The sequence below is a fragment of the Echinimonas agarilytica genome, from assembly GCF_023703465.1.
Taxonomy (GTDB): Bacteria; Pseudomonadota; Gammaproteobacteria; order Enterobacterales; family Neiellaceae; genus Echinimonas; species Echinimonas agarilytica.
Map to the genome: position 1 here is coordinate 519,043 of NZ_JAMQGP010000003.1, position 115,343 is coordinate 634,385.

Below are 115,343 nucleotides of genomic sequence, written 5' to 3' on the forward strand. Positions count from 1 at the left end.
TCATTTGAATGGCAGTTTAGACACAATGAATGATAGGTCGCCACAAAGGGCTCTATAGAGAGCGCCTCGGCACATACACATTAATCTAGGATGATATGAGGAATAAAACGCGATGTGTCTTGTGTGATTGCACTTTTGTCTTCGCGAATGGTCAAGCCTGCCGGTTCATTGGCAATGATCCAGCTGCCAATCAATGTATGATTGCCATCAAATTGGGGCAGCGGCTGAGCTTGTTGAATAACATAGCCTTCGTGTCCATAACCTTGGTCATTGGATACTTGAGTGATTTGACCTTGTTTAAGCCAGCTGATGTTGGCTCCCTCGCGGCCAAATAACGGCTTCTTAACGCAATCAACTGACACTTCAGGTGAATCATCTGCAAACCATGCGGGTAACAAGTTGGGATGCCCTTGGTGGCGCTGCCACAATAGAGGAAGAATCCCTTTATTAGACAATATTGCTTTCCACATGGGTTCCAAGAAGTAGTTGTCACAATTTTTCAAATAGGCACCAAATTCGTCTTCAAACATCATCTCCCAAGGATAAAGTTTAAATAGAGCCTGAATCGGGCGGTCGTCGAGCCGAACTAATTGGCTTTGATCATTAATTCCCAAGTCTTCAATAAAAATGAAATCTGTTGACGCGCCCCCTTGGCGAGCGCAATCTTCCAAATATTCCACCGTTCCGCGATCTTCCGCGGTATCTTTACAGCAGCTAAACGTCAGTGGAATGGAGTTCAGATCGGTGAAGCGAGCAATCAGTTTTTCTTGAATTGAATTAAATTGGTCGGATGCGCGTGACAACTTGCCCGCATCGACCTGGTTTTCTAACCACATCCATTGAAAGAAACCAGCTTCATACAACGAGGTGGGAGTATCTGCATTGTACTCCAGCAGTTTGGCAGGAGATCGACCATCGTAGCTAAAGTCCATTCGGCCATACAGTGTCGGGTGACCATCACGCCAAGATTTAGCCACAGCGTCTCTGTATTGTGTGGGAATGCTTAAACGTTGCATGAGTTCATCAGACTTTACTACGTCATCGACTAAATCCAAACACATCTGGTGAAGCTCTGCGGTAGGATCCTCTAAATCATTCTCAATTTGGTTGAGACTAAACTGGTAGTAGGCCGACTCGTCCCAGTAAAGTTCATCATCAATTGTATGAAACTCAAATCCGCATTGGCGTGCAATGTCATGTAAGTTGTGGCGAGGCGCAATGGGAACACGTAACACGTCAACCGCCCCAGCCACTGCTGCGCTGGGTACTTTTGCCAAAACCACCACGACTCATGGTATTTGCACGTGCACCCATGCTGCCAGAGCGACTATAGACTTTGGCTTGTGATGCCGACATGAGGCTATTGGGCGCTGAACGTGGTCGAGTATCGCCGACTTGTCCAGTTCGCACATTGTTTGCCGTTCTGTATGCTGAGCGGTCATCGTTCGAGCGATACAGTGGACGTGAGCTGTTGCCGCTGAGTCCAGCCCCCACGGCTCCTGCCATACGAGACATCATAAAACCGGCCATGAGTGGTTGCCAAAGCCCCCCGTTGTTGTAGCATCCTTGTTGGCCAAAATCAGTCTGGCAATCTTGGCTGTTCTCATACTTTGGAGCGTCTTCGGCAGATGCCGCTTTAGCTTGTTGGTATTGTGCGACACATTCTTGCTCGGTAAATTGACGATCATTGACGCATTCACTGATATCAGAATAATTCACAACAGGTACAGTAGGCTCTTGTGAGCAGCCGATAAGTGAGCCGGTAGCAGCTCCCATGATTGATAATTTAATCCACTTAGAACGTTTCATCATGTGTCCTTAATATGTCATACAAGCTGCATTTAAAATGCCAGTTGCGATCGCAGCGCAGCCCAAAAATATGCCAGCAGAGAGTTGGTCTTCGTTAATCTTTTCAATGAGTCCTTTCATATAAAGACGAACAGTGGTGAATGTAATGAGCTGGGTTACCAGCGCAACTAGGCCCCACATGGCATAGTCAACCAAGCTAACTGAGTTGATCGCAGCGCTCGCAACAGGAATGGTATAGCCCACTAAGCTCAACCCAAAAGCAGTGGCAGCAGCTTTGTTGTTTTGGCTCATTAAAGTCCATTCACAATAGGGCGTTACTTTGCTGTAAACCGCTCCAAATAACAGAATAAGTCCGTAACCAACGGCAAAATAAAGAGCAAATGCAGGAATGCCTTGCAGTGATTCAATAAGCATGGGGTGTTTCCTTGTTTGAACGCTTTGTGTCCATATATGTATAGTCGAGGGTTGGACAATGTTGATGTGGCGCAATTATAACGCAGCAATCTCCATGTTACTTCGCTTTCTACTTGTTGATTTAGCTTGGGTTAATACTGAGCTTGAAATCGGTCTACATCGCCATTGTAGCTGATGCATATTAACCAAGATACGTAGGAGAAATAAATGGCAATTGCAATATTAAATGCAGATGAACTCGACCCCACTTTAGTTTCTGAATTTCATAGCTATGGATACATGTTTGAGCAGCTATTTGCTCCACTGGATATTGATTGTGATGTCTTTGATGTTCGCCAGGGAGAGTATCCGATTGATCCAGAGCATTACCATTCATTCCTCATTACAGGTTCTAAATCCGATGCTTTTGGTAAAGAACTGTGGATTCAAGACTTAAAATCATTCACCTGTAGTGCCTTGAATCGGGGCGCAAAATTTGTTGGGATTTGTTTTGGACATCAACTTCTCGCGCTGTTACTTGATGGTAAGGTCAGCCGTGCAGAGCAAGGTTGGGGCCTGGGTGTCATGACCTACCAATGTGATAGTCAATATCAAGGGCTTCCAACGCACTTATCGCTGATTGCAAGTCATCAAGATCAGGTTATTCAATTGCCTGAGGATGCCAAGCGTTTGTACGGGAGCGACTTTTGCCCAAATGCTTCATTTTTGTGGCGTGAACAAGTTTTGACTTTCCAAGGGCATCCGGAATTTACCCCGAATTACTTAATGCAGTTGATGGGATTACGCCAGGGACGTATTCCCCATAAGCGGTATCAAAAGGCAGTCAGTCGCTTAAATCAAGCACATGATGGAGTGCTCATCGGTCGCTTAATGGCCGCGTTTCTAAAGTAAATGTGGTTTTCATCACATCCCCCTCAAACGTCATGAAACTGTCACCCTCGGCAGCTATTAATAAAGGGAGTAGTCGTAAAAAGAGAGTGAAGAATATGAATTGGCAAGGTCTATTCGGGGTGCCTTCTGGGCCTTTAGAAAATTTGACCGCGGTGCAATGCATTCGAGCTTTGCGAGGTTGCGAGTCAATACAAGATGTTGATGCTCTCGAGTTAATCGAGCACTTAGAGTGGCTCACAGGTCATCCTGATATTCATACCTATTTGCAAGAGAGTAAATGGCACAAGGGACTGCCTAAATCAGTGATTCAAGATATTATGGCTGAAGTTCGATTGCTAGATTCCCTGACTGATGATCCGCTTGACGAAGATATGCAATAACTCAATTTTAGATTGGCAAATCTCCTCACAACGCATAGGCTAACTGATTGAGGTAAAAGGAAAGAGGTCTGTGCGTTGCTTCAATCATTAACTCCCCAACTTTGGCTAGCTTTAGCTGTCAGCAGCAGTGTTGTTGTCGGTTTATTTACTTGGTTGTTCACACGTTCTTTGTGGAAGACGCGTGTAGATGCGATTCAACAACTTAATGAACAGCAGTTGTTGGCGCTGCAACAGGCTCATCAAGGCTTGAATTCCGACTATGCCGTAGCCAAAGATTCAATGACGCAATTGCAGAATAGTCGTTCGCAGTTACAGGTTGAAATTGCTCGGCTGGAAGCCAGTGAAAAAGCATCCTTTCGTCAAATAGATCAGCTTCAAGTCGTTGAACAAGAATTCAAACACAATGAAATCAAGCTTCAACAACACCTATCAGACGTACTGCGTGAACGCGATACCTTGCAAGAGCGCTATCAAAATCAAACCGAAGCATTGACCGAAAAGCAGCGATTGTTAGAAGCTTCGGAGCAACGTCTCGCCCAAGAGTTTGAGAATTTGGCGAATCGTATTTTTGAAAAGAAAACACAAGCATTTCAAGCCTCGAGTGAGAACGGATTGGAAGCACTATTAAAACCGTTTCGAGAGCAAATTAGCGGTTTTCAGCAGCAAGTTTCTCAAAAGAACGAAGCTGATCTTGCACAGCAGGCACTGTTGAAAAAAGAGCTCGACGATTTAAAAACTCTTAATTTGAAAATGTCAGACGATGCGATCAATTTAACCAAGGCATTGAAAGGTGATAGTAAAACCCAAGGAAATTGGGGAGAGGTGGTGCTTCAGCGGCTGCTCGACCAATCAGGGCTAAAGCAGGGGCGTGAGTACGAATTGCAGGTGGCATTGAAAAACGAACACGGTAAACGCTATCAGCCTGATGTGATCATTCATTTGCCGCAAGAAAAAGACATTATTATTGACTCAAAAGTGTCGTTAACCGCCTATGAGAAACTAAGCAGTTCAGATGATGAAGAAATTAAAAAGCAAGCACTGCAACAGCATGTTGCCTCAGTGCGAGGGCATATTCGAGAGCTAAGTGCTAAAAATTATCAAGATTTAGAAGGTGTTCGCACATTGGATTATGTGCTGATGTTTGTGCCCATTGAAGCAGCTTTTGTGGCGGCGTTGGAAACGCAATCCGACCTAATTAAACATGCACTCGACAATAACATTATGCTGGTTAGCCCCACTAATTTAATGGTGGCTTTGCGAACCATCAACAACATATGGCGGGTCGAGCAGCAAAACCAAAACGCACTGGAGATTGCCCAAAGAGCTGGCAAACTTTACGACAAATTTGTGGGCTTTATTGAAGATCTAGATAAAGTTGGAGTCGCGTTAGGCCGTGCTACAAAAGATTATGAGTCCGCCAAAAACAAACTTGAGTCGGGTACTGGTAATTTGGTGCGCCAAGCGACCTTGCTTAAGGAGTTAGGAGTGCGTTCAAACAAGCAAATTGATTCGTCCACAGTAGAAAAATCAAGTTCGGAAAACAGTCAAAAAGAGACTTAAATCGGACGAAAAAATACCGGCTTGAGGCCGGTATTTTAAGTTTATTTATTCATTTCCGCTGCTATTCATATAGCTGAAATGCCGCGACGGTTTGTTAGAGCTTTGAGAAATGGTCTGATCACGACCTACTCCGTATTGAGACCAACCGGTTGCTTTAACAATGCCGAGTAATTCGATGAAACCTGACATAGTTGACTCCTTGAGCTTGAATCGCATCACTCTTATAGTGATCGTTGATAGCTGAGATATAATTTAACAAGTAGGTAACTTAGACTTAAAAGTGTGACCTACATCACAAAGGTAATTTTGAATGATGCAAAGGTCAACCCCATATTTCAAAAAAATGTTGTTTTGGGTGGCGCTAATATTGGCTGGATGCACGCACACTGACCTTTACCAAGGCTCTGAAGGCACACGCATCAGTTTTTTGGAAGACGACGTGGCAGAGTGTAAATCGTTGGGTGAAGTGATAGGTACCGAAGGCCACTGGTATAATTACTGGTTTATTTCTAATCGAGAATTGCTTCAATCATCGCTCAATGATATTCGAAATCAAGCGGCACAACGTGGCGCTGATGTGGTGTATCTACCAAGAGATATTAGCTTTGAAACATCTGTAACCTTTGTTGGAACAGCCTACGATTGTAGGCCTTAATTTGTTTATAAAACAGTTTCTTGTAATTTGGTGCTTTTGTTCGCATCGCGCTTGTTCATCAAACGTATTACAGTCTCAGAGCGTCCCAGCGCTTTGGCTTCATAAAGGGATTCGTCGGCAAGCCTAAATACCAATGAAGAACCAGGCTTTGAGGAATTTGACGGCACAATAGCTGCACCGCCTGAAAAACCAACCCGACCGGTTTGTTCTTCGGGCAGTTGGATTTCCACTTCACTCATCGCAAAGCGAAGTGACCCAATCTTACTCTGAATGCTGTTTACATCCTTATCACTGAACAATACTGCAAATTCTTCGCCCCCAACGCGGAAGACTTGATCCGTTGTGCCTTCAAAATGTTTTTTGAATACACGTGAAAAATGGATGAGAGCTCTATCACCCGCCGCATGTCCGTATCGATCGTTGAAGGCTTTAAAGTAATCTAGGTCGAGCAGCAAAATACAAAAGAAATCCCCTTGATGAATGGTGTCAGTCAATATGATCTCGATTTGTTTCGCGAAATAACGCCGATTGTATAAGCCTGTGAGTGGATCGGTTGCTGCCATATTGGCGATTTGCGCATTGGCCATGTCCAATTGCTCGGTGCGCTCATTTACAATTTCCATCAACTTTTTAGAGCGGCGAGAATGAGATTGAGCTAATTCAGTTTGCTCTTCTAAGTAGTGTTGTTGCCCTCGATTGAATCGGTCAGCTAAGGCGATTGCTAGAATCAGGAATTCTATAATCGATCCAACATTGAGTGCTTGAGCTGCTATTGATGTTGCAGGAATAATGTCCATTATCTGCGCTAAGTAAACGAAGATACTGATGACGAGTACAGCCCATGCCGCTAAGAATATCTGCGCTGACCGAAGCCCTTTGAGAGCTTGCTTGGTCGCTACGGTCATGATGATGACTGAGGTCACGGTGCTAACAGGCACTATAAATGCGAATGCAGTGGCGTAACTATCGAGGATGGCCAAAAGCAGCGGAAAAATTTGCAAGCTGTTCATCACAACTAGTGCTTTAAACAGCATCGGTGATGAATTTTTGATGTCCAGAAAATAGCTGCTCAAAAGGCTCAGCGATGCAAAGCTGAGAATAATAGAAATAGGTAAAAAGATATTATTCCAATGCGGCGCATTGGGCCAAAGGTACTGGAATGCGAATCCAGTAAAGGTGATGTTCCAAGCAATGAAAGCGGTTAAATAAACACTGTATAAAAAAAACAGTTTCTCACGAGTGACAGTGAACAATATAAGGTTGTAAAGGAGCAGAATGAAGGCTGCACCAAAGTACAACCCAAATACAAATGAATCCATTCGAGTACTTCTGTGCCATTGTTCTTCTGGCAGAATCTCTATAGGAAGAGCCTCAAACAAACCATCATGAGTTTTAGCTTGTAAATAGAACGTGGTGGTTTCGTTATCATTCAATGCTAATTCAAAATGAAAGTGTCGATGATCTTGAATGCGACTTTTAAACGGAGTTCGATCACCTGTTTTTATTTGAGTCCGAGTGCCATCTTCACGGACAAGTAAGGCAGAAAGGTAATCTTGGTGAGGAGTCTTAACTGAAATAAACCCCTGGTAAGGTGCGCCCGTTGTGTTTCTTAGTTCGATTTTGATCCAATGTGCCGCATCGGAAAATGAGTAATTGGGGATACGGGTGTCTAACGGCGACCAAATGTAATTCGCTGCTGATGAAATAGTATGTAAATCATAGGCATGGTCACTATCTCGATAGTGACTGTAAGATTGTTCAAGTTCATCTGAGCTATTTGCCCAACAGTTAGCGGTTAAAAATATACTCGCTAAAATTAATAGTAAGGTGCGATACGCGTCCATGCACATTGCTCTTTTTAAAAAGTGAATTAATGCTTTTACAGCATCATCTTATAGAACCATCAAGAGTGTTGCGAAACAAGAGAAAGTTAATTGTTAGTGAGCCGACCAGTGAGCTGCAGCAACACCCATGGCTGAGTGTTGCTGAGGAAAAGCTATGGTAGAACTTTCTTAAAAGGTTTCACAGTCACTTTTGAATAAACACCAGCTGCGACATATGGATCGTCGTCTGCCCATTGTTGAGCGGCACTGAAACTTGCAAACTCGGCGATGATCACCGAGCCAGTGAAGCCAGCGTCACCGGGATCGTTGCTATCAATAGCAGGGCAAGGGCCTGCGATTAACAGGCGCTCTTCCTCGTTCAAAAGCTCGAGCCGAGCCAGGTGCATTGGACGTGCCTTGTTACGCAGGGGCAGGCTATTTTCAACGTCTTCAGAGCAAATCATGTAATACATGTTTAGTCCTTTGAATGTTCAATGGGTTCGGCTTCAGTCTCTTTTGGAAGATAGCGCCAAATATAAAACCCCTGCGAGATCGCAAAGAGGATTGTTAATACAGTTAAGCCAAATACCTTAAAGTTAACCCAAGTCTCTTGTGACAATGAAAAAGCCACATAGACGTTGAGTAACCCGCACGATAAAAAGAATAGAGCCCAAGCATAGCCAAGACGCACAAAAACATCGTGAGGTAAATCTAGTTCACCGCCCAGCATTGCTTTAATGAGCGGCTTTTTAAACACCCACTGGCCAACCAATAAGGCGACAGCCATTGCACCGTAAATCGCGGTGACTTTCCATTTGATGAACGCATCATTCTGAAAGAACAGGGTCAGCGAGCCAAACGCTAAAACCATCACCAAAGTGATTACGTGGATCTTTTCTACTTTGTTCCATATGAGTTTTGCGGCAACGATTTGAATGACTGTAGCAGCCATTAATACGCCAGTTGCGACATAAACATCGTGCAACTTATAGCCAACAAAAAAGGCGAGGAGCGGCAGAAAATCGAATAATTGCTTCATCGCGGTTCCTAGTGATTGATAAAGGCTAGCAGTTTAACCAGTTGTTAAGCGCACGTCACCTTTGCTTCCTGAATTGTGCCTTAACAGGTGATAAATAAAGTCAAATAGGTACTATGGCGTGGGTAATTATCTTATTTGGGAGAGTCAGGTGTCTCAATTTAGTAGTTGGCTATATGCTCAGCTTCCTGAGGTATCCACTGCGTTAACGGCGTGTCTGTTGATTGTATTTGGTGCTGATATTAATCGACTTTTAAGAAAGTCACTGCGACGTCAAAACTTTATTGTTCGCACAGCGGTCTTCATTTTTGTAAATGCCGTGGGGTTTGGAATGGTGATTATCAAACTATCTCCCTGGATTTCCATGCAGTTAAAGCAGTTACCGATTCAGTGGTTGTGTATTGTTTTAGTGAGCTTATTCGTACTTATTGGCACTTGGGCACAACGAAACAGGCACGTATAATCGCGTGTATCATCATCTGTTAATTCATGTACTTGTGCAGAACGCACATTGAAGCAGATCAATGTCAGCCAAGATTCCTTGATTCATCGTCAAAACTTTTCACTATCGAACTTTATTTTCAATCGTATCTGTTATATCAATGTACAAAACGTTAATTGTTAACAATTAGAGTTCGGTACAGATGCATTCCCGCGGCTCTCTTCCTTCAAGGAACAAATGCATGACAAACCCAAAAACATATCAATTGTTTATAAATGGCCAATGGTCTGATTCAGATACTGCACAAACCGTTGATGTAATTAGTCCTTCAAATGAAACCGTTGTAGCCAAGATTCAGAACGGTTCAGCAGCGGATGCTCAACGAGCGCTTGAGGCTGCCGACAAAGCACAAAAAGAGTGGAAAAAAGTTCCACCCAAAAAACGTGCTGATGTGGTTAAAAAGCTGATTGAGGAAATTAAAAAATCACGCGAATTTTTAGCGGAATTGTTGGTGAAAGAACAAGGGAAATTGCTTCGTGTAGCTCAAATGGAAGTGGATGTTACTTGCACCTTCTTAGAGTATGCATGTGAATGGGCGCGCCAAATTGAAGGTGATATTGTTCCATCTGATAACGAAAACGAACACATATTTATCCATAAGATCCCAAGAGGCGTGGTTGCTGCCATCACGGCGTGGAACTTCCCACTTGCGCTTGCTGGACGAAAAATTGGACCTGCACTCATCGCAGGCAACTCAATTGTTGTCAAACCAACGTCAGAAACGCCATTGGCGACGCTGGAATTAGGCAACTTGGCCATTAAAGCAGGTATGCCTCCGGGGCTGCTCAATATCATTACAGGCCCAGGTCGAGTCATGGGTACAGCTATGGTTGAAAGCCCTATTACTAAAATGGTGACGATGACAGGTAGCACGCCAGCAGGTCAGTCTATTGCTCGGGCTGCAGCACAGAACTTAACACATGTGCAATTGGAACTCGGCGGGAAAGCGCCATTTATCGTATTGGCAGATGCTGATATTGATGAAGCAGTGAGTGGCGCTCTGCATTCACGCTTTGACAACTGCGGTCAGGTGTGTACCTGCAACGAACGCTTGTACGTGCATGAGTCTGTTTATGACGAGTTCATGGCCAAATTTATGGCGAAAGTCAAAGCCATTAAAGTGGGTGATCCTATGGATCCAAGCTCAGACATGGGGCCCAAAGTGAACGCAGCAGAGCTTAAACATATGCAAGAGCTTGTGGATATTTCAGTGAAAGAGGGGGCTACTCTGGCTCACGGAGGAAGTCGTCCTCAAGGTGCTGAATTTGAAAAAGGCTTTTGGTTTGAACCGACAATTCTGACTGACGTTCGTCAGGATATGACGATTATTCACGAAGAATCATTTGGTCCGATATTGCCGGTTGTTAAATTCTCTACATTTGAACAAGCCATTGAATATGCCAACGATTGTGAATATGGACTTGCATGTATGGTGTATACCAATGACATGAGTTTAATCATGCGATTAAACCAAGAGTTGGAATTTGGAGAGGTCTATGTGAACCGAGGTCATGGCGAGCAGCATCAAGGGTTCCACAACGGCTATAAGTTGAGTGGAAGTGGTGGTGAAGACGGCAAATACGGCTTTGAACAGTATCTAGAAAAGAAGACTTTTTATGTAAAGTTTAACGCTTAGTCAGTCGTGACTGACTCTGAAGAAAGGCGGCGATTAGCCGCCTTTCGTTTGTAAACTCGGTCATCAGTATTTTTATTCAGCTAAAAATTGTTATGTCTTTGCAGAACGCTAAAGTGTAACTAATCTGCTAATAGACCTTTTGATCGTTGTGCCTTTAAAATTGAAACGCTCACTATGTGTGTAGTTAATAACGGAAGTTTAAATGTTGATTAAGTCAATTAGTTCAACACTATTATGTGTATTCCTGATCGCATGTTCAGCGACGCAAATGCCAACGAGTGACAAAATTCAAGACGTTAATGCGGCAAGCCCGCTCAGAATTGAAATTTATGATGCCAGTTTAAATGCAATTTTGGACGACTCGATTGAGCCCGAAGTTGTAGCAAGCGGTTTTACTTGGTCTGAAGGCCCTGTTTGGGTGGAGTCTGAACAAAAAGTTTTATTCAGTGACGTGCCGCGAAATTTAGTGTTGAGTTGGAGCGAACATGAAGGCTTGCAAGAATACTTAAACCCCGCTGGAGCAACTGGCTTGCTGCCAAATGCCAGTCATGAGGGCTCAAACGGATTGGCTTTAAACGCAGAGGGACAACTGGTTTTGGCGCAACATGGTGATCGTCGAGTGAGCAAGCTCAGATCATCAATGGCAAATCCCAAACCGTCATATGAAACGCTTGCGGATAACTTCCAGGGTAAAAAATTCAATAGCCCTAACGATTTACACATACAAAAAGACGGCACCATTTGGTTTACCGATCCACCATACGGTTTACCTCAAGGACCGTTGGATAAAGTCAATAGAGAGCTTGATTTTAATGGTGTTTTTCGTATTTCAAAAGAAAGAGTCGTTACGTTAGTTTCAACTGAACTCAGCTACCCAAACGGCATTGCTATGTCGAACGATGAGTCAGTCTTATACGTGGCAAATTCAGATCCAAAACACGCGGTATGGATGGCGTGGCCGATTGATGAAAACCGTATGTTAGGCGAAGGTAAAATATTGTTTGATGCAACTCATATGGTAGCGGATGGCAATGGTTTACCCGATGGATTAAAAATCCATCCGACGGGAGTTTTGTTTGCCACAGGGCCAGATGGAGTGCTTTTACTCTCTCCTGAAGGCAAATTGCTGGGTCAAATATTGACCGGTCAACCGACCGGTAATCTTGCGTTTAACAACGACTTTTCAACGCTCTACATCACTGCGAATAACCGATTAGTACGGATTAAAATGAAATAATCAAGGTTTTATGCGGTTGTAAAGAAAGGCTTGAGTTACATCACTCAAGCCTTTTTTATTGGAGCGCTTCGCTAACGGATAAAGGGGGATTGATAGGAGATCGAGGAGTTCTTTGTTCTACCCCTTATTTTCAGCGTGAATACTTACCGCATAAGGCTAAAACAAGGCTACAGTTACAGAGGTTGCTTAGCTGGAGTTAACAAACTGATTTTTTAATCAATTCAGCGCTAATCAACGTAAATAAAAGTGAGTCATTGCTTAGCCGTGCTGTGCTTGTATCAGCATTTGAATCACGAAATAGGGTGAAATATGGAAAAAATTAAATGCCAATGGCTGGTGTGCAGCAACTATAACGTCTTGTTTACGTTGGTATTGGCACTGTTGAGTTTTTCTGCAAAGGCGGATTGGCCCCAACAGGTAAAACAAGTCGAAGGGGAAAAACGTGTGTTAGTTGTCATAACGCCTTATGCAACGCACCCTTTGTATAGCCGCCAAATGAAAGACATTTATCAAAACGCGAGCGGCATCTCCGAGCGAGATTTAACGGTTTGGCAGGTCATTGGCAAAGACCAAGTATTAAATGAAGGGGAAGCTGTTCAATCTGAAAATAATCCAGAGCAATTAGTTGAACAGTTTAGAAAAAGTTTTAATGTGAAGGGAAGCGCCTATACAGTGGTCCTCATTGGAAAAGACGGTACCGAAAAACTTCGCCAACGGTATCCGTTATCCACCCAAAAGCTATTTGAAAAAATAGATGCAATGCCGATGAGGCAAGCTGAAATGGCGCAAGATTAGATTCGAACAATCCCACAGCAATGATTGTGAGAGTCTACCCAAGCCCGAATGATCATTTTGGTTTGGGTATTTGTCACTTCTGTTTTAGGCTTGCGCCGCCTGAAACTGCTGGCGGTATTTCAGCGGTGTTTGTCCCATAATAGTTTTGAACTGACGATGGAAAAAAGCCATATTTTGGTATCCGCATCGATCAGCAATCTCTTCTACAGATTCATCCGTGCGAACCAATAGGCCACATGCTTGGGAAATGCGGTACTCGTTCAAATATGACGTAAATGTTTTTTTAAATACGCGCTTAAAGTATTTTGAAAATGACACCGGTGTCATGCTGGTCAATTGCGCCATTTGTTCTGCATCGATCTTGGTTTGGTAGTGAGATGCAACGTAATTTAAAATGTTCTCAATGCGTTTGGATGCAGTGGAGTCTTGGTACTGAATGCCGCCGTGGCTTAGCGGTGTGCTTTGAAGCCTTGTCAGCTTTTCGAGTAGCGCAACAAATACCATTAGACGTTCAAAGGGGGGTGCATCAACTAGTTTTGTCATTTGCTGGCCCATACTTTCGACCTGTTCTCCGGTAAATAGCAAGCCAGATTCTGAATTCATCAGCAGAGCTCGAATGGCACCAAATTCCGACTTTTCCATCCAATGATCGCCTAGCAGATCAGCACTCCACTGAAAAAAGACTGAACTGACAGAGTCTTCTGAGCCCACATTACTTTTCCAACAGTGCGGTAGATTAGGACCCATTAAGGCCAGCTCACCGCCACCGAAGTGGCGAATCGCATTGCCGGTATAGGCTGTACCTGTGCCAGAAATAATATAAGTGAGTTCCCATTCGGGGTGATAGTGCCACGGAAAGGTGAAACCTTGGCCGCAATAACTGCCGGCGTAAAACGATTGTTCCTGACTGTGAGGAATATGCTCCAGTATGGGTCTCACGAATGCGCCTTCTTCGTTAATTAAGTCTCATTATTCCGTGAACTTTATCACTAAATCATTTTGATGGGAAAAATAGTACATATTTAATGTAATAGCGTATTTAGAAGTCCGCCTCAAGCACGCGTAAATTTAAGCCATCAAATTCTGAGTTGAAGAGGATAAATGATGGTGTTTGATGTGATTGTCTCAGGGCTCAACGTGGTAGACCTTTTAGTGACATTGCCGAGTGGCTATGAAGCGGGCAAAAAACACGAAGTAGAAACCATTCTAATTCAAGGCGGTGCTCCGGCAGGAAATGCAGCGTGTGGGTTGGCGAGCTTAGGTTTGCATACCGCATTTCTAGGATTCAACGGTGAAAATACGCAAAGTCAGATTGCGTTAGCAGAGCTACAACGTTGTGGTGTTGACACCCAGTTGATGCTCGATGATGCCCAAGCTCAACCCGCAATTGCACTCGTAGAAGTTGACCCTAAAACGGGTGACCGCACAGTTTTTTATTCGCTGCAAGGTTACCGCGCTCTGAGCGTAAACGACATTGTTCCGAGTTGGGTCACCAACAGCCGTTTGGTGTTTGTTGATGGGTATGACGTAGAAGGCAATTTAGAATTACTCCGTCAGGCAAAAGCCGCGAATGTGCCTTCTTTGATAGACATTGAGGCGGGCGACAAAGCAACGCTCAATACCATGCTAGAACTTGCCTCTCATGCGATTTTACCGCTCGAAGCTGCGCAAGAGCTCACCGGAATGCAACACGCAGAACAGTGTTTACGGCACTTAGCACAGATCACTGAAGGTCAGCTTGTGATCACCGATGGCGCGAATGGCAGTTGGGCTTTGCATCACAATTCCATTATTCACCAAAGCATTTTTGCGGTTGAAGTCGTTGACACCACAGGTTGCGGCGATGCGTATCATGCCGCCTATGCCTACGCGCTATTGCGCGGTGATAGCCTGGCTCAACGAATGCAGTTTGCAGCCGGGTTTGCTGCGCTCATTGCGCGCCATTTAGGAGGCCGCACATCGTTTCCTTCGGCCTCAGAAGTCCAATCTTTTATTGAATCTCATTGCAAGGCGTAAATCCATGACAATTAACTTTTTAGAACGCAAAGGTCTGGTAGAAGACCTTATGAAAAAAGCCATAAGCGCTCCCGCTCCTCGCGATAATGTTGCTATTGGCCTTATTGGTATTGGCTTTGAACTTCACTTTGACTGGGAAAAAGCTAAAGCATCCTACACGCAAGCGCAACAGCAGATGCAAGCGGTGATGACGACCAGCAACACCTTGCTCGCCGAGCCTAGCCCAATTCAAACGCGTGAAGAGCTGTTGGCTCTGCTCAACAGCTATGCGGCGAAGGGTATGAAAGCATTGGTGATTTATCAGGCATCTTATATTGCCGGTGATTTAGCCATGGCCTTGGCAACTTGGTTGCGCAATAACGATATTCCAATGTTGAGTTGGTCTCACACCGAGGTCACCGGTGGAAATTTAACAGCCAATCGGCTGTGTGGTCAGAACTTTTTACTGAATAACTTGGCATCCATGGATGTGAAATACAGCTGGGTATTCGCAGAGCCTGGTGCAGAAACGTTGAATGCATCGCTCGATCGATTTATTCGTGTCGCATCGGCAAAAGCACGGATGAAGTTTGCCAAGATCCTAATGGTTGGCGGTATGCGTGTGCCTGGCTTTTACGATTGTGAATTGAACGAAATGTCGATTTCTAAGCATTTCGGCTTGGATGTTGATCGAGTTGATTTAGCCACAGTGTGGTTACATGGCGAGAAATCATTTAACGCTGAGGTTGTGAATCCGATTGTTGAGGCGCTATTGGCTTCGCCTAAATTAGGCGAAAACAGCGTGAATGAAAAAGAACTATTTCTCTCTGTTCGTCTGGCCCTCGCTGTGGGTGACTATGCCAATCAACAGGGTTATATCGGCGTTGCGCTTAAAAATTGGCCGGAGCTTTTTGAACAATATGGTATTGCAGGGGATGGTGCAGGAGCTCTCGTTCAAGACTTAGGGTTGCCGATTGCAGATGAATCCGACATGGGAGCACTGCTGACCATGGTCACGTTCAACGAGATGACGTTGGGCGCAAGCTTACCCACGCTCATGGATTTTTCCTATGTTGATCATGCCAGCAATAAAGTGGGCATGTGGCATTGCGGCGGTAGCTCTACCAAGTTGCTGCGCGAAGGGACCACCCTAGACATGCGCAATCACAGTATTCTCGACAATTTCGACCCCAAAGAATCATGCGGCATGTTAGTGGAGTTTTTGCAAGAAACAGGCCCGGTCACTATCGCCAAATATCAGTATCCGCATGCGTCGACAGTATTTGCATTTGAAGGCGATATTGTCGATTCACCGATGCGCTACCGCGGTTGTTATGGCGAAGTGGCCCCAAAGGATACTTGCTCTAAATCGATTGCTGCATCGGTCATGAATCACGGCATGGATCACCACTGGATCATGGCACGCGGACACGTACTCGACGATTTACGTGAATTCAATTACTGGACTGATGTAAGCGAGCTGAAAACTTCAGCACCGGCCACAACCGGTCGCGGTCTCCCCAAGAAACTCGACTATTAATTGCAACTGAATATCAGGATTAAATGATGACTAATAAATTAACCCCATTGGTACAGAGTTATCGTCAGCAACAGCGTTGCTTAGCCGGTTTCAATATCAATGATATATACGACCTGCATGCCGTGGCACTGGCAGCAAATGAGTTAGATTTACCATTTATGGCAATGACTTACCCGCCTGTAGCCGAGCTTAATGGCACATACTTGTGTCGTAAAATGGTGGACGGTTTTGCGCAAATTGCCAATAACGATATCTTTCTCCATTTAGATCACAGCACGTCGGTGGACCTTTGCAAACGTGCAATCGATGATGGCTATGACTCAGTGATGATTGACGGCTCACACGGCAGTCTCAAAGATAACATCGCAATGACCAAAGAAGTGGTGGCTTATGCTCGCAGTGCAGGTGTGAGTGTTGAAGCCGAGATTGGCAAAATTATGGGCCGGGATGTAGTGGTTAAAAGTGAAGATGACTATTTAGCGTCGGTTGCAGACGTTAAAGCTTTGTATGAGGAAGCGGGCCCCGATCTGGTAGCGGTTGGCATTGGAACTGCGCATGGCTTTACGCCGAGTACGCCTAAGATTCATTTCAATCGATTACAAGAGATTGCAAACGCAATCCCAGCTCCATTGGTGCTGCACGGTGGAACAGGCATTGCTGATGAAGATATTCAGCGCGCAATCAAAATGGGCATTGCCAAAATTAATATTGGAACGATTGTTCACAGCACATACATGCGCGAGGCTCACAAAGAAATTGATGCTGACATTGCATCTGCCTACCCACCCGTGGTCATGAAGTCCGTGATCCCAAGAGTTCAAGCGGTAGTACTCGACCGCTTGAAAGCGGTGAATCCTCACCTGTAACCATTTGTCCGAGGCTACTTGTTGAATCAACGACTTTCCCCCGTTTTGTCGGAGCGGAAAGCCGTTACCCAAACATGTTGAGTCGCCTCGGGAGCGACTCAGCAAAATTCATTGATACGGGCTAGTAATCGACCTTGAGTCAAGCTTGATTGTTCCATAAGCCTAATACCAAATACTCAATCACAGAGGGCAAAAGCATATGTCTATTGCAATTCCAGAGCAGGCGAAAGTCGCCGTACTGACTGAACTCAAGAAGTTCGAGTTTCAGCAACACCCGATCCCCAAAATTACCGAAGATGAAATTTTAGTCAAGGTCGAAGGCTGCGGTGTTTGTGGCACCGATGTCCATGAATATCGTAACGATCCTTTCGGCATGATTCCCGTTGTATTGGGGCATGAGGGCTCGGGGCGTATTGTTAAATTGGGCAAAAATATAGTTAAAGATTCCGCAGGAAAAGGCATAGAAATTGGTTCAAAACTCATCACAAGTATCATTCCATGCGGTGAATGTGGGCCTTGTACTAGCACTCCGGGGCGCACCAACCTGTGTGAAAATATGGGGTGTTACGGTTTAATGGGCGATCAGCCTGACAATAAATTCAATGGTTGGTTTGGTGATTATTTAGTGCTCAAAGCCGGTTCAACTTTCTTTAACGTGTCTGAATTTAGTCTCGAAGAACGCATTCTAATTGAACCAATAGCCGTTGCCGTTCACGCAGTCGAACGTGCGAAAACCACACACTTAATGAATTTCGTATCCCCCGTTCTGATTCAAGGCGCTGGTCCAATAGGTCTTTCTATCATCGCCGTACTCAAGGCGATGGGCGTACAGACGATTATCGCGGTGGATGGCCAGAACGACCGCTTAAAATTAGCCAAAGAATTGGGCGCATCTCATGGTCTTAATTTCACTGACTTTGAATCAACCGAAGCATTGGTGAACGAAGTTCAATCGTTGACTTTGGGGCGAGGTGCTCAATTTGCATTCCAATGTACCGGGAGCCCTGCGGCCGCCTCAACAGTATGGAAGCTAATTGCGAGGGGAGGAGGCTTATGTGAACTGGGCTTTTTTGTTGATAACGGCGAAGCCCAATTGAATCCTCATTTTGATATGTGCAACAAAGAAATCACGATGGTTGGCTCATGGGCATACAGCCCTGAAGACTACCCCAATGCCATTGCCTGTATGAAAAGCATCAAGCAGGCGGGCTTGCCGATCACCAAATTAGTGACTCATGCATTTCCCCTCGATCAAATTGGCGAAGCTGTTGAAACTAATATCCGAATGGAAGGCATCAAAGTGATTACAGTGAACGAGCCCTAATGCTCTCGCGTTCCAAATACTCATAGGCTGTATCTAAAGCACTCAAAACCAGCGTTTAACCGCGCTGGCTTTGTTGTTTTTAGAAGAACTTAAATGTCTTTCTACTCTATCGCTAACAGTCTTTATCAGTAGTCGTGCAAGATTTGCTACGCCATAACGGTTTCAACTGAGCATGTTGGGTGACCGCCCATTCGGTTTCGCATTAAGTTAAATTAGAATCCGCAAGCTAAGCATTCGGTTTGTAGCGAAATGATGCGCAAATAATTCCGTGGTCGCCGGTATGCGCTTGGTTATCTTCTAAATGATCATTCCACACTTGTGTATGTTTGTGTTGCCAATGGCTATCTTTTGAATTCACAAAAAACTCTTCCGAAACCAAAATATGGTCGAGAGTGTCTTTCATGCGATTGAACTCGTGTGTGTAAAATACGTCGCGATAGGATTGCAATTGCTGCATTTGCAGTGCGCTGTATAAGCTAGAATCGCTTCCTTTAGCCGTCATTGAAAGGTTCGGTTGCTCAGTAATTAGTGCCAATGTATTTGAACGTGGATCGTCATTCAGATCGCCAATTAATACGGTTGGTTTGTGCGTGCCTTTCAAGTGATTTGTGAGTAACCAACGCAATGCCGCGGCTTCTGCTGTGCGGCGAATGGTTGAAATAGCCGAGCCCATAGACTTGCGGTGTTTGGCGTTCACTTGTCCAACTTGGGCTGGTAATTTGGACTTTAAATGAGCTGCAAAAACTGTTGTTGTGGGAACGTCAGGGCGCTCAGAATGATGTATTTTAAGCTTGAGTAAGCTTCTTGAAAACGATTTGATCGACAATTCCAGCTGGTCGTCTTCTCCGTCACCATCATCCACTTTGACCATTTTTTTAAACGGGAACGCCTTAATCACCTTTTTATCACTGACCACCCAAGGCGCTTTCACTGCAACGGCTACTGCGATGTTATACCAAGATGGCTTGATAAAATGCAGTTGGTAGTGGCTCAATTCAGGGATATCGAAGGTATCGACGAGGCAGTCGGGCGACCATAGCTCCTGAAAGGCGATGACATCAGCATTCATGTTGAGCAGCATTTCGCGTGTCCATCTTCGCTTCTTTTTATAATCGGACGGTTGAACAACTTTTTTATAAACTTTCTCACCAGGTTTCTGAAAATTATAGAGGTTAAATGAGGCGAACTTGATTTCAATGGCCATACGCGTGTCCTCGCATTAGCTGCAAAAGTATTGAAACTCTTTTGGGGAATCTAAAGTGACTCTTAGGTATAGGCGGTAAATCGCACTTCACAACCGCTACTGCACTAAAAGTAGTGCAGACGGTGCTATGTTGCTACGTTTAACCATGCTCAAATCGATATGAAGAAGGGTGATTGCAAAGCACTGTGATTGAAGTTAAGTGCCTGGGGTAGACGCACTAAAACTTGATTTTTCCGCGCATGGACTTTACGTCGCCGCGTTGTGATTTTTTATCCATACGTCGACGTTGACTGGCTTTAGTCGGTTTTGTCGGACGGCGTGTTTTTATCACTTTAGTCGCTTCTAGAATGAGCTCTTTAAGGCGTTCTAGCGCTGCCTCTCGGTTGGCTTCTTGTGTTCTAAATTGCTGAGCTTTAATCACTACAACGCCGTCTTTTGTGATGCGCTGGTCGCGTAAATTAAGTAATCTCTCTTTGTAAAAAGAGGGAAGTGAAGAGCGGCTAATATCAAAGCGCAAGTGAATGGCGCTGGATACTTTATTCACGTTTTGTCCGCCCGCCCCTTGCGCTCGTATTGCTGTGAGCTCAATTTCCCACTCGGCCAAAGAGACTGAATTCGAAATAATTAACACTGCTCAATCCTTTGGTGTTTACTGAGACTGCTACATGCTATCTAAAAACTAGGTGCCTCGTCATTATTTGTTGGCTTTTAGCTTCTCTGGGCGAATCCAATGAGCGTGCCCCTCCCAAGCTTCAGGACGGCCTGTGACCGATAAATCTGCGACTACATTTTGTTCATCCTGACTGGGTTGGAAGCGTGTGTCAGGCGATGAAATCACGACATCATCGGCAGTCACTTCAATTTCGACAGGCACCAGCCACAGGCTCCATTGGTTCACATAGGGATGATCGAAAGCTGTAGACCACCACTGGCCATTGGGTCCTTGGATTAGGTTACCGTGCCCAGCATGTGTGAGTGCTTTTCTTCGCTTGCCGTATGGCCCCTCTAAATTTTTGGAAATGGCATAGTACAAATCGTAGCTGTCGGTGGGCTCATAGCCGTACCGGCCCGATGCGATATGCACGTAAAATTCGCCCATTTTTAACATCAAAATGCCTTCGTATCCCAGCGGGTGCTTGCCATCATGTTGCAAGCGAAAGGGCTTTCCGGTCACGCCTGTCATGTCGTCATTCATTGGCACAAGCCAGTCGGCACCCCACATGTAATAGGTTTGGCCGTTTTCCTGATAGAGGTGCGAGTCGATGCCTGTGCGCTCAATCGGAGCAAGCACTTCGTAAGGGCCTTCGGGTTTTCCTGAGGTGCTTCTCAATAGTCCGTGGCCTCTAACATTGGTGGAATGTGGTATCCACCACGTACCGTTTAGATAGTGAATTTCAGGTGCCCAAATGGCGATAGGATTTGTTTGAACTTGTCCGTTACGTGCCGCCCGAGGTGGTTGAGAAAAATGCCAGCTGTTGGATTGCTTGCCATCTTTCATCAGCTCCCAAACAAACCCCATGTCTTGCCACTCGGCCAGATCTCGACTGCGCCACAATTTTATACCGACGGTCTCGCCCCAAAATTGACCCGCGGTCGTGCCCGTTAAGTAGTAGTAACCATCGGGCCCTTGATGCACGAATGGGTCGCGTATTCTTTCATTAAGCGCTTGAAAGGCCGTTGAATGATCGTGAATCAAGGCTCGCTTTTGGTCGGTGGATAGCGGCTGATAATCGTTGTTTTTTGCAGAGATTGCGTTTGGCAGTAACGCGCCAACGCAATAGGCGAGGGTGATGCATAAGGTCTTCAGTCGAGTTGATTTGATGGAGCGTAAGCGAGCGTACAGGGTGAGCTGGTTTGATTGAGAGATTGGGGCCATGACGTGAGCTGATTTGTCGAACAAAGGATGCAATACACACTAGGGTGCAAGAGCTTGAAGGCGTATGGTTGAAGTTGCTTTAGAGCGATTTGAATACGGCTAAAGGTTGGTATCTGTGACGTAAAATGGGAATACCTCGGCAAGCCAAGGTACGCCGCAGTCAATCAGTATTTGACAGAACAACCATAAGGTTTAGTGATCGTTTGGCTCACAGGCTTATTGGAATTGAGCTCTATCATCGCTTGTGTGACATAGTTTGTGGCGTTTGCAATATCAGCAGGGTTGCTCGATTTAATGCTATCAATTGCGCCCATGTAAGCGAGCATGCCATCGGGCGAAATGATGTACATGTGAGGTGTTGTTTTTGCCCCATAGAGTCGACCCACATCGCCAGACTCGTCGAGTAATACATGGCTTGGAGCTGCGCCACGCTTATTGGTCAGCGCGTTTGCTTTTGCTGCATCAACATGGCCTTGTTTGCCATTCGCGGATGAAATAATCGAAAGCCACACAACACCATTTGCCGTTTGATCTTTTTGCAGTTGCTGCATATTGCCAGCGCCATAGTGCTTTTTAACGAAAGGGCAGTCGTGGTTGGTCCATTCTAAAATTACGTACTTGTCAGAGTAATCAGATAACTTCACCGTACTGCCATCTGCTGATGTGAGTTCAAAGTCAGGTGCGGGCTGTCCCACCATAGCTTTTGCGTGAACGCCAAATGCCATCACAGTTGCGATTACAAATGTTGAAATACATTTCACTAAGTTCATATTCGATCTCCAAATCCAATGTTTTTAAATGTTCTATTGCGTGCGTGAAGTTTTAGTTAAAGTGCCTCTAAGCGGTTAATTAAACCTTGAGGCGTTAAAACTTGAGGCAACACTTGGTCCTCACCGTGCCTGTCGTAAAGTACATAGAGCGGAACGCCTGCTCGTTTGTATTGGTCTAAGTATTTGCTAATTTCTGCGTCTCGGCGAGTCCAATCGCCCACCATATAAACGACGTTTAATGAACCAAAGGTATTGCTGACGTCTTCATCCGAAAACGTCACTTTTTCATTGACTTTGCAGGTTAAACACCAGTCTGCGGTCATGTTGATTAGCACGGGCTGTCCTTGTGCAATGTATTGCGCTAACGCCTGCTTGGAGTAAGGTTCAGCTTGGCCTGCTAGCGTTTGTTGATGCACCGCAGGAGCGCCGAACACCACCACAAGAAAAATACTCACAACGCCAGTGAACCCTAAACTCAGGAGTTTTGCGCCACGTTGGTAAAGCCAAATGAGAAAGCATAAACAGACCACCGCAACTAAGGTACCGATAATCATCATTGCATCGTGAGCGAGCAACAGCCAAAGCAACCAAATACTGGTAAAGAAAAGCGGGAATGCCATGGCCTGTTTAAAGGTTTCGAGCCAACGGCCGGGTTTTGGTAGCCAGCGTGACCAAGCAGGAAAGTAGCTCAGCAATACCAACGGCAGCGCCAGTCCAAATCCAAGCGACATGATAATAGCGATCATTGATAGTGGCGGTAACACAAGCGCAGCGCCTAAAGCTGGAGCCATGAATGGAGTCATGCATGGGCTGGCCACAACGACCGCCAAAACACCCGAGAGCAACGAAGACGAAGCGCCGCCTTTGTCCAATTGTTTTTGCCCTATAGACATCCACCCACCTGCAAGTTCAAATGCGCCCATTAAGCTCAGGCCCATCAGCATCATTAGCGCACTCAGTACGGCCAAGAAAAGTGGTTCTTGCAGCTGAAATCCCCAGCCTACAGCTGTGCCAGACTGCTTTAAAAGCATCAAGAGAAGTGTCAGTGCTAACAACGAAAGCTCAATACCAACAAGGTAAAGTAAACCGTGCTTGCGAGCATCTGAGGCGTCGGCATTTTTAAGTTTTACAAGGCTCACTGCTTTGAGCGACAACACTGGAAATACACAGGGCATAAGGTTGAGCAACAGGCCACCAACCAGTGCCATGATCATAAACACAACGAGCGAATAATCGGCCACTTGAGATGGGCTCTGCGCGACTTGTGGTAGCGTCAATAATGGACCTTGCGTGGCTTGTATTTGCCAACCCTTCTGATGAGCCACGGCCAATACAACTTCGGTCGCCTCTGGTAGTTGATGAAAGTACAGGCTTTTTTCGAATGCCACCTGAATCACACCGTTTGCGCGATTCCAAAGTGGCGCACTGGAAGGTGCAATTAAAGATTCATCAGCAACAAATAATTGAAGTTCAGCCGTTGAATAGTCACTCATTTGTGCGCTATCAAGAAGTTGAAATACAAGTTGTTCACCTTGGTCTTGATAGTGTGCTTGAGCATTTTCATCAAGGGCCGGAAGCGCCTTTCTGGCATGCTCGAATAATTCAGCATGCTGACTTAATTCAGGTGACTCCGACATCGGCAATGTCAGTGTAAGCTGCGCATCGCCGGGTATACAGGCTTCTTTACAGACCAGCCATTCGGCATCAAGCGTGATGGTGTAAGGGCCTTCAGATAACCCCTCTGGAACATCAAGCGGGACCATCAGCAACGAATCCCCATCGTAGCCAAAGTTTGTGATCCCAGATACATCGATGCGTTCAGGAGTGCCCCAAAGTATATCGCCATGGCTAAAGTTGGTCGGCAGGGCCCAATGGAGAGCAGGAGCTAAACCTGAGTCTCCAGGGTTTTTCCAGTAGGTATGCCAATGGTGTTCGGGTCTCAGTGCCAACCCCACCATTTGAGAGGAGCCTGGCTTGAACGCGCTAAACTCTGACACCAATTCAACCTCGATGTGAGCATGCTGTTGCGGGCCTGTCGAAGCTTCAGACGGAGATGTTGGAGAAGCTCCAAAGGCGTTTACACTCATCAAAAACGCAGTGAATAGTGCAGCAATATGCGGCATTGCAGACGAGGAAAGACCGAGCGTCATGTATTTATCTCAATAGAACATCAACCAGTAATACCACTATAAACGAAAATCATTCGCATAGGTTCAGTTTCAAATAGAGATAAACCAATGAGACTGCGGGTCAATCAAAAATAGCCACCACTTGACGGCTAATCGCAACAAGTTCGCCATGTGAGTCCCACACGTTGGCTTCAGTGTGGCCGTAGCCATCAGCCGCTTGCCGCGTGCTGGCCTGATAGGCGAACCAATCGGTGGGTTGAATGTCTGCGTGAGGGTGAATAAATTCAATACTCCAACTCATCGTACTGATGGGAGCGGGCCAACGAATGAGTTGCAGGAGCGTCGGCGGCCAGCTATCGAGCATGGCGATAAGGTGACCGTCAGTTATGCATTCGGGGGGCTCTTTAAAGCGCATCCAACCGTGCAGATGACTGGTCTTTTTGCCAGTAAACGGCCAACCTCCGTCATGTTTGGCCAATTCAAAATGTTGAATAAAGTTGGGTACAACCTTTGGAATTTGTGGAATATAACTGCGTTTCTTTGGCGCGAGCATCCCATGATGTTGTGTATTTCTTACATTTACTTTTGAATCTCGTGCTACACCAAAGCACGCCTGTGACATCACGCAAACCTTGTCGTTTTGTATCGCTTTGCCAATCACTTGCGTGGCGCTTCGCCCTTCGCGAAGGACTTCGACTTCAATGGTGAAAGGCGTATCGAATGCCAATGGGCCAATAAAGTTTGTATTCAATGAGCGCAGCACTCGGCCGCTGGCGATACACTCTTTAATCGCGGTGTATATTAGCGCTGTGGAGATCCCTCCAAATACAGTTCGCCCTTGCCCCCATGATTTTGGAATAGACAAAAAGGGCACCTGTTGAGGCGTATTGATGTGTTGCTTAGCATGGGCTATCAGTTCGTCGATATGCATGGTGACCATGAGAGTAAAAGAACTTAAAACTAAGGTATCTTTCAACTGGTCGGATGTCTAGTGCTTCAGGCACATATTTCTGGGCTAATGGTTAGAGCTCTTTGGACGCATTCAATGCCGTATTCAATAACGAAATCAGCATAACGGCCATCGAGATAGATGGCCGAGATATGCTTATTTTGCGATAAATTCGTTCGCTCGAACGATGCCACCGCCATTGAGTTCTGTGCCTTCGATCGCATCGCCGCGGTAGAGCACAGAATCATTCTGACTGACGTCACCAGCTTGCAAGCCAAGTAAGTTGTAGTTGATATCTGGATCTGCCACAACATTAGCAAGAAGCTGCACGTTATAACGCCCACCAAACTTACGATACCGTTTACTTTTGGCATTGTTTGACCCTTCATCCAAATCAATGCCTGCGTCGGAAGTTGGCGCTTCAATTCCACCGCTTACCATTTTGCTTGGGTTGTCGCTGCGCTGAACTTTGTTGTTTCCAACGTTGTTTTCGGAAAACGATGAAGCAATAGCAATTGGAGCGATAGGTTGCCCTAGCCAACGGCTTCCTGAGCCATCGCGAGGCAATTGATAAAATTGAAAATTACCGTTTTGCGGGTTCGATACGGTGGAACGAATGCCTTCGCGTGGTAAGAAGTAGGTGCCTGCTTTGGTGATATCGGACTTAAAACGGGTGTTATTGACAATGTGGCGAACGGTTCCTTTAATTTTTGTATTGGTAAAGTATCCACGTGTGTAGCCAATATCCATGGTATCAGCCCAAACCGGAGCGGTTCCAGAGTCAACCCAGATTACAAATGTAGTATTGGTTCCTTTAGTGGTTCCGCGCACTTCTATATTTTCATTAATTTTGGTGTGTGGTTTCAGAAAAATAGCGGCAAATCCACCTTCATTGCTGATGTTATGCATGACGATATTTCGATAAGCACCCTTGCGAGGGCCCGCGCGGTTCAATCGATCGGTTGGCAATCCGCTACCCGGTTCAATGCGAATCGTGATCCCGCGCTTGGCGGAAATATTTTTAAAATATAAGTCTTCGCCACTAAATGGCTGAATTACCGCATATCCGGTTGCAATATCTTCGCCACTCACGTCGACGATGTATCCCTTCTTTGGAATTCGGCTAAAGCTATCGTTGAACTCTACATTACGGAGAATATTGCTGCCGCCTGGATCATTAGATACGCCAGCTTTACCGTCATCATCAGCGACTAAGAAAATATTAGGAGTTTGGGAAAAGTTGTCTTTTTGGTGAAGCCGAGAAATAGAGAAGTTCTCGGCATATCCCACCCGAATCATGCGTTTATCTTGAAATACCTGCGATGAGTTGGCGTCAATGATAAATCGTTGATTCGATGTGGCGTTGGTTTTTGACCCAGTAGTAGTGATTTCAACGTTTTCAATCTTAGGGGAGTTACCGCCCGCTTTACCAAAATCAAATAGAATATTCTGGTTCATTTTCAACACGGTGTCGGGCTCTATTTCAATCCGTATATTGGACGGAACTTTGAGCCGGTTGAGAGTGTATGTTCCTTTTTTGATGACGACGACCCCGTTCGCGGCAGACGCGTCGAGCAGAGCATTTTGTATTTTGGCAGTGCAGCTTGCTGGGGTCGAAGCAGATGAACTTGTGCTGCAATTACCGCTATTTTGAATGGTGGAAATGACGCTATTTGTGACTTTGTTTGTGAAGTACTTTCCTTTATTTCCAATGGAGTCTGAGAATGCTGGTGCAGTAATACTTAGGCTCACGCCTGCTGTGAGAAGCGCAGCAAGCCTTATCGATTTAGACGTATTTAATGTGTTTTTCTTGTGAAGTGTGTTTTGCACTGTGATTGTTACCTATTCTGTTTATAGTTGTTTTTTAAGAAATTACAGATGGATAAAATACTCATCAAAACATCCGATGTTTATTTATGTAATATTTATTGGTGTTTTGAAAAATCAACAGTTATCGTTTCTATTTGATAGGTCGATAAACTATGCTTTGAAGTATTTTTCAAACGCTTTTGGGTGAGCTGCATAAATGGAATCGTGTTGTTTTTGAAGACTGAGTTTAGAGTGTTTGTTGGTGTGCTTTTGCCGAGTATGAATAACGGTTGTAGGCAACTTTGTGAAAGCTTTGAGTCGTTTTTGGATAGCGCTAATTTTGAATGATTAAGACGATAAAATTAAACGATGTGCGTCATATGGTTCACGGCTATTGCGTCACTCGCTCTTTTGTCTAAATCAAGATCTATTTCACAGAACTCGTTGGAAATAACCAGTGGATGTCACCGTAGTTAAATGAATCTCTGAGTCGTAAATAAGTGAAGGAGGCGTTGTTAAAAGGGGCGCTAGCTCGATGTGGATACTGCGCTAAATTTAGTATCACCCATCGAAGTATGGTGAACAATATACATGGCACTATGTTCGAGGGACTCATTGAATTTAAAAAGCCCGCATTGAGCGGGCTTTGATATGAAGCGTAGGTGTAAAAGGGGTGTTTAAGCATTTGCTTAAAGTGATTTCACACCCATGTTATAAAGGGTAAAGCCAAATATATCGGCATATTGCTCGATGATTTTGCTGGTTGGCGTGCCCGCTCCGTGACCGGCATTGGTCTCAATCCGAATCATGACTGGGTTTGGCCCGGCTTGTTTGTCTTGCAATTCCGCGGCAAATTTAAATGAATGAGCCGGTACCACACGATCATCGTGATCGCCGGTGGTAATTAAGGTTGCAGGGTAGTGCTCACCCGATTTTACGTTTTGTACTGGCGAATAACCCAGTAAATAATTAAACATGTCTTTGCTGTCTTCTGCTGTGCCGTAATCATATGCCCAGCCTGCACCTGCGGTGAATGTGTGGTAACGCAGCATATCCAAAACGCCAACAGCGGGTAGGGCAACTTGCATTAAGTCTGGGCGTTGTGTCATGGTTGCTCCCACCAAAAGGCCCCCATTCGAACCACCCCGAATAGCCAATTTACCCGGCGATGTGTAACGCTCCGCAATCAAGTATTCGGCCGCGGCAATAAAGTCATCGAACACGTTTTGCTTTTTAAGCTGAGTTCCGGCGTCATGCCATTCTTTACCGTACTCACCACCACCTCGAAGGTTGGCAACAGCATAGATGCCCCCTAACTCTAACCAGGCAGCATTGGTTGCGCTAAAACGAGGTGTAAGGCTGATATTGAATCCACCATAGCCATATAAAATGGTCGGTGTCGTGCCATTGCGTTCTAAACCCTTTTTGTAGGTGATGATCATGGGGATTTGAGTGCCGTCTTTTGACGCGTAAAAGACTTGCTCCGAGACATAATCGTTAGGGCTAAATGCAACTTCAGGTTTGGCATGCAGGGCCGATTGGCCCGTTTGGGTGTTGTAGCTGAAAATACTGGTTGGTGTTTTATAGTTGGTGAATGAGTAATACAAGGTTTGTTGATCGGCTTTGCCGTCAAATCCAGACGCGGTGCCGATGCCCGGTAGGTCAATGGTGCGGATAAGCTGACCTTGTTCGTCAAACTGTTTGACTTTTGAGATCGCATCCACCATGTAGCTGGCAAACAAATAGCCGTTGCCTTTGGTTGCATTGAGTACGTTGTTTGTTTCTGGGATGAGGTCGAACCAATTTTCTTGGCCAGGAGCGCTTGCAGAGACTTCTACAATACGCTTGTTAGGCGCATTGTAGTTAGTGATCAAAATAAGGCGTTCGCCTTCACTTGTAAGTAGCTCTGTATCAGATTCTGTATTACCTACCAAGGTGGCCCAATTGGCATTAGGTTGTTGTAAATCTTTAATAAATAGTTTGTTGCCTGAGGTTGAAACCGATGCATAAATTAGCAAGTATCGATCGTCTTCTGTTACTTGCGCACCCACGTAGCGGTGTTTTTCTGCGTCGGTACCGCCAAACACTAGTTGGTCTTCGGATTGAGGGGTGCCTAAAGCGTGGTAGTACACTTTGTGCTGGTCGGTTTTGGCAGATAGCTCACTACCTTTGGGTTTGTCATAACTGGAGTAATAAAACCCTTCATTGCCTTTCCACGCAATACCTGTGAATTTTAAGTCGACCAGAGGCTCTTCCAGTTGGCGCTTGGTTTTAGCGTCAAGCACAAAGGCTTTGCGCCAATCGCTGCCGCCTTCAGAAATTAAGTAGGTCACTAAGGAACCGTCATTTGAAAAGCTCAAGCCGCCTAACGAAGTTGTACCATCTTCGCTAAAAGTATTGGGATCGAGAAAGATTTCGGCAGGCCCTTCGTTTTGTTGACGGTACAACACAGCTTGGTTTTGTAGCCCATCATTCTTGTAGAAGTAGGTGTAGTCGCCTTCTTTAAACGGCGCACTGACTTTTTCATAATCGATGAGCGTTTTCAGCTTGTCGCGAAGCGCTTGGCGATAGGGGATCTGCTCTAAGTAATCAAACGTCACTTTGTTTTCGGCTTTGACCCAAGCGGCGGTTTCGGCGCTGCGATCATCTTCAAGCCAACGGTAGGGATCGGCAACTTCCACCCCAAAATACGAATCCACCACATCGTCTTTACGCGTGTCTGGGTATGATATAGGTGTGTGTTGAGTGAATTGATGGACTTGAGATTGAGGCTGCGACTCTGTCTGGCTACAGGCTGTGAGAGCCGACAGTAGCATCAATGAAAAAATGTGCTTTCTCATGAGCGTTCCATGTTAATTGACGTGTTTGCATAAGAGATTAAGTGGCTGATTGGATAGAGTCCAGCCAGTTCGTAAAATCAGTGCATCGACTGTGTAAACAATTGTTTCGGTTGCCGTTGCAAAAGACGTCAATGATGCATCGTGGCGTTGTGTTAGAGGCAATAAAAAAGCCAGCATGATGCTGGCTTTTGGACGCTAGTTGGGTTGACGATTACTCGGCAACAGGCATCTTATTTGGTGTGTTTGGCTCAATATCTGGGCGCTTCTCATATGGACGAATTTGAATGATCATGCCCATTAGAGGGTGGTCGAAATAGTGAATTTCTTTGCTGCGCACGCGGCGGAATTGATCCAAATGATATTGATATAAATAGGGCACCGTGGCCGCATCACTCACTAACGTGCCAGTGCTGACGGTTTGCTCATCGGTGGACGAGATTTCCTGCGGTGACTTGCGACCTGAACGACGCAATGTAATTTGTGTGTCGATGTGTAGCCAGGTTGCTAACCACACTCGTACGTCTGCATCGAGCTCCCAAACTGCAGGATTAAATACTTCAGGCACGGGGGCGTTGATGGATGATTCATCCCAGTTTGGAAGTAGAGCGTCGCCCAGCATGTCCAAGCCATCAGTGGTAGCGCTGGGACCAACTAATTCTGTATCTGTCTCTTGCGCACCTGGCACGGCTGCGCCTAGAGCTTCGCTATCATCTAAAGTTTCGATATTATTTTCAATATCTTGGGGCTCTTCAATAGCGTGTTCCCAACCATCTGAGGTGTAGCGAGATCCGAAGTTCTGGCCTCCGACTAATTTAATCGCAGGCATGCTTCGTTTACTGGTAATATCCATCCGCCAGCCGGTATGCAACATGGGTTTGTAACTGCCGCTACGATTTAGTTTTGCCACCGCATCATTGAGTTGTAATAACTCAGGCGTGAGCAAATAGGGCGAAGAGTCATCGGGTGGCAATACATGTTGAGTCATGGTCACTGGTAATTGCGACAGTTCGTCATAGCTGCGCGGCTTGGTGCATTCGCTAAGCCATTGCTCGTGCGCCACTCGCTCTTCGGGTGTCATGACGACTTCAGGCTCTGCCGGTTCAATCGGCGCTTCAATAGGAAAGCCAAATTCGTCGTATTCAACGCCCGCTTCAAGTGTGTCGATAGGCGCTTCTGCGCCTTCTTCGACAGGAACGGCAATGGGCTCTGGTTCAGGGCAGTCGGACGGCGCCAATAACATGGGGGCGATGAGATCGAGTTTGCGAATAGAGCTTTGGGTAAACTCGATGTTTTCAAAATCTTCGTCAATTTGGGTAGGATCTTGCGTTCGCGAGAACAACAAAATCTCAACTTCAAACCATCGAGCATGTGCAGCGGGCGCAATAAGGCTGCTTATAATTATTGGGGCAAGAAGATGCTTCAGCTTACTCACTAATCCTGTTCTCCTTCAGCTGCGTTTACTGCAGGGCCTTGAGCAACGATTCGATAATATCCATGCGTGATGATGGATCCGGTTCGCCCTCTAAAATGCGTAATTTGTTGGGGCCTTCCATGCGATAGTATGCAGGTTGGCTTTGAATAAGGCCAATGATCTTCTCCGGTTGTACGGAAGTGTCTTGTTGGAAAATCAATTGTCCGCTCTTAAAGCCCATCTCTACTTTGCTGATGCCAAGCTTAGCCGCTTTTAACTTGAATGCGGAAATCCTGAATAGGTTTTTACTGGCATCAGGCAACAAACCAAAACGATCGATTAATTCAACCTGCAATTCGTTCAATTCATCGTCGGTAGTGGCGGAAGCAATGCGCTTGTATAGCGACAACCGTTGGTTCACATCGGGGATGAATGTGTCGGGCAGTAATGCGGGTACCCGCAATTCAACCTCGGTTTGTTCACCAAGCAGGCTGTCTAAACTCGGTTGTTTGCCTTGTTTTAGCGCTTCTACTGCATGTTCTAACATTTCCATGTAGAGCGAGAACCCGATGGATGTAATTTGACCGCTTTGATCATCACCCAATAGTTCACCCGCACCTCGAATTTCGAGGTCGTGGGTTGCTAATGCAAACCCAGCCCCTAGATCTTCGAGCTGTTCAATGGCTTCCAAACGTTTTACCGCATCCTTGGTCATTGCTTTAGGCGGTGGTGTGAGTAAGTAAGCGTATGCCTGGTGGTGGCTACGGCCGACGCGCCCGCGTAACTGATGGAGTTGAGCTAAGCCGTATTTGTCGGCTCGATTCATGATAATGGTGTTGGCCGAAGGCACATCAATACCGGTTTCAATAATGGTGGTACACACTAATATATTGAATCGTTGATGGTAAAAATCAGACATCACCTCTTCGAGTTCGCGCTCGCGCATTTGACCGTGCGCAATCGCTATTCGAGCTTCTGGCACCAGAGTGGACAAGGTTTCAGCTGTGTGTTCGATGGTGCTGACATCATTGTGGAGGTAATACACCTGACCACCACGCAGCACTTCACGGACCACGGCCTCACGCACCAGAGTTGCATCGTATGGACGAACAAAGGTTTTGACCGCCAGTCGACGTGCAGGCGGGGTTGCGATAATCGATAAATCACGCATACCACTCATTGCCATATTGAGCGTACGCGGAATCGGCGTTGCGGTGAGCGTAAGAATGTCGACGTTGGCTCTGAGCGTTTTGATTTTGTCTTTTTGACGCACACCAAAGCGATGCTCTTCATCCACAATCAACAACCCTAAGTCTTTAAACTTCACATCAGCGGAAAGTAGCTTATGGGTGCCGACTACAATGTCTACTTTTCCGGCTTCTAAATCGGCCAAAATGGCGTTGGTTTGCTTGGTGCTGTTAAAACGTGAGAGCACTTCCACACGGACTGGCCAGTTGGCGAAACGATCGCGGATGTTTTCGTAGTGTTGCTGTGCCAGCAAAGTTGTAGGCACTAAAATAGACACTTGTTTTCCATCATTCACTGCTACAAATGCTGCGCGCATGGCAACTTCTGTTTTACCGAAGCCAACATCACCACACACCAAGCGGTCCATGGCGTTGTCACCGCGCATGTCGCGAATGACATTCTCAATGGCGACTTCCTGATCGAGTGTTTCTTCAAATGGAAAGCTCGCCGCGAATTGTTGGTAGGCCGAGTCATCCATTGTGAACTTGTAACCCGGTTTAGCGGCGCGCTGAGCGTAAATGTCGAGCAGCTCAGCGGCCACATCATGAACTTTTTCGGCAGCCTTACGTTTGGCTTTTTCCCACGTATCATTACCAAGTTTGTTCAGTGGCGCGCTATCTGCGTCTCCACCAGTGTAACGTCCGATTAAGTGAAGCGCTGAAACTGGTACGTATAATTTGTCGCCACCGGCATATTCCAAGGTGACAAATTCGTTGGTCATGCCACCGGCATCAAGCGTTTGAAGTCCAGTGTAACGACCCACTCCGTGGTCGAGATGCACCACCGGTTGCCCTATTTGTAGTTCCGCGAGGTTACGAACAACGGCGTCAGACCCCAATGACCGCTGTTTGTCGCGGCGGCGTTTTTGCATCACGCGTTTGCCGAGCAACTCAGACTCGGTGATGAACAACAGGTTGTGTTCAGGTAAGGCAAATGAGTGCTCACAGGGTGAAACAATCAAGCCTTCGGTGTCATTCGATGCGATGAATTCATCAAAGCTATCAAACGACTTTAAATGGAGTTTCATTGGTTTGAGAAGCTCAAGCAATGATTCGCGGCGACCGTCTGATTCAACACTAAACGCAATGCGTTGCTTATTGCTGTTTAGAACGTTTTGTAGTGCTTTAAAGGGCTGTGGATCTTGACCATTAACCCGAACATCAGGAATCGCTTTAGTGTTTATTTTAATGTTACCCGCGCGACGAGTCGGAGCGTCGCACAATTGCACTCGCAATGTCTTTTTCAGACGAGTCATTAAATCCTGTGGGGTTAGGAACACTTCAGAGGGCGGAAGAATAGGCCTCTCTGGGTCATAACGCCGATCTTCGTAGCGAGCTTCTACATCGCCAAAGAACTGCTCAGCAGCCTCTTGGATGGCAGGGTAGAGGGTGTAAACGCTACTCTCTGGCAAATAGTCAAACAGCGAACCGCATTGTTCAAAAAATAGCGGCAAGTAGTATTCAATACCAGCCGATGCTATGCCTCGGCTCACTTGTTGGTAGATCGAGTCTTTTTCATTGCTGATCGTGAAGCGTTCACGAAAAGCACGGCGAAATCGTTCAATACCCGCATCATCCAGTGGAAATTCGTGCGCTGGCAACAGGTTTAAATCATCTAACCGATCGGCACTGCGTTGAGTTTCAGGATCGAACAAGCGAAGGCTATCGACTTCATCATCAAAAAAGTCGATGCGCACGGGGCTATTTGTCCCCATTGGGTATAAGTCGAGTAAGCTGCCTCGGGCTGCGAATTCCCCGTGTTCCAACACTTGTTGAACCGGGTTGTAGCCGCTTGCTTCTAAACGCGTGCGTAAGGCATGCATGTCGAGCTTGTCGCCTGACTTTAATACGATGGCGTGTTGGTCGATATAACTGGCTGGCGCGATTCGCAGCATCAACGTATTGATCGGCACGATGACCACACCACGTTTCATTTGACGCAGGCGGTATAGGGTTGCGAGTCGTTGACTGACAATATCTTGGTGCGGCGAGAATTGATCATACGGCAAGGTTTCCCAGTCGGGGAATACTTGCACATCAACGCCCAAAGGCTGTGCAAAATAACTAAGCTCGAACTCCATTCTCAGAGCCGTGGCGGTATCAGGAGTGACCAATACGATAGGTGCGTCGGATTTGGCGGCAGATTCTGCCAAAGCAATGGCCAACGATGACCCGTGATAGCTATGCCAAAAACGCTGTTGGTCAGGCTGAAAAGGTAGGTCAGTTGCTACATGTGAAAACAAGCTTGGGGAAGTCATGAGTATTAGTTTCGATACAGTTGAGTAAGGTCCGAGTAATGATCGATTCGACGATCACGCAAGTAAGGCCATATACGGCGAACTTGTTCGCTTCGGTTCATATCTAATTCTGCGTACAGAATGATATTTTGTTGAGGGCTCTCTGGGAGGTGAGGGCTCGGCTCAGCTTTCGCCAGAAGCTCACCTTGCGGCCCTGCGATAAAACTATTGCCCCAGAATTGAATGCCTTGTGTGGTTCCGCTTGGATCAGGCTCGTAGCCCGTGCGATTGCAAGCTAAAACAGGAATGCCATTGGCTATTGCATGGCTGCGTTGAATGGTTTCCCATGCATCACATTGACGTTGCTGCTCGGCAGCATCGTCGCCAAGATCCCAACCGATGGCGGTGGGATAAATTAATAATTCGGCGCCAGCCATTGTCATTAATCGCGCCGCTTCAGGAAACCACTGATCCCAACACACTAAAATACCAAGTTTACCAAGGCTTGTATGAATGGGTTCAAAACCCAAATCACCGGGCGTGAAATAGAACTTTTCGTAGAATCCTGGATCGTCAGGAATATGCATTTTACGATACGTGCCCGCAATAGTGCCATCTGAGTCAAGCACCACAGCCGTGTTGTGGTACAAGCCAACGGCTCGCTTTTCGAATAACGAGGTCACAATCACCACGCCACAACGCTTTGCTACTTGTGCATAGTGGTCGGTTGACGGGCCTGGAATGGGTTCCGCCAGATCAAAGGTATCGGTGTTTTCTGATTGGCAAAAGTAGCGACTTCGATGCAGCTCTTGCAGCACAACAAGTTGCGCACCATTAGACGCAGCTTTTTCAATTAGGCTGGTGGTCATTGCTGTGTTGTGTGCTAAATCATCACCGCACGTGTGTTGCAGCAAAGCACATTTGATCACCGCTGAGTGGGGCGACTGAGTTTGAGCCATTAGCGCTTTAAGCTTCCTTGAGTAAGTTGCATGGTTACACAGTGCAAACTGCCAAATTGTTGGATCAGCGAAGTGCACCGAATGGGGATTATGTCATGTTTGGGCATTACTTGGGCAAGCAGATTAATTGCTCGTTGATCCTGTGCATCATTATAAACGGGCAACAGCACAGCACCATTGATGATCAAAAAGTTGGCATAGGTAGCCGGAAGCCTTTGGCCTTCAGCATTTGTTTTAACGCTGGGCCAAGGTAATTCGATTGTAGTGTATGGCTTACCATCGGCATTTAAAGCTTGGCTTAACTCATTCTTCATGGCGTTGAGGGCTTCAAAATGCTCGTCATTTGGGTCGTCGCAGCCTTGGAATACAATGGTATTGTTCGGCATGAATCGGGCGAGCGTATCAATGTGGCTATCGGTGTCGTCGCCTGCCAGGTGGCCGTGTGTGAGCCAAATGATGCGTTGATGTTGGGTCAGCTCTAGCACCGTGCTCTCAATCTCGTCTCGGCTCAAGTGAGCATTACGGTTAGGATTGAGCAAACATTGTGTCGTGGTCATGACGGTGCCGTTGCCGTCGGATTCAATACTGCCGCCTTCAAGCACAAAATCGGTGTTGGTTAATGGATGCAAAAAATGATTGGCGTCGGACACATGTTGATTAATATCGTTATCTAGGCTCGCACTGTATTTACTGCCCCAACCGTTGAATTGCGCGTTGAGCAAGTATCCACCGGTTAAGCTCAGTGGGCCGTGATCTCTTGCCCAGCTGTCGTTGTTGGGGATCACCAGTAAATCCACGCGGGACATGTCCAGCTCGGCATGACACAGTTGTTTGCGTACGTTATCCAATAGGTGTTGAGTATGGCAATTAATGAGCAGAGCCTGATATTGATTGATCGCTTTGGCGATCTCAACAAAAGTAGCCTGCACGTCGGTGAGCATGGCAGCCCAGTCGGTTTTGGCATGTGGCCAGGTGAGCATGACTGCATCTTGCGGTGCCCATTCGGGCAACCATGTGGGGGGGGGCGAACTCAACACGGTTTACTTACGCTCCTTTAATTGGCGTGTTTGAATGTGCAAAGTGGCACGAATTAAGTGTTCTTGGTCGGTTTCGCGCATACGGATCAGGTCCAAAGAAATAGTGTAGAGATCATTCTGCATTTCTACTGCTTTCACTTGGGCATAGGCATAAATAGCCACAGATTCTTCGGGTAAGAATATTTTAAGGCGAGCATGGTCGCCAACATTAAGAGCCTTGGTACTGGTGTATGTAATGGCGCTGCCGCTAATAGAAGTGGTTTGAAAGCGCTCGCTGGCATCATCTTGCAACGATAAAACGTAGCCCATAATGACATCGATTTTACGAGACTGCATTTTCAAGTATTCGGCCAGATCTTGGCTGTATTCACCAATGTTTCTTAGACTTCTGAGTGCGGCTGAGTCAATATGTGCAGCCTCAGAGCTGACTAAAAATGGTGCTGGAATTTCAGATGCGAAGGTGACTTCGTCAGGAACTGATTCTGATTCAGTCAATCGTTGTACATTGACACTGCATTGGTAATTGACGCTAAAGTACTCGTTGTTGTCCATGAAACCTCACCTTTAACTTGTTCTCTGATCCGTTCTGCCCTTATTATCCAGTAACTTGCTGTTGCGGTAAAACTTTTGAATAACTTCAGGTAAAACATGTTTCGGCCCCCAACTCTATTTATCGGTCTGCGTTATGCTCGGGCCCGCAAAGGAAGCGGTTTTGTTTCCTTCATCAATTTCTTCTCCACTGCGGGTATCACCATAGGCGTTATGGCGCTCATTGTCGTGGTTTCTGTCATGAATGGTTTTGAAGGAGAACTGAAAAAGAGAATTTTAGGCCTCGTGCCTCAAGTGGTGTTGTTACAACAAACACCCATCGATGCACTCACGCAGAGTCGGGCAATTGAAACGTTGCAACAACATCCAAATGTGCTGGGCGCGGTGCCTTTTATTGAGTCGCAAGCATTGGTCCAATCGAGCAGCCAAATGACTGGCGTGCAGATGATTGGTATTGATGTTGCAACGGAACAAGGCGTGTCTCCGCTCTCTCGGTCGATGGTGCGGGGTGAGTTGAGTGATTTAACGCTGCATAAATATCAAATTTTAATGAGTCGAGTGCTGGCTTCTAAGCTGGGCGTGTCGGTTGGTGATTCAGTGCGATTATCTGTACTGGAAGGCGCGCGCTACACGCCGGTTGGCCAAGTGCCAAATCAACGCCGGTTTGTGGTGGGGGGCTTGTTTGATATGGGCTCTGAGGCCGATTACAGTTATGTCTATGTGTCGATGAAAGATGCTGCACGTATGACGCGTAAACCTGCCGGCAGTGCAGAAGGCATAAGACTGTATTTAACAGATGCATTTCTTGCTGACACCTTGGTTGGCGAATTTAGCCGCAGCACACAATGGCAAGATTGGATCATTCATAGTTGGCAGATCAGCCACGGTGATTTATTTTCAGCGGTGAAAATGGAAAAAGCCATGATGTGGTTGTTGCTGCTGCTGATTATTGGGGTGGCGGCATTCAACATTGTCTCGGCCCTATTTTTAATTGTTGCAAACAAACAGTCTGACGTGGCCATTCTTCAAACATTAGGCTTAACCCCCCAACAAATTACACAAGTATTTATGGTGCAGGGCTGTGCTCAAGGTGTACTTGGCGCAATCATGGGTACCTTTGTTGGGCTGTTAGCTGCCGCTAATTTAGATGTGGTATTGGCAGCGGCTCGCATTCAAGTGGTTGCTACACCTGGGTATGGCGCTTATAGCCTGCCCGTTGATATTCAATATACGCAGGTTGCTGCAGTGGCCGCACTTGCTGTTTGTATGAGTTTTTTAGCTACGCTGTATCCAGCGCGACAAGCTGCATCAGTAATGCCAGCGGAGGCTTTAAGGTATGACTAAGTCGCTACTCAAAGCGCATCACATTAGTAAAACGTACAAGGAAGGTTCGTTAGAAACGAATGTGTTGGATGATGTGAGCTTCGAGTTAATGACGGGCGAAATGCTCGCCGTTGTGGGAAGTTCAGGTTCGGGTAAAAGTACCCTCATGCATATCTTGGGCTTATTGGATCATCCCACGTATGGCGAATTGATGTGTGGTGAAGACGATTTGTTAAAAATGAGCCGTCGCGCATCCGCTAAGTATCGTAATGAGCACATGGGTTTTGTGTATCAGTTTCATCATTTATTAACTGAGTTTAATGCGGTTGAGAATGTAGCCATGCCGCTGTTAATTGCGGGGCAGCCTGTTTACAAGGCTCGTAAGGCGGCCGAACAGTGTTTGAAACGAGTTGGCTTGCAACATCGGTTTAAGCATCGTCCTGCTGAGCTTTCGGGCGGAGAACGTCAACGCGTTGCCATTGCCCGAGCGATTGTTAATCAGCCCCGTTTGGTGTTGGCAGATGAACCAACGGGTAATCTCGATCATGAAACTGGATTGAGCGTTTACCACTTGCTACGCGAGTTAAACCAGCAGCTCGATACGAGCTTTGTAGTCGTCACTCACGATTTAACCTTGGCGGATAAACTCGACCGTCAGCTGGTGTTACGCAACGGAAAGCTGGTGGACTGATGGCTGCAAAACTATTCCGACCCATTGCTTTACTGACCGCGTTGCGATTTATGTCGGGACGCCGCAGTAGTCGTATGGTGTCGTTTATCAGCTCTTCGAGCACCGTGGGGATTGCTGTAGGAATTACCGCAATTATTTTGGTGTTGAGTGTGATGAATGGCTTTGAGCGAGCGCTGAGCGAACGTTTGTTGGCGGTGATACCGCATGCTGAGGTTGTGTCGCTCACTGAGCCGATGACCAATTGGCAGGGCTTTAGCGCCCAGTTGGAAGCTCGCGATGACATTGAAGCTGTGGCTCCTTTTATCAATATTAACGGTATGGTGTCGCACGGCGAGCAGATGCGAGCGGTACAGGTCAAAGGCATTGATCCGAGTTTACAAAGCAAGGTTTCAGCGTATGCCGATTATTTGTATCCCAATGTGAGTCAAAGTTTAACGGGGCGTGAAATTATATTAGGCGGCGGCATTGCCGATGCTTTAAACGTGGAGGCTGGTGACACTATCAATGTGCTCGTGCCCAACGAATCTCAGCCAAATCGTTTAAGTGCGCCGAAAAGTTACCCGTTTGAAGTCGTATCGATCTTTCGTTTTGGCGGTCAAATAGACGGTCTGACTGCCTATATCCACATTGATGAGGCTCGGGTCTTGGCTAATTTAGACTTTGGGGTAAAAGGTTTAGAGCTTAAGGTTCAAGATATATTTACCGCCAATAAAGCTGCCTACTCAGCAGGTGCGAGCTTGCCCATGTATGTTTACGTGTCTGACTGGATGCGCGCCAACGGCCATGTCTATCACGATATTCAAATGGTTCGTGGCATTGTTTACCTCGTGATGGTGCTAGTTATAGGCGTAGCTTGTTTTAATATTGTGTCGTCACTTGTGATGGCCGTACAAGACAAACGTTCTGAAATCGCTATTCTGCTGACCATGGGAGCGTCGGGGCGCATGATTATGTCGACGTTTGTATGGCAGGGAGTACTGACTGGCGTGATTGGTGTTGCCTTTGGTGCCGCTGGTGGAGCTTTGTTGTCGGTGTACTTGGGTGACATTTTACACGGCGTTGAATCTGTCATTGGCCAAACCATGCTGTCGGGCGATATTTACTTTATTGACCAAATACCCAGCGAGTTGCATTTGCAAGATGTGCTGACCGTAAGTGTGGTGGCGTGGGTAACGGCGTTCACATCTACGTTATACCCAGCCTGGCGCGCAAGCCGTATCTTACCGGCTAATGAATTGGGCGGGCACTAAAGCGAATTTGTCAGCTCTAAAAGGTTGTTGAATACTAACAGCCTTTTTGTTTCAGTCGGATTTACGTTGGCGTTTTTGCCAAGCACGAACCACGCTCAGCCGCCATAGCAAACGAATCGCAATGTAGCCCAAGGCTCCAAAGACAACGCCACAAATTAAGCATCCTGCAAAAAATGCTGGGCCAAGCTGCACCACGCTGGCTTTTAACCATTCCCAACTGAGCTCAAACGTAAACTGATATTCAGGCGCGCCTGTGGTGAATACGCCTACTTTATAAGCAAAATAAAACATGGGTGGCATGGTGATTGGATTGCTGATCCAAACCAATGCAACAGATAGTGGCAAATTGACATGAAACAGAGCCGCAAGCAGAGCTGCAACGATCATTTGTGATGGGATCGGAAGAAACGCAACAAATAAACCGATGGCGAAAGCACCCGCGGCACTTTTTCTATTAATATGGAAGATGTTTGGGTCATGCAGGATGCTGCCCAAAAAGCCAAGATTCTTGTTGGACCTCAACGCCTCTGGCGTTGGCATGATTCGTTTTATCGTTTTTCTTGGCATTTCTTAACTACTACTTAAAACGTCACGGATGATGTTGAAACTATTCATACTGGTCATTTTGTCCGCTAATCTATGGACAAAAATGCCAACCGAAAGCGAGATAATACTCTGTGCTGCGGTTGCCTGCATCTGTTTATTTCGAAAACGGATACGGTTCCTAAGCGCGGTATTTTTGGGCATCGTTATTATTGGTTTTCATGGGCACACATATCAAAACGCAGTGACCGAGATAGACTCCCGTTTGTCTCCCCTAAGTATAACGCTAGTTTCTGTAAAGCGCGGTGGTGAGCATCAAAGTACGCGAGTTATTGCAACAGTGGAAGGCCTACCTTCGCGATACCGAATCCGGCTGAACTGGAAAGACACACTCGCGCCTCCTCATATGGGGCAGTCTTGGCAAGTGGTTGCTAAAACGAAACCGCCACACGATCTAAGTAATCCCGGAGGTTTTAACTATCGCCGCTATTTACTGAGCAACAATATTGTCGCTAGCGGGTACGTTACATCAGCAACCTTACGCCATGACCGTGAGCATCGTGAATCTTTTGTGACCTCAAACCTAAGAACCGTGAAATATGCACTTGAGCAACATTCATCGTCGGCATTAATGCTTGCAATGGCGTTGGGAGACCGTAGCGAGATGACCCCTCAATTATGGCAAACCCTAGCTAATACGGGAACGGCGCATTTAATGGCGATTTCAGGCTTACACCTTGGCATCTTGTTCACACTTGTAGTATTCGTATTGCGCGGATTGGTGTCGGTTGGTCGCTACTTGGGGTGGATCCGTTATGCGCGACCCACTGTGTTTGTGTGGTGGCTGGCACTCGCTGTGTGTGCGGTTTATACGGTAGTGACGGGAATGGCCGTGCCGACTGTTAGAGCCTTGCTGTTTGCGGGTGTGGTTACCACTATGTTGCAATTGCATATTCGCATTCGCCCGTTTCGGTTGGTGTTGTTAGTGGCTGCCGCGTTGCTCATCATTGCTCCCAATATGGCCTATAGCACCAGTTTTTGGCTGAGTTTTTCTGCGGTTAATGCGGTGTTCGTGGGCATTTGGGTCTCTCAGTCCTGCGGATGGCGACGATGGCGTGCCTTGGTCTGTGTTCAATGCGCAGTGGTGGTGTGTTTACTACCGATTCAGCTGGGAGTTTTTGGCCAGCAAAGTTTACTTGCTCCATTGATTAATTTAGTGGCTATTCCATGGATTAGTTTGAGCATCTTGCCGATGATTTTTGCCGGTGCGGTGTTGTCGTTGTTTCTACCTATTATTGGCTACTGGTGTTTTTTTGCTGCCGATTGGCAACTAGATATGTTAATGGTCGGATTAACGTATATGGGCGCACTTGAATGGCAAATTTTATATTCAGATGTCATCGGTGCTTGGATGCTATTTTGCGTGGGCTTGCTTGTGGTGATGAGCATGATGGTATCAAAAGCCCATACGATTGGAGCAATGGTATTGCTGGTGGCGGTATTAGGAGGGCAGTACTTTCGGAATTTTCAGACTGCATTCACTGTTGAGTTTATTGATGTCGGCCAGGGGCAGTCGGTATTGGTGCGTGAAGGCTTTGATGTGGTTTTGTACGATGTGGGAGCGGCTTTCAAAAGCGGATTTAACATGGCCGACCAGGCGGTGATTCCATACTTACGAAATATTGGTGTGTCGACGATCGACAGTCTCATTTTGAGTCATAGCGACAATGACCATGCTGGTTCCGAAGCACATCTGCGAAAGGTTTACCCTGTTGCCGAACGCTGGCAATCATGGCCGTCATCGGATAGTGGAAAGCTCTGCAAGCCACCTTTAACCATTGCTACTGAGCGCTTGCATGGTTACTTTTTAAGTCCTTCAGTGATCGGCGATAGTGATAACGACAATTCATGCGTGTTAAAAATTGAGTCCAGCGATACGCAAGTTCTGCTCACCGGAGACATCAGTCGAAAACAAGAGAAAAATCTAATGCAACAATGGCCTCGCGAGGTTTTGGAGGCTGACGTGATGTCAGTTCCACATCATGGCTCTGGTACTTCTTCGTCCGTTTCGTTTATTCAGCGCGTGAATCCTCAAATAGCAGTGGTGTCTAGTGGCCATCGAAATCGTTGGCGATTTCCTCGCGCAGAAGTGAGCCGTCGGTACCAGAATCATGCTGTGGAGCTATTGAATACTGCGCAGCTTGGATTGGTAAAGCTACAATGGAATGAAGACCGCTGGAATTCCGAAGGTTATTGTGATTTAACATGGCCTGTTTGGTATCGCTGTGCTGACCCCATGCAGGATCACGATTAGATCGGGATAGCCGATTTTAAAGGGTGGTTGGAGTTCAGCGCTGACCCAGTTAGAATGTGCCCTCAAATTTTATGCGAACAGGTTCTTATGTCCACCGAAAAGCCTAGTGATTACCGCCGCTTACTTAAATATGTTGTGCCTTATCGGCTCGCTTTTTTATTCTCTATTGTTGGCATGCTCGGTTATGCTGGTGTTGATACGCTGTTCGTTTATACCATTCAACCGCTCATCGATAATGGTTTGTCGAACCCCGATAGCAAAGTGCTTTTGTATGCACCTATTTTTGTCATAGTGGTGCTGTTTTTACGTGGAGTGTGTAGCTTTATTGCCAATTACGGGCTCGCTTGGGTGGGCTCCAAAGTGGTCATGGTCATGCGCCAAGAAATGTTTGCCAGATTGGTTCATTTACCGGTGCCATTCTTTGATAAGAACACCACAGGTGATTTAATTTCTAAGGTCACCTTCAATACCGAACAAGTATCGAACGCTGCGAGTAAAGCCATTACGACGCTCATTCAAGAAGGCGCGTTTGTCATTGGCCTGCTGTGCATGATGTTCTATTACAGCTGGCAGCTATCTCTCATTTTCTTATTGATTGGTCCGCTCGTTGGCTTTGTTGTGAACAAGGTAAGCCGACGCTTTCGGAAGATATCGAAAGGCATTCAAAATGCGATGGGTGAAGTGACCACAGCAACAGAGCAAATGCTGAATGGGCACAAAGTGGTGTTGTCCTATGGTGGCCAAGATATTGAAAAAGATCGCTTTAACAAGGTCAGTAATCACACGCGCCAGCAAATCATGAAAATGCGTTCGGTGGAAGCCTTGTCGTCGCCAATTATTCAGGTAATAGCCTCATTCGCATTGGCCGGAGTGTTGTTTGTTGCGAGTTTGCCGGGCATGGTTGAAACCCTTACGGCAGGTACATTTGCGTCGATGGTCACTGCTATGATCATCATGCTCAGACCACTTAAAAAATTAACCAGTGTGCAGTCAGATTTTCAGCGTGGCATTACAGCGGCTCGTTCTATCTTTGAAATTATTGATGAGATTGAAGAAAAAGATAGTGGCACCAAGGCTCCGACCAGAGCGCAAGGAACCATTGAATTTAACAAGGTAACCTTTACCTATCCGGGCAAAGAAGTACCCGCTCTGCAAGATGTGAGCTTCAATTTAAAGGCCGGGCAGTCGTTGGCGTTAGTCGGTCGTTCCGGCAGTGGTAAGTCGACCATTACTCAATTACTGACCCGTTTTTACGAGGCTGAGTCAGGGCAGATTAAGCTCGATGATGAGTTGGTCGGAGACTACACTTTAGCGTCATTGCGCCGACAAATTGCAGTTGTTTCGCAGCAGGTCATTTTATTCAATGATTCGGTGGCAAACAATATCGCTTATGGTCTTGAAGGGCAGGTTACGCGTGAGCGTATTATTGACGCGGCTACCAGTGCTCACGCAATGGAATTCATCGAACAACTGCCAGATGGTTTAGATACCGAAATTGGACAAAACGGCGTGATGCTGTCTGGTGGGCAACGTCAACGCTTGGCTATTGCGCGCGCGATATTGCGTGATGCGCCAATTTTGATCTTAGACGAGGCGACATCAGCACTCGACACAGAATCAGAGCGATATATCCAAGAAGCATTGGAATCTTTACAGCAAAACCGAACGTCCATTGTGGTGGCTCACCGTCTTTCGACCATCGAAAATGCTGATGTGATAGCCGTGGTGGATGAAGGGCATATTATTGAGATGGGCACGCATACCGAGCTGCTTCAACGCCAAGGTGCGTACGCCCAGTTACACCAAATGCAGTTCAGCCAATAGAACCGTCATAAATGCAGCCGATTCAACTTGCTTGGCAACAGAAATTTTCTTGGACACTGGCTCTTTGGCCGGTGTCGTTGCTCTTTAGCGCAATTGCATGGCTGCGACGCACGCTTTATCAAAAAGGTTTGTTGCAATCTTACCGACCATCGGTGCCTGTGATTGTCGTGGGCAACATTACCGTTGGTGGAAGTGGTAAAACGCCCACTGTGCTTTGGCTTATTGAGTTGCTGAAGAGCAATGGTTACAAGCCGGCGGTGGTGAGCCGAGGTTATGGCGGCAAAGCACCTCATTACCCGTTTTTAGTGACTGCAACTTCGCAGCCAGCTGAATGTGGTGATGAGCCTTTGTTAATCGCTAAAAGAACAAACTGTATCGTCGTTGTTGATCCGCTACGAACTCAAGCAGCCCAAAAAGCAGAGCAGTTGGGCTGTGATGTGATTGTGGCTGATGATGGGCTTCAACACTATGCGCTACAGCGCGATATTGAACTTGTGGTGATTGATGGACAGCGTCGTTTTGGCAATGGCTACCGGCTACCCGCAGGGCCACTGCGAGAAGGACGCTCGCGTTTAACCAGCGTGTTTGCTTGTATTAGCAATGGCGGTGAAGCTGAGGCTTGCGAGTGGGCTATGTCATTAATCCCAGCAAGCCAATGGATGAACGTAAACTCCAGTGTGACCGCAACCAGTGCAAGCTTTGCGGGCAAGCGGATTTTACTTGTTGCTGGTATTGGCGACCCAACACGATTTTTCGACACCGCCGCAGGGTTAGGGGTGAGCGGTGATACAATGCCATTGGACGACCATGCTGAGATTTCTGAGTCGCAGTATCGACGTTGGCAAAAAGATTATGATGTGATTCTGATGACGGAGAAAGACGCGGTAAAATGCAGTCAATTCGAGGCCTCAGAAAGTTATTATTTACCCGTTAATGCATTGATCGACGCATCGCATTCAGCCAAGTTATTAAGCCGATTGCAAGATGTAGTAAAGACTCTCAATTCGCATCCACGGGATCATTAAAGGAATTTGCCGTTATGGCTTTTGATATTCAGCTATTAGAAATTCTTGCGTGCCCAGTATGCAAAGGAAAACTCACATTCGATGCAACCGAAGAAGAGCGCTTGGTGTGCCGATTTGATCGCCTTGCATACCCGATTAACAAAGGGATACCGGTTTTAATTGAAGAAGAAGCTGAAACACTCTCCAGTGAAGAGCTACCCAAATGAGTTTTACGGTCATTATTCCTGCGCGTTACCAATCGTCGCGTTTACCCGGTAAGCCATTAGCGGACATCGGCGGAAAACCGATGGTCATTCATGTAGTTGAGCAGGCTCAACTCTCAGGCGCATCTCGTATTGTGGTGGCTACAGATGATGAACGTATTGCTGAAGTCGTCACTGAGTTTGGAGCTGAAGTGTGCATGACGTCCGCTCATCATCAATCGGGTACCGAGAGACTGGCAGAAGTGTGCGAAATGCTTGAGTTGGCAGACGACGAAATTATTGTCAATGTGCAAGGTGATGAACCGCTGATTCCGCCAAGTAATATTCGGCAAGTGGCTGAAAATTTAGCCAATAGTCATGATGCAGGAATGTCGACACTGGCAACTCCAATTCATCGTACCGATGAGTGGCTCGACCCGAATGTGGTGAAGGTTGTGTATAACGCGCAGGGGCATGCATTGTACTTTTCTCGTAGTGCAATGCCGTATGACCGAGATGGCTTGTTTGAGGATGAACCTGCACTCAAAACACGTTTTTGGCTGCGCCATATTGGTATTTATGCGTATCGAAGTGGATTTATTCGCCGCTATATCAATTGGAAACCATCGCCGCTTGAACTCATCGAATCGTTAGAGCAATTGCGCGTACTTTGGTATGGCGAGAAGATTCATGTGGGCGTTGCTCCTGAAGCACCACCGCATGGAGTTGATACTCCGGAGCATTTGAACCTGATTCGAGACATTGTGAACGGTCTCGATTCTGAATAAATTGGCGCAGTGTCACAAATTTGAATTGTTTTTGGCGTCTTTAAAACACTGCAACACCTTGTCGTTAAGCTTATTTTGCTCTGTTAGTAAGCAATTGCCATAACGTAAACTAATTGCGCTGGCACTGGTCTTGTCTTGTTTATAATGTGCATTATCCCATGCTTGCTCCATGCACATGTCGGCGTGCGGAGCGAGCTGAACGGAGCACTCTTCTTGAGTCACACCTAAGCAGCTAATGTAGCGCTGTTGAGTACATATAATATTAATGCCGTCTTGCTTAAAAAATAGATCGGGCGAAGCGTCTGTTTGGTCTGCACATGAGGCCAATAGAACGATGCTTGCAAGGCATAACAATATTTTCATGGTCAATCCTTTCATTCAATCTATTTAGCATACAAAAAAAGCGGCATATTGCCGCTTTTTTTTAAAATGCCCTTAAGTTCTCTAGAACTTACGGCTATCAGCACCGGTATATAATTGACGAGGACGGCCGATTTTATTATCTGCGTCTGCGTGCATTTCATTCCAGTGAGCAATCCAACCAACTGTGCGCGACAGTGCAAAAATCACTGTGAACATGTTTGTAGGAATGCCAATTGCTTTGAGAATGATACCCGAGTAAAAATCAACGTTTGGATAGAGCTTCTTCTCAACGAAGTAAGGGTCTTCCAAGGCAATTTGCTCAAGCTTCATAGCAACATCAAGCAATGGATCTTGAATGTTCAAGTGATCCAACACTTCATGACACGTTTCGCGCATTACAGTGGCTCGTGGATCGTAATTTTTGTAAACACGATGTCCGAAGCCCATAAGGCGGAATGGGTCATTCTTGTCTTTTGCTTTTGCAACATACTCGTCGATACGGTCCAATGAACCGATTTCTTCAAGCATGTTCAAGCAGGCTTCATTTGCGCCACCGTGCGCTGGGCCCCAAAGCGATGCAATACCAGCGGCGATACATGCGAATGGATTAGCACCCGATGAGCCCGCTAAGCGAACCGTTGATGTTGATGCATTTTGTTCGTGATCAGCATGCAAGATAAAAATCTTATCCATCGCGTCAGCGATAATTGGATCAGGCTTATATTCTTCGCATGGTGTCGCGTACATCATATGCAAAAAGTTTTCTGCATAGTTTAAGTCATTGCGAGGGTACATGAAGGGCTGGCCAACATTGTACTTGTAACACATTGCTGCAATCGTAGGCATCTTAGATACCAAACGAAACGCTGCTACTTCGCGATGACGAGGGTTTTCAACATCGAGTGAGTCGTGGAAGAACGCAGACATTGCGCCAACTACGCCACACATGATCGCCATAGGGTGAGCGTCACGACGGAAGCCTTTGAAGAAACTTACCAATTGATCGTTAAGCATTGTGTGCTTGCCAACCATAGCGACGAATTCTTCAAGTTGTTCCGCAGATGGTTTCTCACCATACAAAAGCAAATAAGAAACTTCTAAGTAGCTAGAATTATTTGCTAAATCTGCGATTGGGTAACCGCGATGCAACAACACACCTTGGTCACCATCGATATATGTGATGGATGATTTACATGAAGCTGTAGAAAGAAAGCCTGGGTCGAACGTGAAGTAACCGTTTTTTCCCAAAGCTCGGATGTCGATGACATCATGGCCAGCAGTTCCACTCAGTACAGGGAGTTCGATTTCCTTCCCACCAATGTGGAGTACTGCATTTTTTTCAGCCATAGGGTATCTCCTTGCGATTTTATTATGTGTGCTCTTTGCAAGGCACGTGCTCGAATAAGCGGCCTATTACTATCCAGATCCGGCCACAAAAGTCAATTTAATTGAGCGTTTGAATGCTAATGGTGCAAGCGCACTATCTTAGAACGTACTAATGCGATTTTGGTTCACATTTTAGCCCCAATTTAGCCCATTTAAATAAGACTTTAGTAGCAATTGTATTTATTTGAACCCCTCAGTATACTGCTTCGGTGCAGCCTGCGCGGGTGTTGCTTCTTCTTCGTGCATGCATCGGAAGTGGATTTAACAGAATCCGGTTTCACCTGAGCTTAAATGTGACGTTTTTGTTAATTTTAAGCGCTCGGGCTGCTCTGATAATTAAAACTATAGAGAGCTTAGTGAGCCTAACGTGAATAAAAATAGACCGGTCAATCTGGACCTCACTACTGTAACATTTCCTGCGACAGCGATCGCTTCTATCTTGCACCGTGTTACCGGTGTGATCATGTTTTTCGGTATAGCAATTTTGATTTGGTTGTTAGGGTTGTCCCTTTCATCAGAACAAGGTTTTGCAGATGCCGTTGCCGTGATTAATCATCCTTTTGGTAAGTTCATAATGTGGGGAATCCTCACAGCACTGGCATACCACCTTGTTGTAGGCGTTCGTCACCTCATCATGGATTTGGGTGTTTGGGAAGAGCTAGAGTCGGGCATAAAAAGTGCTCAAGCGTCGTTTGTAATTTCTGCTGTGCTGGCAGTTTTGGCAGGAGTATGGCTATGGTAATGCAGGCATCTAGCCTCGGACGCAATGGCGTTCAAGATTTCATCTTATTGCGTTGTTCGGCAATTTTGTTGCTGGCCTACACAATTTATATTGTTGGTTATTTAGTCTGTACTCCTGAAATGACGTATGAAGTATGGTCAGGCTTTTTTGCATGCATGACGACCAAGGTGTTTACCCTAATTACGCTCATCGCGTTTTTAGTACACGCTTGGATTGGCTTGTGGCAGGTGCTGACGGATTACGTAAAACCTGCGGGTCTGCGTGGTTCACTTCAATTCGTTTTGAATGTCGTTATTCTCGCTATTGTTGCGAGCGGCATTTTTGTTCTTTGGGGAGTGTAAATGGCTATTCCAACGTACGAGTTTGACGCCGTCGTAATCGGCGCAGGCGGAGCGGGCATGCGCGCCGCTTTACAAATTACTGAATCGGGCCAAAGTTGCGCTTTGTTGTCCAAAGTATTTCCAACCCGTTCTCACACTGTATCTGCACAAGGTGGTATTACCGTTGCTCTAGGTAATGCACATGAAGATAACTGGGAATGGCACATGTACGACACCGTGAAAGGTTCTGACTACATTGGCGACCAAGATGCCATTGAGTACATGTGCAAGACTGGGCCAGAAGCAATCACAGAACTTGAGAACATGGGGCTTCCATTTTCTCGCTTTGAAAATGGCCGTGTTTATCAGCGTCCATTTGGTGGCCAATCTAAAGCTTTTGGTGGCGAGCAAGCTGCACGTACTGCTGCAGCAGCTGACCGTACAGGGCATGCACTATTGCACTGCCTGTACCAACAAAATATCAAAAATAAAACCAACGTTTTTTCTGAGTGGTATGCGCTCGACTTGGTGAAAAATCAAGATGGCGTTGTGGTCGGTACCACTGCTATCTGCATTGAAACCGGTGAAGTCGTTTACTTTAAATCTAAAGCCGTTGTACTAGCCACAGGTGGTGCAGGGCGTATTTACGCATCGACGACCAACGCGCATATTAACACTGGCGACGGTGTTGGCATGGCCATGCGTGCAGGGGTTCCTGTACAAGACATGGAAATGTGGCAATTCCATCCAACAGGAATTGCAGGCGCAGGCGTACTTGTCACTGAAGGTTGCCGTGGTGAAGGCGGTTACTTGTTGAACAAAGACGGTGAGCGCTTCATGGAGCGTTATGCTCCGAATGCGAAAGATCTGGCGGGCCGAGATGTTGTCGCACGTTCAATTATGACTGAAATTCGTGAAGGTCGTGGTTGTGATGGTCCTTGGGGCCCACATGCTAAATTGAAACTCGATCACTTGGGCAAAGACGTACTCGAATCACGCCTGCCTGGTATTTGTGAGTTGTCACGCACATTTGCTCATGTTGATCCAGTGCACGAACCTATTCCTGTGATTCCGACCTGCCACTACATGATGGGCGGTGTACCGACCAATGTGAATGGACAAGTCGTTGGACGTGATTCAAGCGGCAACGAAAAAATCGTTGAAGGCTTGTTTGCGGTAGGTGAGATTGCTTGTGTCTCTGTACACGGTGCAAACCGTTTAGGTGGTAACTCGCTGCTTGACTTAGTCGTATTTGGCCGTGCTGCGGGCAAATACTTAGGCGAAGCGCTAGCGAATTCATCAGAAGCACGTGATGCCTCTCAATCTGATTTAGATGCTGGTCTTGCGCGTTTGAACCGTTGGAACACTACCCCGAAAGGCGAAGATCCAGTTCAAATCCGTAAAGACTTGCAGCAATGCATGCAGTTGAACTTCTCGGTATTCCGTGAAGGTAATGCAATGGCCGAAGGCTTGAATGAATTGAAAGAAATTCGTGAACGTCTGAAGGTTGCTCGTTTGGATGATACTTCAAACGCATTCAACACTCAGCGTATTGAATGTTTAGAGCTTGAGAACCTCATGGAAACTGCCGTTGCAACAGCGCAGGCGGCAAACTTCCGTACCGAAAGTCGTGGTGCTCACTCGCGTGAAGATTTCACCGAGCGTGATGATGACAATTGGTTGTGCCACAGCTTGTACTTGCCAGAAAGCCAAACGATGGAACGCCGTGATGTCAATATGGCACCTCAATTCCGTGATGCTTTCCCGCCTAAAGTGCGTTCTTACTAAGGGGAACAACGATGAAATTAACATTCTCAATTTACCGTTATAACCCAGATGTTGACGCTAAGCCAAAGATGCAAGATTACGTCTTAGACGTAGCTGATGGCAGTGACATTATGGTGCTTGATGCGTTGATTCTGTTGAAAGAACAGGACTCAACACTGGGCTTCCGTCGTTCTTGCCGTGAAGGTGTTTGTGGTTCTGATGGCCTCAACATGAACGGCAAGAATGGACTTGCTTGTATTACCCCGTTGTCTGACTTGAAAGGCAAGGGTGGCAAAATTGTGATCCGTCCCTTACCTGGACTACCTGTAGTGCGTGATTTGGTGGTGGACATGAGCCAATTCTACAAGCAGTATGAGCGAATCAAACCGTATTTGATCACCGATGGCGCACCGCCGCCAGCGGGTGAATATAACCAGTCTCCTGAAGAACGTGAAAAACTCGACGGTCTTTATGAGTGTATTCTTTGTGCATGTTGTTCAACGGCATGCCCAAGTTTCTGGTGGAATCCGGATAAATTTGTTGGACCGTCTGGTTTGTTGCAAGCTTATCGTTTCTTGGCAGATAGCCGAGATACAGCAACCGACCAACGTTTAGCAGAACTGGACGATGCATTCTCAGTGTTCCGTTGCCACGGCATTATGAACTGTGTGAGTGTGTGTCCTAAGGGACTTAATCCGACCAAAGCAATTGGCCATATTAAGTCTATGCTGTTGCAACGATCTGTTTGATGCATCAGATAAATCCGAGCCTGGATGGGCTCGGATTCAAAATAAAAAACGAACTAAAATTATAAAGGTTTTTGCGGACGTCACAGCCGCATAGGAAGCAGCAACAAATGCACGAAGGGTCCCTACAATCCTGGCTGGAATCCTCCCACTTATCGGGAGGCAATGCAGCTTACATCGAAGACCTGTATGAAGCCTATTTGGATGATGCAGAGTCTGTCGATCCGCACTGGAAAGAGCTGTTTGACCAGCTTCCAGTTGTTTCTGAAACGGAGGATGAACAACCTCATTCCCGCATTCGAAACTATTTCCAACGTCTCGCCACTGAATCTCACCGTTATGCAGGCACATCTGCCACCGACCCTCAGGTCGATGCAAAACAAGTTAAAGTACTCCAATTAATCAATGCGTACCGTTTTCGCGGTCATCAGCATGCTGACTTGGATCCACTTGGCTTGTGGCAACAACCTCGCGTATCGGAACTTGATCCAAGCCACCACGGCTTAGAAGGCGAAGACTTCGAACACGAATTTAACACCGGGTCGTATGCCGCTGGCGGCGACACCATGAAATTGAGTCAGTTAGTTAACTCACTCAAAACCACTTACTGCAGTAAGATCGGTGCAGAATACATGCACTTGACCGAAACTGAAGAGAAGCGTTGGATTCAAAGCCGCTTAGAGCCAGTGATGGCAAAAGGTAGTTTTGATCACGAAGACCGTGTGCGCTTCCTTGAAGGCTTGACCGCTGCAGAAGGTTTAGAAAAGTATTTAGGTGCGAAATTCCCAGGGGCCAAGCGCTTCTCCCTTGAGGGGGGCGATTCGCTCATCCCAATGCTCAAAGAAATCATTTCTCATGGCGGCAGCAATGGCGCAAAAGAAATGGTCATCGGCATGGCGCACCGTGGCCGACTCAATGTTTTGGTCAACGTGCTTGGGAAACGCCCAAGCGAGTTGTTCGATGAGTTCGCTGGTAAGCATGGTGAAGGTTGGGGGTCGGGTGATGTGAAGTATCACCAAGGCTTTAGTTCAGACTTCTCCACACCAGGTGGCAACGTGCATTTGGCGTTGGCGTTCAACCCGTCTCACTTAGAAATCGTGAACCCCGTTGTAATGGGATCTGTGCGAGCTCGTCAAGAACGATTAGGCAGTGAGAACGGACGCGAAGTTGTACCGATTACGATCCATGGCGATTCTGCTATCGCGGGCCAAGGTGTGGTGCAAGAGACGTTCAATATGTCTCAAGCGCGTGCATTCAAGGTTGGCGGTACGATTCGCATTGTGGTCAACAACCAAGTCGGTTTTACCACGTCGAACCCCGAAGACACTCGTTCTACACAGTACTGTACTGACATCGCAAAAATGGTTCAGGCTCCGATTTTTCATGTCAATGCCGATGATGTTGAGTCGGTTATTCTTGTGAGTCAATTGGCGGTTGATTTTCGTAATGAATTCAAACGCGATGTGGTTATCGACCTTATTTGTTATCGCCGTCATGGTCATAACGAAGCCGATGAGCCGAATGCAACGCAGCCAGTGATGTATCAGAAAATCAAACAACACCCAACGCCGCGCAAGCACTATGCGGATCGTTTAATGGCGAACGGTGATTTAGAACAAGCTGAAGTGTCGCGAATTAACAACGAATATCGAGACGCTCTCGATGGTGGCGATTGCGTGGTGCGTGAATGGCGTCCAATGCAGGCTCACTCGGTTGATTGGACTCCTTATATTGGTCATGATTGGACGGCTACATACGACAATAATACGTCGTTGAAGCGCCTTGATAAACTCGGGCAAGCATTGACCGCACGTCCAGACGATTGGAAATTGCAAAGCCGTGTTAAAAAGATTTGTGATGACCGCGATTTAATGACCAGCGGTGAAAAACTCATCGATTGGGGTTACGCCGAGAACTTAGCGTATGCCACTATTTTGGACGATGGTTACCGTGTTCGCTTAACTGGGCAAGACTCAGGACGCGGTACTTTCTTCCATCGCCATGCAGTGTTGTTCAACCAATTGGACAATCGCGACCATATACCATTGAAAAACATTAGCGAACAGCAAGGCCCATTCGATGTATGGGATTCAGTGTTGTCTGAAGAAGCTGTGTTGGCCTTTGAATATGGCTACACCACGGCGGAACCTCGCGGCCTGACCATTTGGGAAGCACAATTTGGTGACTTTGCTAACGGTGCACAGGTTGTATTTGACCAATTCTTGAGTTCTGGTGAGCAAAAATGGGGCCGTTTATGCGGATTAACATTACTCTTGCCACACGGTTATGAAGGTCAAGGACCAGAGCATTCATCGGCACGATTAGAGCGTTATTTACAGTTATGTGCAGACCATAATATGCAGGTCGTAGTGCCTTCTACGCCGGCTCAGGTTTATCACATGCTCCGCCGCCAGGTGCTTCGCCCTATGCGAAGACCTTTGGTGGTGATGTCGCCTAAGTCGCTATTACGCCACCCATTGTGTACATCGACTCTTGATGAACTTGCCAACGGCACATTCCAAAACGTGATTCCAGAAATTGATGCAATTGAGCCATCTTCTGTTGAGCGTGTTGTGATGTGTTCGGGTAAGGTTTATTACGACTTGTTAGAAGCACGTCGTAAACAAGAAATTACCAATGTAGCGATTATTCGTATTGAGCAACTGTACCCATTCCCTACAGAAGAAGTACAGGAAGTGCTTAAGGCATATAGTCATGTGAAAGATTGGGTTTGGTGTCAAGAAGAACCACAAAACCAAGGCGCATGGTACTGCTCTCAGCACCACTTCCGTTCTGTTATTTCAAATGACTCAACGTTAACGTATGCCGGCCGAGAAGCCTCAGCTGCTCCAGCCGTTGGATATATGTCGATTCACTTGAAACAACAAAAAGCATTGATTGAAGCTGCGCTCACAGCAGCTAGCAACTAATTGGTCGAAGGAAATTTAGAATGACAATCGAGATCAAAGTACCTGTACTACCTGAATCCGTTGCAGATGCAAGCATTGCGACTTGGCACAAGCAACCTGGTGATCACGTAGAGCGTGATGAAGTACTGGTTGATATTGAAACCGATAAGGTGGTACTGGAAGTACCAGCACCGGACAGCGGTGTATTACAAGAAATTTTGGAACAAGAAGGCGCCACTGTTCTGGGTGAACAAGTGATTGGTCAGTTTGTGGTTGGTGCAGCAGCTGCACCGAAAGCAGACGCACCAGCGGCTTCTACTCCAGCTCCTGAAACAGCGCCAGCAGCGAGTGGTACAGATAAATCTGACGTGGTAACACCTTCAGGGCGTCGTGCAGCGGGAGAGACCGGTGTTGATGCTAACGGTGTTTCAGGTTCAGGCCGCGATGGTCGTGTACATGGTTCAGATGTGAAAGCAGCAGCCACAAGTGGTGGAAGCACAGCCGCTAGCGAACCATTAGTAAACCTAGGACGTAGCGAAAAACGTGTTCCTATGACACGCCTCCGCAAGCGTATTGCTGAGCGTTTGCTTGATGCAACCAATAGCACAGCCATGTTGACCACATTCAATGAAGTCAACATGAAGCCAATCATGGACTTGCGTAAAACTTACCGTGACGTATTTGAAGAAAAGCACGGTATCCGTTTAGGCTTCATGGGCTTCTATGTGAAAGCTGTATGCGAAGCGCTTAAGCGTTTCCCTGCGGTGAACGCATCTCTTGACGGTGACGATATTTGTTATCACAACTACTTCGACGTGAGCATTGCTGTTTCTACGCCACGCGGCCTAGTCACGCCGGTTCTACGTGACTGTAACTTAATGACCGTTGCCGAAATCGAAAAGGGTATTCGCGAGTTGGCCATTAAAGGCCGTGACGGAAAACTCACTGTGGATGAAATGACGGGTGGAAACTTTACAATCACCAACGGTGGTGTATTCGGATCCTTGATGTCCACTCCAATTATTAACCCGCCGCAAAGCGCTATCTTGGGTATGCACAAAATCCAAGATCGCCCAATGGCGGTCGACGGTAAGGTCGAGATCTTACCAATGATGTATTTAGCTTTGTCATATGACCATCGCATTATCGACGGTAAGGAATCAGTCAGCTTCTTGGTAACTATCAAGGAAATGCTGGAAGATCCAACTCGTTTATTGCTGGAAGTATGATTGCTCGTGGCGGCTGCACTATTTTGTAGCCGTTACTCTTACCTCAATCGCCCACATGAATGTTGGGCGTAAATTAAACAAAGACGGAAAGTCATAATGAACCTACATGAGTATCAGGCTAAACAATTGTTTGCCGAATACGGCCTTCCCGTGTCTGAAGGGTACGCGGTTGACACACCGCAAGCGGCTGTAGAAGCAGCTGACCGCATTGGCGGTAGCGAATGGGTTGTTAAATGCCAAGTCCACGCAGGTGGCCGTGGTAAAGCAGGTGGCGTTAAACTCGCAACCGATAAAACAGCAATTCGTGAATTTGCACAAAACTGGTTGGGCAAAAACCTGGTGACATACCAGACAGACGCAGAGGGCCAGCCGGTCAGCAAAATTCTTGTTGAGTCTTGCACAGATATTGCTGAAGAGCTCTATTTGGGTGCAGTCGTAGATCGCGCTACGCGTCGCATCGTCTTCATGGCATCCACCGAAGGCGGTGTTGAAATTGAACAAGTTGCAGAAGAAACTCCAGAAAAAATTCTGAAAGCTGAAATCGATCCTTTGGTAGGCGCTAACGCCTATCAAGCACGCGATCTTGCATTCCAGCTAGGCCTAAAAGGCGTTCAAATCAAACAGTTCACTCAAATCTTCTTAGGTTTGGCGAAAATGTTTGAAGACTACGACTTTGCCTTACTCGAAATTAACCCGCTTGTGATCACCGACAGCGGTGATTTGCACTGTCTCGACGGTAAAATCAACATTGATAGCAATGCAATGTACCGTCAGAAGCGCTTGCAAGAATTCCACGATCCTTCGCAAGAAGACGAACGTGAAGCACAAGCTGCGCAGTGGGAGCTGAACTACGTTGCACTCGAAGGTAATATCGGCTGTATGGTGAACGGAGCAGGTCTTGCAATGGGCACGATGGATATCGTGAAATTGCACGGCGGCAAGCCAGCTAACTTCTTAGACGTAGGTGGCGGGGCGACTAAAGAGCGTGTTGCTGAAGCGTTCAAAATCATCTTGTCTGATGATGCTGTTTCTGCAGTATTCGTGAACATCTTTGGTGGTATTGTTCGTTGTGACATGATCGCCGAAGGTATTATCGGTGCCGTCAATGAAGTCGGTGTTAAGGTTCCTGTAGTTGTTCGCTTAGAAGGTAACAACGCGGAATTGGGCGCGAAGACATTGGCCGACAGCGGTCTAAATATTATCGCAGCGACAAGCTTGACTGATGCCGCGAAGAAAGTGGTTGAAGCAGCTGGAGGTGCAGAATGAGCGTATTAATTAATAAAGACACTAAGGTTATTTGCCAAGGTTTTACTGGCGGCCAAGGTACTTTCCACTCAGAACAAGCGATTGAGTATGGTACGCAAATGGTTGGTGGTGTCTCACCGGGTAAAGGTGGTACGACTCACTTAGGTCTTCCTGTGTTCAATACCGTGAAAGAAGCTGTTGCTGAAACAGGTGCTACAGCGTCTGTTATTTATGTGCCAGCCCCTTTCTGTAAAGACGCGATTTTAGAAGCCGCAGATGCAGGCATTGAACTCATCGTAACGATCACCGAAGGTATTCCAACACTGGACATGTTGGTTGTTAAGGAGTATCTCACGCAAAAAGGCGTGGTGATGATCGGTCCAAACTGCCCAGGTGTGATCACTCCTGGTGAATGTAAAATTGGCATCATGCCAGGCCACATTCACAAGCCGGGTAAAGTAGGGATTGTTTCTCGTTCGGGTACGTTGACGTACGAAGCCGTGAAGCAAACCACTGATGAAGGCTTCGGCCAGTCAACTTGTGTTGGCATTGGTGGTGACCCAATTCCAGGCTCTAACTTCATCGACGTATTGAAATTGTTCCAAGAAGATCCAGCGACTGAAGCAATCGTGATGATTGGTGAGATTGGTGGTTCAGCAGAGGAAGAAGCAGCAGAATACATTAAAGAAAATGTAACTAAGCCTGTTGTTTCTTACATTGCGGGTGTAACAGCTCCTCCGGGCAAACGTATGGGCCATGCTGGAGCCATTATTGCAGGCGGTAAGGGGACAGCGGCAGAGAAATTTGCTGCGCTGCAAGCCGCGGGCGTGACAACCGTAGATAGCTTGGCTGATATCGGTGAAGCATTGCGTAAGAAAACGGGGTGGTAAGCCTCCCGCTTTAACGCTTTTAAAAGGCCGCAGGAGCGGCCTTTTTTATGTCTGTAATATGCCGTTATGACATATTCGTTGGTTCTTGCCTAAAATGTATGGTTAAGAACTTATCAAGGAAAGATAGGAGCATTGCCATGAGCACTGTTGCACAAGCTAAATTTCGCCAGTTCATTTATCGCCTGTTTGCTATTGCGGTAGGTGTTGCTGTCATCGTACTGGTATCATTTTTAACGTCGGATAAGTTTAAAAGTATTGTCGACACACTTACGCCGCCAGAGCTACCTCTGTTGCAAGTCCGAAACCCAGATGGTAGCTGGGTCAAACAATATTGGCCTGATCAGAATTGGGGGAGTCATGGTGACTATGTTAGCGACGATGCGCGAAAGTATCATCATATCTCGCAAGGGACTCGTACCATCCCAATTCCCTATGAATGGTTCATTAATCTAGAGCAGCCAAGTCAATCTGTTAGTTCCTTTTTGTTGCTCAATTGGTTTTCAGACAATGGTCTATTGACCGACGATGAATTTATTTTGCGGTTTGGCTTTATTCGAAGCGAGGCCCACCCTGAATACAATCCCGACGGCCTGCCTATTGGTTTGGCCCGCTCACCATCCATTACATTGCCAGGCTACTCAACACAAACCAATGGCATAGGATTTACATGCGCTGCCTGTCATACAGGTCATTTTATTCACGACAACAAGGGCGAAAAGGTGGAATACGTTGTAGACGGAGCTCCAGCCACAACTGATTTAACTCAGCTGACTCGAACTTTGTCTGCATCACTGGGACAAACTGCACTTTCAAGCAAGCTTTCGTTATTTGATGGTCGGTTTGATCGGTTTGCAAAGCGTGTATTAGGTCCAAATTATAATGCGGCGAATAAGCTCAGGCTTTCTAATGAGCTAGCTTCGGTTGTTGTTGCAGGGCAAGGCAACTCCGACATTATTGAGGTTGAGGAAGGTTTTATGCGCTTAGACGCTTTAAACCGTATAGGTAACCAAGTATTTGCCGACAACATGAATCGTCGCTCCAACTATCACGCCATTAATGCGCCTGTGAATTATCCACACCTGTGGACAGCATCTTGGTTTGATTGGGTGCAATATGATGGCTCCATTATGGGACCACTGATCCGCAATGCGGGCGAGGCCATGGGGGTAAGTGCGTATGTTGACATGACTAGCTCACTTGAAGACAACCGCTTTGACTCATCGATTCCACTAGAAAACCTGGTTTGGCTTGAAGAGTTTTTAGGAGGACAAGAGCCCAATCCTCAAGATGGATTTTCAGGTCTTCACCCCCCGCAGTGGAGCTTGTCTGAAATTGATGATGAAAAGGCTTCGCTTGGGCAGTCTCTTTACCAAGCTAAATGTGAAGGTTGTCATTTACCTGCCCTGAATTCAGACGAAATTTGGCAAGCGCAGTATTTCGCACCAATCGTCTATGAGCACAACGGAGTAATGCGCGAAACGCCGCACAAGGTGCTGAAACTCAAATTGATCGATTTGTCCCAAGTCGGTACCGATCCCGCTCAAGCTAACGTACTCGGGCAGCGGACATTAAGTACCGCTGGCATCACCAACGTTATTGAAAGTGAAGTGACGCCAAGTGTTGGCATTGATGAAGTTATTTGTGGAGAGGCTGCGAACCAGGAATACAGTTCGCAACTGAACGAACAATTCGCATATTCATCAAAGGGCGTGTATGAGGATGATAATGCAGCGCCAGAAGCCGTGGCATCGCTTGTTGATGTGCCCGTCAAAGATGGTGGCGATATCTTATTTGGTTTCGCATTGGGTGCCATCGTGCAAGAAACGATTAATGCTTGGTACAAAGAGAAAGGGGTGACCGATCCTGCTCTTAAAGCCAAAATAGAAGGTAATCGTCCAAACTGCATCCGTGCGACTTCAGGCTACAAGGCGCGCCCATTGAATGGTGTATGGGCTACCGCACCATTTTTACATAACGGTTCGGTGGCTACATTGCGGGATTTGTTGTGTCCGGCCAATGACCAAAGACCGACCTATTTGGAATTGGGTAATATCCGTTTTGATGCCAAGAATGTAGGGCTTTATCAGCCTAATGGATTTGAAAAAGTGGCGAAAAAGCTATTAGCTGACGGCAGGAAATATACTGATGAGGGCTATTTCATTTTAGATACTCAAGTGCCAGGCAATTCCAACTCTGGTCACCATTTTTCAGACCAATATGACACGTCAAAGCACTACTTGGATCAACCCAAGGGTGTGATTGGAACCGCGTTCAATGAAGAACAATGTGACGCAATCATCGAATACTTAAAAACGATCTAAGGAGCAGACGTTATGAGTCAATCATCCGCTAAGAAAGGTCTCGCAGCGCGTTTTATTGAGTATATGCTCACGCAAAAACCGGATCTGTTTTTCAAGATTTTGCGCAATACAATTCCTGTGTTTGGTAATACAAAAACGGGGCCTGTGTTTATAACCCGATTTAATGATGTACAAGAGGCGTTGACTCGACCCGAAGTATTTCGAGTGATGTATGCGCCTATGATGGACCCGTCAGTTGGGCCGTTTATGTTAGGGCGAGATGGCACCACAATTAACCAGCGTGACAAGGGGATTATGCGCTCGTTAATTCAGCGAGAAGACATACCCAAAATTAAGGCGATATCGGCTAAGCTCGCTGACCAAGCAGTATCTTCTCAGCTTGACAAAAAGCAAATCGAAGTCGTGAATACTGTGTCGCGTTGGGTGCCTGTTCGTTTGACCTGTGAATATTTTGGTTTTACTGGCCCAAATGATGAAAGCATGTTTCGATGGTCGAGAGCCACGCAATATGACATGTTTCATAATCAAGACAACGACCCTCAGGTGCATCAAGAAAATATTGAAGCGGGCGCTCAGATGAAAGATTTTCTGACAGAACTTCTACCGAAACGGCGTCAAGAGATAGGAGATAATCCTGATTTAGATGACATCTTATCGCGCCTTTTAAAATCCAGATTTGATGACAGTATAAAATTCGATGAATCGCGCATCATGACGAACATCATGGGCACATTAGTCGGTGGTATTGAAACAACGTCGCAAGCTGTGGTGCAAATTCTCGAGCAACTATTTAAGCGTCCTGAAATATTAGAACAAGCTAAAAAACTCGCTGCCAATGACGATGACAAACAGCTTTACCAGTATTGTTGGGAGGCATTGCGGTTTAACCCAATCAATCCGTTTGTGATGCGACAATGCGCAAAAGACTACAAAATAGCCAGTGGTTCTTGGCGTTCCAAAACCATTAAGGCAGGAGCCGTTGTGCTGGTGTCTGGACGGTCAGCGATGCGTGATGGGCGTCAAGTGCCATGTGCCAATGACTTCTGTATTGATCGTCCTGACTATCATTACATGCACATGGGGTATGGCGAACATACGTGTCTTGGCGATATGGTTGGCCGCATTGAAATTACCCAAATGGTCAAACGTTTACTGTTATTGCCGAATGTGCGCCCCGTGAGCGAGATTGACTTTGAAGGTGGGCCGTTCCCAGAGCGCTACGTAATTGCCTTTGACTAAATCATTCATTTTTAAAACTAGCCATAAAAAAAGCCGCATTCATTGAATGCGGCTTTTTATTTAAAATGACTGAGTTAAGGAGTCACGACATTAAACCAAAAATTGAAGTCATCGAGCATTGCTAAAAAATCATCGATGATTTTTTCATCACCTTTTATTGTGATCTTGCCATCTTTAACGGCCTGATCGAACGTCATTTGCTTTAGCTGAATTTCATTCATGGTTGCCATGGATAACGTCATTTCAGCGTCAGCTTTTTCAACTTGTTTTTGAGTATGGTTCAAAACTGCATTTTCAACCGATAGAGTATAGTTTGATTGCAAGTCGGAGAAATTGATATTGATGGAAAACTGTTGACCGGCAGCTTTGTCTGGATCCAATCGTACAGCAAAGAAATCAAACAACATATCTGGAGTCATCGCTCGAATGGTGTCTGGTGTAGCCGTTTGAGTCCCTCCCGCTGCAGGCACACCGTTGCGCAGTTCGAATGCACCTTGTAAATACACAGAGCGCCATGGGCCGGACTCAGATTGGTATCCTAATTGCTCATATGCATCGGCTAATAGTTCTTTTGAAGGTTTACTTATAGGGTTTGCAAATACCGCGTGTTTCATTACTTCTGCCACCCAGCGATACTCACCTTTGTCGAATGATGATTGAGATTTTTTAAGGACCTCTTTTTCTCCCCCCATAAACTCAATGTATTTCTTTGCTACCATTTCAGGTGGAAGGTTGTTGAGGTTTGAAGGGTTGCCATTGTACCAGCCCATATAACGTTGATAGACAGCGCGGCTGTTATGGCGCAAGGTTCCGTAGTAGCCGCGAGTGCTCCAATTTTGTTCGAGCTCTGGCGGCAAAACGAGCATTTCTGATATTTCTTCCCCCGTGTACCCTTGATTCATTAGGCGAACCGATTGGTCGTGAGTGAACTTATAGATATCACGTTGTTTTTTGAAATAAGGAACAATGTTCTCTGAGCCCCAAAGCGGCCAGTGATGGCTTTGGAATTTTACTTCAACTTCATCTCCCCAAGTTTCGATTGTCTCGTTTAGAAAACTAGACCAAATCAACGCATCACGCACTTGTGCGCCACGAAGCGTCAATATGTTGTGCATAGTATTGGTACTGTTTTCGGCCATCCAAAGTGCCTTAAGCTGTGGAAACCAGGTGTTCATTTCAGCAGGAGCTTCTGACCCCGGAGTCATCTGGAATACCATTTTGACACCATCAACCGTCAGTTCTTGGCCTGTTTCTTTAACGTTTACATTTGGAATAATGAGCCCAGCTAAACCGGTGGAAACCGTCATTCCTAAGCCTCCATTGACGCCACCACGAGCATTTCTAGGGAGCATTGCGCCATACATATACACCGCTCTGCGGCCCATCGCATTACCCGCGATGACATTCTCTGAAACGGCATGCTCAGTAAAGTGTTCAGGAGCAATCACTTTAACCTTTCCTGAGGAGGCGTCTTTGGCAGTAATAATTCCGGTAGCGCCTCCGTAATGATCGATATGACTATGGCTATAAACCACTGCCACAACAGGGCGCTCTCCTAGCTGTTGATTAACAAAGTCCAATGCTGCTTTGGCGGTTTCTGGTGAGATCAGGGGATCAAACACAATCCAGCCAGAATCGCCCTGAACGAAAGTAATGTTGCTTAAATCGAAACTACGGACTTGATAGATATTGTCGGTGACTTTAAATAATCCGTGTTCCATTACCAGTTGAGCATTGCGCCAAAGGCTTGGGTTTACTGTGTCAGGAGAGGCTTTATCACTTGAAATGTAAGATTTGTATTGTTCCAAATCCCATACAACGTTGCCGCTGGGGTCTTTAATAGTTATTACATCTGGCTTGGCAATGAAACCTTTACGTGCATTCTCAAAATCGGTCTTGTCACTGAACGGAAGCGCTTTTAATACGGCTGCATTTGCGTCTTTTGTATGCTGTGTTGCTGGCTTTGGAGACGTTGAGGCTATTGCTGAAGATATTGAAGCTAGAGCTATAGCACTCGTTAGAGCCAATGTAACAAACTTCATGATGTATGAATCCTTTTGATGAGAACGCTGGCATTCGGAATGATGTAAACCAATGCTCGAAATTAAGTCATGTCTAATTCTAGTCAAAAATTTAAACTGCCTAGGAAGGATTGATATAAGTTGTTAAACCTGTTTTGTATGAGAATTGTAATTGACATTGATAGCAGTTGCGATTGCTGTTAAATGGTTGTTATATATTAACTTTTAGCTTGATGGCTTGAAGTGGTGTATATAATCTATTTGCGCTTTCACTTGGCACATTCTGAAGTGTGAAGTATCAACATTCTGTGTTGGTTTTTATCTATTCTTATTCAAAAGTTAGGGGAATTCATGCGAAGCGCATTATTTTTCGATCATATGTTAACGCCAAAAATCATCACCATTGTCTATTGGTTGTTGTTACTTGCCGCAGTTATTTCAGGAATAGTAAGTATGTTTGGTGGTTACTATGGCATGACCACTGAAACTTTTTTCCTCGGTTTAGCTACTATGGTGGGTGGAGCGATTGGTGCTCGTATTTGGTGTGAGTTGATGATCGTGCTGTTTAAAATTCATGAGAATTTACACAAAATAGCCAATAAGTCAGGGGGCGAAGAGTCCGAAGAAGTGACGCATTAGGGCGCAAAAGAAGCCACTTGAAGTGGCTTCTTTTTCTATTTAGTTTGGACTTCTCGTATTCACTGCTCAGTTAGCTTTGAGGTCACTCGAATTTAAATGGCAGCGTTAATCTGACTATTTTGTAGGTAGATCAACATTTGATACACTAAAACTGTCACTATGACTACCATCTTTAAGGTGCGTTGACATTATTTCATGGCGAAACACAAGCGCATTAATTTATTTCTTATACATAAAATTAGTACCACAAATTTGGATCATGTTGATGGCGTTCATTCATTCATCTCCATTGGTATTTTGACTCGAGATATCAATGAACTACGCTATTAAGTAATTACTGTTGCGTCTGAAGGATATCGATGTTGAATCAAAACGAAGTGATCGTTTTCCTAATAGCACTTGGGGTCATTTGGTTCCTTTGTATCTTCAAAGAGCATTTGAACGAGTTACGCCAGCCCAAGCTTCTGCTATCAGCATTTGCAATGCTAGTGCTTGCGTGGCTTGCTACGAATCTCGAACACTTGTTCGCATACACGTTTTTTAATACCGTTGAGCATTTGAGTTATGCGCTCAATGGTGTTCTCCTAGCCCTATGGTGTTACGGGGAAAGGGCTCGTGACTGACGCTGTCGTGATATTCGACGTGATAGCCGCTGTAGCTTGCCTTATCGGGCTATATTTCTACGTCTCTCGCCAACGTTCTTCGCTACGTGTGTCTCAGCGCTATGTCATGGCAGGTATTATCTGTCTAACCTTTGCCATTAATGCTATGTCGGCTTATGAGTGGTTTAACCTTGAGTCGGCAGCGCATCAAATCGAATCAATAAACGATTATTTGCAGGTTCTACAGCCCATTTTGTGGGGGCTTTTTGTTTATATATTTATTCAAGTGAACTTCACCAAGAGGTTGACTCAAAGTATCGAAATGACTCGCAATGTGTTGCACGACATGCCGGTCATGCTGCGTGCTTTGAATGCAGACGGTACCATTGTGTCGTGGAATGCAAAAGCACAAAGAATTAGTGGTTTCAGTCACGAAGAAATGAAAGCTTTGGGTGACGATATAAGTACCGTGTTTGTGCCCTATCCGCCAGAGCAATTGGAGCCACATCTGAAATACATATCTCATACCGACGGTATGCACCTGTCTAAAATGATTCGCAAGGATGGAGAAGCCCGAAGAATTGCTTGGTATACCACCGAACAGTCAGAGCGTGTGCCGGGCTGGAGCAAGTGGGAAGTGGGTATTGATCTGACTAAGCGCTTTGAGTATCAAGACAAGCTCGAACAAATGGCGATGACCGATAGTTTAACCGAGCTGCCAAATCGTCGTTATTTGCAATCTCAAATTTCTCAATTAATGTCGAGCGCTACAGTCCAAACAATTTGGCTCGTAAATATTGATTTAGATAATTTCAAGATCATTAATGAAACCATGGGGCACAGCGTAGGCGATGGCTTGTTGATTGAGTCTGCACACCGGATCACATCACTATTGAGTGAAGGCATGTGGCTGTGTCGAACGGGGGGAGACGAATTCGGTCTTCTTATTGAAGGCGGCAGCAAAGACAGTGTTGAAGCCCTTGTTCTTCAGATTATGTCAGCAATGACCTGCAGCCCATTCGACATTGCAGATAATAAAATCACAACGTCTGTAAGCATGGGTGGGGCCAGCTCTTCTCGGTCATTATTCAATGAGGCAGACCTCATTAATAACTCAGAAACAGCCATGTATGCGGCCAAAGCGAATGGTCGCAATGGTTACCAATTTTATTCGGATGAACTGTCCCAAGAAATCAGACGCGAACGACAATTGATTGAGAGGCTGACAGTCGCTGTGGCTGATTCAAGCTTTGAGTTGTTTTATCAGCCACAAATTGAGCTTTCGTCAAAGCGATTAATTGGGGTTGAAGCACTGATTCGTTGGTCAGAAGCACCACCTTCGGAGTTCATTCCGTTGGCAGAAAAAAATGGTTTGATCAATCAAATTAGTGAGTGGGTGCTTAAAACAGCTTGCCAACAAATTTCGGATTGGAGAGATCAGGGGTTTGAATGCAAAGTATCGATAAACCTGTCCGCAGTGCAGTTCTACCAAGCTGAATTTGACCTGATGTATGCCGATATTATTGACAGTTACAACTTGCCCCCAGACCTTATAGGTTTTGAGATTACCGAAGGGACTTTGATCAGAAATATTGATGATGCGATTGCCACGGTCTCTAGGCTGAGTGATCGGGGCTTTGAAATATCGCTCGATGATTTTGGTACGGGGTATTCTTCGTTTTCCTATTTGAAGAACTTACCGGCAAAAACGATTAAAATTGATAAGAGTTTTATCGATGATCTAGCCACATCTGACCTCGACGCAAATTTAGTTTCAGGCATGATCAGCATGGTGCATAGTCTGGATATGAAAGTATTGGCAGAGGGAGTTGAGACAACTGAACAATTGCAACTATTGAAACAATATCAATGCGATAGTGTACAAGGGTTTGTGTTCTCAGAAGCAAAAAATGCCAAGGATTTTTTTGAATGGTTACAAGTGTTTGAAGCCGAGGCTAAACCCTAAATTCAGGTATCAATCGTGCTGTTCTTGCGCTTTTTTCAATGCACGCTTTTTGCGTTGTTCACAGAGCTTCATAACGTAGAGCTTTTGAGCATCTTCCAAATTCTGCCAACCGAATCGCTCTTCGCGTTTGCGGAAACATCCGATGCAATACCCCTTATCTCCGGTCTGGCATATGCCAAGGCAGGGGTTTGGAATGTCAAAAAGATGCAGCTGACTCATAATAATTACGATTGTGTTATTTACGAGCAGTTTAGCGATTGGACAATTTACACGCAAGCAACACAAAATCCCTGCCAATAATCTGTGGCAAAAACGATATCATTAACTAAAGTTTCGTTTTAATTACTTTTTAAAGGATTGCCATGTTCCGTTTCGTTTTGTTGGCGTTAATGTTTGTCACTAACAGTGTTATTGCTCAAATCAATGATTCGATCTTTGCAATCATTGATGAGCCACCGGCACAAGAGGCCTACACACTGCAGCATTTTGCCGAACATTATGCGGTCGTGGTCGACTTTTATGCGTCGAACAACTACGACCCCATTTGGTACCGAAATGGAGAGCTATCTGCGCCGGCTTATGAATTAATGCAGCTATTTCGTGATGCCGATCTTCAAGGGTTGAGACCTGCGGACTACTACGCTAATACTTTCGATAGTATGCTAGCGAAAGCCGGAAATAACGACATTTGGCAAGCACGTATTGAGTTATTGTTAACGCTGTCTCTGCTGCAATATACGGCGGACTTGAAAAATGGGCGTGTGTCGCCAACAGCACATCATCAGGGGCTTCCTGTACTTGCTAATCCCATTGACTATTTTGCGCTTCTCAATACCGCTAAAAGCGCAAGTTCAATGGCCTTAGTTGTTGAACGTTACGAGCCAACGGTCGTGTTATATGAAGATTTAAAACAAGCCATGTTGGTGCTCCGCGAAAAGCATGATGATCCGGATTACGAGCCTCTGAGTGTAGGTAAGTCGATTCACCCAAATGATGAAATGTCTCGATCAACTTACACCGCCTATGCGAATCGAATTCGAGCGTTGATCTCCGATCCAGCTGATATGGTGTTCAACGGTATTTATGATGACGGAATGGCTTCCAATATTGCGTACATTCAATATCGTCATGGCTTAAAGCCCGATAAAATCATCGGCAAACGCACTGTGGCTGCGCTGAATGCAAGCTGGCATCAACGCCGAGATCAAACCATTGCAACGATGGAACGTCTTCGTTGGTTGCCGCGTAAAGTGACCGATCAACGCTATATCATTGTTAATGTACCAGCATTTGAAATGTATGGTTTTGAAGCTGATTCCGCAGGCACTCAGAACATTGCATTTAAATCAGATGTCATTGTGGGCAAATCCTACCGCCGTTATCGAACACCGTTGTTTATGGCCGACATGAGCTACATGGTATTCAATCCATATTGGAACATTCCACGCTCGATTTTGCGTCGGGAATACTTACCGCATATTACTGAGCCAGGGTACTTTGATAAACACAGCTTTGAAATGGTGGAATTTTTTAGCGCAAATGCACAAATTCAACCCGTGACAGATGCGAATATTCAAAAGCTACGCGAAGGGAAATTGCAACTTCGTCAGCGCAAGGGGCCTGAAAATGCACTGGGCGAAGCAAAATTCATTTTTCCTAATGTGAACAATGTTTACTTGCATGGAACACCTGCTCAGCAGCTCTTTGCAAAGGAGCGCCGAGATTTCAGTCATGGCTGTATCCGAGTGGAGGATGTGCCTGGATTAGCCCATTGGATATTGAAAGAGCAGGGCTGGAACCCCGAGACGATTCAAGCTGAATTTGACGGCGGCCAAAACAAGATTGAAACATTAGACAGCAAGATTCCGGTGGCCATTATTTACTTAACTGTGGTGGTTGATGACCGCAACCAAATCATGTTCCATGAAGATATTTATGGGCATGATACGGTGTTGATTAAAGATCTAGGGCCAACTGCTGAGATGGTCATGCAGTCTGAGATTGAAATGAGGTTGTCAGAATAGTCTTTTAGTCATCAGACCGTAGATTCAAAAAAGGCATAACTTAGTTATGCCTTTTTTGTTTAGACGCAGGTTTGGTGCGACTTATGATTCGCCTCAGCGGTTTTGGCATGACGGCGCTCGCGCGCCGAAACTTCTGATTGAGATCGGGATGATGTTCACGAAACGTACGGACCTTTTGGCGTATCCAGTCATTCGAATGAATGAGTAAACATAGCCCAAATGTCACGACAAAAATTCCGATGGGCAGTGGCATTGGAATAAGAACAATGCCCAGAATGACAAGTGCAAAACCTGACGAAGAGATGAACCAACGATGCATATCGAATCTATTTAGAAAACTAATTACAAGCAGTAAACCATGCAAGTATTACAATTCAATTTAGCCACAACACTTCTTATATTTTTTGCCGCTACCACATGAGCAAGGATCGTTTCGTTGAGGTGTCTTTTCAAATACCGTGGTTTTTGGTTTGTTTAATACTGCGTTGAGTTCGATTAAATCCTCATCTTTTTCTGAGTCAATTGAAATGCTCGCAACGAGTTTATGCTCCGCAACAATCACTTGTATTTCTTGTTGGCGAGCTTCAGTTTTAACCGTGACCTTAATTGGGTTTTCTTCAGTTCCAAGCTTTACATTTCGTTTGGGCTCGTACCCGTAGCGTTCGTAATTTTGACGCGCATCGATGCGACCCTTAAAGAAAAATTTTGACATGAATGTTCCTAAATATGCGCGCTCTTGTAGCGCACTTAAAGAATGATAGAGGTGTCAGTCGCCAAACCTTGCCTGACTGCCCATTCGGTAATGCTGACCGGGGTGAGTTAATTGCGTAAAGCTAACCACACCCAACGAACTCCAACTGCGCCGCGTGAGCTGCAAGCACGCTTGTGGCGGATTCAGCTTTAAATAATGAAGCACTTGTCGATCCGCCAGCACGGCTTCTACCACATGTTCAGCTTCGGTAAGTGGTAGTGTTTTCGCAAGGTATTCATGCGGCGTTATTTTTGTAAAGTCTTGCTCGATAAAATTTGGGACAAGGCGTGCGTTCACATAGCGCGCTTCGAGTTGAATAGGTTGCCGGTCTTGGTAGTGAATCAGTGCGGCAAAGAACACTGGGCTTTCAAGCGGTAAACTTAAAGCGACAGATACCTCAGGGTTTGATGAGCGCTTTTCTAGCGTGACAAGTTCGCAGGAGTGTTTCATGCCGCGTAGTTCGATCTCATCCACAATGTTCTTAACTTTTAGCAGGGAGCTTTGGTTCTTAAAGCTTGCCACAAAGCTTCCTAATCCTTTGGTGCGGACCAATGCCCCTTCCTCAGTGAGCTCTTGTAGCGCACGTCGAGCCGTCATACGGCTGACCGAAAATTGGGTTGCTAGCTGATTTTCAGAGGGCACTTTGTGGTGTTCAGTCCAGCGTCCAGATGCAATTTCATTGAACAGGTATTGTTTGATTGTTAGGTATTTAGGTGCTGGCATGACGTGTGAGTATTGTACGCTTAATTTAGGCTTTAGAGCCGGAGTATCAGAACGTGTAAGAGTGACATGCCTTATCTGTATAGACAAGTTATTCGGCACAGAATTGCTTGGCTTGCTTAAGCATGGCAGGTGAGCAATTGGCCGCAGGTTTTGTGAATAGTACGACCCAAAACTCGATAGCTGAAATAATTCATTATGGTGTTGGTTGAGACCGAGTTCTATAGGCTGAGGCCACCCACACTTATTCGTCAATAACTAGATGATGTTTATATATATTTAAACTGGTTGAACGCGTGATTTAGATCTCAAATACACAGATAATACCGCCTCACTGAAGATTGTTTATTGTTGACTATAAGGGGTTGTTATATTTGATGATACCGTTAACCTGTCAAGATTCTAATTTAAAAAGTATGGGCTCATTCATTATGAAATCGCACTGTCTTTCAATATACGCCGGTATTCTCGCTTCATCGCTGTCTTTCGTGGGCTGTCAACAGATTGCTCTGCAGGATGAACAAGCATTAGTTGCCCAATCATCCGAGAACAAATCGCCAAACATTTTATGGATTATTACGGATGACCAGCGCCCAGATTCTGTCAGTGCTTATAATCAAATTATGTACGGCACGGAACATAGTCCGCTTGGATACGTTGAGTCTCCCAATATTGACAAGCTTGCTCAGGAAGGTACCTTTTTCGTCAATGCGTTTAGTAACTCTCCGGTATGTGGCCCTTCACGGGGTTCCATGCTGTCGGGGCGTTATCCATTCCGCAATGGGCATTATGCTTTTGAGTTAACCCACCAAAATCCTGACGTTGTTAAGCCAACGGTGTCTCAAACTATTCGAGATGCAGGGTATCAAACGTCGGTATTTGGCAAGGAAGACTCCTACATTTTCAAATGGGGCCCAGGACAGGGCTTCCACGATGCCAATCTTTTTGATTACAAAGTCCACTTCAAACATGATTTACAGAAAAATGATAAGGGAGACTTATTTGGAAAAGCACTTTACGGTGATGTAAATGGCACGCCTGTGATGCAGGGCTATACCGAAAATGTCGTTTACCCAAATGGCGATAAAAAGAGTTACTTCATTCAGCGCCACAATGCGCAACTCACTGCCGATGACAAGTCAGCGATGGCTGAAGTGAACGAAGAGTTTGACCTTCTAAGGGCGTATACACGAACCAATACAGGGCTGATATTGGCCGGTGAAAATCCACAACCCGCTGAGAAAACCGTTGATGCGTACATAGTGCGTGAGTTTCAAAACTTTCTTCAAAATGCAGATAAGCCATTTAAAACCAGTTGGGGTAAAGAGGCTCAAGGGGCTGATACCAACAAGCCTCAATATATGCAGTTAGGCTTTCACTTACCTCATACACCGGTGCTGCCCCCTAAAACAATTCGAGACCGTTTTAAGAAAAAAACTTACAAACTGCCGGCTTATGATCGCGGCGATACGGCAAAGCTCCCAGCACAACTCAAGGAAATTCAAAAAGCGGGTGATGTCTACCCGATGACATATGAAGAAAAGCAGAAAGCCATTCAAGACTATTATGCTTTTTGCGCGCATGGCGATAATTTAATTGGCCAAGCTGTTGAATCCTTCAAAGAGTACAGCAAGGCGAACGGTCAGGAATATTTGATTATTTTTACCATTGGCGATCACGGCTGGCATTTGGGAGAGCAGGGTATTAATGCCAAATTTGGCCCTTGGGCACAATCGGTATCGAACGCGGCCATCGTGGTTTCATCGAATAAATCTTTGGTGCCAGCAGATGCTGTATATCGTGATTTAGTTGAATTTGTTGATTTCGCGCCCACGGTCCTTTCTGCGGCAGGGCTTGATCTCGAGCAAGATAAATTTGACTATTTAGATGGTTATGATCTGGTTGATGTGTATCACCAGAAAAGAGCAAAGCGAGAATATGTTCTGGGTGAAATTAACGTGATTTCAGGCCCTAGAGCCTACCTTCATACGGATCGTTTTCGTTTTTCGATGAGAACCCGCCCCTTTAATAATTGGGTGAATGAATCTCAGTTAGGCAAAGACTTACATTGGCCGTTAAGTGCGCCAGTTGAAGACGTTGAGATGACGTTGTATGACTTGGAAAAGGATCCGGGTGAACGTGACAATGTTGCCTACAGAGAAGACTATGCAGCGCTTGCAAACTGGTTTAGACACAAGTTAGGAAACATTGTGATGGGCGATGGGCGTGTTGAAGTGGATTGGTCAAAAGCCAATAGTTATCACGTGAGTAATTTTAGTGCGGGAGCGGATGACAAAAAAGCCGACATCCCACAAGAACTGATTCCAAAAGGTTAATTTAAAAGACAGTGAAAGCAAGTCCGGCTCGACTTGCTTTCACTGAATCTTTATCTTAAATCAACTATCTGGATCGTAAGCTAAGTTTGGCGCGAGCCAGCGCTCTGCGGTTTCCATATCCCACTCTTTGCGTTGAGCATAGTCTTCTACTTGGTCGCGCTGAATCCCTGCGACTGCAAAATAGCGACATTCTGGGTGGCTAAAGTAAAAGCCAGAAACGGCTGCGCCGGGCCACATAGCATAGCTGGAAGTTAACTTCATGCCGGTGTTTTGTTCGGCATTGAGCAGTGACCAAATTTGACTTTTCTCGGTGTGCTCAGGGCACGCAGCATAACCCGGAGCAGGGCGAATACCTTGGTATTTTTCTCGGATCAAGTCGTCATTAGTCAGCGCTTCGTCAGGAGAAAATCCCCAGTGAACCTTTCTCACTTGCTCGTGCAAATATTCGGCAAAGGCTTCGGCTAACCGGTCGCACACGGCTTTGACCATGATTGAGTTGTAATCATCACCATCATCTTTATAGGCATCGGCTAAATCGTCTTCGCCAATACCGCCTGTCACCGCAAATGCGCCGATGTAATCTGGCGTACCTTCAGGAGCAATGTAGTCGGCTAGCGAGTGGTTAAACTTACCCTTGGGCTTACGCGTTTGCTGGCGTAAGTGATGCAGCGTTGTGAGCACCTCTGTTCGACTTTCATCGGTATACACGATTGTGTCGTCATCACGCCTATTGGCAGGAAATATGCCAAACACTCCACGCGCCTTGATCGAGCCTTCTTGTTTGAACTTTTCAAGCATTTGCTTGGCTTCGGCAAACAATTTACGAGCTTCATTACCGACGGTTTCATTGTCAAAAATACGAGGGTAAGAACCTTTGAGCTGCCACGTCATAAAGAATGGCGTCCAATCGATGTAGTTTTCCAATACGTCCAGTGACATATCTTCGATGACTTGTACCCCCAACTGTTTGGGCACAGGGGGAGTGTATGCTTGCCAATCAATTTTGTAACCGTTAGCGCGCATTTCAACCAGATCAATGGCTTGGCCTCTTGGCACTTTGCGGGCATGCTGATCGCGGGCACGCTCGTAATCCAAGTTGAGGCGTTCAACAAACGCAGGGCGGAGTTCATCAGACAGCAGTGCACTGGCTACGCCCACGGCTCTTGATGCGTTTGGAACGTATACCACGGGTTGGTCATATTTCTGTTCTATTTTAACTGCGGTATGGGCTTTAGATGTGGTAGCTCCACCAATCAGCAATGGAATCGTAAAGCCTTGACGCTTCATCTCTTTGGCAACATGCACCATTTCATCAAGCGATGGGGTAATTAGCCCCGACAAACCGATAATGTCAACATTCTCATCGCGCGCGACTTGCAGTATTTTTTCCGATGAAACCATCACACCAAGGTCGATGATCTCGTAGTTGTTACACTGCAAAACCACGCCCACAATATTCTTTCCAATATCGTGAACATCGCCTTTTACCGTCGCCATGAGCACTTTACCGTTGGTGCTCCCCACTTCTTTCTCAAGCTCAATGTAGGGCTGTAGATAAGCAACTGCTCGCTTCATCACACGAGCTGATTTGACCACTTGTGGCAAGAACATCTTACCATCGCCAAACAGATCACCCACCACATTCATGCCATCCATGAGTGGGCCTTCAATGACATGTAGTGGCTTTTCTGCAGCTTGGCGCGCGGCTTCGGTATCATCTTCAATAAAGTCGGTAATACCTTTGACCAAGGCATGCTCTAGACGTTTGTTGACGTCCCAGCTGCGCCACTCGGCTTCTTGTGGGTCTTCTTCTTCAGCACCGCTGTCTCGATACTTATCGGCAATGGCTAACAATGCTTCTGTCGCATCATCATTTTTATTGAGGATGACATCTTCAACGGCATCTTTTAATTCGTCTGGAATATCAGCGTAAATTGCCAATTGAGCGGCGTTTACAATCCCCATATCCATGCCGTTTTGGATGGCATAGTACAAAAATACAGCGTGAATGGCTTCGCGAACAGGGTTATTACCACGGAATGAGAACGAAACGTTCGACACGCCACCAGATATCATGGCGTGTGGTAAATTTTCTTTGATGTCTTTGACCGCTTCAATAAAGTCAACGGCATAATTGTTATGCTCGTCAATACCCGTTGCTACAGCAAAAATATTCGGATCGAAAATGATATCTTCAGGCGGAAAACCTGCTTTTTGAGTCAGCACTTCATAGGAGCGCTTACAAATCTCATATTTGCGTTCGCGCGTGTCTGCTTGTCCTTTCTCATCAAACGCCATCACAATCACAGCGGCACCATAGCGCTTGATGGTCTTGGCTTGTTCAATGAAGTTTTCTTCGCCTTCTTTCATCGAAATGGAGTTGACGATACCTTTGCCTTGAATGCATTTTAAACCGGCTTCAAGGACTTCCCATTTTGATGAGTCGATCATAATAGGAACGCGCGAAATATCGGGTTCCGATGCAATCAAATTAAGAAACCTAACCATGGCTTTTTCGGCATCGAGCATGCCTTCGTCCATATTGATATCGATAATTTGAGCGCCGTTTTCAACTTGGTGACGAGCAACGTCCAGCGCTTCGTCGTAGTTTTCGTCAACAATAAGGCGTTTAAAACGAGCAGAACCGGTCACGTTAGTTCGCTCACCAACGTTTACGAACAAGTCTTCTGCGTGAATGTTGAAGGGTTCGAGACCTGACAAGCGACATGCAATTTTAGGCTCAGGAAGTTGACGTGGCTCAATACCATCTAAGCGTTGGGCAAATTGGCGAATGTGCTCAGGAGTTGTACCGCAACAGCCGCCTACCAAATTCAAAAAGCCCGCTCGTGCCCATTCTTCAATGTGCTCGGCCATTTCTTCTGGGCCAAGATCGTATTCACCAAATGCATTCGGCAAGCCTGCATTTGGGTGAGCGGATACATACCCTTCGGATACGCGTGATAGTTCTTCTACATATTGACGTAATTCTGCCGGACCCAATGCACAGTTTAAGCCCATGGTGATTGGCTTGGCATGGCGCATTGAGTTGTAGAATGCTTCAGTTGTTTGGCCTGATAACGTGCGGCCTGATGCGTCGGTAATTGTGCCAGAAATCATAATTGGCAGGCGTTTACCCACTTGATCGAAAGACTTTTCTACAGCAACGATAGACGCTTTCGCGTTTAGGGTATCGAACACGGTTTCGATCAGAATTAAATCAGAACCACCGTTGATGAGAGCCACGGTGGCTTCAATATAGGCTTCAACAAGTTCATCAAAGCTCACGTTTCTAAACCCCGGATCATTCACGTCTGGGCTAATGGAGCAGGTTCTGTTGGTTGGGCCTAAAACACCTGCAACATAACGCGGTTTATGCGGTTCTTTGGCGGTAAATTCGTCTGCAACGGAGCGCGCTAATTTAGCCGCTTCATAATTCAACTCAACGCACAGATCTTCCATGTCGTAATCGGCCATGGCAATACTGGTGCTGTTGAACGTGTTGGTTTCGACAATATCTGCCCCAGCTTCAAAATAAGCGGCATGTATATCGCTAATGATTTGTGGTTGAGTTAACACTAAAAGGTCATTGTTACCTTTTAAGTCACAGCTCCATTGAGCGTAGCGTTCGCCACGATACTGTTCTTCTTCGAGCTTATAATCTTGGATCATGGTGCCCATACCACCATCCATGATGAGAATTCGTTCTTTAAATGCTTTTTCTATCGTTTGCTGACTCACAAAAACCTCTCGCTCAACCTACAACATGGCCTTGTCGGCCACAGGCTTTAACTGACTTAAATCGTACGGTGTTGTTTGATACACGAAATAGTTAAGCCAATTTGAAAAAAGCAGATTGCCATGGCTGCGCCAGCGAACAAGCGGGCCATTTTCGGGCAAATCTCCGTGGTAATAATTTTTAGGAACGTCGGGGGATAAACCTTGCGACACGTCCCGTTTGAATTCGTTGTCCAGTGTTTCTGGATCATACTCTGGATGACCCGATACAAAGAGTTGCCGCCCATCATTTGATGCGACTAAATAAACGCCTGCTTGTTGTGAGTCCGCGAGCACATGTAGATCGTTATGTGCGGCAATCTCTGCTGCGTTTATTTCTGCATATCGAGAGTGCGGAACCCAAAACACATCGTCAAAGCCGCGCATCAAAGGGTGGTTATGATAGCGCACCTGATGTTGAAACACGCCAGAAATCTTACTTTTGCGAATATGCCGGTCAATTCCATACAGAGTGTAGAGCGCTGCGTGCGCTGCCCAACACAAATACAGTGTTGCATTGACGTGAGTGTTGGCCCAATCAATGATGGTTTTCATTCGATCCCAAAACACCACATCTTCCCATTCTACGAGGCCAAGAGGCGCACCGGTAATGATCATGCCGTCGTAGTTTTTATGTTCTACCTCTTCAAATGTTCGGTAAAAAGCATTGAGGTGTTCTTCGGGAGTATTCTTTGAAACTCGATTATCAATGCGTAAAAGGTCCACATCAATTTGCAATGGCGTATTCGACAACATCCGCAAGATTTGAATTTCAGTTTCAATTTTCTTGGGCATTAGATTCAGAATGAGCACATTCAGAGGGCGAATATTTTGCGAGCTAGCGCGCTGTTCACCCATTACAAAGATGTTTTCTCCAGTCAACACCTGAGTGGCGGGCAGTCGGTCTGGAATGTTAATCGGCATAAAGCATCTCTGAGTACGTAAAAACTACCGCCATACTAATTCATAAACGTTTAGACGTCTAGAAGTCTGATGTTTTGAAATTTATTTCCCACTTCCCGGTTCTATATTGAATAGCAATGTGTTTAAGCAAACTCAAAGGGACAACATGCTGAATCTGACAGAGATGTATCACGGCACGATTCGCCACCTCACTATTCTTGATTTCCTGCCGCTATTTTTCATGCGTATGATCTTAGCGCCGGTGATGATTGTTGCAGGCTACAATAAGTTGCGCATCAGCGATGCACAAGCGGGGATTTTTGAACAATTATTGCCTGATCCGAACGTGGTTAGCTGGTTTGGTAATGCCGATTGGGGATTGGGATTACCGTTTCCCGAAGTGCTTGCATTGATGGCCGGATGGACTGAATTCTTAGGGGGCTGGTTAATATTGTTCGGTTTGTTAACACGACTCGCAAGTATTCCGCTGATGGTGACAATGCTTGTGGCAGCATTCGCAGTGCATTGGGACAATGGCTGGTTTGCCATTGCCCCGTCCAATGGTTCAACCAGCGCAGCTTTAGTTTGGTCTTGGCTTCATTTGCCGGGAGGATCGGAGAGCATTGCCAACAGCGCAGAGGTCGGAGAGCGGTTGGCGAAAATCAAAGATATTGTTGCTGAAAATGGCTTTCCTGATTATCTGTACGGACGAGGTTCCATTGCGATCTTGAATAATGGTATTGAGTTCGCTGCAATTTACTTTGTCATGCTGTTAAGCCTTTTCTTCAAAGGGGCCGGGCGATTCTTAAGTGTTGATTATTGGCTCACTTTAAAGCACAACCGTTAAACTGATTCAGGCGCTATATTTTGTTGAGGATTGCTACAAATGTGGTTAGCAATCCTTTAACATGATGCTCACAAACCTCTCCAACAAAGGCGCCTTGAATGGATGCGCTCGAACTTCTGCTAAATCGTTATTCCCAGGGCAAATTGACTGAGCCCGCACCGTCTGACGCAGCGCTAAACACAATTCTTTGCGCGGGTTTACGAGCCCCGGATCATGCCCACCTTCGACCTTGGCGATTTTTAGTGTATCGCGGTGAGGGTCGTGAAGAGTTAGGTTGTATTTTTGAGCGGGCCGCTAAGAACAACCCCGATTTAAATGATGCAGCTGTGCTCAAAGCGCCCACATTGCCTTTGCGCGCTCCTATCGTCATAACAGTGATCGCCCAAGTCGTTGATCACCCTAAAGTGCCACGCGTTGAACAATTATTGAGTGCCGGATGTGCAACTATGGCGATGCAGCAAGCGGCACAAGCCCTTGGTTTTGGCGGAATTTGGAGGTCTGGCGTTTACACTCAAGACCCTTATGTGAACGATGCTTTAGAACTTGGCCCAGAGGATGAAATCGTTGGATTTTTGTACCTTGGCACTGAACAGTTTCAGGGTAAACCGAGCGAAGTCCCCAATCTCTCTGACTTCGTTACCTTTATTGGCGAATAATCAATTAGTTGATAGCGCCAAACAATGAACTATTCTTTAGTTAATATTCAGTCAAGGTGGCTCCTTGGCTGAATTTCTGTGATTAAAATTCACTGAAAATTTATTGGATATTTAAAAAGGACACACAATGATGTGGATTAAACGCACTTTAGCGCTTGCTGTAATTGCTGGCTCAACGTCAACTCAGGCGTTTGAACTCTACAAAGGCGATGAGCTTACCGCTCAAATGAAGGGCTATTTGGAGCTTAACGGTATTTATACCGACAGCGATACGTCGTTTAAGGATGGCACCTCAAGGATTGGTTTTCAGTTTGATCACCCCGTGAATGAAGAGTGGAATATTGGTGCGTATTTAGAGTGGGGCGTCCGTACGACTAATTCAGGCAAAGATCTGAAAATTAGTGGTGATGAGCAGGCCTCTTTGTCGTCGGGCGATCCCGACGATGCGATATCACTGCGTCAAGGCAATGTGTATCTGAGCCATGATCAATGGGGCGACATTAAAATCGGGAAGCAGTGGTCGGTGTATTACGATGCATCGTTCACAACGGATGTGTACAACGTGTTTGGTGGTGAAGCATCGGGTACCTATAACTTCGCATCAGACGGCGGTTTGTCGGGAACCGGTCGAGCCGACAACGCAATCACATGGCGCAAGAGCTATCAGGGATTAGACATAGGTCTGCAAGGTCAGTTTTCGCCCGGCGAGCTGGATGCTTCAGACTTCGACTCAACCAGTGAAGATGATATTCGACTCTCCACCATTGATGGTGAATTCGATTATGGTTACTCCATGAGCTTGGGATACACCTTTGATGTTGGCATGCCTTTGTCCATTCGCGGTGCCTATAATTATGCCTTGATTGAAGTGAAGGGTGAGGTTGATGGTACTCAGGTATCGGATGTGGACGACGAAGCATGGGTGGGTTCAATTACATTAGGTGAGACACTGTTCGCGAAGGGCTTTTATGCATCGGTTTCTTATGCGCAATCGGAGAACCATGAATTTGATGCGCAAGGTATCATTTATGATGCCGAAGGTTGGGAAACAGTCATTGGCTATGGTTTCAGCGACCAGTGGCAAGTCTTTGTTGGTAACAATTTGCTCAAAGCAGACGATTCAGATTACGCCGCAGCGCTTGAGCGGTACTTGGATGATAACCCTTCTGCAGGACCTTTGACTGACGACTATGAGTTGAGTTATTACGTAGCTGGCGTGAATTACAACTGGTCGCACCGAATTAACCTGTTTGCAGAAATTCGCGTTGATGATAGTGATTTCAATGGGACCGATGGCGAAGATATTTACGCATTAGGCTTGAGATTTAATCTCTAGATTTTGATCATCAAGTTGCAGTTACGAGCCCTGATTGAATCAGGGCTTATTTGTATCAAAATAGGTTGAATTTTGGACAAAAAAAAGCTCGGAACCAATCCTGTTCCGAGCATAGGGGAATGGCTCGTGATGAGCCGTGCGCTAACTAACTGGTGGTATAGAAGGGAGCCGCTCATCTGGGCGAGCTCACCTAACCCATGCAAATAAGTCTAGTTCAGGATTCCCCGTTTTCCAGTCGGATTTCGGCTATTTTTTAGTGGAATTCATAACTGGTTGATCGCGTACGATTTCTCGTGGCAATTGATTTTTGAGACGGTTTGCTACCGCTTTTCCAAAGCCGAGAGTTTTGCCTTCATAAGTGGCTAAGCATTCGCCTTTGTTCGGCAGTCCTTCAATTCCTCGAACGTCGCGGCCTTGCAAATACTCTTGTGCTTGTTCTGCGTTTAACTCAAATGTTAAGTGCTTAAATTGATGGCCGTAAGCAATAGCAAATCCGTGATCCAACTTGTAATTACGTTTAAATCGCTCAGCAACACGAATACCAATGCGCTGGAACTTTAATTTACCAAATAGCGGTTCCAAGGCTTTTGGAAATAACCAAAATGTATCATTGCGTTCAAACAGTTCCATGTCGTTGGGTAGGGTAAAGCCAAAGCCATCTAAGTATTGTTGCAGCTGTTCAATGTCATCGCGCTTGGCAAAATGATAAGGAAACCTGCCAGGACGTCTCACTTCAGATTGGTCAGGCGCTGTGGCTGATTGTTTACGAAATGCGGCAACAAAGAAGCCTTCTGAATCGTATATCTGAGGCCAAACGTGCAAATAGCCTTCGGCGGTCACTGACTGCGCAGCGCCATCAAATAGATCATGAAGACTACACACCTCCACGTTGTCGCCAAACGTATCAAGCAAATGCTGACACACATTCTGATTTTCTTGCGCGCTCAATGTGCAAGTGGAGTACACCATTGCTCCACCCGCTTTAAGAGCGTGGAACGCACTTTCGATCAGCGTTTTCTGTACCTCTGAAATTCGCTCAATACTTTCCATATTCCAGTTTTTCATCGCATCGGGGTCTTTGCGTAAACTGCCTTCGCCACTGCAAGGAGCGTCGAGTAACACCGCATCAAAGGTATTGGGCAATGCTGCACCAAAGATGGCTGCGTCAAAATGTGTGAGTGCGGCATTAGTAACACCGCACCTTTGCAAGTTGGCATGCAGAAATTTAAGGCGTGATGCAGACAACTCATTCGCTACCAAACCGCCTCTATTGTTCATTAAGCCTGCAATTTGAGTCGTTTTAGAGCCAGGGGCTGAAGCCATGTCGAGTACAAGGTTCATCGATTTTGCAACGTGAGCCAACGCCATAGGCGGCAGCATTGAGCTGGCCTCTTGAATGTAAAATTGGCCATTGAGGTGGCAAACATGATTGCCCAACTGGTAGTCAGGCGTCTCATTCAGCCAAAGCCCTTGCTCGCACCAGGGAACGGGTTCTGCTGCGGAAAATAGTTTGCCAATCTCATTGGGCGCAGGTTGCAGCAATGTATTGATGCGAATACTTTTGCGCAAAGGCACTTGGCAAATATCCACAAAGGACTCAATGCTGAGATGCGGTGGTAGTATCGCTTTAATGTTTTGAATAAACTCTTGGGGTAAGAGATTTTTTGGCATTTTATTTCTAGGCTTTTGAGGTGTCAGCATACGCTGTGTCTAATGCCGTCATATTAACACATACTTTTCAGGGAATGATCTTGTGCTCAATCGTGTTTGGTTAGTCATGATGGTTGGCAGCATTGCGGTTGCGTTACTGCAGGTTGCTTTGGGTGAGTCATCACAAGTGATTAACGCAATGGGAGCCGCGTTATTTGCCGGTGCAGATTTAGCCGTTGATATTGCGCTGGGTTTAATTGGAGTGCTGTGTTTATGGCAAGGCATCTTTGCCATAGCCGAACGCGCTGGTATGGTCGACGCGTTAGCGCGGTTCATGGCGCCGCTATTTAGAGTCTTGATGCCAGCTATTCCTAAAGGTGATCCTGCAATAGGAAGTGTGACGCTCAATCTTGCTGCCAATGCGCTGGGTTTAGACAATGCTGCAACGCCCTTGGGCATTAAGGCCATGCAAGATTTGCAGCGGCATAATCCAAAACCCGACACCGCCTCCGATGCGCAAATTCTATTCTTAGTGCTGAATACTTCATCAGTCACATTGATTCCAGTGACCGTCTTTTTATATCGAGCACAGCAAGGCGCGTTGGCACCGGCAGATGTGTTTGTGCCTATCTTACTCACGACCTCTGCATCAACCTTAGCTGGATTGTTAATGGTGTGCGCCGTTCAGCGCATTAACATTTTTCAGCGTAGTGCGTTGCTCTATTTAGGAGTGGCCATTGCTGCACTACTAGCATTGGTTGGCTATCTTGGCCAGCTCGGAGCTGATGCCATGAGCCAACAATCTACGGTATTAGCGAATGTGGTGTTGCTGGGCTTTATCGCCTTGGTGTTAACTTTAGCGTCTAAACGCGGCGTGGCGGTATACGACAGCTTTGTGGAAGGGGCAAAGCAAGGGTTTGAAACCGCCGTGCGACTCATTCCATTTTTGTTGGCCATGCTTGTTGCACTGGCACTACTCAGAGCGAGCGGTATTTTAGGGGCTCTGATGGACGCGATTCGTTGGGTTGTGATTAAGACCGGTGGTTCCACTGAATTTATTGAGGCATTGCCTGTTGCGTTTGCCAAACCGTTTTCGGGATCGGCTTCACGAGCACTGATGATCGACACCATGAATGCACATGGGGCTGATAGCTTCGTTGGACGGCTTGCCAGCATCATGCAGGGCAGTACGGAAACGACCTTCTATGTACTTGCGGTGTACTTTGGGGCGGTGGGCATCCGTAAAACGCGTTACGCATTAAGTTGTGGCTTGTTTGCAGATGCGGTAGGAATCGCCACAGCGATTGCAGTGGCGTATTGGTTTTATGGCTAAGTACGAGTCGCTTAGTCTTTATCGATAGTGAGCTGCCATTGCCGCCATGTGTTCTTTGCCTTTGCGTGAAGTTTGAATCGAGAACCTTGCTGAGCACGTTCTCGAATGGCTTCGTTGTCGGGCGTACCAAATGCAATGCCCCCCGCGATGATCGTGGTGAGGGATTCGGCTTGAATTTTCATTCCACTAAATAACCCGGCTTCTGCTTTGATTCCAGAGACGTTCCAAAAATGCGTATTTGAACGTACCAAATGGCTGTAGTCAGGTTTGATGTTCGCCTGAATCACTACACTTTCAGAGCCTTCAGCCAGCTCAGTTGATGTGACTTGTCCGACTTGGATTTGGCGGAACAATATTGGCGAACCGACTTTAACAGAACCCAGAGCCGGGCTTTCTAGGTAAATTGTAATGCCATCGGTTGGTACGGGGTTTTTTGGGGCCCCGTATCCTGCGTTAAATTGTTGACGAGTGGCGCCGGTACCCGGTAGCGCGATAATAAAATCTCCGGTCAATAGTGCTTTAGGGTTTGATACACCATCAATTCCAATAGAGCCCGACTCAATCCAAAACTGGGTGCTCTGTCTCATGAAACTATCGGCGTAGAGTTGTTCCAAATATACTTGCGCGTTGACGTGATTTAGCCCCGGATCCAATACAATATCGTTGACTTCGCCAATTTGAAAACCGCCATAAAAGACTTTTGTACCCTGCGTCACACTGGTGCTCACAGGCAGTTCTATGTTGATGACTGACACGGTTTCCATCGCGATCTTTTGATTCGAATATAGCTCAAATTCCAACGGGCCTTTGGCCGAAGCTTCAGAGTTGGGAGTGTCGAATGCAATGCCACCTAAAGCTGCCGCAATCAGTGAGCCGGTTTGGACTTCTAGCCCTGTTAAGTCGGCTTTGAACTTAATGCCGCCCATTTGCCAGAAGCGAGATGATTGATTCAATAAGTGCGCATATTTAGCTTGTACGCCGGCAGTCATAATTACTTTTCTTTGGTCATTCAGTTCAACGCTAAGGATTTCGCCCACGGGTAAATCTTTAAAGTACACTGGGGCTTCAGCTTGCAGCCCATGAACGTCGTCCGACACTATTTTTATTAGTTTTGGTTTGGTGCGCTTGCCTACAACTGCAGCTTCGATTGTTGAGTAAAGCGCAAGGTTTTGACCGTCTTTCGCTGGCGAAGCATCTTTCCATTGGTTACCGCGCATGAGCGTAATACCGCCCATTAACACCTGTTCTATGGGTTTAGTGTCAATGGTTAATCCGCGCAGGCTCGCTTTCACATCAATACCAGAGTTGACATAAAATCTAGATTTATCGGTCACTAAGTGCGTGTATACAGGGTTAATTACAACATCAAATTCAACCGAGTTGTCGTCGCTTAACACCACATCGCGAATATGACCAATGGTCAGCCCTCGATAGAAAATCGTTTTGCCCGCGCTTAATCCATAAGAGTTTGGGGCGTGAAGTGTAATGTTTAACGAACCAGGGAGTGCGGGTTCATTTGGCTGAATTTTAAAGTGCCTCAATTCGCTGGGCTTTGTGGCGGGCGAAAATTGAATTCGATAACCCAATACAATCGTATCGAGGTTTTCTATTCCAGCCATCGAAATTTTGGGTTTCACCAGCCAGAACTGACTATCGTCGCCTAATAGTTCATTGAGCGAAGGATCGAGGTGTGCCTCTCCTGTTACATAGGTCTGGTCGTCGCTTAAACGAATATTCTCGAACGTCCCTATGGGAACGCCTAGGTAACGAATCTCTGTTCCACTTAGAGCCAGGCCGTCGGCTACATGGATAGTGAGCGCAATCTGAATGCCTCGGTCTGCTTCATCCAGTGAGGGGTATAGAACAAATTCTTGCTCTTCGGCTTCGAGCGGATCACTGCCCAAAGGGCTGTCGAATGCGATTCCACCAGCGATGATGGTGGCGAGGCTTTCGGTTTGCACTTCAACACCGCTAATTCCAGCGGACACTCGCACGCCACTGACGTTCCAAAAGCGACTGTCTTTGGTGACCAAGTGAATATATTCACTGTTAATTTGGACTTGAACCATGACGTCGTGGCGCTCGTCATCGAGCTTTATTTTTACCACTTCGCCGACTGCGAAATGGCGGTAATAAACGGGAGAACCAACGGATAAGCTGCCTAGTGTTGGCGTACGTAGGCGAACGATCAGATCGTCGTCTGTCAGTTGTAATGGTGCTTCCTTAACGGCTTCAAATTCGCGTTCTTTGGGACCTTCACCGGGTTGAACTGCAATGTAATTTCCCGACAAAATAGTGTCGAGCCCTGAGATTCTAGTGAGTGAGGCTTGCGGGCGCACTAGCCAAAACTGTGTGCCTCGGGTCAGTGCACTTTCAGCTCGAGGGTCCATTTCTACCAGCACGTTCACACCAAGTAAGCGTTGATCGGGTTCGATTGTTTTGACCTTACCAACGACTAAACCTTTGTACTTGACTGGTGTTTTATCTTCGATGATGCCGTTTCCATCTGGAAAATGAATCGAAATCATAATGCCTGCTTGGCTGAGGCTTTGGTATGCAAGGTAGCCACCTAGCAATAGCGCGATGATTGGCAGCAACCAAATTGCGGAAATAGGAGACTTCTTTTTAATCAGTGGTTGCGCGGCTATCGAATCATTTGGCAAAGCATTTTCCTTAATCGTTTACATCGTCCCAAATTAGACGTGTATCAAAGCTCTCGGTGGCAAGTACGGTGAGCAGAATCACCATTGCAAATGCGGTTGCTGCAGGTCCACAGGAGAAGTCCAATATTTGTCCAAGGTTGACTAACGTGGCCATGATAGAGATGACGAATAAATCTAACATTGACCATTTTCCTATCCATTCAATCGCATGATACATGCGGAGTCTTGATTTCCGGTTGCGTAAAATATTAAATTTTAAACTGATTAATATAAAACTCAGGCCAATAATTTTAGCGAAAGGAATTGCAATGCTGGCCGTAAATACAATGAGTGCAATGGGCAGCATATCGGCTGCTGCTAACGCAATAACGCCAGACATAATCGTATCTTCTTGAACCGTGCCGCTTTTCGTAAAATAGCTAATAGGATAGATATTGGCAGGTAAAAAAAGAATAAGTGCAGCGATGAGGCAAGCCCATGTCCGTTGCAAACTATTTGGTGATCGTTGATAAAGTTTAGTCTCACATCGGGGGCAGGCAACGTGCCCCACATCAATTTCAATGTGCTCACATAGCTTATTGCAGCAATGGCAAACCACTAACCCTCGTTCATATGCGCTAGCCATGAGATTGCCTTTGTTCAATGAGGTGCCACATATAATGCCGATTAAACTGCTGCGCAAGGGCAATTAATACTGCAAACATAAACACATAGCTGACCAGGCCTAAGCCAAAATAGATATCTGCATAATCCTTGAGTTTAAATACTGCGACTAAAAAGCTAATCAAATAGATCTCAAGCATGGCCCACTTTCTAATGCGATTCATGATTTTCATGAGCACGACTAAAGTCGATGGCGCCCATTGCCGTTTATAGCCGTAAAGCAACGCGATCAGACACCCCATTGTAACCAGGGGGGCCACTGCACCGGCAAAAATGACCAGCGAGCCGACAAACCAGAAACCGCCATCAATGAGCGTTAAACCCGCGCCCCAAATAGTGGTACTGAGTTCTTGGTTAAATAACCGAATGGTAATGAGTGGCAAAAAATTGGATGGAAACCAGAGAATAAATCCAGTAAAAGCGAGAGCAAAGAGGCCATCGAGTTTGAACGGACTGTGACTAAAAATACGTTTGCCACACCGAGGGCAGTTGGCGTCATTATGTGGTGGCACTTCTAATAACGATACCAAGAGATCGCAATCTGTGCACGCGACCATGTGTGGCTTAGCCATCTGTACTCCAAGCTCAGTCTAGAGTCAGGTGAATTTTAATGATTTCAGTGTATTAACAGAACTAGTTTTTGTCTAGTGGGTTAACCGTAGAGCCGAATTAAAAGCCCGTGTACAATACCCTGAAAATTCCACAGAGGCTTTTTATGTTAACTACTGAACTTGTGACTTACCTCGACCAAACTTTACAATCCAATCAAATTCGAGATTTTTGTCCAAATGGCCTTCAAGTCCAAGGCAAGCCAAACATTCAGTCAATTGTAGCTGGAGTCACCGCCAGTCAAGCACTTGTCGACGAAGCCATCGCACGCAACGCCGATGCCGTATTAGTGCATCATGGTTACTTCTGGAAAAATGAACCCGCGGCTGTTGTAGGCATGAAGTATAACCGCCTTAAGGCGTTATTAACGCATGATATCAACCTCATCGCCTACCACTTGCCGCTTGATGTCCATGCTGAACATGGTAACAACGCTCAGCTAGCGAAGCGTTTGGGAATTGTTGATGCCGAAGGGCTCGATCCCAACGACCCATTTTCAGTGGCGATGCAAGGCCGTTTAGCTCAACCTGTCACAGGCGCTCAGCTTGCTGAGCGCATTGCGCAGAGTTTGAACCGAACTCCTGTCTTTGTGGAAGGGCACGGCGGTGTCGTGCAAAAAGTGGGTTGGTGTACGGGCGGTGGGCAGTCATATATTGACCAAGCCGTTGCCGCAGGATGTGATGCGTTTATCACCGGCGAAGCATCCGAGCAAACGGTGCATGTTGCTCGTGAAATGGGAATCGACTTCATCGCAGCAGGGCATCACGCAACAGAAAGGTATGGCGCGCTCGCATTGGGTCGGCACATTGCAGAAAAATTTGATCTAAATGTCGAGTTTGTGGATATCGACAACCCCGTATGAATAAGAAATCTAATTTTGATGGTGCAGCAGGTAAATTCAGTCGCTGCATTTATGACAGTGCAAAAGGTAAAGTTCGCCTAGCTGTATTGCAGCGTGACCTGCAGCAAGTGCGAGATGGCAGACCATTGCGCGTTTTAGATGTGGGTGTTGGGATGGGCCAAATGGCTCTTTGGTTCGCCGAAGCTGGGCATGATGTTGTGGCCTGTGACATATCGGATGATATGCTCAATGAAACCAAGGTTGCGGCAATTGCACGTGGTTGTTTGCAAACCATGAGCTTTGTGTATGCGGGACTAGACCAGTTACCTGAACTGGAAAAATTTGATCTTGTGCTTTGTCATGCGGTTCTGGAATGGATTGAGGACCACGAGTCTTTTATTCAACATTTGGCCAATCAGTTGAAGCCGCAAGGCCATTTAAGTTTGATGGCCTTTAATCAAAAAGCCCTACTTTATCAGCACTTGGTATCGGCCAACTTTGAATACGTTGAAGGCGGAATGACGCGGCGCAGTCGGCAACGTTTAACGCCAAACTGGCCCATCACTCCTGCTGCGTTAGAAAATGCAATTGCAAAGGCTGGAATGTCGGTTTCGACTCGATCCGGTATTCGTACCTTTAGTGATTATGTTCGCGACAAGCAACAAACTGAAATTCAGCAAGAAGCGCTAATGCGCTTAGAGCTTATTCATTCGCAAGACCCTGATTTTCTTGCGGTATCTCGGTATTTGCACTTTTATTGCTTACGTGGTTAGCGGGCATCCACCAATCGGTGTGCATGGGAGGCAAATCGTCGGGCAAAAATGGATTTTGAAGTTCAATTAGGTGTCTAGACTGGCTTTGAACTCGTTGAATAACATCTGAAAAATGCTTTTCAAAAATGGCTTTGAAACTGCCATCTTCAATCGCCATATCTAGTCCTTTCTCAAGCCGACGAGCAAGGCCTTCGTTACTCCTGTTCACAAAGAAATAACGGGGAAAAGGGTAGTAAAGCGCAATATCACTATTAATCATCAAGTCTGAGTAGCGGTCTGACTGCTGTTCAATTTCAATATAAATCTCATTTAGGCCGCGTGGTAAATAGTCAATTTGAGATGTGGCTAACATGGCAAACAGATCTTGATAGCCGGCACTTGCAATCACTGGAATGCGGTTGCGGTATAGAATACGTAAATCTTCCCAATGCAGGCCAAACCCTGCCACTGCGTTGTTTTTTAGATCTTGTAGTGACGAAATGCCAGCAAATTTATCATTGTGTTCGCTGTGAGTTAGTAACAGGCGGTAGCCAAGCATACCTTGTAATAAAGGCACTTTCACTGCTTTGAAGCTAAACTCTCTTTGTGTACTGGTGGGGAGAAATGCAATATCGATTTGGCCTGAAAATAACGCTCTTAGACCCTGTTGCTCAGACATTTCTGTACCCGAAAATTGAGCTTCAGCATGGCCATATTCTTTTTCCGTGAGCATTAACACGTGCTCCAGCAGTTCAATGTCGTAATGAAATCGATCATGATGCTGAAAATACAATAGTGGATCAGGTTTTGATGTGGCTAGAAACGATAAAGTAGCCAACATTAAACAAGTGACATAACGCAACAATTGCCGTCTCCATGAAAGTGGACGATGTAAACGAAACGTGAAGGTGCTTTAGATTATGGCGATCTGGTTAGATGATTCAAGCTTCATTCACGCAAAATGGAAAAACTCTTGCAGATTGAACCTCAAAGCGAGAGGCACAGAGCAAAGCTTTGAAGTAACAGTGCTCAACGAATCTAATGCTTCAATTCAACTCAACGACGTTGTGATAGCCGGCATTCATGCTGGCCAATGGTTAGATTCAACCATTTGGAGTGATGGCTTCCAAATGCTTTGTCAATGGACAGGTACCCTGTCAGACCCTATACGCGTTAGCCGTTGCAGCGATAACGATGCAGACTATCGGATATACAGTGAACACGAAGCCCGATTTTACAATTATATGATCATTGAGCAGACCATAGGGGAGCACTACATTCTCCTTGGTTTTACGAGTTGTGAACGTTATTCCAGCTACTTTCAACGCGACGGTGACGAACTTTTTGCTGTCATTGAATCTGCAGGAGGGTGGCTTGAGAAAAATCAGCGCCGAGATCTCCCCAAACTTGTTTATCTTGAAGGCAAGTTGGCTGAGGTGCAGCAAACCTTTGCAGACTTGATTGTGGCGGAAGTGGGGGCGTCCCGGCAATCAAAACCGATTCAAGGGTGGTGCTCTTGGTATCACTATTACCAACACATTACCGAGCAAGCGATTCAAGACAATACCGCAGCGTTGCGTGGTGAGCTGGCTGCGTTCGATACCATACTGATTGACGACGGTTATCAGGCGGCGATGGGAGATTGGCTCATTCCTTCTAACAGATTTGGACATGGCATCGATCAGGTCATGGAGGATATTCAGCGGCAAGGCAAAAAAACGGCTATTTGGATGGCGCCATTTATTGCCGAAAAAAATGCTCAAATTGTCAGGGACCATCCAGATTGGTTTATCCGAACAGATGATGATCGTTTTGTGGCAGCGAGCGATGTGACTTATGGCGGCTGGCGTAGCACTCCTTGGTATCTATTGGATACTTCTATTGATGAGGCGTGCCAACACTTAGAGCAAACCGTACGCTACATGAAGCAACGTTGGAACATTAGCCTATTTAAACTTGATGCCATTTACTGGGGGTGTCTAAAAGTTGCTCACCAACAACCAATGACAGCTGTTGAAGCGTACCGCAAAGGTCTTGCTGCCATTAAGCGCGGTGCAGGTGATGCGATGTTACTTGGGTGTAACGCGCCAATGTGGCCATCACTAGGCTTGATTGACTGTATGAGAACAAGCGATGATGTGCACCGAGAATTAGGGCGTTTTAAGCAACTTCATCTTGAGAATGCGGGCCGAAGTTGGCAAAACGGCACACTGTGGCAGGTCGACCCAGACTGCATTACTTTACAAGATTTGAATACCGAACATCATCAGCAAGCCGCTTCATTTGCAGACTATCAGTTCCATGCATCTTCAGTCTTAGCTACAGCAGGGAATATCCTGTTAGGAGACTCTGTATTGGCGCTCAATAAAGTGAGTCGCGAGCGGTTGGCTCGTATGCTAAACAGGTACAAGAGTTCTTCAGCATCTGCCAAATTCAAGGATTTGAGCTTTGAACAAGCGAGCCTTCAGCTCAACGCGACGACTTGGCTATATTTCGTGTTTGATTTATCCGAGATTGCGCAGCGCACGGTGTGCTTAAAGCATCATTGTGAAGCTGATTGGTTTGATTTTTGGAGTGGTGTTGCATTGGCCAACAACAGACCTATGTTCACCATTGATATTGAGGCAAATACGGCAAAAGTGCTGTGTGTTAAAGCGTGTTAGAAATCGAACTCAAGTGACATAGCAACGTTACTATCGCCAAGGCCAGGAATTGTACCTGTGGTGTAAACTGTTCTGAAGTTTACGCCATCTTCGAGTGCCAAGCTGGTGCCAAAACCAACAGCCATTTCTGCTTGATTCCAGTCCATTACGCCATTTGGCAAATAGTTGCGATACACATTGTCTTTGTCGATGTTTGATAGAAGATAATAATCAGGGTCATACGCTTGCCCGAACACTTCTAATCGAATATCACCTGGAACGGCAATGATAGGGACTGCCATGTATTCATACAAAGCCGCGTCACTGCGGTAGTAGCTGGATGTGGCAGCGGGAAGTAATTCAATGCGGTGCGAATAATCTGCAAGAGATTGGTACACCGAGTTGTAGCTAGATTGAGCAAAGGCTACGGATGAGTTGATGTATTGATTTTGTTGAAAGACATTTGAAAAATCGAAGTCGATAAACGACAGGTAAGAAACAGACGAACTGTCATCTGTTTCTGTAGGCCTATCATCCTGCGCAAAGCAGCTTGTTGCCACTAAGCAAGTCAACCCTATCCCTATCTGTGATAATCGATTCAAAGTCATTATTTAGCGCCGGCTCATGTCCGTTATATTTTTAGATTCGATGTGTTAAAGCTGTAATCGCTCGATTCTTTCATCGAAAATACTACTTAGTGACAGCAACATATCAGATGTATTGATGAACTTTCAAACAGTAATAGTGATGTAAAGCAAGTTTTGACACATTTTGTTACGGTCTCGTATTAAATGTTATTGCTGCTTCACAAAATCGGATTCTGAAAGAACCACAACATGCTTTGGAGTGAACTTTGCTGCGCAATAAATTGCAGTGTGTGACGTGTGTTTAAAAGGTGAAAAAACGGAGCTCTCCTTGGGCAAAGGTTGAGCTCCGTGAAGGGGGAAGTATTCCCGAATGACTAGTTTGCCAAACGTTTTTGATACATGGTTGAGGTGACATCCTTTACTGCATCAATCAGTTGCGGGTAGGGGATGTCGGTGACGGTAACAAAGCCAATGTTGGCATTTTCACCGTCAAAAGCGCGTCCAGAAATGGGTTCATCAATATATTGGAACCAATGTGCGCCAACCATATACGGTTTGTTGAGTACGCTTTGCATATAGTCTTTGTACATTTGAGCACGATCGCTTGGATCTGCTGCATGTACAATGCCGGGGTTGAACATTCCAGTATCGACAGTGGTTCCAATGTGGAATTCGCCAATCACAACTGGCAAATCAACGTCTTCTAAAAACTTCCAAAAGTGGTCTTGCATGCCTTCTTCATAAATATTGAAGCTCAACACATCTGAATATTTTAATGACGCTTTAATGATCTCATCGGGCATACCCCAGTTCGCCATGCGAGCGCCCATATACAGGTGATTTGGCATCACTTCGGCCAGCGTACCATGTACCACTTTGAAGTACTGTTCACCTAGCATTTCCAACATGCGCGATAAATCGACTTCAAGTGCAGCGCTATATTGGTCAAACTGAATGGAGCGAGCCACGTCTTCCCAGCTTTCAAACTCCCTGAGCCACGCTGCATTGATTTGATCAATATCAGTGTATTTTTGCTGTAAGTGCTCGGTAAAAGCTTGTTTAGCAGGGCTTTGTTCTGAATCCTTGGATAAGGCATCTAAAATTACGCCATACCGCTCTTCTACTGTACCTGAGCGTTCTCCCCAACTTTTTTCATTGTCGATGAAAATTCCTGCACACCAAGGCGAATTTTCGACATCTTTTGCAATTGCATCGATAGTCGCGATCGCTCGTTGTTCAAACACTGGATCATATGGGTCAGGCATTAAGCCCCAATGGTTTTTATAGCCAGACAGTGTTTTGTAGTTACCAATAATCCAACCATTGGCAAAATAAGGCACTTGTTGCGCTTGATAAAATGCTGGGTCTACCCAGTTACCAAAGGATGTGAACCCCCATTCATGCATGCGTTGAATGGTGACGTCTTCCCATTTTTTAATATAAGACTCAGGCGATGTCTGGCCATAGCGACGCTCTAAGTTAGCACGATAAAAACTATAGGTTTCACCGTGAGCAATTGCGCCTTTGTGAGTCGAACGGCGATAGCTGTAATGCTCAGCGAGTTCATCGTCATACGCAGGAAGCCAATTGAACATTTGATGACGTATGTCTGATGTGACATAGCGCGTTGAACGAACGTCATCCGAAACACTGACAATCCCCATGGAATCCTCAGGCGTTAATTCATCATCGTGAACGACACGCACACTGTCATCTTTAAAGTCGACACCGGTTAGCGTTGACATATTCGCCATGCGCACGTTGGCTGGTCCGTGAGAGAAAAATACATGGCCTTCGGGATCAACCATCCACCATTTTCCATCGACTTTTTCTGTGCGGAAATATCCCGTCGCATTGAGCTTCGGACCCGCCGTGTAGCCACCATATTGCGAGCGATTGGGCATGCCTTTCGAGTTATCTAACTGTTTTAGCTCTGCATTGGCAGCCGCTTTTAATTGTTCCACTGAATCAATTTTAAGAGGAGACTGTATTTTGGCATTTTGGCCGAACTCGTCAATCACACCTTTCATCCAATCACTGCGTGTTTCTGGATTTTTACGCAGGCGAATATTATCGAGAGCCACTTGGGTATCATCTAAATTACCAATAGTAAAAAATTTTAAGGCAGCGACTTGATCAAGATTGACATTGTCTGATCGCCACGAGCGCCAAATCATTAGCTTATCTTGTGTCTGCCAAGGTGGTGCATCGCCCCAAAGTCCAATTTCGGTCTCGGCTTCAACACCTTTTAATGGGAAATAGACGGTCCCTTTAAAGCCTGCCGCTAAGCTAATTGAACGGCTTTGAGCTTTTCCTTTTGGGTTTTCTACATTCAAGTAGAGTTGAATAGAAGTATCACCTGTATTTTCTGCATCAAAGGCAAAGTTATAATTTTCGAATTGATCAAATGCCCATGGCTCTTCGGGGGCGACAACCAGTGTAGGCATGTTGAATTTCGATAAAAAATCAACCGATACATAAGTATTGTCAGTGATGTGTTTGAGCGCTGTTTTTGCTTCATTACTCGAGAGCCAGCCCTGTTGAGTAGGGCTTTCAAAGTCGACGAGCGTGACCAATGTTTGCTCTGGTTGAAACGCATCTGCATTGGACGCTGGAACAGCCGTATTGTCTTGCGTCGTGCTCGAGTCTGAACATGCCACCAAAGCGATTGCAATTGACGCTGCAAGTATCGATTTGCTGTGCCATGTTTTAGATAATTTTGAATTCATTTTTGTAATCCTTCACCTTCAATATTAGACGGCTTGATTCGTTAATTAAATTTTACTTTTCAATGTGATAAGGTTTTGTATGTTGCCAAATGAAGCCAGTATCAAATAGCAGGCTTGGAAGTAGCCTTTCTCGTGAAATTCAAACACTTTTTCTTGAGAAAGCTGGCTGAGTTTTTCTTCATTAATGGTGTAGATGCCTTCAAATTTAGTTTCCTCGCCATTTTTTAATGTGATGGTCAACTGAATGGGCTCAATGAGGCGATTGGCTACAAGGGTTTTAATGAACTGCTCAGTGCGCAAAATTGCGGGGACGATATCAAACGCTAACTGCGATACTTTTTGTAAATATGGAGTGGCTTGGCCTTGCGCATCAAACAAGGGTTCTCCGTCAACTGTTTGCACGCGTGCATTACTCATATTGAGAGTGAGAACGGTATTTTCAGGGGTGGGTTGCGCGCCCGCAGGGCCTTTCACTCCCACCATAAAGGGTTGGCGGCGAATGTGCATGGGCACATAGTTCGCGTGCCATTGGTTGCCTTTCAAAAAAAGATTCTCGCCCGGATCAAATCCAAACACAGCATGCATACCAAACTGGCCCGTTTCGCTGTCTTTGATAAAACAGACTGGATATTCCAATGCTAAATGACGTAATTCATCTGCAACTGCTGGTGCGTAGTGGATGTTTTCGCCATATTCAGCACCGTGCTGGGTGTTTATTTTTGTATGCTTGTGAGCCGTGCTATCGACAACTTGAAATTGGGTCACATTACTATCCTTAATAACGTTATACAGGCTGCAAGCCGTATTGGTTGATTTTTTCGATCAGTGCTCGGTTGGTTGGCATGGAACCGAGTAGTTGATGTGTGTATTTTTCGTTCTTACGAATTAAGTTCAAGGCGTGTTGATGGCGGTCTGGGGCAATGCCTCTGGGATCGCATGTGTTGAACTGCATGCCATAAAGCACGTATTGATAACTGGCGGCTGGAAACACTTCTACAGCGCGGTCAAAATCGCCGTGCCATGGATATTGATGCTGCCAAATGGTGAGTAATTCATTTAAAGAATCAGGAATACTGCTTGATTCACGATTATCGATCCAAAACTTACTGTCTATGCGTTTTGAAAGCATGTAATGCAGCTTTAGAAAATCGATAATCCGCTGCCAACGATATAGAAAGGTTTCGTTGAACCGTTTTGCGACGATATTCATCGATGCTCGGTTCGCTGGCAGTTGTTCGGCGATCATTGAAGCCGAAATCTCAACCAAGACTAAAGCAGATGCTTCGAGCGGCTCTAAAAAACCGGCCGACAATCCCACCGCAACACAGTTATTGACCCAAAACTTTTCGCGGTGACCGGAATCAATATCAATACTTTTAACAGACAATGAATCGGCATTTGCATAGCTGGGCGTGATGTAACTCAACAATTGTTGATGGGCTTGGTCATCGCTGATGTGAGCCGATGAAAAGACATGACCTACACCACGTCGATTGGTGAGCCCAATATCCCATATCCAACCAGAGGTTTGTGCGGTGGATATGGTATGAGAAGCGATAGGACTTTGTTCGTCGGGGTAGGGAACATGCACGGCTAACGCTCGGTCGGCAAATAACACATCGCGGCATGACTTGAATGGGGTGTTGTAGTGTTGACCAATCAATAACGATTTAAAACCGGTGCAATCGATAAATAAATCACCGTCGATGTCACCATTATTTTGCGTGATGACCGCACTGATATCGCCGTTTGTCGCCGCTTTAACGCTCACCACATTGTCTAAAATATGGGTCACTCCAAGTTGAGTGGTGCAATGTCGTTTTAAAAATTCGGAAAAAGCGCCAGCATCGAGATGATAAGCGTAATTCGCCACCGCATCGTATTCTGCAGTGGTAATGAGTTTGGGGGCCAAACCGTGCTCACACAGGGCCTCTTGGTAACACACGTTTTCAGAGAATGAGCCCTTGTTATGATGGTGCCAATGAGGGGCTAAATTGGTGTTATCGAAATCAGTCGGGAGTACCAATGGGTGGTAGTAGAAGTCGTCGGGAGTACCGGTGGTCCATTGTGCAAACTTAGCGCCCTGTTTAAAGGAAACATTGCACTCGCGCATAAAATCCGTTTCTGAGATGCCCATTTTTTTCAGTGTGGTGCGCATGGTGGGCCACGTCCCTTCGCCCACACCAATGGTGGGAATATCGGGAGATTCTACGAGCGTAATGGAAACATTCGCTTCATGTTCTCGCTTTATTTTAGCTGCCAACGTCCCTGCGGTGATCCATCCTGCGGTGCCGCCTCCAACAATAACAATTGATGTGACTGCGTTGGTCATATTTACACTCCTTGGTTATTCGTTGTGTTTTCACTGGTTGAACCATTAATAAAGGCCGCCGTTAATTTGGCGGCCTTTGCATGTTGCACTGTGACTATTTTTCGCAATTGAAAAATAAGCGCTATTGATTACCAGTTGGCACGAACACCAAAGCTGTAACGAGGACCATATTGTTCAGCTGAGATCAATTGATTCTCGAAACGGCCATAGCGGCGAACAGTTTCGTTAGTGACGTTGATAGCGTCCGCGAATACAGAGAAGTTCTCGTTGATGTCATAGCTAATGCTGGCATCAAGTTGACCATAGGCTTCTGTAAACGTTGGCTCATTGCCCAGAGCGAGCAAGAAGTCGTCACGCCAGTTATAGGCAACGCGAACTTCAAAGGTTTCGTTTTCATAGAAACCGACCAAGTTGGCAGTGTCGCTTAGTCCTGTCAGTGCTACAGTTTCGTCAAAGTTGAACGGGTCAAACTCTTCATCGCTGTCAACAATGGTGTAGTTGGCAACAGCACCGAAACCAGTATCTGCGAACATGTATTGAACATTAAATTCCCAACCATCAAGCTCTCTGTTTTGAAGGTTTTGCGGCGTGGAAATTTCCCAGGTAATCACAGGGTCGCTTGCGGTCCCCAAACATGCTGGATTCGGTGTGGCTGAAGAATCAGGACATCCTGGGCGTGGGTTCACACTTGGATCCGTGAGCGGTTGGCCGTTCACGTCGTTAAGCGGACCATTTACAACGCCTGAACCAATGAAGTTTTCAACGTACTTTTTGAAGTAGCCAGCTGAAGCGAAGCTACCGTTGTCGTCGTACCACTCTACAGACAAGTCGAAGTTGTCGGAGGTAATTGGCAGCAAGTTTGGATTGCCCTGAGACGCTTGGAATGGGCCTTCAGGTCTTGCGTTTGTAGTTGTTCCCGGGAATAGAGCATTGATGCTGGCTCGACCAATGGTTCGACTGTAAGATGCACGGGTCACGATGTCATCAGTGACATCCACCTGAATGTCAAGGTTTGGCAAAATACGCGTGTAGCTGCCCGTTAAACGTTGTGCTGTATCGACCGTGTCATAAACTTCGCTTAGTTCCTCAGGATGGCGGTAGTTCATTGCGATAATGCCAGGTTGAACTGAGTATGCTTCTACGTCAGTGTCTTCCCAACGAACACCTGCGTTAATTGAAATCGGGAAATTATTCAGTTCGGTTTCAATCTGAAGCGCAGCATATACGGCAAGCGTTTCTTCTTCCATACCATTGGTAGTGACGTTAGGCGCCTGATATTTACCTTCAGCGGTCACGATATCTAGGAACTGCTCGGCACTATATTTAGCGATGTATGGGAATAGATCTTTATATCCAGAAAACTCATCAAGTGTGCTTCCAGACTCTTCAAATGAGAGATCTAAGGCATCCATTGAGATGTCAACAAAGTCAAATCGTTCGCTTAAATACGTATCGACTTCATACTTGGTGTTTTGGATGCCGAACGTAATTTGGCTTAAATCGCCATTGCCGCCATTTAACCACGTTCCTGAAAGGTGCACTTGTTTAATGTCATTTTCCATCGAGTAACCGCGTTGCTGGTACAAGTCAGAAACAATGTTGCTCTTGTCATATGCGCCACCCACTAAGCCTGAATCATCGACAATGATGTTCGGAATATCACCGACAAAATCAGCACCGATAAGGGCCACAGAACCCGGCGGATTCTTTAGGTTTGCTAGTGTTTCAGCCGTGTCGCCATCAGGGTTCGATTCAGAAGAGGAATCGTGATAATCCAACATAAAACTTAAGGTGTCAGTGGCGTCCCATTTGAGATTCACACCCAAAGAATCGTTTTCTTTTTCTTCGTAGTATTTCCAAGCCCAGAAGTTTAGTTCATCATTTGCATTGCGTGGACTGTACACAGTACCGTTTGCGTCGGTAGCGCCGGTTGGATTATCAAACCAGAATGCTGAGCGATTGGTAGTACTTGTTTCTTCAAAACGAGAAATAGTGTAGTCAAGCGTGGCTTCTACGGTGTCGATCGGAGAATATTGAACAACAAGCTGCGCATTGTCACGTTCGCGAGTTGTATCGTAGTGTTCAGAGGTGGCAGTCCAAGCTGTCCAAAACGATTGGTCAGGGTTTTTTGCAGTATCGATAGCACTCGTATCGATACCATCCCTATTACCACGGTTTCTTACCCAACCATCGGTACCTGCGCGATCGCGGTGGCTATCACGCTCTGAGTGAGATGCCGACAACATGACCCCAAGTTTGCCGTCTAAGAAGATATTACTGACCATGCCTGAAACTTCAGGTGTGAAATCATCACCCTTGTCTTCGACGCTGGTATCGTGAATCGCGGTGGCGCTTGCAAATGCCTTGAAGCCATCATAGTCAAATGGCTTGGCCGTTTTAATATTAATCGTCGCACCAATACCACCAGAAGTGATGTTCGCGCGTCCAGTTTTAATAGCTTCAACGCCAGATACGGTTTCAGACGCAATTTCACGGAAGTTAAAGCTTCGCGAAATCCCTGCTGATTGAAGTACAGACGAATTAGGCATTTGGCGACCATTCAATGTCACCAAGTTAAAGCTTGGGCCGAAACCACGAACGGTGACTTGGTTACCTTCGTTGTTTGCCCGGTCAATCGATACGCCCGGTATACGCTGCAACGACTCTGCTAAGTTACTGTCTGGAAACTTACCGATGTCTTCTGCAGAAATCGCATCTACAACACCCGCTGACGAGCGTTTAATGTCTGCGGATTTCGTAAGAGAACCACGAATACCTGAAACTTGAATAACCTCTACTTCTTCTTTTTGAAGATTATTTTGTTGTGTTTCTTCTGCTGCATGTGCCATCGAAGCCGAACCTGTCGCAACAAGTATCGCCATATAAACAGAATTTAATTTAAATCTGTTGGTGTCCATTTTTATCCCTGCCCCTAGTGCATTAGAATTATTGTGTGTTTGAAACAAGATTCCCGAGAGTGAAACTTTCTCGGTTGAGTGATGAAATCTTGCACACTTAAGGTAAGGGAATAGTGCATTTACGCAATACGGTCATTTGCAAAATGTTAACAATGTACCGTTTTTATTTAACATTCGGGCTCGTATTAGAGACGTAGCGCACACTATGAGTTTTCGTTTTTAGAGTAATAAATCAGACCGGACCGAAATTGATACCAGCAATGGACGATTTGAGAGACTCGATGGAGTATTTGAAAGGTCACTGGTTTGCCTTTCTGTAGCGGTGTTGGATAGATATTTGTTCGATAAATTGCCTTTTTTTTCCAAAAATTGCCGTAGAAGTAATCAATATTTCAGATTCTGGGATTAAAAATAGAGAATTTGGCACACTGGTTCGCCGGCTACAACGAGAGTTGTTGCGACGCCAATGCCTTTGCGCCTTAGCAATAAAAAATTAGAGTAGTTAGTGTTTTTTGAGTGCAGAAACGGTGAAAAAAGGTTGTCAAACGGTGATAACACCGAGCAGACTAGAGTCTAGTTCATGTTGGGATTTTCACTGAAAAATTGTGAAATATATGTCGTATCCAGCAGAAATACAGCAGGACAGTAAAGACGTACGAATGCCGAATAACCATTTGGCTAAATATAAAGTGGGAGGGATAAAATGGTGCTCGCTACTGGACTCGAACCAGTGACACCCTGCATGTCATGCAGGTACTCTAACCAACTGAGCTAAGCGAGCTTAATTTGGAACGCACATCTAAACCAAGAACCGACTTATCTGTACTATGCTTCACTTGCTTGGGGGAACCCCTTGCGAAGTGGGCGTCATAATAGCCACGCTTTTTCGCCTATGCAACATTTTTTGTAGTAGATTCTAAAATTCATCAATCAAATGGCTGCTCTTTATTCAATTTGCTTAGAAATCCATCTCCAAGGTTACTATTTATCGGTTGCGCGGAGGCTCCTGCAATCAGGCATGCATGAAATTGAATATCGTAGTAATGGAAATTATCGAGCTTGCCAATATTCCATTTTTCTATGGTATACAGGCGAGATATGGCATCTGATACAGAATATGATAATGCTTGGTTTGGGAAATTAATTGGGCGCCGATTCTTGATTCATACTGAAGTCCAAACGGCAATGCTAAAGGTCTTGGCCCCAACTTTCGCAGGGCTTGAACAATTTGCCAACACATTATTATGAGCCGATGTATGGTATGAATTTGATCCAGTGCTCTCACCCAATTTGAATTATGTATTGTCTGTTGATGAATCGACCTACACCCCAGGTTCAGACTGGGGCGATCAGCAGGGTCGTGGGATGGGAGATTTTCACCCCATCGCTTGGCACCAAGAGTTTGATGGGGCGCTCGTTCTATACCCCATTGGGACATGTGCCGGCAGCCTATCAACATTCTCTTTTTCTTAATCACATATTATGGTGGATTGTATTGGGCGGCTACGGGACAAACAAAGAGCGAGCACTTCATGAAGGCTATGAATGCGCAAGCAAAGACTTGAATAATGCCGTAAATCACCTGATTTATAGTGTTTTTTAAACTTTGTTGATCAAAGTCGGGCTTTTTTCACCAATAGTGCCACTGTCCTTTTTTATTTTGCGCAATTTTCGAGTAGACTTAGCCGGCTAAAATTTCCATTCATAACGACACCTTAACTGTCACTCGTTATTTAAGAGAACCACTATGTTGAATCTTGACGCACTGGTTGCCGAGGCTCTCGCTGCCGTTAATGGTGCCGAAAAAGCCAACGCACTGGATGAAGTGCGGGTAAATTATTTAGGTAAAAAGGGTAAGCTCACCGAGCAGCTCAAATCGTTGGGCAAGTTAAGCGCGGAAGAGCGTCCTGCTGCGGGCCAGGCCATTAATCAGGCTAAGCAAGATGTTCAGCAAGCAATTAACAGCAAAATGGCTGAATTGCAGCAAGCTGAACTGAATGCCAAGTTATCATCTGAAACCATTGATGTGACATTGCCTGGGCGTCGTATGCCTGAAGCGGGATTGCATCCAGTGAGCCGTACGATCGACCGAATTAAAACCTACTTTGGTGAGCTCGGCTTCGAAGTGAAGCAAGGACCAGAGGTTGAAGATTCATTTCACAACTTCGATGCGCTGAACATTCCTGAGCATCACCCCGCACGAGCTGATCACGACACCTTTTATTTCAATCCTGATTTAGTGCTGCGTACGCAAACCTCTGGCGTACAAATTCGCACCATGGAAAATGAAAAGCCGCCATTGCGTATCATTTCTCCGGGTCGTGTGTATCGGAACGACTATGATCAAACGCACACACCTATGTTCCACCAAGTTGAAGGCTTAATGATTGACGAACACGTCTCGTTTGCCGAACTCAAAGGTATTTTGCACGATTTCTTGCAAAACTTTTTTGAAAAAGACCTCACGGTACGTTTCCGCCCTTCATACTTCCCATTTACAGAACCTTCAGCTGAGGTTGATGTATTGGGCGAGAATGGTTGGTTAGAGGTTCTTGGTTGCGGCATGGTGCATCCAAATGTATTGCGTAGTGTTGGAATCGACCCTGAAAAATATTGCGGATTTGCCTTTGGTATGGGGGTCGAGCGTTTAACTATGTTGCGCTATGGCGTCAATGACTTACGAGCGTTTTTTGAAAACGATCTTCGTTTCTTGCGTCAGTTTAACTAAGGAGAGCCCAGACGATGAAATTCAGTGAATCTTGGGTCCGCGAGTGGGTGAATCCTGCAATTAGCCGTGAACAACTGGCTGAACAAATTACCATGGCTGGACTTGAAGTAGACGGCGTTGATGCCGTTGCTGGTGAGTTTAGCGGTGTATTAGTGGGTGAAGTGGTTGAATGTGGCCAACATCCAGATGCCGATAAGCTACGTGTGACCAAAATCAATGTCGGTGACGATGAGTTGCTTGATATTGTTTGTGGTGCTGCAAACTGCCGTTTAGGTTTAAAAGTAGCGGTTGCAACAGTGGGAGCCGTGTTGCCGGGTAACTTTAAAATCAAGAAAGCAAAACTACGTGGGCAGCCTTCGTTTGGAATGCTGTGCGCTGAAGCAGAGCTGGGTATGGCTGAAGAGTCCGATGGCATCATGGAATTGCCAGCAGATGCTCCGGTTGGCGCAGATGTTCGTGAGTACCTACAGCTTGACGACGCCACCATTGAAGTTGACCTCACGCCAAACCGTAGTGACTGTTTGGGTATTAAAGGCTTGGCTCGTGAAATTGGCGTGTTGAATAACACCGCTGTGACCGAACCGACTTGGACCAACGCAGCTGTTACCATTGACGATGTCATCTCTATTGAACTTGCAGCTCCCGATGCGTGCCCTCGTTATCTAGGTCGTATCATCCGCAACATTAATATTGATGCAACAACACCGTTATGGATGGTTGAAAAGCTACGCCGCTGTGGCGTGCGTTCTATTGATCCTGTAGTTGATGTGACTAACTTTGTGCTGCTCGAAATGGGCCACCCAATGCATGCCTTCGATTTGAATCAGATCGAAGGTGGCATTGTGGTTCGTAAAGCGTCTGACAAAGAGCCATTGACGTTGCTTGACGGTAACGCGATTGAAGTTCGTTCAGACACATTAGTGATTGCCGATCAGCAAAAATCTCTCGCATTGGCGGGTATTTTTGGTGGCGACAAAAGCGGTGTTACACAGCAAACTAAAGATATTTTATTAGAGAGTGCATTCTTTGCACCGATTGCAATTGCCGGTAAAGCTCGGAGTTATGGCTTGCACACCGATGCATCGCACCGCTATGAGCGCGGTGTCGATTGGAAGTTGCAATCGATGGCAATGGAACGTGCTACAGCCTTGTTGGTTGATATTGTGGGCGGAGACGTGGGGCCAGTGGTTGAAGCGGTTAACGAAGCGCATTTACCAGCGGTACCTGCAATTGAATTACGTCAGGCCAAACTTGATCGCATTATCGGTATTCATATCGATCCAGCTCAAGTCTCTGAAATACTTGAACGTTTGGGTATGACAGTGTCAACTCTGAGTCAAGGTTGGTCGGTGGTGGTACCGTCATATCGATTCGATATCTCAATCGAAGAAGATTTGGTGGAAGAAGTCGCTCGAGTATACGGCTACAACAATATTCCAAATATCCCTCCAACGGCTAAGCTCGAGATGAATCGTCATCCTGAAGCCGCTGTGGTTGAAAATGAACTGAAAGAAATTTTGGTGGGGCGTGGCTACCAAGAAGCAATTACCTACAGCTTTGTCGATCCAAAAACGCAAAAGGTATTGTTCCCAGAGACTCAAGACTTAATTTTGCCACACCCTATATCGGTGGATATGTCGGCAATGCGCGTGAGCCTTTTACCCGGTTTACTGGCGACTGTGAAGCATAACCAAAACCGCCAACAACCTCGTGTTCGAATCTTTGAATTGGGACTACGCTTTTTACCGGAAGGCGACAACCAAGTTGTCCAAGAAAAAATGTTGAGTGGTGTGATCACGGGCAGTCGCTTTGAAGAACACTGGAGCGAGGGCGCTGCCGCCGTTGATTTCTATGATGTGAAAGGTGATGTTGAAGCGATCGTTGCTTCATTGGGTGGTGTTGGTGAATTTAGTTTTGCTCCTGAGGCTCATCCATCAATGCACCCGGGGCAGAGTGCTGCACTTTATCGTGGTCAACAATGTGTGGGTCATATTGGTGCTTTGCATCCATCTGCAGCGAAAAAGCTGGGATTGAAAGGGAAAATATTCGTATTTGAACTGTTAGTGAGTGCTTTGGGTGAGAAAGATTTGCCAAAAGCGCAAGCAATTAGCAAGTTCCCCGCCAATCGACGTGATTTTGCATTTGTTGTAAATGAAGCAGTAAATGCGCAAGACGTGCTTGATGTCATTAAAAAAGTTGGCGGTAATCAAGTCGTTAGCATAAACTTATTCGATGTGTACCAAGGGGAAGGGATCGCAGAGGGTAAAAAGAGCCTCGCGATCGCAATTACGGTACAAGATTTGGCACGAACACTTGAAGATAAGGAAATCAGCGTCTTAACTGATAGTGTCATCTCGGCAATTGTTTCAGATTTTAATGCTACCTTAAGGGAGTGATTTATGGCGCTCACCAAAGCGGATATGGCTGAAATGCTTTTCAGCAAATTGGGCATCAATAAAAAGATGGCCAAAGATATGGTGGAAAACTTCTTCGAAGAGATACGTCAATCGCTCGAAGAGGGAGAACAGGTAAAGTTATCAGGATTTGGTAATTTTGATTTGCGTGTGAAAAATGAGCGCCCAGGTCGAAATCCTAAAACTGGTGAAGATATTCCCATTAGTTCTCGACGCGTGGTGACGTTTCGTCCCGGGCAAAAGTTAAAGTCTCGTGTGGAGACAGCAGAGCCTTTGGAATAAGATCAAGTATTGAAGGCAGCGGTCCCAAGGCCCGCTGCCTTTTGTTTTGCTTGTTCTGGCCATTGGTTGGGAACAATAAAAGACTGAGTGCCGTTCTGAGTAATGAGAATGGGCGTTGTTAGAACTTGTTCAGTTAAGTTGATGCTCTGTGGTGCGTTCGAACTTAACCCTAACCAACAATGTTTAGGTTGCTCATAAACTGGATGAAGGTTGTTCGTTTGTTGGCTACTACTCCATTGTTGCTGCGTCATCCAATGCAGTTTGTTGGCTTCTGTAGTTGGCCAATAAACTCGCCCTTTGACCACTAATCGGTGCTTATCAATCGTTCCTATACCTACAGCCGCTAAGGCGTCTTTTGCTTCGGGCCGTTGTCCAAGTTGGATCTGGTGGGAGAGCATTTTTTGCTTTTTCAGTTGCCAATAATCATTAAGATTTGGGCCAAGCCAAATCCATTCTGACGCCAAAGGTAAAGCAAGGTAAAACTTACTGGCGAGTTCCCAATGCTCTATGGTTTGATCGGGAATATACCGAACTAAGAAGTCAAAACTCCCCAATGTACGTCCTTCTCCATTCACCTGTAAGTTTGCACAAATCAATTGATAATCAGGATGGGCGTCGATTGCTTTGAGCCACAAGGTTTCAAAATAGATTCCGAGCCGAGTAGGGATCACTAGGTCCTCAGAGCTCGAGTTACAGAACTTGGGGCGCACAGTATTCCAAAAGTCAGAATACCAGTCAGCGTTGGGAGAGTAAGCGTGGTCTATGCCTTCAAATGCAGGCGTTTCGATTGCGTACTGCGCATCCAATCGATAGTTTTGTTGTTTTATTACAGCTGATTCAAGCATTAGTGTGATTTCAATCGCTTCAAATTCTGATCTTAATCAATGAGTTGTGTAATAAATCAACAAAGTGATTGCGATCACATTTTTACTGGTCTAACCTGTAAGCAGGATAACCAGCAAGGAGAGACGTTATGTTTTCAGTCTACCATCCGATGACCATTATTTTACGCCGAATTTTTGTGGTGTTCACGGCAATCTTATCATTACCTGCTTTTGCAATTCCTGCTGTTCGTGGTCCATTGGGAAGCTATTTGCATCGATTTTGGGTTAAATCCAGTGACAAGCCTGTTTGGATGCAACTGCAAGATGCAGCAAATGGATTAAAGTCATAGGCTTGCAATATTAAATTTGTTGGTTTGCGCTGATCCGAAAAGCGTTTGAGCGAGTACACTGTAAGTCACTTTACTTTTCAGTTGGCTCGCTATGAAATTTATTGCTTCAGAGTTTGATTCAAACTCCATCAAAGTAGGCGTGAGCGCCTGTGTCGTTGGTCAACCCGTGCGGTTTGACGGCGGCCATAAACAATCCACATTTGCCCAAAGCGATTTAAGCCCATTTGTCGAGTATGTTCCGGTCTGCCCAGAAGTTGCGATTGGCATGGGTGTGCCGCGTCCAACCATTCGGCTTGTAGATCACGATGGTGACATTCGGGTTCAGGGTTCAACTAAGAAAGAAATTGATGTCACCGAAGACTTACGGGCATTTAGTCACGAGCAGGTCACCCACCTCAATGGCTTGAGCGGGTACATCGTATGCGCCAAATCGCCAACATGCGGTTTTCAACGCATCAAAATTTATCACCCGGAAGGGCACTTACTAACGAATGATTCCGCTGGCGTGTACACGCAGGCTTTAATGAAGGCGCATCCGCTGTTACCTATAGAAGACAACGGACGTCTGTGCGATCCGGTACTTAAAGAAAACTTCGTGACACGCGTTTTTGCTTACCACGATTGGCAAACGATGGTTGCATCGGGTATTACTCCGCAGAAAATGGTTGAGTTTCATTCTCGCTATAAATTCTTAGTGATGGCTAACCATGTTCCGTCTTATCGCATGCTGGGTGAGTTATTGGGCGATTTGAAACGCGCACCGCTCGAAGATATTGCCGATGAATATATTGCAGGACTGATGTTTGCATTGACGCAGCGCCCGGGCCGAAAAGGTAATACCAACGCCCTAATGCATTTGCAGGGGTACTTTAAACGCTTCATCGGATCAGACGAGCGGCAGGCCTTAGCAGACGTCATCGATAAATACCGCGTTGGCGAATTACCACTTATGGCTCCCATTACGCTCCTGCGGCATTTGTTGGTCAAATTCCCGAACCAGTACTTGTCGCAACAGGTTTACTTGAAACCCTATCCCGACAAGCTCGCACTTCGCAACTTATTGTAAGTTTATATGTATAAAACGTCTCTTGTTTGGCTGCGCCGTGACTTGCGCAGCCTTGATAATCCCGCACTGTCGAAAGCCTGTGAAATCAGCGATACGGTTTACGCGCTTTACTTAGCCGCCCCGGATACTTGGCGGCAGCACCACATGGCGCCGATTCAATCCGACTTGATTCGACGGCAGCTCGATGCCCTGCGCGACGAATTTAACGCTTTAAACATTGAGTTGCTGGTACTTAATGCTCATGATTTTACCGGGCAGGTTGAAACGCTTCGCCATGTCATACAAGTAACATCTGCAGAAGCGGTGTTTGCCAATCGGGAGCTGGAAGTGCGCGAATCTGCGCGCGACAACGAAGCTCAAAGTCGCATCGGTGTTCCATTTCACCTGAGCGACGATCGTTGTGTGATTCAACCCGGAACGCTAAAAAATGGAGGCGGGCAGCCTTATAAAGTCTTCACTCCGTTTAGTAAAACTTGGGTTACCGAGTTAATGCGATTGGGGTGGGATTGTGAGCCACGACCCCACCCGAAAGTGCTTAAACCGATTGTTCCAGTATCCCTCGAAATACTGACTGAATGGCCATACGACACAGGTAATAGCAGCGCTTGGGACGTGGGTAGCGAATCGGTCTTGAAGGCGTTGCGCAGTTTTAGTAGAGAGCGTGCTCAACTCTATAAAAAGCATCGAGATTTACCCGCAATCGATGGAACTTCAAAGCTTTCAGCATACCTAGCGATTGGCGCACTATCGGGGCGGCAATGTGTGGCAAGATTGGTTGCGGATCATGGCGCTCCCGACACATTAAATGAAGGCGCTCGAACGTGGTTAAATGAATTGATTTGGCGAGACTTCTACCAGCATGTCATGGTTGCTTGGCCTCATGTTGTCAAAGGAAAAGCCTTTAAAACTAATTACGAGGCTATTTCATGGCATAACGATCCAATGCTGTTTGATGCGTGGTGCAAAGGGCAAACAGGATTTCCAATCGTCGATGCAGCAATGCGGCAGCTTAACCAAACAGGTTGGATGCATAATCGTTTGCGCATGATCGTGGCGTCTTTCTTATGCAAAGACCTTTTGATCGACTGGCGTTGGGGAGAACAGTATTTTATGTCGCGACTAATTGATGGCGACTTTGCTGCCAACAATGGCGGTTGGCAGTGGGCGGCTTCAACCGGCACAGATGCGGCACCGTACTTCAGAATATTTAACCCAGTGACTCAAAGCCAACGATTTGATCCGCAGGGCGTGTTTATCCGTTCGTATGTGAAAGAGCTTGCATCAACCGACGATAAGCGCGTTCATTTAGCAAGTGATGGGCAATTTTACAACCGAGCCGTTGTTGATCATTCGGAACAACGAAAACTCGCATTGGCTACCTATAAAACAGCGTTAGAGGCAGAAGTCTAGTGGAACAGTGGGTCGAATCATTTAAAGCCATGTATCTGAATTTAAATGCAGATAATGTGGAACAGCTAAAGCAGTGGTACGGTGTGGATGCCACATTCGTAGACCCATTTCATTCAGTATCTGGCATTGATGCGATTGTTCATTACTTTGCTGCCATGTATGAAAATGTTGAAAGCATTCATTTTGACTATAAATGGCAAATGAGCAATGACGATGGAACGGTCATTGGCTGGGTGATGACCTTTACGCACAAGAAAATAAATGGCGGAAAACCGGTGTCCGTCGATGGTGTTTCCCACATCCGAATTGAACAGGGTAAGGTGATTTATCATCGTGACTTTTTTGATGGGGCGAGCATGCTCTACGAACAACTGCCGGTGCTCGGTAGCATGATTCGTTTTCTTAAGAAGAGAATGGCTGCGTGAGTACGGTACTCATTACAGGCGCCACCAGCGGTGTTGGTTTAAGCCTTGCGAAGGACTATTTGGCGCAGGGTGATCAAGTGATTGCATGCGGTCGGAATAAAGCTGTTCTCGAACAATTATCAGCGCAGGGTATGATCACGTTGGCGTTTGACACCAGTGAGCAAATTGCGGTTGAAAATGCGTTCAAGCAATTATCAGAAACTGTAACTCATATTGACCGACTAGTGTTAAATGCGGGTGTTTGTGAGTATATTGAAGACGGTCACCTCGATCATCAAGTTATGCAACGCACTATGGATATTAACGTTGTTGCCCCCATCCGAGTTCTGAACGCAGCCATGGCATTGCTTTCACGATCGTCGCAGCCACAAGTTGCATTGGTGTCGAGTGCTTCTATTTACCTGCCGTTTGCTAGAGCTGAAGCATATGGCGCTTCAAAAGCAGCAATTCAGTACATAGGTCACGTCTTGAGAAATACCTTGAAGCACAAGTCGATTGACGTTTCTACCATTGTATTAGGTTTTATTGATACTCCACTCACTCAAAAGAATAACTTTGAAATGCCCATGCTAAAACCCGCTCATGAAGCGAGTAGGGCAATCATTAAAGGGCTGGAGCAGCGCAAAGCCGAAATAAAGTTTCCAAAGCTGTTTTGCGCCACGTTAAGCTTTATTAGTATTTTGCCATTAACCGTCAGGCTCGCGCTTGCAAGGGCGTTAATGGTTTCTAGTTCCAAGGATTGATGTATGAAAGTCGCAGTAATCGGTAGTGGTATCTCGGGTCTCGTAACCAGCTATTTGTTGAAAGAAGAATACCAAGTCACCTTGTTTGAAAAGAATAGTTATTTGGGCGGGCATACGGCCACTAAAGAGCTTTCTGGGGCTCATCAAGGTGTTGCTGTTGACACCGGCTTTATTGTTTTCAACAACCGCACGTATCCCAATTTTTTGAAGTTTCTGGCGCGCTTGGGAGTGGACTACCAAAACACCGACATGAGCTTTAGTGTTAGTAACAAAGACACTCAGCTTGAATACAATGGTCATTCCTTGAGTACGCTGTTTGCGGACTGGAAAAACGCCTTCAACCCTAAATTTTATCGTTTGCTTTACGACATTATGCGTTTCAATAAGCAAGCGCGTGCGGCGTTCGATAATCACGAAATTGATCCAGACTTGACGCTGGGCGACTTCCTAGATTTACACAACTATAACGAATATTTCCGAGTGAATTACCTCATGTCGATGGGGGCAGCGATCTGGTCGTCGTCTATTCGTGAGATGGAAGAATTTCCGTTACTGTTTTTTGTCCGGTTTTTTATCAATCATGGCTTGCTCGATGTGACAAATCGCCCGCAGTGGTATGTTGTTAAAGGCGGTTCTCACCAATACGTTAAAGCGTGGCAGAAAGAGTGCGCAGAGCATGTGAACATCATGTCGGGGGCGGTATCGGTCACGCGTGATCAACATGGTGTTTTAGTCACGACTGACAGCGAACAATTGCAATTCGATAAGGTTATTTTTGCGTGTCACAGCGACGAAGCACTGAAGCTATTAGGCTCGAATGCAAGCCCAAACGAGGCGCAAATTTTGGGCGATATTCCTTACCAAAATAACGAAGTGGTATTGCATACCGATATCACTCGGCTCCCCAAACACAAGAGGGCGTGGGCGGCGTGGAACTACATGTTGGACAACAAAGACAGCCCATTGGCCACACTCACCTACAACATGAATATTCTGCAAGGGTTGAAAAGCGACACCACTTACTGCGTTAGCTTGAACCAAACCGATCAAATCGATGCAGAGCACATTATTGGTCGCTATCACTATTCACACCCTGTGTTTAATATAACTAGCTTTGAAGCGCAGAAGAAGCGCGATGAGATCAACGGTCAACACAACACGTATTTTTGTGGTGCTTACTGGTATAACGGCTTTCATGAGGACGGTGTTCGCTCCGCGCTTGATGTGGTTAAAGCCCTCAATGGGGCGTCGCTTTGAACAGCCATCTCTACATCGGGCATATCAGGCACCGCAGATCTCGGCCAGCGGTGAATTGCTTTAAGTATCCGCTTTTTATGCCCATGCTAGATCTTGATGAGTTAGAGCAACTGGATCAAAATGTTGGCCTATTTTCGGTGAATCGTTTCAACTGGGCACAACTTAAGCGCTCTGATTACCTCAAACAATCGTCTCAACCCGAATTAAAAGACGCCGTGCGCGAACAGCTTAAATTGCTCACCGGTTATGAGTGCGATGGCAAAATTTTAATGCTCGGCCAGCTACGGTATTTAGGTGTTTACTTCAGCCCCATCAATTGCTTTTACTGCTATTCCAGTAGCGGACAGTTAATGTACGTATTGGCTGAAGTGAGCAACACGCCTTGGCTAAAAACACATTATTACGCAGTGCCATGCCAGCAAAAGGACGTGCGTCAACCCAAAGCCTTTCATGTCTCGCCATTTATGGAATTAAATATGGATTACCAATGGCGTATTAAAACTCCACACCAAAAATTACTGCTGCATATTGAAAACCACGATCGCCAAGGAAAAATATTTGATGCGACATTGGCGATGATCCAAAACCCATTGAATAGCCGTACTTTGTTTGGAGTGCTGCTTAAGACGCCCATCATTACAATCAGCATCATGGTAAAAATATATTGGCAGGCACTTAAGTTATGGGTCAAAAAAGTGCCTTATGTACCCTACACGACACATTCAGGAGCGAAAAATGTCGAATGAGTCTTCTCTGACGTTAACGTCAAATATACAAGCTTCAGGCCCATCAGTGGTCACTAGAATGCTATTGAATTCACTGCAAAATTTGTCGGTAGGGCAATTAACTTTGGTGGATGGAGACCGGAAGCAAATATTTGGCGAAGGCAACGAAGGCGTGTCTGCTCACGTAACGGTGCATGATCCGAGTTTTTATAAGGCAGTCATTAAAGACGGTAGTATTGGTGCGGCAGAATCATACATGCAGGGCCACTGGGAGACCCCAGATCTCACCGCAGTAATGCGGTTGATGGCGTCGAATTTAGCGACCCTAGACCGACTCGATGCCAGCACGTCTTGGTTGAACCGCTTATCGCGAAAATTGTTCCATAAACTCAATGGCAACAGTGTCACGGGCTCTAAAAAGAATATCGTTGCCCACTATGACTTGAGCAATGCATTTTATGAGTTGTTTCTAGACTCAACCATGATGTACTCCGCCGGTGTATATGCCGATCAAGGCAGCACATTGCAAGACGCATCTGAGCACAAACTGAAGCGTTTGTGTGATTTTCTAGATTTGTCAGCTGATGACCATTTACTAGAAATTGGTACGGGGTGGGGCGGACTCGCCTGTTATGCTGCCAAACATTACGGTTGCAAAGTCACTACCACTACAATCAGTGATGAGCAGTATAAGTTTGCACAAACTCGGTTTGAACAAGAAGGCGTGGCCGACCAGGTTGTATTACTGAATCAAGATTATCGAGCGCTAACCGGCGTTTACGACAAGTTGATCTCAATCGAAATGATTGAAGCTGTAGGATTTGAGCACTTGGACCAATTTTTTAAAAAGTGTTCCTCGTTACTCAAACCGGGCGGAAAAATGTCGTTGCAATCAATTACCATTGCCGATCAGCGTGAGAAGGCGTATCGCAACAGCGTAGACTTTATTCAGCGCTACATTTTCCCAGGCGGCTACCTGCCGTCAGTGGCCGTGTTATCTGAGCATATTGCAAAATACAGTGATTTATCCATACGAACCCTCAACGATATTGGCTTGGACTACGCCAAAACGTTGGAGGATTGGCGTCACAATTTCGAAGAGCAGTTAGATAAGGTGCGTGCATTAGGATTCGATGAGCAATTCATTCGCATGTGGCGTTTTTATCTATGTTATTGTGAAGGCGGCTTTCGCGAGAAAACTATTAGTACTGTTCAGATGCAATTGGAAAAGGCTCCATATAGTTGAATCATAGTTCTACAAAGCTGCCTATATGGTGGCTTATTCTAAATGTTGCATCGTTCCAACTATGCTGGTTTAGCTTGGTTATGATGGGTGATCTTGCTGTGCCTTGGGTTATCGCCTGGTTTATCGGTCATTGGTCGTTGTCTCCCACGCCAAAGGCTGATCGCAATTTAATGGTGATATTTCTGGCCATTGGTTTGGTCAGTGAACTGATTCATTTCCATTCGGGGGTGCTCCAACTCCCCAATCACTCAGGCCCGTTACCGCCCCTATGGTTGCTATGTTTATGGCCGTTGTTTGCCACTATGTTGCTTCACAGTTTACGTTGGCTGTTAGCCAAGCCTTATTTAGGTGCTGTGCTAGCCGCAGCTGGCGGGTGGATTAGTTACCGAGCGGGCGCTGTGATTGCCGGGGGGGAGTTGGTGTTTCCGCTCAGCCTTATGATTGCGTTTGAATGGGCAGTGATTTTTGTGGTGGCCTGCCGGTACTTGGTTCCTTTGGCGTTGCCTCGCGTTTCTCGTTAACCGCGCTTTCTCTAATCTCTTATTGTGATGATTCAATGAATGCCATTAATTAATCGCAACTTTGAGTTTTCAGAATCGGTCAATTTAGTGATTTCTTTGAAAATCAAAACCCTAGAGTTTTAGGTGTACTGGACAGCTGCAAAAAATCAATTCTAATGAGCACACCTCAATCCAAAAACCTGCCGTTAACAATATCAAACAACAATTAACCTATATTAGATTTATTTTAAAATAGCATGAATACGGCTGGCACAGCATATTTAACACGTTAGAGATAGAATATCTGCCTAAAGGGAATGTAAGTGTCTCTGTCGCTCATGCATGTTGGTGACTTAAAAAAAATACCGTTGTAAAACAGGTTGTTATAGAGTTGGGTAATGCTTGAAAGTGGGGTGTTTCTCGATTGGGATAATCGGGCGAAGCCGAGACTGTGGGTTAAGCTGCAGTGTGTGACATACAGCCATATTATCCATTCTGATAG

General features: G+C 45.9%; 98 protein-coding genes and 1 tRNA gene (1 of these 99 running past the window's edge). 56 read left to right on the forward strand and 43 right to left on the reverse strand.

The features are described 5' to 3' along the window. Positions 1-58 carry the end of a mechanosensitive ion channel domain-containing protein gene (locus NAF29_RS09530; RefSeq protein ID WP_251261316.1) on the forward strand. It extends 3,161 nt beyond the left edge of the window, so only the last 58 of its 3,219 coding nucleotides appear in the window; its start codon lies beyond the left edge, outside the window; it ends in the stop codon at positions 56-58. Between the two features lie 22 nt (positions 59-80). Here NAF29_RS09530 and NAF29_RS09535 read toward each other — a convergent pair whose 3' ends face one another. Genes NAF29_RS09535 through NAF29_RS09545 form a run of 3 tightly spaced genes read right to left on the reverse strand, consistent with a single transcriptional unit; the run spans position 81 to position 2,223 of the window. Beyond that, the gene (locus NAF29_RS09535; protein WP_251261438.1) at positions 81-1,235 is read right to left on the reverse strand and encodes a glutathionylspermidine synthase family protein; all 1,155 of its coding nucleotides are present in this window, start codon (positions 1,233-1,235) and stop codon (positions 81-83) included. Between the two features lies 1 nt (position 1,236). After that, positions 1,237-1,809: a DUF1190 domain-containing protein gene (locus NAF29_RS09540; RefSeq protein ID WP_251261317.1), complete on the reverse strand. Its 573-nt coding sequence runs from the start codon at positions 1,807-1,809 to the stop codon at positions 1,237-1,239. A 9-nt stretch (positions 1,810-1,818) separates the two neighbouring features. Then, positions 1,819-2,223, reverse strand: coding sequence for a DUF350 domain-containing protein (locus tag NAF29_RS09545; protein ID WP_251261318.1), 405 nt, complete (start codon positions 2,221-2,223; stop codon positions 1,819-1,821). Between the two features lie 207 nt (positions 2,224-2,430). Between NAF29_RS09545 and NAF29_RS09550 the strand changes: the two genes are divergently transcribed. From NAF29_RS09550 to NAF29_RS09560, 3 genes are all read left to right on the forward strand, one after another. Then, positions 2,431-3,114, forward strand: coding sequence for a glutamine amidotransferase-related protein (locus NAF29_RS09550; protein ID WP_251261319.1), 684 nt, complete (start codon positions 2,431-2,433; stop codon positions 3,112-3,114). Positions 3,115-3,209: 95 nt separating this feature from the next. After that, entirely contained in the window at positions 3,210-3,494 is a 285-nt protein-coding gene (locus NAF29_RS09555; RefSeq protein WP_251261320.1) for a hypothetical protein, read from the forward strand. A gap of 75 nt (positions 3,495-3,569) precedes the next feature. Beyond that, complete coding sequence (locus NAF29_RS09560; protein ID WP_251261321.1) at positions 3,570-5,054, forward strand: DNA recombination protein RmuC; 1,485 nt, start codon at positions 3,570-3,572, stop codon at positions 5,052-5,054. 45 nt (positions 5,055-5,099) lie between these two features. Here NAF29_RS09560 and NAF29_RS09565 read toward each other — a convergent pair whose 3' ends face one another. Further along, positions 5,100-5,243, reverse strand: a complete 144-nt coding sequence (locus NAF29_RS09565) for a hypothetical protein (protein WP_251261322.1) — start codon at positions 5,241-5,243, stop codon at positions 5,100-5,102. 121 nt (positions 5,244-5,364) lie between these two features. On the opposite strand from NAF29_RS09565, the gene NAF29_RS09570 reads away from it, so the two are divergent. Continuing rightward, a complete protein-coding gene (locus NAF29_RS09570; protein WP_251261323.1) occupies positions 5,365-5,709 on the forward strand; it encodes a DUF4156 domain-containing protein in 345 nt (114 codons plus the stop codon). A 5-nt stretch (positions 5,710-5,714) separates the two neighbouring features. On the opposite strand, the gene NAF29_RS09575 is transcribed toward NAF29_RS09570, so the two are convergent. The 3 genes from NAF29_RS09575 to NAF29_RS09585 form a co-directional block, all read right to left on the reverse strand. Further along, positions 5,715-7,553, reverse strand: coding sequence for a sensor domain-containing diguanylate cyclase (locus NAF29_RS09575; RefSeq protein ID WP_251261324.1), 1,839 nt, complete (start codon positions 7,551-7,553; stop codon positions 5,715-5,717). 152 nt (positions 7,554-7,705) lie between these two features. Further along, on the reverse strand, positions 7,706-8,005 hold the full coding sequence (locus NAF29_RS09580; protein ID WP_251261325.1) for a YciI family protein: 300 nt from the start codon (positions 8,003-8,005) through the stop codon (positions 7,706-7,708). Between the two features lie 2 nt (positions 8,006-8,007). Beyond that, on the reverse strand, positions 8,008-8,571 hold the full coding sequence (locus NAF29_RS09585; protein ID WP_251261326.1) for a septation protein A: 564 nt from the start codon (positions 8,569-8,571) through the stop codon (positions 8,008-8,010). 148 nt (positions 8,572-8,719) lie between these two features. On the opposite strand from NAF29_RS09585, the gene NAF29_RS09590 reads away from it, so the two are divergent. The 4 genes from NAF29_RS09590 (at position 8,720) to NAF29_RS09605 (ending at position 12,738) form a co-directional block, all read left to right on the forward strand. Beyond that, the gene (locus tag NAF29_RS09590) at positions 8,720-9,031 is read left to right on the forward strand and encodes a DUF3392 domain-containing protein (RefSeq protein ID WP_251261327.1); all 312 of its coding nucleotides are present in this window, start codon (positions 8,720-8,722) and stop codon (positions 9,029-9,031) included. Between the two features lie 220 nt (positions 9,032-9,251). Next, complete coding sequence (aldA, locus tag NAF29_RS09595) at positions 9,252-10,706, forward strand: aldehyde dehydrogenase (protein ID WP_251261328.1); 1,455 nt, start codon at positions 9,252-9,254, stop codon at positions 10,704-10,706. A gap of 202 nt (positions 10,707-10,908) precedes the next feature. Continuing rightward, entirely contained in the window at positions 10,909-11,943 is a 1,035-nt protein-coding gene (locus NAF29_RS09600) for an SMP-30/gluconolactonase/LRE family protein (protein ID WP_251261329.1), read from the forward strand. A gap of 309 nt (positions 11,944-12,252) precedes the next feature. Beyond that, positions 12,253-12,738 carry a DUF4174 domain-containing protein gene (locus NAF29_RS09605; RefSeq protein ID WP_251261330.1) on the forward strand — a complete coding sequence of 162 codons (486 nt, stop codon included), beginning with the start codon at positions 12,253-12,255 and terminating at the stop codon, positions 12,736-12,738. Positions 12,739-12,822: 84 nt separating this feature from the next. On the opposite strand, the gene NAF29_RS09610 is transcribed toward NAF29_RS09605, so the two are convergent. Next, positions 12,823-13,677: an AraC family transcriptional regulator gene (locus NAF29_RS09610; RefSeq protein ID WP_251261331.1), complete on the reverse strand. Its 855-nt coding sequence runs from the start codon at positions 13,675-13,677 to the stop codon at positions 12,823-12,825. A gap of 162 nt (positions 13,678-13,839) precedes the next feature. Between NAF29_RS09610 and NAF29_RS09615 the strand changes: the two genes are divergently transcribed. The 4 genes from NAF29_RS09615 (at position 13,840) to NAF29_RS09630 (ending at position 18,463) form a co-directional block, all read left to right on the forward strand. Further along, positions 13,840-14,754, forward strand: a complete 915-nt coding sequence (locus NAF29_RS09615; RefSeq protein WP_251261332.1) for a carbohydrate kinase family protein — start codon at positions 13,840-13,842, stop codon at positions 14,752-14,754. A 4-nt stretch (positions 14,755-14,758) separates the two neighbouring features. After that, the gene (locus tag NAF29_RS09620) at positions 14,759-16,273 is read left to right on the forward strand and encodes an L-fucose/L-arabinose isomerase family protein (protein ID WP_251261333.1); all 1,515 of its coding nucleotides are present in this window, start codon (positions 14,759-14,761) and stop codon (positions 16,271-16,273) included. A gap of 23 nt (positions 16,274-16,296) precedes the next feature. Then, positions 16,297-17,139: a class II fructose-bisphosphate aldolase gene (locus tag NAF29_RS09625; RefSeq protein ID WP_251261334.1), complete on the forward strand. Its 843-nt coding sequence runs from the start codon at positions 16,297-16,299 to the stop codon at positions 17,137-17,139. Positions 17,140-17,338: 199 nt separating this feature from the next. Continuing rightward, entirely contained in the window at positions 17,339-18,463 is a 1,125-nt protein-coding gene (locus NAF29_RS09630) for a zinc-dependent alcohol dehydrogenase (protein ID WP_251261335.1), read from the forward strand. Positions 18,464-18,689: 226 nt separating this feature from the next. Here NAF29_RS09630 and NAF29_RS09635 read toward each other — a convergent pair whose 3' ends face one another. From NAF29_RS09635 to NAF29_RS09695, 13 genes are all read right to left on the reverse strand, one after another. Next, complete coding sequence (locus tag NAF29_RS09635; protein WP_251261336.1) at positions 18,690-19,667, reverse strand: endonuclease/exonuclease/phosphatase family protein; 978 nt, start codon at positions 19,665-19,667, stop codon at positions 18,690-18,692. Between the two features lie 217 nt (positions 19,668-19,884). Further along, positions 19,885-20,298, reverse strand: coding sequence for an alternative ribosome rescue aminoacyl-tRNA hydrolase ArfB (arfB, locus tag NAF29_RS09640; RefSeq protein WP_251261337.1), 414 nt, complete (start codon positions 20,296-20,298; stop codon positions 19,885-19,887). A gap of 63 nt (positions 20,299-20,361) precedes the next feature. Then, a complete protein-coding gene (locus tag NAF29_RS09645) occupies positions 20,362-21,543 on the reverse strand; it encodes a family 43 glycosylhydrolase (protein WP_251261338.1) in 1,182 nt (393 codons plus the stop codon). 164 nt (positions 21,544-21,707) lie between these two features. Next, on the reverse strand, positions 21,708-22,313 hold the full coding sequence (locus NAF29_RS09650; RefSeq protein ID WP_251261339.1) for a thioredoxin family protein: 606 nt from the start codon (positions 22,311-22,313) through the stop codon (positions 21,708-21,710). A gap of 56 nt (positions 22,314-22,369) precedes the next feature. Beyond that, a complete protein-coding gene (locus tag NAF29_RS09655) occupies positions 22,370-24,463 on the reverse strand; it encodes a protein-disulfide reductase DsbD family protein (RefSeq protein WP_251261340.1) in 2,094 nt (697 codons plus the stop codon). Between the two features lie 100 nt (positions 24,464-24,563). Beyond that, positions 24,564-25,373, reverse strand: coding sequence for an acyl-CoA thioesterase (locus tag NAF29_RS09660; RefSeq protein WP_285817711.1), 810 nt, complete (start codon positions 25,371-25,373; stop codon positions 24,564-24,566). Between the two features lie 174 nt (positions 25,374-25,547). After that, positions 25,548-27,221, reverse strand: a complete 1,674-nt coding sequence (locus NAF29_RS09665; protein WP_251261342.1) for a hypothetical protein — start codon at positions 27,219-27,221, stop codon at positions 25,548-25,550. Between the two features lie 668 nt (positions 27,222-27,889). Continuing rightward, complete coding sequence (locus NAF29_RS09670; RefSeq protein WP_251261343.1) at positions 27,890-30,040, reverse strand: prolyl oligopeptidase family serine peptidase; 2,151 nt, start codon at positions 30,038-30,040, stop codon at positions 27,890-27,892. Positions 30,041-30,251: 211 nt separating this feature from the next. Then, on the reverse strand, positions 30,252-31,472 hold the full coding sequence (locus NAF29_RS09675; protein ID WP_251261344.1) for a CsiV family protein: 1,221 nt from the start codon (positions 31,470-31,472) through the stop codon (positions 30,252-30,254). Positions 31,473-31,497: 25 nt separating this feature from the next. Beyond that, positions 31,498-34,956, reverse strand: a complete 3,459-nt coding sequence (gene mfd, locus NAF29_RS09680; protein WP_251261345.1) for a transcription-repair coupling factor — start codon at positions 34,954-34,956, stop codon at positions 31,498-31,500. A gap of 5 nt (positions 34,957-34,961) precedes the next feature. Beyond that, positions 34,962-35,894, reverse strand: coding sequence for a carbon-nitrogen hydrolase (locus NAF29_RS09685; RefSeq protein ID WP_285817689.1), 933 nt, complete (start codon positions 35,892-35,894; stop codon positions 34,962-34,964). After that, a complete protein-coding gene (locus NAF29_RS09690; RefSeq protein ID WP_251261346.1) occupies positions 35,894-36,931 on the reverse strand; it encodes an agmatine deiminase family protein in 1,038 nt (345 codons plus the stop codon). Before NAF29_RS09690 ends, NAF29_RS09685 begins: the two co-directional genes overlap by 1 nt. Before the next feature lie 3 nt (positions 36,932-36,934). Further along, on the reverse strand, positions 36,935-37,483 hold the full coding sequence (locus tag NAF29_RS09695; RefSeq protein WP_251261347.1) for a PilZ domain-containing protein: 549 nt from the start codon (positions 37,481-37,483) through the stop codon (positions 36,935-36,937). Positions 37,484-37,579: 96 nt separating this feature from the next. Between NAF29_RS09695 and NAF29_RS09700 the strand changes: the two genes are divergently transcribed. From NAF29_RS09700 to lolE, 3 genes are read left to right on the forward strand one after another with little or no spacing between them, the layout of a single operon-like run. Further along, on the forward strand, positions 37,580-38,824 hold the full coding sequence (locus NAF29_RS09700) for a lipoprotein-releasing ABC transporter permease subunit (RefSeq protein ID WP_251261348.1): 1,245 nt from the start codon (positions 37,580-37,582) through the stop codon (positions 38,822-38,824). Then, entirely contained in the window at positions 38,817-39,494 is a 678-nt protein-coding gene (lolD, locus tag NAF29_RS09705) for a lipoprotein-releasing ABC transporter ATP-binding protein LolD (protein ID WP_251261349.1), read from the forward strand. Before NAF29_RS09700 ends, lolD begins: the two co-directional genes overlap by 8 nt. Further along, the gene (gene lolE / locus NAF29_RS09710; protein ID WP_251261350.1) at positions 39,494-40,744 is read left to right on the forward strand and encodes a lipoprotein-releasing ABC transporter permease subunit LolE; all 1,251 of its coding nucleotides are present in this window, start codon (positions 39,494-39,496) and stop codon (positions 40,742-40,744) included. The genes lolD and lolE overlap by 1 nt, the downstream gene beginning before the upstream one ends. A 51-nt stretch (positions 40,745-40,795) precedes the next feature. Here lolE and NAF29_RS09715 read toward each other — a convergent pair whose 3' ends face one another. Further along, positions 40,796-41,311, reverse strand: a complete 516-nt coding sequence (locus NAF29_RS09715) for a DUF2062 domain-containing protein (RefSeq protein ID WP_251261351.1) — start codon at positions 41,309-41,311, stop codon at positions 40,796-40,798. 82 nt (positions 41,312-41,393) lie between these two features. Here NAF29_RS09715 and NAF29_RS09720 point away from each other — a divergent pair, with 82 nt between their 5' ends. The 5 genes from NAF29_RS09720 to kdsB all read left to right on the forward strand — a co-directional run bounded on the left by NAF29_RS09720 (position 41,394) and on the right by kdsB (position 47,420). Next, positions 41,394-43,601: a DNA internalization-related competence protein ComEC/Rec2 gene (locus NAF29_RS09720; RefSeq protein ID WP_251261352.1), complete on the forward strand. Its 2,208-nt coding sequence runs from the start codon at positions 41,394-41,396 to the stop codon at positions 43,599-43,601. An 87-nt stretch (positions 43,602-43,688) separates the two neighbouring features. Continuing rightward, positions 43,689-45,425 carry a lipid A export permease/ATP-binding protein MsbA gene (gene msbA, locus NAF29_RS09725; RefSeq protein ID WP_251261353.1) on the forward strand — a complete coding sequence of 579 codons (1,737 nt, stop codon included), beginning with the start codon at positions 43,689-43,691 and terminating at the stop codon, positions 45,423-45,425. A gap of 11 nt (positions 45,426-45,436) precedes the next feature. After that, on the forward strand, positions 45,437-46,450 hold the full coding sequence (gene lpxK / locus NAF29_RS09730) for a tetraacyldisaccharide 4'-kinase (RefSeq protein ID WP_251261354.1): 1,014 nt from the start codon (positions 45,437-45,439) through the stop codon (positions 46,448-46,450). A 14-nt stretch (positions 46,451-46,464) separates the two neighbouring features. Further along, positions 46,465-46,656, forward strand: coding sequence for a Trm112 family protein (locus tag NAF29_RS09735; protein ID WP_251261355.1), 192 nt, complete (start codon positions 46,465-46,467; stop codon positions 46,654-46,656). Then, a complete protein-coding gene (gene kdsB, locus NAF29_RS09740; protein WP_251261356.1) occupies positions 46,653-47,420 on the forward strand; it encodes a 3-deoxy-manno-octulosonate cytidylyltransferase in 768 nt (255 codons plus the stop codon). Before NAF29_RS09735 ends, kdsB begins: the two co-directional genes overlap by 4 nt. A gap of 12 nt (positions 47,421-47,432) precedes the next feature. Here kdsB and NAF29_RS09745 read toward each other — a convergent pair whose 3' ends face one another. Both NAF29_RS09745 and gltA read right to left on the reverse strand, forming a co-directional pair. Next, the gene (locus NAF29_RS09745) at positions 47,433-47,783 is read right to left on the reverse strand and encodes a hypothetical protein (RefSeq protein ID WP_251261357.1); all 351 of its coding nucleotides are present in this window, start codon (positions 47,781-47,783) and stop codon (positions 47,433-47,435) included. 81 nt (positions 47,784-47,864) lie between these two features. Then, positions 47,865-49,130, reverse strand: coding sequence for a citrate synthase (gene gltA, locus NAF29_RS09750; RefSeq protein WP_251261358.1), 1,266 nt, complete (start codon positions 49,128-49,130; stop codon positions 47,865-47,867). A 406-nt stretch (positions 49,131-49,536) separates the two neighbouring features. On the opposite strand from gltA, the gene sdhC reads away from it, so the two are divergent. From sdhC to NAF29_RS09800, 10 genes are all read left to right on the forward strand, one after another. Continuing rightward, entirely contained in the window at positions 49,537-49,911 is a 375-nt protein-coding gene (sdhC, locus tag NAF29_RS09755) for a succinate dehydrogenase cytochrome b556 subunit (RefSeq protein WP_251261359.1), read from the forward strand. Continuing rightward, on the forward strand, positions 49,905-50,252 hold the full coding sequence (gene sdhD / locus NAF29_RS09760; RefSeq protein WP_251261360.1) for a succinate dehydrogenase, hydrophobic membrane anchor protein: 348 nt from the start codon (positions 49,905-49,907) through the stop codon (positions 50,250-50,252). The genes sdhC and sdhD overlap by 7 nt, the downstream gene beginning before the upstream one ends. Continuing rightward, positions 50,253-52,019 carry a succinate dehydrogenase flavoprotein subunit gene (sdhA, locus tag NAF29_RS09765; protein WP_251261361.1) on the forward strand — a complete coding sequence of 589 codons (1,767 nt, stop codon included), beginning with the start codon at positions 50,253-50,255 and terminating at the stop codon, positions 52,017-52,019. An 11-nt stretch (positions 52,020-52,030) separates the two neighbouring features. Beyond that, entirely contained in the window at positions 52,031-52,747 is a 717-nt protein-coding gene (locus tag NAF29_RS09770; RefSeq protein WP_251261362.1) for a succinate dehydrogenase iron-sulfur subunit, read from the forward strand. Between the two features lie 107 nt (positions 52,748-52,854). Further along, entirely contained in the window at positions 52,855-55,674 is a 2,820-nt protein-coding gene (locus NAF29_RS09775; protein ID WP_251261363.1) for a 2-oxoglutarate dehydrogenase E1 component, read from the forward strand. Positions 55,675-55,694: 20 nt separating this feature from the next. After that, complete coding sequence (gene odhB, locus NAF29_RS09780) at positions 55,695-56,882, forward strand: 2-oxoglutarate dehydrogenase complex dihydrolipoyllysine-residue succinyltransferase (RefSeq protein WP_251261364.1); 1,188 nt, start codon at positions 55,695-55,697, stop codon at positions 56,880-56,882. Positions 56,883-56,978: 96 nt separating this feature from the next. Then, complete coding sequence (sucC, locus tag NAF29_RS09785; RefSeq protein WP_251261365.1) at positions 56,979-58,148, forward strand: ADP-forming succinate--CoA ligase subunit beta; 1,170 nt, start codon at positions 56,979-56,981, stop codon at positions 58,146-58,148. Then, on the forward strand, positions 58,145-59,017 hold the full coding sequence (sucD, locus tag NAF29_RS09790; RefSeq protein ID WP_251261366.1) for a succinate--CoA ligase subunit alpha: 873 nt from the start codon (positions 58,145-58,147) through the stop codon (positions 59,015-59,017). The genes sucC and sucD overlap by 4 nt, the downstream gene beginning before the upstream one ends. Before the next feature lie 137 nt (positions 59,018-59,154). After that, the gene (locus tag NAF29_RS09795; protein ID WP_251261367.1) at positions 59,155-61,338 is read left to right on the forward strand and encodes a di-heme-cytochrome C peroxidase; all 2,184 of its coding nucleotides are present in this window, start codon (positions 59,155-59,157) and stop codon (positions 61,336-61,338) included. 12 nt (positions 61,339-61,350) lie between these two features. Continuing rightward, complete coding sequence (locus tag NAF29_RS09800; protein WP_251261368.1) at positions 61,351-62,577, forward strand: cytochrome P450; 1,227 nt, start codon at positions 61,351-61,353, stop codon at positions 62,575-62,577. Between the two features lie 74 nt (positions 62,578-62,651). Here NAF29_RS09800 and NAF29_RS09805 read toward each other — a convergent pair whose 3' ends face one another. Beyond that, positions 62,652-64,619 (reverse strand): alkyl/aryl-sulfatase, encoded by a 1,968-nt coding sequence (locus NAF29_RS09805; RefSeq protein ID WP_251261369.1) that lies wholly within the window; start codon positions 64,617-64,619, stop codon positions 62,652-62,654. A gap of 330 nt (positions 64,620-64,949) precedes the next feature. Here NAF29_RS09805 and NAF29_RS09810 point away from each other — a divergent pair, with 330 nt between their 5' ends. From NAF29_RS09810 to NAF29_RS09815, 3 genes are all read left to right on the forward strand, one after another. Beyond that, positions 64,950-65,237, forward strand: a complete 288-nt coding sequence (locus NAF29_RS09810; RefSeq protein ID WP_251261370.1) for a DUF4282 domain-containing protein — start codon at positions 64,950-64,952, stop codon at positions 65,235-65,237. A 359-nt stretch (positions 65,238-65,596) separates the two neighbouring features. Then, a complete protein-coding gene (locus NAF29_RS18505) occupies positions 65,597-65,860 on the forward strand; it encodes a DUF8530 family protein (RefSeq protein ID WP_490393363.1) in 264 nt (87 codons plus the stop codon). Next, a complete protein-coding gene (locus NAF29_RS09815) occupies positions 65,853-67,805 on the forward strand; it encodes a putative bifunctional diguanylate cyclase/phosphodiesterase (RefSeq protein ID WP_251261371.1) in 1,953 nt (650 codons plus the stop codon). Before NAF29_RS18505 ends, NAF29_RS09815 begins: the two co-directional genes overlap by 8 nt. A 9-nt stretch (positions 67,806-67,814) precedes the next feature. Here NAF29_RS09815 and NAF29_RS09820 read toward each other — a convergent pair whose 3' ends face one another. Next, the gene (locus NAF29_RS09820; RefSeq protein ID WP_251261372.1) at positions 67,815-68,024 is read right to left on the reverse strand and encodes a DUF1289 domain-containing protein; all 210 of its coding nucleotides are present in this window, start codon (positions 68,022-68,024) and stop codon (positions 67,815-67,817) included. A 143-nt stretch (positions 68,025-68,167) separates the two neighbouring features. Between NAF29_RS09820 and NAF29_RS09825 the strand changes: the two genes are divergently transcribed. Then, positions 68,168-69,829, forward strand: a complete 1,662-nt coding sequence (locus NAF29_RS09825; protein WP_251261373.1) for a L,D-transpeptidase family protein — start codon at positions 68,168-68,170, stop codon at positions 69,827-69,829. Positions 69,830-69,869: 40 nt separating this feature from the next. Here NAF29_RS09825 and NAF29_RS18490 read toward each other — a convergent pair whose 3' ends face one another. The 3 genes from NAF29_RS18490 to hutC are packed head-to-tail and all read right to left on the reverse strand — an operon-like array spanning position 69,870 to position 71,303. Next, positions 69,870-70,148 (reverse strand): PGPGW domain-containing protein, encoded by a 279-nt coding sequence (locus NAF29_RS18490; protein ID WP_432763234.1) that lies wholly within the window; start codon positions 70,146-70,148, stop codon positions 69,870-69,872. Between the two features lie 60 nt (positions 70,149-70,208). Continuing rightward, a complete protein-coding gene (locus NAF29_RS09830; protein WP_251261374.1) occupies positions 70,209-70,541 on the reverse strand; it encodes a PBPRA1643 family SWIM/SEC-C metal-binding motif protein in 333 nt (110 codons plus the stop codon). Between the two features lie 54 nt (positions 70,542-70,595). Further along, the gene (hutC, locus tag NAF29_RS09835) at positions 70,596-71,303 is read right to left on the reverse strand and encodes a histidine utilization transcriptional repressor HutC (RefSeq protein WP_251261375.1); all 708 of its coding nucleotides are present in this window, start codon (positions 71,301-71,303) and stop codon (positions 70,596-70,598) included. Between the two features lie 428 nt (positions 71,304-71,731). On the opposite strand from hutC, the gene NAF29_RS09840 reads away from it, so the two are divergent. Continuing rightward, positions 71,732-73,636, forward strand: coding sequence for a sulfatase-like hydrolase/transferase (locus NAF29_RS09840; protein WP_251261376.1), 1,905 nt, complete (start codon positions 71,732-71,734; stop codon positions 73,634-73,636). Between the two features lie 60 nt (positions 73,637-73,696). Here NAF29_RS09840 and metH read toward each other — a convergent pair whose 3' ends face one another. Together metH and metA are read right to left on the reverse strand one after the other, a co-directional pair. Further along, a complete protein-coding gene (gene metH / locus NAF29_RS09845; RefSeq protein ID WP_349665569.1) occupies positions 73,697-77,374 on the reverse strand; it encodes a methionine synthase in 3,678 nt (1,225 codons plus the stop codon). A gap of 18 nt (positions 77,375-77,392) precedes the next feature. Next, complete coding sequence (metA, locus tag NAF29_RS09850; RefSeq protein ID WP_251261377.1) at positions 77,393-78,334, reverse strand: homoserine O-acetyltransferase MetA; 942 nt, start codon at positions 78,332-78,334, stop codon at positions 77,393-77,395. A 145-nt stretch (positions 78,335-78,479) separates the two neighbouring features. Between metA and NAF29_RS09855 the strand changes: the two genes are divergently transcribed. From NAF29_RS09855 to NAF29_RS09865, 3 genes are all read left to right on the forward strand, one after another. Continuing rightward, a complete protein-coding gene (locus tag NAF29_RS09855; protein WP_251261378.1) occupies positions 78,480-79,160 on the forward strand; it encodes an HvfX family Cu-binding RiPP maturation protein in 681 nt (226 codons plus the stop codon). Between the two features lie 98 nt (positions 79,161-79,258). Further along, positions 79,259-79,816 carry an NAD(P)H nitroreductase gene (locus tag NAF29_RS09860; protein WP_251261379.1) on the forward strand — a complete coding sequence of 186 codons (558 nt, stop codon included), beginning with the start codon at positions 79,259-79,261 and terminating at the stop codon, positions 79,814-79,816. Positions 79,817-79,943: 127 nt separating this feature from the next. Continuing rightward, complete coding sequence (locus NAF29_RS09865; RefSeq protein ID WP_251261380.1) at positions 79,944-81,152, forward strand: porin; 1,209 nt, start codon at positions 79,944-79,946, stop codon at positions 81,150-81,152. A gap of 246 nt (positions 81,153-81,398) precedes the next feature. On the opposite strand, the gene rsmF is transcribed toward NAF29_RS09865, so the two are convergent. After that, positions 81,399-82,823 carry a 16S rRNA (cytosine(1407)-C(5))-methyltransferase RsmF gene (rsmF, locus tag NAF29_RS09870; RefSeq protein WP_251261381.1) on the reverse strand — a complete coding sequence of 475 codons (1,425 nt, stop codon included), beginning with the start codon at positions 82,821-82,823 and terminating at the stop codon, positions 81,399-81,401. 82 nt (positions 82,824-82,905) lie between these two features. On the opposite strand from rsmF, the gene NAF29_RS09875 reads away from it, so the two are divergent. After that, positions 82,906-84,135, forward strand: a complete 1,230-nt coding sequence (locus tag NAF29_RS09875; protein WP_251261382.1) for a nucleoside recognition domain-containing protein — start codon at positions 82,906-82,908, stop codon at positions 84,133-84,135. An 11-nt stretch (positions 84,136-84,146) separates the two neighbouring features. Here the strand turns inward: NAF29_RS09875 and NAF29_RS09880 are convergent, their stop codons facing one another. The 3 genes from NAF29_RS09880 to NAF29_RS09890 are packed head-to-tail and all read right to left on the reverse strand — an operon-like array spanning position 84,147 to position 88,033. Next, complete coding sequence (locus NAF29_RS09880; protein WP_251261383.1) at positions 84,147-86,798, reverse strand: MlaD family protein; 2,652 nt, start codon at positions 86,796-86,798, stop codon at positions 84,147-84,149. Between the two features lie 10 nt (positions 86,799-86,808). Beyond that, complete coding sequence (locus NAF29_RS09885; protein ID WP_251261384.1) at positions 86,809-87,423, reverse strand: paraquat-inducible protein A; 615 nt, start codon at positions 87,421-87,423, stop codon at positions 86,809-86,811. Continuing rightward, positions 87,416-88,033: a paraquat-inducible protein A gene (locus NAF29_RS09890; protein ID WP_251261385.1), complete on the reverse strand. Its 618-nt coding sequence runs from the start codon at positions 88,031-88,033 to the stop codon at positions 87,416-87,418. The genes NAF29_RS09885 and NAF29_RS09890 overlap by 8 nt, the downstream gene beginning before the upstream one ends. A gap of 143 nt (positions 88,034-88,176) precedes the next feature. On the opposite strand from NAF29_RS09890, the gene NAF29_RS09895 reads away from it, so the two are divergent. Continuing rightward, positions 88,177-88,932, forward strand: a complete 756-nt coding sequence (locus NAF29_RS09895; protein ID WP_251261386.1) for a Nif3-like dinuclear metal center hexameric protein — start codon at positions 88,177-88,179, stop codon at positions 88,930-88,932. Further along, positions 88,929-89,684: a methyltransferase domain-containing protein gene (locus NAF29_RS09900; RefSeq protein WP_251261387.1), complete on the forward strand. Its 756-nt coding sequence runs from the start codon at positions 88,929-88,931 to the stop codon at positions 89,682-89,684. The genes NAF29_RS09895 and NAF29_RS09900 overlap by 4 nt, the downstream gene beginning before the upstream one ends. On the opposite strand, the gene NAF29_RS09905 is transcribed toward NAF29_RS09900, so the two are convergent. Beyond that, complete coding sequence (locus NAF29_RS09905; RefSeq protein WP_251261388.1) at positions 89,614-90,396, reverse strand: type 2 periplasmic-binding domain-containing protein; 783 nt, start codon at positions 90,394-90,396, stop codon at positions 89,614-89,616. The two genes, NAF29_RS09900 and NAF29_RS09905, sit on opposite strands and share 71 nt — an antisense overlap. A gap of 187 nt (positions 90,397-90,583) precedes the next feature. Between NAF29_RS09905 and NAF29_RS09910 the strand changes: the two genes are divergently transcribed. Further along, a complete protein-coding gene (locus NAF29_RS09910) occupies positions 90,584-92,326 on the forward strand; it encodes a glycoside hydrolase family 36 protein (protein WP_251261389.1) in 1,743 nt (580 codons plus the stop codon). Here NAF29_RS09910 and NAF29_RS09915 read toward each other — a convergent pair. The 6 genes from NAF29_RS09915 to NAF29_RS09940 form a co-directional block, all read right to left on the reverse strand. Next, entirely contained in the window at positions 92,323-92,913 is a 591-nt protein-coding gene (locus NAF29_RS09915; protein WP_251261390.1) for a hypothetical protein, read from the reverse strand. The genes NAF29_RS09910 and NAF29_RS09915 overlap by 4 nt on opposite strands. Before the next feature lie 353 nt (positions 92,914-93,266). Next, entirely contained in the window at positions 93,267-95,621 is a 2,355-nt protein-coding gene (locus NAF29_RS09920; RefSeq protein ID WP_251261391.1) for a beta-galactosidase, read from the reverse strand. 45 nt (positions 95,622-95,666) lie between these two features. Beyond that, positions 95,667-96,386: a SapC family protein gene (locus NAF29_RS09925; protein ID WP_251261392.1), complete on the reverse strand. Its 720-nt coding sequence runs from the start codon at positions 96,384-96,386 to the stop codon at positions 95,667-95,669. 19 nt (positions 96,387-96,405) lie between these two features. Continuing rightward, positions 96,406-97,953 (reverse strand): tryptophan halogenase family protein, encoded by a 1,548-nt coding sequence (locus tag NAF29_RS09930; protein ID WP_251261393.1) that lies wholly within the window; start codon positions 97,951-97,953, stop codon positions 96,406-96,408. A 128-nt stretch (positions 97,954-98,081) separates the two neighbouring features. Next, positions 98,082-100,871, reverse strand: a complete 2,790-nt coding sequence (locus NAF29_RS09935; protein ID WP_251261394.1) for a TonB-dependent receptor — start codon at positions 100,869-100,871, stop codon at positions 98,082-98,084. A 704-nt stretch (positions 100,872-101,575) separates the two neighbouring features. After that, a tRNA-Val gene (locus NAF29_RS09940) sits at positions 101,576-101,652 on the reverse strand. Between the two features lie 494 nt (positions 101,653-102,146). On the opposite strand from NAF29_RS09940, the gene NAF29_RS09945 reads away from it, so the two are divergent. The 4 genes from NAF29_RS09945 to NAF29_RS09960 all read left to right on the forward strand — a co-directional run bounded on the left by NAF29_RS09945 (position 102,147) and on the right by NAF29_RS09960 (position 106,295). Continuing rightward, the gene (locus NAF29_RS09945) at positions 102,147-102,344 is read left to right on the forward strand and encodes a ThuA domain-containing protein (RefSeq protein WP_251261395.1); all 198 of its coding nucleotides are present in this window, start codon (positions 102,147-102,149) and stop codon (positions 102,342-102,344) included. Positions 102,345-102,618: 274 nt separating this feature from the next. Further along, positions 102,619-103,599, forward strand: coding sequence for a phenylalanine--tRNA ligase subunit alpha (pheS, locus tag NAF29_RS09950; RefSeq protein ID WP_251261396.1), 981 nt, complete (start codon positions 102,619-102,621; stop codon positions 103,597-103,599). A 14-nt stretch (positions 103,600-103,613) separates the two neighbouring features. Then, positions 103,614-105,995, forward strand: coding sequence for a phenylalanine--tRNA ligase subunit beta (gene pheT / locus NAF29_RS09955; RefSeq protein WP_251261397.1), 2,382 nt, complete (start codon positions 103,614-103,616; stop codon positions 105,993-105,995). 3 nt (positions 105,996-105,998) lie between these two features. Beyond that, on the forward strand, positions 105,999-106,295 hold the full coding sequence (locus NAF29_RS09960) for an integration host factor subunit alpha (protein ID WP_251261398.1): 297 nt from the start codon (positions 105,999-106,001) through the stop codon (positions 106,293-106,295). A gap of 2 nt (positions 106,296-106,297) precedes the next feature. On the opposite strand, the gene NAF29_RS09965 is transcribed toward NAF29_RS09960, so the two are convergent. Next, entirely contained in the window at positions 106,298-107,140 is an 843-nt protein-coding gene (locus NAF29_RS09965) for a DUF1853 family protein (RefSeq protein WP_251261399.1), read from the reverse strand. 128 nt (positions 107,141-107,268) lie between these two features. Between NAF29_RS09965 and NAF29_RS09970 the strand changes: the two genes are divergently transcribed. From NAF29_RS09970 to NAF29_RS10010, 9 genes are all read left to right on the forward strand, one after another. Further along, positions 107,269-107,469: a DUF2517 family protein gene (locus NAF29_RS09970; RefSeq protein ID WP_251261400.1), complete on the forward strand. Its 201-nt coding sequence runs from the start codon at positions 107,269-107,271 to the stop codon at positions 107,467-107,469. A gap of 91 nt (positions 107,470-107,560) precedes the next feature. Further along, positions 107,561-108,535 carry a YbgA family protein gene (locus NAF29_RS09975; RefSeq protein WP_251261401.1) on the forward strand — a complete coding sequence of 325 codons (975 nt, stop codon included), beginning with the start codon at positions 107,561-107,563 and terminating at the stop codon, positions 108,533-108,535. A 6-nt stretch (positions 108,536-108,541) separates the two neighbouring features. Beyond that, positions 108,542-109,945 carry a deoxyribodipyrimidine photo-lyase gene (phrB, locus tag NAF29_RS09980; RefSeq protein ID WP_251261402.1) on the forward strand — a complete coding sequence of 468 codons (1,404 nt, stop codon included), beginning with the start codon at positions 108,542-108,544 and terminating at the stop codon, positions 109,943-109,945. Further along, positions 109,945-110,370: a nuclear transport factor 2 family protein gene (locus tag NAF29_RS09985; protein ID WP_251261403.1), complete on the forward strand. Its 426-nt coding sequence runs from the start codon at positions 109,945-109,947 to the stop codon at positions 110,368-110,370. Before phrB ends, NAF29_RS09985 begins: the two co-directional genes overlap by 1 nt. Further along, positions 110,367-111,113, forward strand: a complete 747-nt coding sequence (locus NAF29_RS09990) for an SDR family NAD(P)-dependent oxidoreductase (RefSeq protein WP_251261404.1) — start codon at positions 110,367-110,369, stop codon at positions 111,111-111,113. The genes NAF29_RS09985 and NAF29_RS09990 overlap by 4 nt, the downstream gene beginning before the upstream one ends. Before the next feature lie 3 nt (positions 111,114-111,116). Next, positions 111,117-112,370, forward strand: coding sequence for an NAD(P)/FAD-dependent oxidoreductase (locus tag NAF29_RS09995; RefSeq protein ID WP_251261405.1), 1,254 nt, complete (start codon positions 111,117-111,119; stop codon positions 112,368-112,370). Continuing rightward, positions 112,367-113,116 carry a DUF1365 domain-containing protein gene (locus NAF29_RS10000; protein ID WP_285817690.1) on the forward strand — a complete coding sequence of 250 codons (750 nt, stop codon included), beginning with the start codon at positions 112,367-112,369 and terminating at the stop codon, positions 113,114-113,116. The genes NAF29_RS09995 and NAF29_RS10000 overlap by 4 nt, the downstream gene beginning before the upstream one ends. Next, the gene (locus NAF29_RS10005; protein ID WP_251261406.1) at positions 113,106-114,341 is read left to right on the forward strand and encodes an SAM-dependent methyltransferase; all 1,236 of its coding nucleotides are present in this window, start codon (positions 113,106-113,108) and stop codon (positions 114,339-114,341) included. The genes NAF29_RS10000 and NAF29_RS10005 overlap by 11 nt, the downstream gene beginning before the upstream one ends. Beyond that, positions 114,338-114,862 carry a DUF2878 domain-containing protein gene (locus NAF29_RS10010; RefSeq protein ID WP_285817691.1) on the forward strand — a complete coding sequence of 175 codons (525 nt, stop codon included), beginning with the start codon at positions 114,338-114,340 and terminating at the stop codon, positions 114,860-114,862. The genes NAF29_RS10005 and NAF29_RS10010 overlap by 4 nt, the downstream gene beginning before the upstream one ends. Positions 114,863-115,343: the final 481 nt, after the last annotated feature.

Bases quoted from the DNA above. Each gene is read 5' to 3' on its own strand.
- NAF29_RS09540 (WP_251261317.1), bottom strand. From the start codon at position 1,809: ATGAAACGTTCTAAGTGGATTAAATTATCAATCATGGGAGCTGCTACC.
- NAF29_RS09545 (WP_251261318.1), bottom strand. From the start codon at position 2,223: ATGCTTATTGAATCACTGCAAGGCATTCCTGCATTTGCTCTTTATTTT.
- NAF29_RS09550 (WP_251261319.1), top strand. From the start codon at position 2,431: ATGGCAATTGCAATATTAAATGCAGATGAACTCGACCCCACTTTAGTT.
- NAF29_RS09555 (WP_251261320.1), top strand. From the start codon at position 3,210: ATGAATTGGCAAGGTCTATTCGGGGTGCCTTCTGGGCCTTTAGAAAAT.
- NAF29_RS09565 (WP_251261322.1), bottom strand. From the start codon at position 5,243: ATGTCAGGTTTCATCGAATTACTCGGCATTGTTAAAGCAACCGGTTGG.
- NAF29_RS09570 (WP_251261323.1), top strand. From the start codon at position 5,365: ATGATGCAAAGGTCAACCCCATATTTCAAAAAAATGTTGTTTTGGGTG.
- NAF29_RS09575 (WP_251261324.1), bottom strand. From the start codon at position 7,553: ATGGACGCGTATCGCACCTTACTATTAATTTTAGCGAGTATATTTTTA.
- NAF29_RS09580 (WP_251261325.1), bottom strand. From the start codon at position 8,005: ATGTATTACATGATTTGCTCTGAAGACGTTGAAAATAGCCTGCCCCTG.
- NAF29_RS09585 (WP_251261326.1), bottom strand. From the start codon at position 8,571: ATGAAGCAATTATTCGATTTTCTGCCGCTCCTCGCCTTTTTTGTTGGC.
- aldA (WP_251261328.1), top strand. From the start codon at position 9,252: ATGACAAACCCAAAAACATATCAATTGTTTATAAATGGCCAATGGTCT.
- NAF29_RS09600 (WP_251261329.1), top strand. From the start codon at position 10,909: ATGTTGATTAAGTCAATTAGTTCAACACTATTATGTGTATTCCTGATC.
- NAF29_RS09605 (WP_251261330.1), top strand. From the start codon at position 12,253: ATGGAAAAAATTAAATGCCAATGGCTGGTGTGCAGCAACTATAACGTC.
- NAF29_RS09615 (WP_251261332.1), top strand. From the start codon at position 13,840: ATGATGGTGTTTGATGTGATTGTCTCAGGGCTCAACGTGGTAGACCTT.
- NAF29_RS09620 (WP_251261333.1), top strand. From the start codon at position 14,759: ATGACAATTAACTTTTTAGAACGCAAAGGTCTGGTAGAAGACCTTATG.
- NAF29_RS09625 (WP_251261334.1), top strand. From the start codon at position 16,297: ATGATGACTAATAAATTAACCCCATTGGTACAGAGTTATCGTCAGCAA.
- NAF29_RS09630 (WP_251261335.1), top strand. From the start codon at position 17,339: ATGTCTATTGCAATTCCAGAGCAGGCGAAAGTCGCCGTACTGACTGAA.
- NAF29_RS09635 (WP_251261336.1), bottom strand. From the start codon at position 19,667: ATGGCCATTGAAATCAAGTTCGCCTCATTTAACCTCTATAATTTTCAG.
- NAF29_RS09645 (WP_251261338.1), bottom strand. From the start codon at position 21,543: ATGGCCCCAATCTCTCAATCAAACCAGCTCACCCTGTACGCTCGCTTA.
- NAF29_RS09650 (WP_251261339.1), bottom strand. From the start codon at position 22,313: ATGAACTTAGTGAAATGTATTTCAACATTTGTAATCGCAACTGTGATG.
- NAF29_RS09655 (WP_251261340.1), bottom strand. From the start codon at position 24,463: ATGACGCTCGGTCTTTCCTCGTCTGCAATGCCGCATATTGCTGCACTA.
- NAF29_RS09660 (WP_285817711.1), bottom strand. From the start codon at position 25,373: ATGCATATCGACGAACTGATAGCCCATGCTAAGCAACACATCAATACG.
- NAF29_RS09670 (WP_251261343.1), bottom strand. From the start codon at position 30,040: ATGAGAAAGCACATTTTTTCATTGATGCTACTGTCGGCTCTCACAGCC.
- mfd (WP_251261345.1), bottom strand. From the start codon at position 34,956: ATGACTTCCCCAAGCTTGTTTTCACATGTAGCAACTGACCTACCTTTT.
- NAF29_RS09685 (WP_285817689.1), bottom strand. From the start codon at position 35,894: ATGGCTCAAACTCAGTCGCCCCACTCAGCGGTGATCAAATGTGCTTTG.
- NAF29_RS09695 (WP_251261347.1), bottom strand. From the start codon at position 37,483: ATGGACAACAACGAGTACTTTAGCGTCAATTACCAATGCAGTGTCAAT.
- NAF29_RS09700 (WP_251261348.1), top strand. From the start codon at position 37,580: ATGTTTCGGCCCCCAACTCTATTTATCGGTCTGCGTTATGCTCGGGCC.
- lolD (WP_251261349.1), top strand. From the start codon at position 38,817: ATGACTAAGTCGCTACTCAAAGCGCATCACATTAGTAAAACGTACAAG.
- lolE (WP_251261350.1), top strand. From the start codon at position 39,494: ATGGCTGCAAAACTATTCCGACCCATTGCTTTACTGACCGCGTTGCGA.
- NAF29_RS09715 (WP_251261351.1), bottom strand. From the start codon at position 41,311: ATGCCAAGAAAAACGATAAAACGAATCATGCCAACGCCAGAGGCGTTG.
- NAF29_RS09720 (WP_251261352.1), top strand. From the start codon at position 41,394: ATGCCAACCGAAAGCGAGATAATACTCTGTGCTGCGGTTGCCTGCATC.
- msbA (WP_251261353.1), top strand. From the start codon at position 43,689: ATGTCCACCGAAAAGCCTAGTGATTACCGCCGCTTACTTAAATATGTT.
- lpxK (WP_251261354.1), top strand. From the start codon at position 45,437: ATGCAGCCGATTCAACTTGCTTGGCAACAGAAATTTTCTTGGACACTG.
- NAF29_RS09735 (WP_251261355.1), top strand. From the start codon at position 46,465: ATGGCTTTTGATATTCAGCTATTAGAAATTCTTGCGTGCCCAGTATGC.
- kdsB (WP_251261356.1), top strand. From the start codon at position 46,653: ATGAGTTTTACGGTCATTATTCCTGCGCGTTACCAATCGTCGCGTTTA.
- NAF29_RS09745 (WP_251261357.1), bottom strand. From the start codon at position 47,783: ATGAAAATATTGTTATGCCTTGCAAGCATCGTTCTATTGGCCTCATGT.
- gltA (WP_251261358.1), bottom strand. From the start codon at position 49,130: ATGGCTGAAAAAAATGCAGTACTCCACATTGGTGGGAAGGAAATCGAA.
- sdhD (WP_251261360.1), top strand. From the start codon at position 49,905: ATGGTAATGCAGGCATCTAGCCTCGGACGCAATGGCGTTCAAGATTTC.
- sdhA (WP_251261361.1), top strand. From the start codon at position 50,253: ATGGCTATTCCAACGTACGAGTTTGACGCCGTCGTAATCGGCGCAGGC.
- NAF29_RS09770 (WP_251261362.1), top strand. From the start codon at position 52,031: ATGAAATTAACATTCTCAATTTACCGTTATAACCCAGATGTTGACGCT.
- NAF29_RS09775 (WP_251261363.1), top strand. From the start codon at position 52,855: ATGCACGAAGGGTCCCTACAATCCTGGCTGGAATCCTCCCACTTATCG.
- odhB (WP_251261364.1), top strand. From the start codon at position 55,695: ATGACAATCGAGATCAAAGTACCTGTACTACCTGAATCCGTTGCAGAT.
- sucC (WP_251261365.1), top strand. From the start codon at position 56,979: ATGAACCTACATGAGTATCAGGCTAAACAATTGTTTGCCGAATACGGC.
- sucD (WP_251261366.1), top strand. From the start codon at position 58,145: ATGAGCGTATTAATTAATAAAGACACTAAGGTTATTTGCCAAGGTTTT.
- NAF29_RS09795 (WP_251261367.1), top strand. From the start codon at position 59,155: ATGAGCACTGTTGCACAAGCTAAATTTCGCCAGTTCATTTATCGCCTG.
- NAF29_RS09800 (WP_251261368.1), top strand. From the start codon at position 61,351: ATGAGTCAATCATCCGCTAAGAAAGGTCTCGCAGCGCGTTTTATTGAG.
- NAF29_RS09805 (WP_251261369.1), bottom strand. From the start codon at position 64,619: ATGAAGTTTGTTACATTGGCTCTAACGAGTGCTATAGCTCTAGCTTCA.
- NAF29_RS09810 (WP_251261370.1), top strand. From the start codon at position 64,950: ATGCGAAGCGCATTATTTTTCGATCATATGTTAACGCCAAAAATCATC.
- NAF29_RS18505 (WP_490393363.1), top strand. From the start codon at position 65,597: ATGTTGAATCAAAACGAAGTGATCGTTTTCCTAATAGCACTTGGGGTC.
- NAF29_RS09820 (WP_251261372.1), bottom strand. From the start codon at position 68,024: ATGAGTCAGCTGCATCTTTTTGACATTCCAAACCCCTGCCTTGGCATA.
- NAF29_RS09825 (WP_251261373.1), top strand. From the start codon at position 68,168: ATGTTCCGTTTCGTTTTGTTGGCGTTAATGTTTGTCACTAACAGTGTT.
- NAF29_RS18490 (WP_432763234.1), bottom strand. From the start codon at position 70,148: ATGCATCGTTGGTTCATCTCTTCGTCAGGTTTTGCACTTGTCATTCTG.
- NAF29_RS09830 (WP_251261374.1), bottom strand. From the start codon at position 70,541: ATGTCAAAATTTTTCTTTAAGGGTCGCATCGATGCGCGTCAAAATTAC.
- hutC (WP_251261375.1), bottom strand. From the start codon at position 71,303: ATGCCAGCACCTAAATACCTAACAATCAAACAATACCTGTTCAATGAA.
- NAF29_RS09840 (WP_251261376.1), top strand. From the start codon at position 71,732: ATGAAATCGCACTGTCTTTCAATATACGCCGGTATTCTCGCTTCATCG.
- metA (WP_251261377.1), bottom strand. From the start codon at position 78,334: ATGCCGATTAACATTCCAGACCGACTGCCCGCCACTCAGGTGTTGACT.
- NAF29_RS09855 (WP_251261378.1), top strand. From the start codon at position 78,480: ATGCTGAATCTGACAGAGATGTATCACGGCACGATTCGCCACCTCACT.
- NAF29_RS09860 (WP_251261379.1), top strand. From the start codon at position 79,259: ATGGATGCGCTCGAACTTCTGCTAAATCGTTATTCCCAGGGCAAATTG.
- NAF29_RS09865 (WP_251261380.1), top strand. From the start codon at position 79,944: ATGATGTGGATTAAACGCACTTTAGCGCTTGCTGTAATTGCTGGCTCA.
- rsmF (WP_251261381.1), bottom strand. From the start codon at position 82,823: ATGCCAAAAAATCTCTTACCCCAAGAGTTTATTCAAAACATTAAAGCG.
- NAF29_RS09885 (WP_251261384.1), bottom strand. From the start codon at position 87,423: ATGGCTAGCGCATATGAACGAGGGTTAGTGGTTTGCCATTGCTGCAAT.
- NAF29_RS09890 (WP_251261385.1), bottom strand. From the start codon at position 88,033: ATGGCTAAGCCACACATGGTCGCGTGCACAGATTGCGATCTCTTGGTA.
- NAF29_RS09895 (WP_251261386.1), top strand. From the start codon at position 88,177: ATGTTAACTACTGAACTTGTGACTTACCTCGACCAAACTTTACAATCC.
- NAF29_RS09900 (WP_251261387.1), top strand. From the start codon at position 88,929: ATGAATAAGAAATCTAATTTTGATGGTGCAGCAGGTAAATTCAGTCGC.
- NAF29_RS09905 (WP_251261388.1), bottom strand. From the start codon at position 90,396: ATGCTCACGGAAAAAGAATATGGCCATGCTGAAGCTCAATTTTCGGGT.
- NAF29_RS09910 (WP_251261389.1), top strand. From the start codon at position 90,584: ATGGCGATCTGGTTAGATGATTCAAGCTTCATTCACGCAAAATGGAAA.
- NAF29_RS09915 (WP_251261390.1), bottom strand. From the start codon at position 92,913: ATGACTTTGAATCGATTATCACAGATAGGGATAGGGTTGACTTGCTTA.
- NAF29_RS09920 (WP_251261391.1), bottom strand. From the start codon at position 95,621: ATGAATTCAAAATTATCTAAAACATGGCACAGCAAATCGATACTTGCA.
- NAF29_RS09930 (WP_251261393.1), bottom strand. From the start codon at position 97,953: ATGACCAACGCAGTCACATCAATTGTTATTGTTGGAGGCGGCACCGCA.
- NAF29_RS09935 (WP_251261394.1), bottom strand. From the start codon at position 100,871: ATGGACACCAACAGATTTAAATTAAATTCTGTTTATATGGCGATACTT.
- pheS (WP_251261396.1), top strand. From the start codon at position 102,619: ATGTTGAATCTTGACGCACTGGTTGCCGAGGCTCTCGCTGCCGTTAAT.
- pheT (WP_251261397.1), top strand. From the start codon at position 103,614: ATGAAATTCAGTGAATCTTGGGTCCGCGAGTGGGTGAATCCTGCAATT.
- NAF29_RS09960 (WP_251261398.1), top strand. From the start codon at position 105,999: ATGGCGCTCACCAAAGCGGATATGGCTGAAATGCTTTTCAGCAAATTG.
- NAF29_RS09965 (WP_251261399.1), bottom strand. From the start codon at position 107,140: ATGCTTGAATCAGCTGTAATAAAACAACAAAACTATCGATTGGATGCG.
- NAF29_RS09970 (WP_251261400.1), top strand. From the start codon at position 107,269: ATGTTTTCAGTCTACCATCCGATGACCATTATTTTACGCCGAATTTTT.
- NAF29_RS09975 (WP_251261401.1), top strand. From the start codon at position 107,561: ATGAAATTTATTGCTTCAGAGTTTGATTCAAACTCCATCAAAGTAGGC.
- phrB (WP_251261402.1), top strand. From the start codon at position 108,542: ATGTATAAAACGTCTCTTGTTTGGCTGCGCCGTGACTTGCGCAGCCTT.
- NAF29_RS09995 (WP_251261405.1), top strand. From the start codon at position 111,117: ATGAAAGTCGCAGTAATCGGTAGTGGTATCTCGGGTCTCGTAACCAGC.
- NAF29_RS10005 (WP_251261406.1), top strand. From the start codon at position 113,106: ATGTCGAATGAGTCTTCTCTGACGTTAACGTCAAATATACAAGCTTCA.